This window comes from Phycisphaeraceae bacterium (assembly GCA_019636795.1).
GTDB lineage: Bacteria > Planctomycetota > Phycisphaerae > Phycisphaerales > UBA1924 > JAHBWW01.
Genome location: JAHBWW010000002.1, coordinates 403,701 through 519,043, shown reverse-complemented (window position 1 = coordinate 519,043; position 115,343 = coordinate 403,701). Strand labels below are relative to the sequence as shown.

General features: G+C 61.5%; 99 protein-coding genes (2 of these 99 cut by a window edge). 59 read left to right on the top strand and 40 right to left on the bottom strand.

Annotation, left to right across the window (positions count from 1 at the left end):
* Nucleotides 1-1,016, bottom strand: partial view of an Rne/Rng family ribonuclease gene (locus tag KF757_05395; protein ID MBX3322406.1) — the start only. 1,408 nt of this gene lie to the left of the window's left edge; 1,016 of the gene's 2,424 nt are visible here — the first part of the coding sequence; the start codon lies at nt 1,014-1,016; the stop codon falls past the left edge of the window.
* 276 nt (nt 1,017-1,292) lie between these two features.
* Nucleotides 1,293-3,059, bottom strand: coding sequence for a phosphoenolpyruvate--protein phosphotransferase (gene ptsP / locus KF757_05390; protein ID MBX3322405.1), 1,767 nt, complete (start codon nt 3,057-3,059; stop codon nt 1,293-1,295).
* Between the two features lie 199 nt (nt 3,060-3,258).
* Here ptsP and rho point away from each other — a divergent pair, with 199 nt between their 5' ends.
* Nucleotides 3,259-4,476 (top strand): transcription termination factor Rho, encoded by a 1,218-nt coding sequence (gene rho / locus KF757_05385; GenBank protein MBX3322404.1) that lies wholly within the window; start codon nt 3,259-3,261, stop codon nt 4,474-4,476.
* Nucleotides 4,477-4,488: 12 nt separating this feature from the next.
* On the opposite strand, the gene KF757_05380 is transcribed toward rho, so the two are convergent.
* Both KF757_05380 and galE read right to left on the bottom strand, forming a co-directional pair.
* A complete protein-coding gene (locus KF757_05380) occupies nt 4,489-5,142 on the bottom strand; it encodes a ThuA domain-containing protein (GenBank protein ID MBX3322403.1) in 654 nt (217 codons plus the stop codon).
* Nucleotides 5,143-5,176: 34 nt separating this feature from the next.
* Nucleotides 5,177-6,208, bottom strand: coding sequence for a UDP-glucose 4-epimerase GalE (galE, locus tag KF757_05375; protein ID MBX3322402.1), 1,032 nt, complete (start codon nt 6,206-6,208; stop codon nt 5,177-5,179).
* 58 nt (nt 6,209-6,266) lie between these two features.
* Here galE and KF757_05370 point away from each other — a divergent pair, with 58 nt between their 5' ends.
* The 4 genes from KF757_05370 (at nt 6,267) to KF757_05355 (ending at nt 9,583) form a co-directional block, all read left to right on the top strand.
* A complete protein-coding gene (locus KF757_05370; GenBank protein MBX3322401.1) occupies nt 6,267-7,343 on the top strand; it encodes a Gfo/Idh/MocA family oxidoreductase in 1,077 nt (358 codons plus the stop codon).
* A gap of 567 nt (nt 7,344-7,910) precedes the next feature.
* Complete coding sequence (locus tag KF757_05365) at nt 7,911-8,060, top strand: hypothetical protein (GenBank protein ID MBX3322400.1); 150 nt, start codon at nt 7,911-7,913, stop codon at nt 8,058-8,060.
* A gap of 90 nt (nt 8,061-8,150) precedes the next feature.
* Complete coding sequence (locus KF757_05360; protein MBX3322399.1) at nt 8,151-8,846, top strand: prepilin-type N-terminal cleavage/methylation domain-containing protein; 696 nt, start codon at nt 8,151-8,153, stop codon at nt 8,844-8,846.
* A 17-nt stretch (nt 8,847-8,863) separates the two neighbouring features.
* On the top strand, nt 8,864-9,583 hold the full coding sequence (locus KF757_05355; protein ID MBX3322398.1) for a hypothetical protein: 720 nt from the start codon (nt 8,864-8,866) through the stop codon (nt 9,581-9,583).
* A 99-nt stretch (nt 9,584-9,682) separates the two neighbouring features.
* Here KF757_05355 and KF757_05350 read toward each other — a convergent pair whose 3' ends face one another.
* The 6 genes from KF757_05350 to KF757_05325 form a co-directional block, all read right to left on the bottom strand.
* Nucleotides 9,683-11,044, bottom strand: a complete 1,362-nt coding sequence (locus tag KF757_05350) for an NADH-quinone oxidoreductase subunit H (GenBank protein ID MBX3322397.1) — start codon at nt 11,042-11,044, stop codon at nt 9,683-9,685.
* 6 nt (nt 11,045-11,050) lie between these two features.
* Nucleotides 11,051-11,836, bottom strand: a complete 786-nt coding sequence (locus KF757_05345) for an NRDE family protein (protein MBX3322396.1) — start codon at nt 11,834-11,836, stop codon at nt 11,051-11,053.
* Between the two features lie 21 nt (nt 11,837-11,857).
* The gene (locus KF757_05340) at nt 11,858-12,508 is read right to left on the bottom strand and encodes a DinB family protein (GenBank protein ID MBX3322395.1); all 651 of its coding nucleotides are present in this window, start codon (nt 12,506-12,508) and stop codon (nt 11,858-11,860) included.
* A gap of 141 nt (nt 12,509-12,649) precedes the next feature.
* Nucleotides 12,650-14,299 carry a GH3 auxin-responsive promoter family protein gene (locus tag KF757_05335; GenBank protein MBX3322394.1) on the bottom strand — a complete coding sequence of 550 codons (1,650 nt, stop codon included), beginning with the start codon at nt 14,297-14,299 and terminating at the stop codon, nt 12,650-12,652.
* Nucleotides 14,289-15,167, bottom strand: a complete 879-nt coding sequence (locus KF757_05330; GenBank protein ID MBX3322393.1) for an alpha/beta hydrolase — start codon at nt 15,165-15,167, stop codon at nt 14,289-14,291. Before KF757_05330 ends, KF757_05335 begins: the two co-directional genes overlap by 11 nt.
* Nucleotides 15,168-15,245: 78 nt before the next feature.
* A complete protein-coding gene (locus KF757_05325; protein ID MBX3322392.1) occupies nt 15,246-16,697 on the bottom strand; it encodes a hypothetical protein in 1,452 nt (483 codons plus the stop codon).
* Between the two features lie 138 nt (nt 16,698-16,835).
* Here KF757_05325 and KF757_05320 point away from each other — a divergent pair, with 138 nt between their 5' ends.
* From KF757_05320 to KF757_05305, 4 genes are all read left to right on the top strand, one after another.
* Nucleotides 16,836-17,753, top strand: coding sequence for an rRNA pseudouridine synthase (locus KF757_05320; GenBank protein MBX3322391.1), 918 nt, complete (start codon nt 16,836-16,838; stop codon nt 17,751-17,753).
* A gap of 6 nt (nt 17,754-17,759) precedes the next feature.
* A complete protein-coding gene (locus KF757_05315; protein ID MBX3322390.1) occupies nt 17,760-19,163 on the top strand; it encodes a YihY/virulence factor BrkB family protein in 1,404 nt (467 codons plus the stop codon).
* 240 nt (nt 19,164-19,403) lie between these two features.
* Nucleotides 19,404-22,193 (top strand): hypothetical protein, encoded by a 2,790-nt coding sequence (locus KF757_05310; protein MBX3322389.1) that lies wholly within the window; start codon nt 19,404-19,406, stop codon nt 22,191-22,193.
* Nucleotides 22,194-22,251: 58 nt separating this feature from the next.
* Entirely contained in the window at nt 22,252-22,983 is a 732-nt protein-coding gene (locus KF757_05305; GenBank protein ID MBX3322388.1) for a DUF1801 domain-containing protein, read from the top strand.
* A 151-nt stretch (nt 22,984-23,134) separates the two neighbouring features.
* On the opposite strand, the gene KF757_05300 is transcribed toward KF757_05305, so the two are convergent.
* Nucleotides 23,135-24,010 carry a DUF4394 domain-containing protein gene (locus KF757_05300; GenBank protein ID MBX3322387.1) on the bottom strand — a complete coding sequence of 292 codons (876 nt, stop codon included), beginning with the start codon at nt 24,008-24,010 and terminating at the stop codon, nt 23,135-23,137.
* 243 nt (nt 24,011-24,253) lie between these two features.
* Between KF757_05300 and KF757_05295 the strand changes: the two genes are divergently transcribed.
* Together KF757_05295 and KF757_05290 are read left to right on the top strand one after the other, a co-directional pair.
* Nucleotides 24,254-24,811: a sigma-70 family RNA polymerase sigma factor gene (locus KF757_05295; protein ID MBX3322386.1), complete on the top strand. Its 558-nt coding sequence runs from the start codon at nt 24,254-24,256 to the stop codon at nt 24,809-24,811.
* Nucleotides 24,808-25,935 carry an anti-sigma factor gene (locus tag KF757_05290; GenBank protein ID MBX3322385.1) on the top strand — a complete coding sequence of 376 codons (1,128 nt, stop codon included), beginning with the start codon at nt 24,808-24,810 and terminating at the stop codon, nt 25,933-25,935. Before KF757_05295 ends, KF757_05290 begins: the two co-directional genes overlap by 4 nt.
* Before the next feature lie 12 nt (nt 25,936-25,947).
* Here KF757_05290 and KF757_05285 read toward each other — a convergent pair whose 3' ends face one another.
* The 3 genes from KF757_05285 to KF757_05275 all read right to left on the bottom strand — a co-directional run bounded on the left by KF757_05285 (nt 25,948) and on the right by KF757_05275 (nt 28,965).
* Entirely contained in the window at nt 25,948-26,487 is a 540-nt protein-coding gene (locus KF757_05285; protein MBX3322384.1) for a DUF1579 family protein, read from the bottom strand.
* A 3-nt stretch (nt 26,488-26,490) separates the two neighbouring features.
* Complete coding sequence (locus KF757_05280) at nt 26,491-27,153, bottom strand: DUF1579 family protein (GenBank protein MBX3322383.1); 663 nt, start codon at nt 27,151-27,153, stop codon at nt 26,491-26,493.
* Nucleotides 27,154-27,306: 153 nt separating this feature from the next.
* Nucleotides 27,307-28,965 (bottom strand): hypothetical protein, encoded by a 1,659-nt coding sequence (locus KF757_05275; protein ID MBX3322382.1) that lies wholly within the window; start codon nt 28,963-28,965, stop codon nt 27,307-27,309.
* Between the two features lie 549 nt (nt 28,966-29,514).
* Between KF757_05275 and KF757_05270 the strand changes: the two genes are divergently transcribed.
* The 8 genes from KF757_05270 (at nt 29,515) to KF757_05235 (ending at nt 38,431) form a co-directional block, all read left to right on the top strand.
* The gene (locus KF757_05270; protein ID MBX3322381.1) at nt 29,515-30,171 is read left to right on the top strand and encodes a hypothetical protein; all 657 of its coding nucleotides are present in this window, start codon (nt 29,515-29,517) and stop codon (nt 30,169-30,171) included.
* A gap of 130 nt (nt 30,172-30,301) precedes the next feature.
* Nucleotides 30,302-31,276 (top strand): ABC transporter substrate-binding protein, encoded by a 975-nt coding sequence (locus tag KF757_05265; GenBank protein ID MBX3322380.1) that lies wholly within the window; start codon nt 30,302-30,304, stop codon nt 31,274-31,276.
* A gap of 50 nt (nt 31,277-31,326) precedes the next feature.
* Nucleotides 31,327-33,747: a glycoside hydrolase family 127 protein gene (locus tag KF757_05260; protein ID MBX3322379.1), complete on the top strand. Its 2,421-nt coding sequence runs from the start codon at nt 31,327-31,329 to the stop codon at nt 33,745-33,747.
* Entirely contained in the window at nt 33,744-35,270 is a 1,527-nt protein-coding gene (locus KF757_05255; protein ID MBX3322378.1) for a sugar ABC transporter ATP-binding protein, read from the top strand. The genes KF757_05260 and KF757_05255 overlap by 4 nt, the downstream gene beginning before the upstream one ends.
* Nucleotides 35,263-36,288, top strand: coding sequence for an ABC transporter permease (locus KF757_05250; protein ID MBX3322377.1), 1,026 nt, complete (start codon nt 35,263-35,265; stop codon nt 36,286-36,288). The genes KF757_05255 and KF757_05250 overlap by 8 nt, the downstream gene beginning before the upstream one ends.
* Entirely contained in the window at nt 36,285-37,256 is a 972-nt protein-coding gene (locus KF757_05245; GenBank protein MBX3322376.1) for a hypothetical protein, read from the top strand. Before KF757_05250 ends, KF757_05245 begins: the two co-directional genes overlap by 4 nt.
* Before the next feature lie 36 nt (nt 37,257-37,292).
* On the top strand, nt 37,293-37,850 hold the full coding sequence (locus KF757_05240) for a PepSY domain-containing protein (protein ID MBX3322375.1): 558 nt from the start codon (nt 37,293-37,295) through the stop codon (nt 37,848-37,850).
* A gap of 32 nt (nt 37,851-37,882) precedes the next feature.
* On the top strand, nt 37,883-38,431 hold the full coding sequence (locus KF757_05235; GenBank protein MBX3322374.1) for an HIT domain-containing protein: 549 nt from the start codon (nt 37,883-37,885) through the stop codon (nt 38,429-38,431).
* Between the two features lie 3 nt (nt 38,432-38,434).
* On the opposite strand, the gene KF757_05230 is transcribed toward KF757_05235, so the two are convergent.
* Nucleotides 38,435-38,755, bottom strand: coding sequence for a hypothetical protein (locus tag KF757_05230; protein MBX3322373.1), 321 nt, complete (start codon nt 38,753-38,755; stop codon nt 38,435-38,437).
* A gap of 85 nt (nt 38,756-38,840) precedes the next feature.
* On the bottom strand, nt 38,841-40,223 hold the full coding sequence (locus KF757_05225; GenBank protein ID MBX3322372.1) for a 3-deoxy-7-phosphoheptulonate synthase: 1,383 nt from the start codon (nt 40,221-40,223) through the stop codon (nt 38,841-38,843).
* Nucleotides 40,224-40,513: 290 nt separating this feature from the next.
* Between KF757_05225 and KF757_05220 the strand changes: the two genes are divergently transcribed.
* The 12 genes from KF757_05220 to KF757_05165 all read left to right on the top strand — a co-directional run bounded on the left by KF757_05220 (nt 40,514) and on the right by KF757_05165 (nt 53,520).
* On the top strand, nt 40,514-40,987 hold the full coding sequence (locus KF757_05220) for a histone H1-like repetitive region-containing protein (GenBank protein ID MBX3322371.1): 474 nt from the start codon (nt 40,514-40,516) through the stop codon (nt 40,985-40,987).
* A 161-nt stretch (nt 40,988-41,148) separates the two neighbouring features.
* On the top strand, nt 41,149-41,625 hold the full coding sequence (locus KF757_05215) for an ACT domain-containing protein (GenBank protein MBX3322370.1): 477 nt from the start codon (nt 41,149-41,151) through the stop codon (nt 41,623-41,625).
* A 29-nt stretch (nt 41,626-41,654) separates the two neighbouring features.
* Entirely contained in the window at nt 41,655-42,227 is a 573-nt protein-coding gene (locus KF757_05210) for an NADH-quinone oxidoreductase subunit B (GenBank protein ID MBX3322369.1), read from the top strand.
* A 95-nt stretch (nt 42,228-42,322) separates the two neighbouring features.
* The gene (locus KF757_05205; GenBank protein MBX3322368.1) at nt 42,323-43,240 is read left to right on the top strand and encodes an NAD(P)-dependent oxidoreductase; all 918 of its coding nucleotides are present in this window, start codon (nt 42,323-42,325) and stop codon (nt 43,238-43,240) included.
* 51 nt (nt 43,241-43,291) lie between these two features.
* The gene (locus KF757_05200; GenBank protein MBX3322367.1) at nt 43,292-44,239 is read left to right on the top strand and encodes an ABC transporter ATP-binding protein; all 948 of its coding nucleotides are present in this window, start codon (nt 43,292-43,294) and stop codon (nt 44,237-44,239) included.
* On the top strand, nt 44,236-44,976 hold the full coding sequence (locus tag KF757_05195; protein MBX3322366.1) for a hypothetical protein: 741 nt from the start codon (nt 44,236-44,238) through the stop codon (nt 44,974-44,976). The genes KF757_05200 and KF757_05195 overlap by 4 nt, the downstream gene beginning before the upstream one ends.
* Before the next feature lie 18 nt (nt 44,977-44,994).
* Nucleotides 44,995-46,908 (top strand): Gldg family protein, encoded by a 1,914-nt coding sequence (locus tag KF757_05190; GenBank protein ID MBX3322365.1) that lies wholly within the window; start codon nt 44,995-44,997, stop codon nt 46,906-46,908.
* Nucleotides 46,905-47,963, top strand: coding sequence for a DUF4340 domain-containing protein (locus KF757_05185; GenBank protein MBX3322364.1), 1,059 nt, complete (start codon nt 46,905-46,907; stop codon nt 47,961-47,963). Before KF757_05190 ends, KF757_05185 begins: the two co-directional genes overlap by 4 nt.
* A gap of 78 nt (nt 47,964-48,041) precedes the next feature.
* Nucleotides 48,042-48,314 (top strand): WXG100 family type VII secretion target, encoded by a 273-nt coding sequence (locus KF757_05180; GenBank protein ID MBX3322363.1) that lies wholly within the window; start codon nt 48,042-48,044, stop codon nt 48,312-48,314.
* Between the two features lie 5 nt (nt 48,315-48,319).
* Nucleotides 48,320-49,378, top strand: coding sequence for a hypothetical protein (locus KF757_05175; protein MBX3322362.1), 1,059 nt, complete (start codon nt 48,320-48,322; stop codon nt 49,376-49,378).
* Nucleotides 49,375-49,590: a hypothetical protein gene (locus KF757_05170; protein MBX3322361.1), complete on the top strand. Its 216-nt coding sequence runs from the start codon at nt 49,375-49,377 to the stop codon at nt 49,588-49,590. The genes KF757_05175 and KF757_05170 overlap by 4 nt, the downstream gene beginning before the upstream one ends.
* Before the next feature lie 6 nt (nt 49,591-49,596).
* Nucleotides 49,597-53,520: a hypothetical protein gene (locus KF757_05165; GenBank protein ID MBX3322360.1), complete on the top strand. Its 3,924-nt coding sequence runs from the start codon at nt 49,597-49,599 to the stop codon at nt 53,518-53,520.
* Nucleotides 53,521-53,610: 90 nt separating this feature from the next.
* Here KF757_05165 and KF757_05160 read toward each other — a convergent pair whose 3' ends face one another.
* The 3 genes from KF757_05160 to KF757_05150 form a co-directional block, all read right to left on the bottom strand.
* Complete coding sequence (locus tag KF757_05160; protein MBX3322359.1) at nt 53,611-55,254, bottom strand: hypothetical protein; 1,644 nt, start codon at nt 55,252-55,254, stop codon at nt 53,611-53,613.
* Nucleotides 55,255-55,409: 155 nt separating this feature from the next.
* Nucleotides 55,410-55,886: an acyl-CoA thioesterase gene (locus KF757_05155; GenBank protein MBX3322358.1), complete on the bottom strand. Its 477-nt coding sequence runs from the start codon at nt 55,884-55,886 to the stop codon at nt 55,410-55,412.
* Nucleotides 55,887-55,913: 27 nt separating this feature from the next.
* The gene (locus tag KF757_05150; GenBank protein ID MBX3322357.1) at nt 55,914-56,555 is read right to left on the bottom strand and encodes a hypothetical protein; all 642 of its coding nucleotides are present in this window, start codon (nt 56,553-56,555) and stop codon (nt 55,914-55,916) included.
* Nucleotides 56,556-56,815: 260 nt separating this feature from the next.
* Here KF757_05150 and KF757_05145 point away from each other — a divergent pair, with 260 nt between their 5' ends.
* From KF757_05145 to KF757_05110, 8 genes are all read left to right on the top strand, one after another.
* A complete protein-coding gene (locus tag KF757_05145; GenBank protein ID MBX3322356.1) occupies nt 56,816-57,466 on the top strand; it encodes a YceI family protein in 651 nt (216 codons plus the stop codon).
* Nucleotides 57,467-57,472: 6 nt separating this feature from the next.
* Nucleotides 57,473-58,357 carry a hypothetical protein gene (locus KF757_05140; protein ID MBX3322355.1) on the top strand — a complete coding sequence of 295 codons (885 nt, stop codon included), beginning with the start codon at nt 57,473-57,475 and terminating at the stop codon, nt 58,355-58,357.
* A 47-nt stretch (nt 58,358-58,404) separates the two neighbouring features.
* Nucleotides 58,405-59,010 (top strand): GNAT family N-acetyltransferase, encoded by a 606-nt coding sequence (locus KF757_05135; GenBank protein MBX3322354.1) that lies wholly within the window; start codon nt 58,405-58,407, stop codon nt 59,008-59,010.
* A gap of 95 nt (nt 59,011-59,105) precedes the next feature.
* Nucleotides 59,106-59,501, top strand: a complete 396-nt coding sequence (locus tag KF757_05130; GenBank protein MBX3322353.1) for a helix-turn-helix transcriptional regulator — start codon at nt 59,106-59,108, stop codon at nt 59,499-59,501.
* Nucleotides 59,498-59,587 carry a hypothetical protein gene (locus KF757_05125; GenBank protein MBX3322352.1) on the top strand — a complete coding sequence of 30 codons (90 nt, stop codon included), beginning with the start codon at nt 59,498-59,500 and terminating at the stop codon, nt 59,585-59,587. Before KF757_05130 ends, KF757_05125 begins: the two co-directional genes overlap by 4 nt.
* The gene (locus KF757_05120) at nt 59,584-60,048 is read left to right on the top strand and encodes a DMT family protein (GenBank protein ID MBX3322351.1); all 465 of its coding nucleotides are present in this window, start codon (nt 59,584-59,586) and stop codon (nt 60,046-60,048) included. The genes KF757_05125 and KF757_05120 overlap by 4 nt, the downstream gene beginning before the upstream one ends.
* Nucleotides 60,045-60,989: an arsenite methyltransferase gene (arsM, locus tag KF757_05115; protein ID MBX3322350.1), complete on the top strand. Its 945-nt coding sequence runs from the start codon at nt 60,045-60,047 to the stop codon at nt 60,987-60,989. The genes KF757_05120 and arsM overlap by 4 nt, the downstream gene beginning before the upstream one ends.
* Nucleotides 60,990-61,100: 111 nt before the next feature.
* On the top strand, nt 61,101-62,414 hold the full coding sequence (locus KF757_05110; protein MBX3322349.1) for an alkaline phosphatase: 1,314 nt from the start codon (nt 61,101-61,103) through the stop codon (nt 62,412-62,414).
* A gap of 279 nt (nt 62,415-62,693) precedes the next feature.
* Here the strand turns inward: KF757_05110 and KF757_05105 are convergent, their stop codons facing one another.
* Both KF757_05105 and KF757_05100 read right to left on the bottom strand, forming a co-directional pair.
* Nucleotides 62,694-63,515: a hypothetical protein gene (locus KF757_05105; GenBank protein MBX3322348.1), complete on the bottom strand. Its 822-nt coding sequence runs from the start codon at nt 63,513-63,515 to the stop codon at nt 62,694-62,696.
* A 748-nt stretch (nt 63,516-64,263) separates the two neighbouring features.
* Entirely contained in the window at nt 64,264-65,232 is a 969-nt protein-coding gene (locus KF757_05100; protein ID MBX3322347.1) for an ABC transporter substrate-binding protein, read from the bottom strand.
* A gap of 67 nt (nt 65,233-65,299) precedes the next feature.
* On the opposite strand from KF757_05100, the gene KF757_05095 reads away from it, so the two are divergent.
* A complete protein-coding gene (locus tag KF757_05095) occupies nt 65,300-67,783 on the top strand; it encodes a hypothetical protein (GenBank protein ID MBX3322346.1) in 2,484 nt (827 codons plus the stop codon).
* A 6-nt stretch (nt 67,784-67,789) separates the two neighbouring features.
* Nucleotides 67,790-69,481 carry a type II/IV secretion system protein gene (locus KF757_05090; GenBank protein ID MBX3322345.1) on the top strand — a complete coding sequence of 564 codons (1,692 nt, stop codon included), beginning with the start codon at nt 67,790-67,792 and terminating at the stop codon, nt 69,479-69,481.
* Here the strand turns inward: KF757_05090 and lgt are convergent.
* Together lgt and KF757_05080 are read right to left on the bottom strand one after the other, a co-directional pair.
* Entirely contained in the window at nt 69,478-70,563 is a 1,086-nt protein-coding gene (lgt, locus tag KF757_05085; protein MBX3322344.1) for a prolipoprotein diacylglyceryl transferase, read from the bottom strand. The genes KF757_05090 and lgt overlap by 4 nt on opposite strands.
* Before the next feature lie 3 nt (nt 70,564-70,566).
* Nucleotides 70,567-71,358 (bottom strand): TatD family hydrolase, encoded by a 792-nt coding sequence (locus KF757_05080; protein MBX3322343.1) that lies wholly within the window; start codon nt 71,356-71,358, stop codon nt 70,567-70,569.
* A gap of 88 nt (nt 71,359-71,446) precedes the next feature.
* Here KF757_05080 and KF757_05075 point away from each other — a divergent pair, with 88 nt between their 5' ends.
* Together KF757_05075 and KF757_05070 are read left to right on the top strand one after the other, a co-directional pair.
* Nucleotides 71,447-72,910: a transglutaminase domain-containing protein gene (locus tag KF757_05075; protein MBX3322342.1), complete on the top strand. Its 1,464-nt coding sequence runs from the start codon at nt 71,447-71,449 to the stop codon at nt 72,908-72,910.
* Between the two features lie 264 nt (nt 72,911-73,174).
* Nucleotides 73,175-73,447, top strand: coding sequence for a hypothetical protein (locus KF757_05070; GenBank protein MBX3322341.1), 273 nt, complete (start codon nt 73,175-73,177; stop codon nt 73,445-73,447).
* A 141-nt stretch (nt 73,448-73,588) separates the two neighbouring features.
* Here KF757_05070 and KF757_05065 read toward each other — a convergent pair whose 3' ends face one another.
* Nucleotides 73,589-75,616 carry a flagellar basal body P-ring protein FlgI gene (locus KF757_05065; GenBank protein MBX3322340.1) on the bottom strand — a complete coding sequence of 676 codons (2,028 nt, stop codon included), beginning with the start codon at nt 75,614-75,616 and terminating at the stop codon, nt 73,589-73,591.
* 619 nt (nt 75,617-76,235) lie between these two features.
* On the opposite strand from KF757_05065, the gene KF757_05060 reads away from it, so the two are divergent.
* The 4 genes from KF757_05060 (at nt 76,236) to KF757_05045 (ending at nt 83,396) form a co-directional block, all read left to right on the top strand.
* Complete coding sequence (locus KF757_05060; GenBank protein ID MBX3322339.1) at nt 76,236-76,826, top strand: dCTP deaminase; 591 nt, start codon at nt 76,236-76,238, stop codon at nt 76,824-76,826.
* Between the two features lie 558 nt (nt 76,827-77,384).
* Nucleotides 77,385-80,936 (top strand): adenosylcobalamin-dependent ribonucleoside-diphosphate reductase, encoded by a 3,552-nt coding sequence (locus KF757_05055; GenBank protein ID MBX3322338.1) that lies wholly within the window; start codon nt 77,385-77,387, stop codon nt 80,934-80,936.
* A gap of 403 nt (nt 80,937-81,339) precedes the next feature.
* Complete coding sequence (locus KF757_05050; protein MBX3322337.1) at nt 81,340-81,984, top strand: hypothetical protein; 645 nt, start codon at nt 81,340-81,342, stop codon at nt 81,982-81,984.
* Nucleotides 81,985-82,982: 998 nt separating this feature from the next.
* Nucleotides 82,983-83,396: a hypothetical protein gene (locus tag KF757_05045; GenBank protein MBX3322336.1), complete on the top strand. Its 414-nt coding sequence runs from the start codon at nt 82,983-82,985 to the stop codon at nt 83,394-83,396.
* Here KF757_05045 and KF757_05040 read toward each other — a convergent pair.
* The 4 genes from KF757_05040 to KF757_05025 form a co-directional block, all read right to left on the bottom strand.
* Nucleotides 83,385-84,185, bottom strand: coding sequence for a DUF1080 domain-containing protein (locus KF757_05040; protein MBX3322335.1), 801 nt, complete (start codon nt 84,183-84,185; stop codon nt 83,385-83,387). The genes KF757_05045 and KF757_05040 overlap by 12 nt on opposite strands.
* 67 nt (nt 84,186-84,252) lie before the next feature.
* Nucleotides 84,253-84,891 carry a signal peptidase II gene (locus tag KF757_05035; protein MBX3322334.1) on the bottom strand — a complete coding sequence of 213 codons (639 nt, stop codon included), beginning with the start codon at nt 84,889-84,891 and terminating at the stop codon, nt 84,253-84,255.
* The gene (locus tag KF757_05030; protein ID MBX3322333.1) at nt 84,888-85,781 is read right to left on the bottom strand and encodes a TraR/DksA family transcriptional regulator; all 894 of its coding nucleotides are present in this window, start codon (nt 85,779-85,781) and stop codon (nt 84,888-84,890) included. Before KF757_05030 ends, KF757_05035 begins: the two co-directional genes overlap by 4 nt.
* 297 nt (nt 85,782-86,078) lie before the next feature.
* A complete protein-coding gene (locus KF757_05025; GenBank protein MBX3322332.1) occupies nt 86,079-87,092 on the bottom strand; it encodes an acetyl-CoA carboxylase carboxyltransferase subunit alpha in 1,014 nt (337 codons plus the stop codon).
* A 104-nt stretch (nt 87,093-87,196) separates the two neighbouring features.
* Between KF757_05025 and proC the strand changes: the two genes are divergently transcribed.
* The gene (gene proC, locus KF757_05020) at nt 87,197-88,042 is read left to right on the top strand and encodes a pyrroline-5-carboxylate reductase (GenBank protein MBX3322331.1); all 846 of its coding nucleotides are present in this window, start codon (nt 87,197-87,199) and stop codon (nt 88,040-88,042) included.
* Nucleotides 88,043-88,507: 465 nt separating this feature from the next.
* Here proC and KF757_05015 read toward each other — a convergent pair whose 3' ends face one another.
* Entirely contained in the window at nt 88,508-89,902 is a 1,395-nt protein-coding gene (locus KF757_05015) for an FG-GAP repeat protein (GenBank protein MBX3322330.1), read from the bottom strand.
* 455 nt (nt 89,903-90,357) lie between these two features.
* Here KF757_05015 and KF757_05010 point away from each other — a divergent pair, with 455 nt between their 5' ends.
* On the top strand, nt 90,358-90,711 hold the full coding sequence (locus tag KF757_05010; GenBank protein ID MBX3322329.1) for a hypothetical protein: 354 nt from the start codon (nt 90,358-90,360) through the stop codon (nt 90,709-90,711).
* Nucleotides 90,712-90,979: 268 nt separating this feature from the next.
* On the opposite strand, the gene KF757_05005 is transcribed toward KF757_05010, so the two are convergent.
* The 3 genes from KF757_05005 to atpA all read right to left on the bottom strand — a co-directional run bounded on the left by KF757_05005 (nt 90,980) and on the right by atpA (nt 97,435).
* Complete coding sequence (locus KF757_05005) at nt 90,980-93,841, bottom strand: hypothetical protein (protein MBX3322328.1); 2,862 nt, start codon at nt 93,839-93,841, stop codon at nt 90,980-90,982.
* 289 nt (nt 93,842-94,130) lie between these two features.
* Nucleotides 94,131-95,588 carry a VCBS repeat-containing protein gene (locus KF757_05000; protein ID MBX3322327.1) on the bottom strand — a complete coding sequence of 486 codons (1,458 nt, stop codon included), beginning with the start codon at nt 95,586-95,588 and terminating at the stop codon, nt 94,131-94,133.
* Between the two features lie 182 nt (nt 95,589-95,770).
* A complete protein-coding gene (gene atpA / locus KF757_04995; GenBank protein MBX3322326.1) occupies nt 95,771-97,435 on the bottom strand; it encodes a F0F1 ATP synthase subunit alpha in 1,665 nt (554 codons plus the stop codon).
* A 179-nt stretch (nt 97,436-97,614) separates the two neighbouring features.
* On the opposite strand from atpA, the gene KF757_04990 reads away from it, so the two are divergent.
* Nucleotides 97,615-98,199 (top strand): RNA polymerase sigma factor, encoded by a 585-nt coding sequence (locus tag KF757_04990; GenBank protein ID MBX3322325.1) that lies wholly within the window; start codon nt 97,615-97,617, stop codon nt 98,197-98,199.
* Nucleotides 98,196-99,041, top strand: coding sequence for a hypothetical protein (locus KF757_04985; protein MBX3322324.1), 846 nt, complete (start codon nt 98,196-98,198; stop codon nt 99,039-99,041). Before KF757_04990 ends, KF757_04985 begins: the two co-directional genes overlap by 4 nt.
* Before the next feature lie 101 nt (nt 99,042-99,142).
* Here KF757_04985 and KF757_04980 read toward each other — a convergent pair whose 3' ends face one another.
* Nucleotides 99,143-100,135, bottom strand: a complete 993-nt coding sequence (locus KF757_04980) for a helix-turn-helix transcriptional regulator (protein MBX3322323.1) — start codon at nt 100,133-100,135, stop codon at nt 99,143-99,145.
* A gap of 395 nt (nt 100,136-100,530) precedes the next feature.
* Here KF757_04980 and sucC point away from each other — a divergent pair, with 395 nt between their 5' ends.
* From sucC to KF757_04965, 3 genes are all read left to right on the top strand, one after another.
* Complete coding sequence (gene sucC / locus KF757_04975; GenBank protein ID MBX3322322.1) at nt 100,531-101,730, top strand: ADP-forming succinate--CoA ligase subunit beta; 1,200 nt, start codon at nt 100,531-100,533, stop codon at nt 101,728-101,730.
* A gap of 18 nt (nt 101,731-101,748) precedes the next feature.
* On the top strand, nt 101,749-102,219 hold the full coding sequence (locus KF757_04970) for a hypothetical protein (protein ID MBX3322321.1): 471 nt from the start codon (nt 101,749-101,751) through the stop codon (nt 102,217-102,219).
* A gap of 312 nt (nt 102,220-102,531) precedes the next feature.
* The gene (locus KF757_04965) at nt 102,532-103,062 is read left to right on the top strand and encodes a hypothetical protein (GenBank protein MBX3322320.1); all 531 of its coding nucleotides are present in this window, start codon (nt 102,532-102,534) and stop codon (nt 103,060-103,062) included.
* 112 nt (nt 103,063-103,174) lie between these two features.
* Here KF757_04965 and KF757_04960 read toward each other — a convergent pair whose 3' ends face one another.
* Both KF757_04960 and KF757_04955 read right to left on the bottom strand, forming a co-directional pair.
* A complete protein-coding gene (locus KF757_04960; GenBank protein ID MBX3322319.1) occupies nt 103,175-103,978 on the bottom strand; it encodes a hypothetical protein in 804 nt (267 codons plus the stop codon).
* Between the two features lie 400 nt (nt 103,979-104,378).
* On the bottom strand, nt 104,379-104,702 hold the full coding sequence (locus tag KF757_04955) for a hypothetical protein (GenBank protein ID MBX3322318.1): 324 nt from the start codon (nt 104,700-104,702) through the stop codon (nt 104,379-104,381).
* A gap of 254 nt (nt 104,703-104,956) precedes the next feature.
* Here KF757_04955 and KF757_04950 point away from each other — a divergent pair, with 254 nt between their 5' ends.
* A complete protein-coding gene (locus KF757_04950; GenBank protein ID MBX3322317.1) occupies nt 104,957-105,934 on the top strand; it encodes a hypothetical protein in 978 nt (325 codons plus the stop codon).
* A 2-nt stretch (nt 105,935-105,936) separates the two neighbouring features.
* Here the strand turns inward: KF757_04950 and KF757_04945 are convergent, their stop codons facing one another.
* The 5 genes from KF757_04945 to KF757_04925 all read right to left on the bottom strand — a co-directional run bounded on the left by KF757_04945 (nt 105,937) and on the right by KF757_04925 (nt 110,317).
* Complete coding sequence (locus KF757_04945; GenBank protein ID MBX3322316.1) at nt 105,937-106,782, bottom strand: ABC transporter permease; 846 nt, start codon at nt 106,780-106,782, stop codon at nt 105,937-105,939.
* Nucleotides 106,783-106,816: 34 nt separating this feature from the next.
* Nucleotides 106,817-107,161: an STAS domain-containing protein gene (locus KF757_04940; protein ID MBX3322315.1), complete on the bottom strand. Its 345-nt coding sequence runs from the start codon at nt 107,159-107,161 to the stop codon at nt 106,817-106,819.
* The gene (locus tag KF757_04935) at nt 107,154-107,654 is read right to left on the bottom strand and encodes an ATP-binding protein (GenBank protein MBX3322314.1); all 501 of its coding nucleotides are present in this window, start codon (nt 107,652-107,654) and stop codon (nt 107,154-107,156) included. The genes KF757_04940 and KF757_04935 overlap by 8 nt, the downstream gene beginning before the upstream one ends.
* Entirely contained in the window at nt 107,647-108,015 is a 369-nt protein-coding gene (locus KF757_04930) for a hypothetical protein (GenBank protein MBX3322313.1), read from the bottom strand. Before KF757_04930 ends, KF757_04935 begins: the two co-directional genes overlap by 8 nt.
* A 139-nt stretch (nt 108,016-108,154) precedes the next feature.
* Nucleotides 108,155-110,317, bottom strand: coding sequence for a S8 family serine peptidase (locus tag KF757_04925; protein ID MBX3322312.1), 2,163 nt, complete (start codon nt 110,315-110,317; stop codon nt 108,155-108,157).
* Between the two features lie 220 nt (nt 110,318-110,537).
* On the opposite strand from KF757_04925, the gene pdxA reads away from it, so the two are divergent.
* The 4 genes from pdxA to nhaA all read left to right on the top strand — a co-directional run.
* A complete protein-coding gene (gene pdxA, locus KF757_04920) occupies nt 110,538-111,569 on the top strand; it encodes a 4-hydroxythreonine-4-phosphate dehydrogenase PdxA (GenBank protein MBX3322311.1) in 1,032 nt (343 codons plus the stop codon).
* 16 nt (nt 111,570-111,585) lie between these two features.
* Entirely contained in the window at nt 111,586-113,232 is a 1,647-nt protein-coding gene (locus KF757_04915) for an MATE family efflux transporter (protein ID MBX3322310.1), read from the top strand.
* 69 nt (nt 113,233-113,301) lie between these two features.
* The gene (locus KF757_04910; protein ID MBX3322309.1) at nt 113,302-114,282 is read left to right on the top strand and encodes a tetratricopeptide repeat protein; all 981 of its coding nucleotides are present in this window, start codon (nt 113,302-113,304) and stop codon (nt 114,280-114,282) included.
* Nucleotides 114,283-114,452: 170 nt separating this feature from the next.
* Nucleotides 114,453-115,343, top strand: partial view of a Na+/H+ antiporter NhaA gene (nhaA, locus tag KF757_04905; GenBank protein MBX3322308.1) — the 5' portion only. Its footprint extends 525 nt past the window's final position; the window shows 891 of its 1,416 coding nt (coding positions 1-891); its start codon is at nt 114,453-114,455; its stop codon lies beyond the right edge, outside the window.

The window sequence follows — 115,343 nt, the reverse complement described above, 5'->3', positions numbered from 1 at the left end:
ACCGCTTCGAGATTGACCTGATACGCATTGGTTTCGGCATCGCGGGCCGATCGCATCTTGCCGCTGTTGACGTCGATGGCGACGAGGGCTTCGGTTTCATCGATGACCAGACGACCGCCCGACGGGAGCGGCACATCGCGCGAGTGGATCTGTCGAATCTGTTCGGTGACGCCGAAGGAGTGGTACAGCGGCGTCTGCCCTTTGTAGTGGCGCAGTTTGGCCTGCGAACGTGGGGCGACGATCTTCATGAACCGGGCTGCACGCCGGAGCGCCATCTCATGATCGATGATGACTTCGTCGATGTCCTGGCTCAGCAGATCGCGCAGGCTGCGCACCAGAAGATCGCTCTCAGAATAGAGCAGTTTGGCCCCCTTGCCAGATGCCCGGCGGTGCTCCATGTCCTTCCACAGGCGCAGCAGGTACGCCAGGTCGCGTTTGAGTTCGACCTTGGTGCGGTTAAACCCAGCGGTGCGCAGAATGAACCCGAACCCTTCGGGCAGGTCCAGTGTGTCGAGGATCTGTCGCATTTCGGCGCGCTGTTCTTCATCCTCGACCTTGCGGCTCACGCCCACGCGGTCCATCTGCGGCATCATCACAAGGAATCGCCCGGGAATCGACAGGTAACTGGTCAGCGTCGGGCCTTTGGTCCCGATGCCTTCCTTGAGCACTTGAACGATGATCTCCTGCCCGCGTTTGAGCGCCTGCTGCATCGGTGGGCGGCTGCGACGCGGAGTCTTCTTGCCCACGCGCTCGGTCGTGTCTTCGTCCTCGCCCGGAAAGTACTGCGGGTGAAGATCAGACACATGCAGGAACCCGGCGTCCTCGACTCCGAAGTCGATAAACGCGGCCTGAATTCCCGCTTCAACGTTGGTCACCTTGCCGAGGTAAATGTTCCCGACGCGGCTGACGGCGTTGGTCGGCTCGGCGTGGTATTCCTCGAGTTGTCCGTTTTCGACGATCGCGACCCGGCACTCTTCGCCCGGAACGTAGTTGATCAACATTTTGCCATGTGGCATGAAAGGGGGTCCATCCCGTCCTTGGGGCGGTTGATGCGTCGATTCGGGGTTGGCCAGCAGCGACGGCCGGTTGCAATGCGCTGGGGCAAGTTTGGGCCCGATGCGCTCTTGTCGGCGTCTGCGAATCATCGCATTGCCGAGCCGTCCGTCGCGTGATGTCGATCACGCCAGAAGCGCGATCCCCGAATCGAGCATGGCGGCACCATTGAGGCACTGCCACGCCCGATGTGATTTCTTCTCCCGATGCGGCCAGCCCACGCGACGCGCGACCCTGGCTCACTCTTCTCCGGCACGCCCTTCGAACGCCTCGGGAACTATTTTTCTGACTCTCGTTCGCAGGAACGCTGCGGATTCGAGTTCCGAATCGAACGTGATCGCTTTTTTGGCAATCCGCTCGCACTGAGCCATCGACACGCTTCGGATCAGTCGTTTGACGACCGGGATACTCGACGCGTTCACAGAGAGCGTACGCACGCCGAGGCCCAACAACAAAGGGACATACTCCAGATCGGACGCCGCCTCGCCGCAACATGAAACGGGAAGGTTCTTGCGCCGGGCCGACTTGACAACCATGCGAATCAGCCTCAGAACCGCCGGATGGGCGGGCTGATACATTGACGCGACCCGTTCATTTGTTCGGTCCACCGCCAGAGCGTACTGCACCAGGTCGTTGGTGCCGATGGAGAAAAAGTCCACTTCCCGCGCAAAAACATCGGCCAGAAGCACCGCCGAAGGGACTTCCACCATGATCCCGACCCGTACATTCCGGTCATACGGCAGCCCAAGATCGTCCAGATCCTCCATCGCATCCCGAATCAGGTAGCGTGTCTGCCGAAACTCATGGATCGATGTCACGAGCGGGAGCATGATTTTGAGGGGCCCGTGAGCTGAGGCTCGCAGCAAAGCACGCAACTGGGTCCTGAACATGGGCAGGTGGGCCAGGCAATAACGGATCGAGCGCAGGCCCAGGAACGGATTGCGTTCGGGTGTCTCTGCCCTGAGCTGGGTGTACTTGTCGGCTCCGAGGTCGAGCGTGCGGATGGTCAGCGGGCGACCCGCAAGGCGGTCGATGCAGGTCTTGTAGGCCTCAAACTGCTCATCCTCGCTTGGTTCGTGATCGCCTGTGAGGTAGAGAAATTCGGTGCGATAGAGCCCGATGCCAGCCCCACCGCGCTCGACCACGGTTGAGGCTTCTTCGGGGAACTCGATGTTGCCGAGCAGTTCGATTTCCACGCCGTCGGAGGTGGTAGCCGACTTTGGTGCGAGTTCTTCGAGCGAGCGATCAAACTCGCGCGACTGTTTGATATATCCCTGATACTGCTCGATGGTTTCGTCATCCGGCTCGATGATGACCCGCCCGCGCGCGCCGTCGATAATCAGCGGCATGCCGTCCGAGACGAGAGAACGCAGATTGGCACATCCGACCACCGCCGGGAGGCCCAGAGCACGCGCGACAATCGCGGTGTGGCTTGTCTGGCCACCCAGTTCCGTCACCATGCCGATGATGCGTGAGCGGTCGAAGGCAACTGTCTGACTCGGAGTCAGTTCGCTGGCGACGATGATGGTGTTGTCGTCAGGAAGTTCCTCGGACGTGGTCAGGCGTTTGCCAATCAGGCACCCGATCAGGCGGTGAGAGATGTCGTGAAGGTCGTTGATCTTGGTTCGAAAGGCCGAGTCGTCTTTCTCAGCAAATCGCTTCATCCACGCGCGGAAAGTCTGGGCCGCAGCGTATTCGGGCGAGACCCGCTCGTCTTGAATCATGGCCCGTATTGGTCCGAGAAGTGCAGGGTCCTCGAGCATGCCGCGGTGGAAAAGAAAAATCTTTGCCGAATCCTGCCCCATGTCCACCAAGGCCTCATTGTGGACCTGATCGAGTTCGGCAATGGCATCCAGTCGAGCCCGCTCGAAGCGGTCGAGCTCGGCCTGAACCCGCTCCGGACGGACCGATCGCTTCGGAATGCGAGGCAATTGCACGTCGTCAATGACAAATGCCCGCCCGATGGCGATGCCGCTGGAGACCTTGATGCCTTTGAGAATCTTCATGAATGGCGTATTCCGGCGACATGGTAGCGAGACGCAGGATTCAACGCGATCAGACTCGGTGCTTGACAACGGGCGATAGATGTGCTCAAATGCAGTCGCCGGGAATCAAGGCAGGAGAGGAGAAGACCTCCCCCCCGGCTGGCGGTGCTGAGGCACGACGTGGTTCTGTCTTCCCGCCCGAGGCTTGTGAAACTGAGTTATGTCAACGAAGACCCTCACCGGGATCCTCGAATGGCCTTCTCGCGCTGAAGGGCGCGTACGCCAACTCGCCGAGGACTTAACACTTATGGAAAAGGCCGACGACCCGTTCGTCCCAATCTCCTTCGGAGATGAGTTGCCGCTGCGCAACGGGCTGGAGGTCACGGTCGAGGTCGTCGATCGCAAACCCCGACGCCGTCGCCGAGGACGCCCCAATGGTCAGGTGCGCACCGCTCGCCCGGTCGTTGAAACATTTCTTCAGATCGAAGGGATGGATCCAGAACGTTTCAAGACTTCCAAGCCTTTCGAGACGCTGACTTCGGTCGATCCGCAGCCTCGGCTGACGCTCGAGTACCCCGGCTGCCCACCAGCGTGCCGCCTCATCGACCTGTTCTGCCCCATCGGGCGAGGCCAGCGGGCGATGATCGTCAGCCCGCCCAAGGCCGGCAAAACGACCCTTCTCAAAGACCTGGCGACATCTGTTCTCATGAACCACAAGGATGTCGATGTCTTCATGCTTCTGATCGATGAAAGACCTGAAGAAGTCACAGACTTCAAGCGGGCCTTCACTCGTCCCAACCGTGATGGCGTCTGGGATCACCCATGGGAGCCTCACCGCGTCACCGTCATCGCGTCGAGCAACGATCACGACGTCGAACGGCATATACAGATCTCGCTCCTGACGATCGAACGCTGCAAGCGCATGGTCGAGTGTGGACGTCATGTCGTTGTGTTCCTCGATTCGCTGACTCGACTCGGGCGGGCGTTCAATCGAAGCCGCAAGCACTCTTCCAGCGGCCGGACGATGACCGGCGGAATCGACTCCAAAGCCCTCGAAGTTCCCAAGCAGATCTTCGGCGCCGCTCGCAACACTGAAGAAGCCGGAAGCCTGACGATCATCGCCAGTTGCCTTGTCGACACCGGCAGCCAGGGCGATCAGGTCATCTTCGAGGAGTTCAAGGGCACCGGAAACATGGAGTTGATCCTCGATCGCCGCGTGGCTGAGAAGAGACTTTTCCCAGCTATCGACCTGGCAGCGAGCGGCACGCGCAAGGAAGATCTGCTGCTCGACGAGAAGACACTCAAGACGATCACCGCCCTGCGCCGGCGCATGCTCAGCATGCCTCCGCCGCAGCAGATTGAACAATTGCTCGCCGCGCTCCAGCGTTTCGAGACCAATGCCCAGCTCGTGGGCGCGACGTCCGATTCGGCTCGCTGAGCACCCTGGCTTCTACTCGAGCGCGCCCGCTGCCCACGCAATCCCGCGGGACACAAGATCCAGCACGGGCTCGGTGCCTAGATCGTCGGTCGTGTGCCCGATCGAGCAGTACGCGACGCGACCCGCGCCATGATGGCGAGTCCAGATCACCGGCATGCGCACCCCTCGAGTCCAGGGGGCATGATCGCCCGAGAACGTCGTGGTCGCCAGAACGCTGTTGCCCGGATCGATATGCATGTAGTACTGCTCGCTGCGGACATTGAACCTGCTGGGCATGTCTTTGGTGATCGGGTGTTCCACGCCAGTGAGTTCCACGATGTAGTCGATGATGTTGCCCGGGTGGGCGACGAACTGTCCGCCGACCATGAACTGGTACTCGGTGTTCGCGCGAAACGCATCGCCCATTCCGCCGTGCCAGCCGGCAAGGCCGCAACCCGCACGGATGTGCCGTTCGAGGGCGACGGTCTGCTCATGGCCCAACTCGCCCATCGTCCAGCACGGCACAATGACATCAATGCCTTCAAGCATGCGGTCGTTGATCTGATCGAGCGCGTGCACCTGGCGCGACTCGAGGCGCAGATCCTTCAGCCGATTGATGACCAGATCCGAGCATGGCTGAGGCTGGTGTCCGTCCCAGCCGCCGATGAGAAACAACGCCGTCTTCATGTGTGTTCAGTCCTGTTTGTGTGCTTGGCCTAGTTCAGCGAGACTTGTATCCGCTCGGGTGGCGTTTGAACCATTGCCACGCCGAGTCCACAATCGCGTCAAGTTCCGTGATCGACGCTTTCCACCCCAGGTCCGACGCAATAAGCCTCGGATCGTTGTACAACGACGCAGGATCGCCCGCGCGGCGTTCACCTGCCCGCACATCGAGCCGCCTGCCCGTGACGCGCTCGACCGATGCGATGACTTCGCGCACCGAGTGCCCGCGCCCGATGCCGACGTTGTAGGCACGCACATCGCCGGGCTCGAGCGCCTCCATGACACGCACATGGGCGTCGATCAGATCCTCGACATGCACATAATCACGCACACATGTGCCGTCGGGCGTGGGATAGTCGGTGCCGAAGATCGTCAGGTGCTCTCGCTGCCCGAGCGCGCCCTGAATCGCGACCGGGATCAAATGCGATTCCGGGTCATGATCTTCACCCAGAACCCCCGTGCGGTCGGCCCCCGCGACATTGAAGTAGCGCAGCATGGCCACCGCAATCGGCGTACCCGAGCGCGCACGGCCCGCAGACCAGTCACGCAGCACATGCTCGAACATGAGTTTGGTCTGGCCATACGGACTCACCGGATACTGAACACAGGTTTCTGTGATGGGGATCGAATCGTCCGCAGGCTGCCCATACGTGGCGCAGCTCGAGCTGAACACGAACCGCGCGACCCCCGCACGATCGCATGCACTCAGCAGCCGCACCGCCGCGCTCACATTGTTTTCGTAATACCACAACGGCTGATCGACGCTCTCGCCGACGTAGGCCAGTGCGGCAAAGTGCATCACCGTGCTTACTTCATGCTCAGACAGCAGCGCTTCGACAGCCAGTTCATCGCCTACATCGAGCACCTCGAAGCGCAGGCGGGCACCTGCCTGGTGGCGCAGCGCGTCGATGGCCTCGGCGTGGCCGCGCACGAGGTTGTCGATCACGACGACACGATGCCCCTCGGCGAGCAGACGCTGCACCGCGTGTGAACCGATGTATCCCGCGCCGCCCGTCACCATCACATTCATGCCAAACGCCTCCATCGCCCCCGCATGGTTGTAGGATAGGGAACGAGGAGGGTCGTGCATGGAGCGCATCCGCATAGGGATCATCGGTACTGGGGGCTTTGCCAACTGGCATGCCGAGCGTTACACCGCCATCGCAGGCGTCAATCTTGAAGCCTGCATGGACCTCGATGCGGCGCGGGCCGACGCCTTTGCAGCCAAACACGGCTTTGCGCGTGCGGTCGACAGCGTCGAAGAGGTGCTCGCCGCATGCGACGCCGTGTCGATCACCACACCCGAGGCCTCGCACGCCGATCTCGTGCTCCGGGCTCTGGCTGCGGGCAGGCATGTCCTCTGCGAGAAGCCCCTGACCGTGACGCTCGACGAAGCACGCACGGTGGCCGCAGCGGCGCGCCGGACCGGAGTTGTCCACATGACCAACTTCTCCAAGCGCAACGCGGCAGCGGTCGTCAAAGCCATCGAACTCGCCGAGTCGGGCGCTTTGGGCGACATCCGCTACGCCCATGCGAGTTACTTCCAGTCCTGGGTGGCTACGCCCTGCTGGGGGCACTGGACCGAGCCGCAGTGGCTCTGGAGGCTTGCCAAGCCCGCCAGCGGCGAAGGTGGCGCGCTTACCGACATCGGCAGCCACATGCTCGATCTGCTTTCGGCTCTGACCGGGCCGCTTTCGAGCCTGCGCTGCTCACTGGCCTCGATGCCCAAAATGCTCGATGGCGCTCCCGTGACGGAGTTCAAGGGGCGTCATCTTGACGCCAACGACACCGCCATCATCGAGGTCCGCTTTACGAATCCCGCTGGCGCGCCCGGCGTGGGCGTGGTGCAACTGACGCGCTGGGCCACCGCGGTCGAGAATCAGGAGCGCCTCGAAGTCTTCGGCACGCGGGGCGCTCTGCGGCTCGATCTGGCGGCCAACCCGCTGGTCCTGCATGTCAGCCTCGGCGAGGACGCTCAGGCCTCGCGCTGGACCACGCTGGAACTGCCCGAAACGCCTGACACCTGTCGCCGCTTCATTGACGCCATTCGCGCCCATCATCCAGCCGCGTGCGATCTGGTACGCGGCGCGGTTGTCCAGTCGTACCTTGATGCTTGCGAACGTGCCGCGCACAGTGGAACCTGGGAATCGCCCGCCGAAATCTGAACCCCCTCAAATAAGGCATCTCAAAGCCGGGAAAATTCTCGACTTGTGTTCAACAACACGAAAAAACTATTTATATACCCATTTAAGTGCTGTTGAGCTAGAATAAGTATTGTCAGACAGCAATAATCTGCCCTGATGTGTCGCTTGCTCCGCCATCGCGACCTGTCTACCGCCGTAGCGATCCTCGCTCTTGGGGTCTATCTGGTTGCTGCCTTCGGCATCATGCCATCGCCCGCATCCGTTGCCCGCTGGGTAGGTTCAACATTGACTCAGCCGTACCCGTGCCAGGACCACGCCTGTGGCTGTGCATCAGCCAAAGCATGTTGGACACAGTGCACATGTTTCACGACCGAGCAGCGACTTGCGTGGGCACGCCGCATGGGAGTTCACCCCCCGCCGAGATTTGATCACACCGCTGATGTCTGGCAGGTCGCGGACTCTACTGCCTCAGCGCAGGCATCATGCTGCCCTCTGTCCAATTCGCCGCCTGTTTTGCAGAACTGTTCTACCACTCCCCCAGTAACGGTGCCGGCGGTTTCGCCGCTCTCATGTAAGGGGGTATCGATCATGGTGGCACTTGTGCCCCCACCCGTCCTGCCGGGCTTGGGTCTGAGCCACATCCTTCCTGAACCGTCGCTGCTCGATCCGCTGCCAATCGAAGCACTGGCTCTGGAGAGCCGAACCCTCGAAATCCCCGCTCCTCCCCCGCGCGCCTGATGGCCCGCAACCCGCGCGGTTGCCGCCTTAGTCAGTGTGTGCTCAACCGTCATGTATCGGCTGCGCAATGCAGTTCGGGGAGGTTCTGCCATGACTCGTCTCACTTGGTTCACACGAAAAGCATTCACGCTTATCGAACTTCTGGTGGTCATTGCCATCATTGCTCTGGTCATCGCGATCCTGCTGCCCGCGCTCGCTAGCGCACGCAGCACCGCCCAGGCAGCTGTCTGCATGACGCAGATGCGATCGCTCGGTCAGTTCACTGCTCTGTATGCCGATGCCAACCGCGAACGCATGCCACGAAGCCAGCACTCTGCATTCGCACACCGTGTTGCGCCCTGGGGCTATGCCTACTTCGAGTTCATCACCGGAGACTCCTATTCCAGCACAACTTCGCGCGAGGCATGGCTCGAAGTTTTCAACTCGCACTACCGCTGCCCTCTTGATCGCCGGCTCGACAGGTGGAGTTATGGCTACAACGTCTATTACGAACTGACGCAGGCTGAAACTCTCAGCCGGACGTGGAATAGACGTTGCACCGTGCCCTTCCCATCGAGCACAGTTCTCTTCGGCGAACTCGCCATTGGAGGCGCCGATCATGCCATGGCGCACTTCTGGACCCAGTTCGGCACACCGCCCGAAATCGACGCACAGCGGCACGGCCGTGCAACTGGTGTTGTGTTTCTCGACGGACACGCCGCCAGTCTTCCGTTTGAATCCGTCTTCGATCGTGTTACAGGAATCAACTGTTTCAACCCTGAAAGGGCCCAACTGGGCCATCAGTAGTCACGAAAGGATCAGAAATGAACAAGTTTCATGTTGTTCTCGCCTCCTCGTTCACCCTCGCTTCCGCAGCATCCGCCGTCAATCCTCAGATGGGAGGCATGATGAAGCACCTCGGCGTCGAAATGCACGGAGGATCTATGCTCCACATCCATGTCGATCACTCGGTTCCTACGCCGCTCCTCCAGAACTACGGCCATGCCTACGACGCACCTGCTGATGTACTCAACGACACCATGTACAACGCGCAGTACGGCTGGATGATCGAAGGATTCTGGACCCTTCCTCCGAACGCCACCATCTGGATCGAGCAACTCGACGCAACGCCCGGGCTCCAGGTCTATATCGGTGGGACCATGATGAATCAGGGCACCTTTGCCCCCATCTTTGGCACTGCAGGCTCAAGCCCGCGCATCGCGTGGAACGGCACCATGCTCCACAACTGGTACGCGGTCACGACACCCGGCGTATATGAAGCCACCTACCGTGTCTATCTCGGCGACGCCAATGGCCTCCCGCTCCCGGGCTACTTCGCTGATGAAGTGACCATCGAGTGGTTCGCCCAAGGTCCATGCCAGGCCGACCTCAACTCCGACGGAATTCTCGACTTCTTCGATGTTCAGGCCTTCCTCGGAGCTTTCAGCGCCGGCGACCTTTCCGTCGACTTCGTGGATGACGGCGTCCTCGACTTTTTCGACGTTCAGGCATTCCTTGCAGCCTTCAGTGCCGGCTGTCCATAACGCTGTATAGCTAGTGTGACCTGTTGTCCCATCAAGCGACAAGCCCGCGCCATCCGGCGCGGGCTTGTTTGCTTTGGGTTGCTCTGGCTCACCCGACTCTCATTGCACCATCGGGCTGGTGCCCTGCACCGGGCGGTCTTCGAGGGCCATCGGGTCGCTGGGGCGCGTCTCCACGCTCTGGCCCGGCACGGGGTTGAACCTCGAGCCGTACATCGGGATGCGGCGGTTGATCGTCGGATTGCCCAGCCAGGCCCGCATCACCGGCTGGAGCACGAGCACGATAACGATCAGCACGATGTTGGCGATGACCATCGCCGGCGTGCCCGTGAAACCGAGGTGCACCATGATGCTCGTCACGACCACGATGGCCAGTGCGATGGGGATCAGCGTCTGCCAGCCGAGCATCATGACCTGGTCGTAGCGCAGCCTCGGGAGTGTCCAGCGGATGACCATCTGGAAGCAGATCAGCAGCACGACCTTGCCGAAGAACACGACGAACTTGACTCCCACCGCCAGCAGGCTCGTGGCCTCGGGGCTGGTCAGGCTCACGAACGGCAGGTGATAGCCGCCCAGGAACAGCAGGGCGAAGAGCGCGCTGCCCGTGATCATGTGGCTGTACTCGGCCAGGAAGAACAGCGCGAAGCGCATCGAGGAATACTCGGTGTGATACCCGCCCACCAGTTCCTGCTCGGCCTCGGCGTTGTCGAACGGCGCGCGGTTGGCCTCGGCCAGGATGCACATGAAGAAGATCACGCACGCCAGCGGCTGGGCGATGATGAGCCACCCGTTGTCAACCTGATACCCGATGATGGCTTCGGGCATCACCGCCCCGGTCAGCAGCAGCACGGCCAGCAGCGCCAGGCCCATCGGGATCTCGTAACTGATCATCTGGGCGGTGGCGCGCAGCCCACCGATGAACGAATACTTGCTGTTGCTGGCCCAGCCACCCAGCGTCACGCCATACACCCCGACCGACGCGACCGCGAGAATATAGATCACGCCCACGTGCACATGGGCGCCGACAACGTGCACCGTCTCGCCGCCGATCGTCCCCACCAGCGGCAAATCCCACGGCCCGCCCATGGCCCACATGCCCCCCCACGGGATCACCATGAACCCGATCAGGGCCGGCACGATGATCATGATGGGCGCGAGCGAGAACAGCACGCGATCGACGCCCGCCGGGGCGTAGTCTTCCTTCAGCAGGAACTTGAGCCCGTCGGCCAGCGGCTGGCCCAGGCCCAACTTGCCCTTGAGGAACGCCAGCTGCGGGATCCCGAAGTCAAAGCCCACGCGGTTGGGCCCCAGCCGGTCCTGGATGTAGGCCGAGATCTTGCGTTCAAGGTAGATCAGGTAGGCCACCGTGAGCAGCATCACGTGCACCACGATGAGCATGACGTGGACGCTGACGAACAGCTGGCTGGTCACGGTCGCTTGAATGGAGGCAACAAGACTGTCCATGGGGGCTTAGTGTAGCGGCCCGGCCACGCCGCGTGGAGCCGCGCCCGCGCTGCGTGGATGGTTGGCCGCGCTGGCCGTTGAGGCTTCTTCGATCACGCCCCCGTCGCGCACCACGCGGTAGTGCATGGTCGCGCTGCGGGCTGTCACGAGGGCTTCGGTGATGCTTACGGTCCGCGCGTCGGGTCGGCTCATGAGCACGCTGGTGTGGTCGGCCTCGGGCCACCGGAACCTGTGGAAGGCGTCCTGCATCGCCGGGGTCGGGCCCGATGCTTCGAGCATCGCGGCAAACTGCGGGAGTCTCCTCTGCACCAGCGCGTCGCCCAGGCCCGAACTGGCCAGCGCCAGCGGCGGGCTGGCGACAGCGTCCATGGGGGCCTCGAGCGCAGCGCCGTCCCAGCGGGCGATCGCGGTCCGTGTGTGATTTGGCCCGACCTCGACGCCGAGCAAGCGAAACGGCAGCATGCGCGGCAGGTCCAGTCTGGCGAGCGTCTCGTACGCCTCGTCGATCCCTTCGGCCCCGATCAGGTCGGGGATGATCGTTCCGCGCGACAGCGCGAGCGACGGCTCGGGCGGCGGAGGCGGAGTCGCGGTCTTCATGTTCAGCAGGCACAAGATCAGGCCGGGTCGGGCTGCCACCCATGTCCCGCCCGCGGCTGTATCGAGAGGGCCGACGGCCAGGTCCCCCGGCCCGAAATGGCGCGGGAACTCGGCCTCGGGGCGCACTCTCTTCTCGTCGCGGTTGGTCACCAGCCGCACGCCGCCGGAAATCGGGATGATGGAGACGGTACACACGCCGGGCGGGTTTCCTGATCTCTAGCGGGCCGGGGAGGTTTGGGGGTTGGTGGTCTTGTACTCAGTCAGCGACAGGTGGGCCGACAAGCCGGGCGGCTGGGCTTGAAGGTCATGAGCCGGGGTCGCAAGAGCGGGGGTTTGGCCCTGATGGCCGCTCGACAGAACCTGATGGCAGAGCGTGCTGGGCGCCTTGCCGAAGCCGTCTTGCGCCTGCTGGCCGTGCTCGAGCGCGATGGCGTTCATCATCGCGCAGTGGTGGATCGCGTGGTGGCTGGCAAAGGCCAGTTCGCGCCCCAGCGTCGAGCCCAGTTCGGCGGTCGTGCCGTCGGCGGCCAGCATGATCTGCACGCGCACCGGCGCCTCGAGCGCCGCCGCGTCAAGCGCGACGATGGCCTCAAGCAGCCGCTCGGCCGCGTCGAGCGCCTCGGCCCGGTTCGTCTCGACTGGGACACCCCGAGCCCGCTGGTCGTACAGCACAGCCTCGCCGCGAGCGTGCCCGTCGAGCAGGGCGCGGAAGTGGTCGAGCGTGTGGCGGACGTGGGTGCCGATGCTGCCTCCCTTGATCGTGCTCGACGGGGCGATGTACACCGCGTCGGGCAGAATCTCGATGAAACCGCTGCATTGGGCCAGCACGGCGGCTGCCTGCTGGGCCACGCCGGGGGAAGTGGACATGGGGGTCAATCCTCCGAATCTGGGGGCCGCCGGCTCGAGATCGCGGCCCGGCAGAACATTGTACGGCATGGGGGCGGCATTCTTGCACGGGGGCGGATGCCCCTTTGTCCACGGTGGCTGGGTACCGCTCAGTTGCCCCGCTCAGGTTCCCGCACTCGCCGTCTCCAGCACCCCTTCGATGATCGAGCGGTGGTTGGCGCACCGCGGGCACTTATGCTGGCCGCCCAGTTTGCCGCGCGACGCCATCCAGCGGTGAAACGAGCCCGGCGGCACCACGCTCAGCGTCGGCGGACCCATGCCCAGATCCCCCGTCCGCTTGGTCGTGTAATCGACGTTCTGGTCCTTGAGGGCCGCGTCGAAGGCCTGGCCGAACCGCGTGATGACCTCCCCGTCCGCCTCGGCCTCGAGCACCAGTTCCAGCCCGGCCACCCGTCCCGGAGCCGGATACACCGGTCCGGCCGTGAACTCGCCGATAGCCAGGCCCGTCTGCTCGGCCGCCGCCGCTACCGCCCGCTCGATGTGCTCGACGATGATGTTCTCGCCGAAGGCGTTGATGAAGTGCCGGTGACGGCCCACGATGCGCAACCGCGCCGGGCCCGTGCCGCCTGTCCCGTTGAGCCCGGCCGGAATGTCGTCAAACTCCACCACATCGCCCAGAATGTAGCGGTACAGCCCGGCGCATGTGCTCAGCACAACAACATACCGCTGCCCGAACTCGACCTCATGGGCTGCAAACGCGGGTGCACCAGCCGCGTCGATGGCCTCGAGGGGCACGAACTCGATGAAGTTGCCCACGTCGGCCTGCAACCGCAGCCCGGGATCGCCCGCGACATCCTGCATCGCGATGAACCCCTCGCTGGCCGGGTACAGCTCGAGCCGGTGGGGGAGATCAACGCCCGCATCGCCGCTTACCACCGCGTTGATGCGGGAGGCAAACGGCGCGTAGTTCACCCCGCCGTGGACGAAGATCGACAGATTGGGCCACACGTCGCGGATGCACGACGCCCGCTGCCCCCGCTCGGCCGCCAGCTCGAGCACACGCCCCATCAGCACCAGCGCCCAGCTGGGCATGCCGCTGATGAAACGGATGTCCTGGTCCACAGCCAGCCGGGCCATGGCCTCGATCTTCGACGGCCAGTGACTGTTCAGTGCAATCTCGGGCCCCGGCGAATAGATGGCCGAGATCGGCCAGCGGATCATCGGCGTGACAATCCCGGACAGGTCCCCCGTGGCAATGCCCGCTTCCGACACCGACAACGCGCTCGAGCCTCCGAGGAACAGGAAGCGACCCGCCGCCAGCCGTGCCAGATCCAGCCCGCGATGACGCATGTACGCGAAGATGTCCAGTGCCGAGCGGGCGTTGGAACGCAACATCGCGTCCGAGACCGGGATGAACTTGTCGCCAGCCGTCGTGCCGCTGGTCTGGGCAAAGTGACGCACCAGCCCGGGCCACAGCACATCAGGCTCGGCCCCCAGCCGCATTCGCTCGATCGCCGGGGCAAAGGCATGCCAGTCGGCCAGCGGCACCGCCGAGCGGTAGGCTGCCAGCAGTTCGGCGTCGTCCGCTATTGCAGCCAGACGCGCAAAGCCGCAGGCTCGGCCAAACTCGGTCCCACGTGCCTCAACCAGCAGCCCGCGCAACTGGGCCACCTGAAGCCGCGCCGTGTGCCGCTGCCAGGAGTCTGTGTTGGCAAGCAGGCGCGAGCGCCATGCCACCCGTGCCGACAACCCCGCCCCCACGAGCGATGTCCAGCGCAGGCCCGGTCCGCCGGCCGATGCGTCAGTGCTCATCGCTCTCGTGCCGGGTCGGGGGCGAAAAACGGTCGGCAAAGTCGAGCATCGCCCGGGCAAACTCGGCCGGAGCCTCGATCATCGGCGCATGGCCGCAGCGGTCGATCCAGAACAGCTCGGAACCCGGGATCAGGTCGGCAAAGCCCTGGGCGGCCGACGGAGGCGTGACAATGTCGTTGCGGCCCCAGATCAGGAGCGTCGGGGCGGCAATCTGGCCGATGTGGTCGCCCAGATGGTTGCGACGGGCCGAACGGCTCAGGCGAACCATGGCCCGCGCCCCGCCCTTGGCCGAAAGCGCCGCATGAGCCCGATCCACGTCGGCCAGGCTCATGAACGAGCGATCGTGGAACAGCTCTCCGATCTTCTCGACGAGCCATTCCCTCGAAGGCCGCACCGGAGCGCCCTTGACGAAGGTGCGCTCAAACAGCCCGCTGGATCCGGCCAGCACCAGCCCGCGCACCAGGGCCTTGCGCTTGAGCGCCACCCGCAGGGCCACGTGCCCGCCGAACGAGTTGCCCACCAGCACCACGGGCTGCTTCATGAACTTCTTGAGGAACTGGATCGTCAGATCCGTCACGCTCTGGATTGAGCAATCAGGCCCGTCGAGCGAGAGCAGCGGCAGTTCGAGCGTCGTGCAGCTGAAGCGATGCTTGACCCGCTCGACGACTCCCTCCCAATGCTCGTTGAGCCCGACAAGCCCGTGCAGGAACACCACCGGCAGCCCCACGCCTGTTTGCGCGACACGCCCGATGATCGGCTCCTCCCGCATGCCCCGAAGCGGAACCTGGAGGTGCCGAACGTCCTCTGCCGTGATCTGATCCTGGGTGGTTTTTGGAATCGCGCTCAACCCGGCCTCCTGACCGGACATGGTATCGCCTGACCCTCTGGGGCGCGATGCCCTCGGAGTCAAAACCAGGCGAGCAAACCATAGCGCGTTCGCCGCCGCTCAGGCCGCCGCGGCCCCGCTCACGTCGCCAACGGCACCTGCTCCGGGGGGTGCCTTGCGAGTCCGCGACCGCGCGGGCTTGGGCTGCGACAGGGTCTCGATATCGCGCTTCTGGGCAGCGATCGCAGCCTCTAGTCGGGCCAGTTCTCCGGTCGCCTGCTGCCGAAGTTCCGCCAGTTGTTGCACCGCCTGCGCCATGAGACGATCAAAGTCCGCGCCCGTGTGATCGATCGACGACACCAGCCCGCTTCGCCGCACCTCGAGGGCTTCGAGTTCTAGCCGAGCCTGCTCAATGGCCTCCATCACCGGTCCCGCCGCCGAGCCCGAATCGGCCAGCGCCAGTTCAAACGCTGCGATCAGACTCCGGGCCTGCGCTTCGCACTCGTGCAGCGAACCCTCCGCTTCGACCACGACGCGCCCGATCTGCGCGCCCGCCTGGGCAGCCGAAGCGTGCAACGCCTGCAACTCGGTCGCGGTCTGGCGTGCCTGCTCTTCGAGCTCCACGCCGCGCTGAACCAGCATCATCAGGCTGTCCGGCGCGACTTCATCAGTGGGCCTGAGCGGGTCAAAACCGATCAGCCGTACTGCCCGCGTGCTCAGTTCCTCAATCGCCGCGATACGCGACACTGCTTCGGTCGTGTGCTCGTCGATGCGTGCAACCGCTGCGTCGATGTGCCCACGCAAACGCTCGGGCACCCGCTCGACCTGATCGACCACCGGTGCCAGTTGCTGGCGCACCAGCGCGATGCGTCCATCGACGCTGGCGATAAGAGCGTCGATTTCGTCACCGAGTTTCGAATACATATGGTCCGATCGAGCAGTCAGAATCTCGGCCCGTTCCTCGAACCGCGTGACACTCCGGTCCGCTCGGGCATCAAGTTCGGCTTCCAGTTCGTCAGCACGCACCGAAAGATCGTGCAGCCTCTGCGCAGCCACGCCCGCAGTCTCGTCAAGGGCTGCGCTGGCGGCTTCAATACGATCCATGTCCGCCCGCGCCTGCTCAGTCAGTGCAGCACAGCGCAACTCGATCTGCACCAGCCTGGCTTCGGCCTCAGCCAGCGCGCGTGTGATCTTGGCTTCTGCCTGCGCCACTTCTTCGTCGATCCGTGTCTTCAACTGCTCAGGCAGCGTCGCACGCTCTGCAGCCTGTTCCAGGGCTTGCTCGGCCCGTCGCACGCGGTTATCCAGCGTCGGCAGCACCTTGGCGGTGGTTTCGAGCCTCTCACGTAAGCGGGCAGCGGTCTGCGTCATGTTTTCGCACAACTGGCGAGCATCTTCTGCGTCTGACCGCAGTTCGCTGTGCCGCCCGCTCGCCTCGCGGATCAGCCCCTTGAGTCCGTCGGAATACTCGCGAAACACCGTGTGATCCAGAACGCGAGGCGTAATAAACAATCCCTCAGCCACCTCGGTGTCCGAGGGGAAGGAGGTATCGCGATTTTCGTTCGATGCCATAGTCCAGTCTCCAGGCTGTCAGATCCCAGCAGAGGTCCAATGGGCACAATCGGCTCGCAGGCCCCCCCGACTTTGAGGATCGCCCGCTCGCGCACCCGACCCGCTCCGGTACGCGCAGAACCCGCTATAGACTCTTCCATGGCACGCCCGACCCCGACAACCCCTCCCCCCGAACGCCTCCAGCGCGTCATGGCCGAAGCCGGCGTCGCAAGCCGACGCGAGTGTGAACGACTGATCGAGTCCGGAGCCGTCGAGGTTAATGGCGAAGTAGTGACCAAACTCCCCTGTTTTATCACTCCCGGAGTCGATCGTGTCTCCATCGATGGCCGTCCCATCCGCAAGACCCCCGAGCGACTTCTGTACCTCCTTTTCAACAAGCCCGCACGGGTGCTGACGACACTGGCCGACGAGCCCGGTGCGGATCGCCGGACGGTCATGAACTACATCGACCACCCACAAAAGGCGAGACTCTTTCCAGTTGGTCGCCTCGATTTTGAAACTACCGGGCTGCTTTTGATCACCAATGACGGAGAACTTGCCAACCGTTTGACACACCCCAGATACGGGGTACCCAAAACCTATCTTGTCACTGTCAAGGGCCAGATCGAGGATGATGCCGCCGAGGCCATCACAGAGGGTATTTACCTTGCTGACCGCAAGGCGGGGCGGACGGTGGGGGCCAGTCGCACCGCGCGGGTCGAGGTTCGGCTGATCTCGCGACAGCGCGACCGCACCACCCTCGAACTGACTCTTCGCGAAGGACGCAACCGGCAGGTGCGACGTTTGCTCGCCGCAGTCGGATACCCCGTCAAGAAACTCGAACGCATCGGCATGGGGCCGCTGCGCCTCAAGGGCATCGCCCCCGGACAATGGCGCGAACTGGATCGGCATGAACTGCGTGCGATCAAGCGCGCTGCGGCTGCCGGCCCGGATGCTCAGGCCGCGCCCGATCCCAAACCGCGACCCAAAACCAAAGTTACACCTCGTCGCTCGCCCGATGCAGGAGCAAAGCCCAAGCCCGCGCCACGTCGTGCGCGAGGCCCATCGTCGCGATAACTTCTCATGCCCCCAAAGACACCACCCCGCCGCAAGCCCAGCCTCCTGGCGCGCATCACGCACGAGCGTGAGGAACTGCAACGGGCAGTGGAAGTCATGCGCGACGCCTTGCGAGGGCTCTATCGCACACAGATCCCGCGCATGGCCGCTGCGCTGGCGTATCGCACCATCTTCGGCATCGTTCCGACCTGCGTGATCCTGCTCGTGGTCTTTGGTGCAATCGTCTCAGATACCGACATCGAGCGCGGCCTGGGCAACATACTCGAATACACCAAGCTCAACGAACTCGTCGTCGATATCGCCGAAGAAAACGATACATCCTTCAACTTCTCGTTCGACTTTGGTCAGATGCCGATCTCCACCCCCGGCGACGTGCCAAGCGATGCTGAATCAAGCGGCGAACGCCTTGAAGCCTGGATCTCCGAGTTGGTGACACGCATCCGGTCCGTTCCCAAAAAGACCATCGGGTTCATCAGCGCGATGATACTTGTGTACGCTGCGATCGGCATGCTTGTCGAAGTCGAACGTGCGTTCAATCACGTTTTTCGGTGCGTGACGGGTCGATCGTGGTGGACGCGTGTCACGCTCTACTGGACCATGCTCACGCTGGGCATGTTGCTGCTGGCCGCGACATTCATCGTCGGCAATCGCTTCCGTGCGTGGGTGATCGACGTTGATACCGAAGGGGCATTCGGGTGGCTGCGCGTCAATGTGCTCGGGTTTCTTGCAACCGTTGCAATCAGTGCCACATTGCTGACCATCGCGTACATGCGCATTCCGAACACGCGCGTGCATCTTCGCCCAGCGCTCATCGGCGCGATCGTGGCTGCAATCCTGTGGGAGGCCGGCAAGTGGGGGTTCACGCACTACATCGCGTTCTCGACGAATTACGCGAGGCTCTATGGCTCCCTCGCCCTCATTCCGATCTTTCTTCTGTGGGTTTACGTCACCTGGCTCACCGTGCTCTTCGGGCTTCAGGTCGCGTACGCCATGCAGATCGTCGGAACCAATGGAGGCCGCCCTCAACGTTCGGAAGACACCGGCCCGCTCGTTGCCGAGCCCCGGCTCATTCTCACGATCGCCTCCGCCATCGTGCAGGACTTTGAGCGTGGTGAGCCCGTAACCATCGGGCACGTTGCAGAGACTTCGGGCGTGCCCGAGCCTCTGGCCGCCATCATGGTCCGCGCATTGCACGAGGGCGGCTATCTGCACGAAGTCGCGGGCGATCATGATGAACCGGTATACGCCCTTTCTCGCTCGCCCTCAGCGATCCAGTGCCGCGATCTGGTCAAGAGCGCAATGGCATTGGTGCCATACACATCGACCGGTCCGCTCAGCGCCATGCGAGATGCCGAACTCGCTGCCTTTGGGGACACAACGCTTGACAAATTTCAGGAACATTCCAAGTAATTAGAAGCGCACAGAACTGATCGCTCGCATCGGGCATAATCACTGCCTGATTCTGAGATTTCGCATATTCCGCCACGACCCCGCCTGCCCCACCCGATGCCCCCACCAAAATGCCCAAAACGCCTCATTTTGGTGTTCGAATGCTGACGAATACAAGTTTTTCGGTTGACGATGGCGCATGAGGCTGTAGGCTGTGGTTGCCGCCTTGATGAAGACTCGGGCGCGCGGGGGGATAATGCCATGCTTCAGCGGTTGATCCTTGTTATGGCTCTCATGCTCGCCAGCACAGTGCGGGCCGACATCATTTACATTCGTGATCTCGAACTCGCGGGTCAGGCGACAGTCACCGCGTCGGCGTGGGACATCGGGCACAAGGATGCGCTGTTCGATCGCGATTGGAACAACATCTACCGCTCGGCGTCGATCAACCCCGCCATCATCACCGTCGAGTTCACGCAGCAGCGCGCTGTCGGCGCGATGCGTGCCCTTGTGGCTGCAAGCCCGCACAATATCACGATCGAAGCCGCCAACTCACTGGCAGACCTCAACGCACAAACCGGCACTTGGGTGCGCGTGCTCAACGCTCACCGCGTCGAGGACAGCATCATGGGCTGGGCCGAATGGAACGATGCGCCTGTCACGCGGCGTGTGTGGCGCTTCATTGTTCAGCGGCTCGAGCGCGACGACTTCGTCCATATCCGCGAACTCGAACTTCAGTCGCCCGAGCCGACTGAAGAAGTCGTCATCAACGGCCAGACCGTTCGCATCAACACCATCGAACTCTCGCCCACCGGCACCCGCGAGATCCCGGTCGGAAACTCGATTCAGTACACCGCTGAAGCCTCGCTCAGTTACGGCCCTGTGCGCTACGACGTGACCTCCATCGCCGACTGGTCAGCCACGAACCAGAACGTAGCAACGGTCGCAGACGGACTGGCTACAGCAGTCGGTGTCGGCTCAACCGGCATCCTTGCCCAGATCGGCGTCGTGCAGGCCCAGACCACGCTCAATGTGCGCGCGGTGCGACCTGTCGATCTCAATGTCGGGTTCATTCATCGCTCGCCCGAGTACGAACGATTCCGCATCAACTTCAACGGCGACCAGCGGATCCAGACACAGTACCTCAATCAGCAGAAATGGCCCGCTCCGGGCGAACTCGTCACATGGACAGGACATGTCTTCAACAAGGGCGACGTGCCCGCGTATGACGTGCCCTTCGAGTGGCGTTTTAATGGCGTTGTTGTCAACACCGGCATCATTCCGGTCATGCAACCCGGCGAGCGCATGCTCCTGACCTATCAGCGTCCGTGGCCGGCCGATGCCGTGCAGACCATTGATATCAATCCGGGTGCCGAGGTCTATCAGTCACCCAAGTATCAACGCGCGATCGGCAACCACACAATCGAACTCACGCTCGATCCGGAAAACACTGTCGAAGAGAGCAGCCTCCTCAACAATACGCGCAAGGACTACATCAACGCCATCCAGTTCCATTTCTACATCGATCAGCACACCTACGACGATTTCAGCATTCGACCAAACTTCATCGAAACCTATTCTCCCGAAGACTGGGCCCAACTTCAGATGCTCGCGCTGCAGCGCAAACTCTGGATCTCGGGCGGGCGGCAGCGATTCCGGCTCGCCATGCTCGAGGTCGTGCCCGATGGAACACTCGACCCCGGCGGGACGCACGAGCCAATTGGCAACGTCACATGGACGACCGACGGCGTGTGGGGATTCGACTGGCCCGTGTGGTACATTCAGGCCTTCATCAAGAAGGTCGATCACGCGCTGGTTCATGAACTCGCGCACCAGGTCGGGCTCATCGACATCTACAACTACGATGTCGCCACGCAGAACATGCTCATTCGCCATAACGGGCAACTCGTAGCAGGCACGGCACTCATGCCGCTCGTCAGCCCATGGAACGTGGCCTATGGCAACGAACGATACTTTTATTTCAACGGTGTCGCACGCATCGACGCAACCGGTCGCGGGGCTATGGCAAACACCGGAGCCCGCTTCTTCAGCCGCGGGTCGGTAGCGGGCATGAACCGCAACCTCGGCCTCCGTCGCGGGTTCTATGGCGACTATCTCGGTGCGATCCCGCAAGGACCGATCTCGATCAAACTCCGCAACTTCGACGGCTCACCAGTCGCGAACGCAGCACTGCGCATCTTCCAGCGCGAGCGCAACGCGATCGTGCCCAATACCCCGAAGTTCTCAGGCACCACCAACGCTCAGGGGCAGTGGACCTTCCCGAATGTGACCCTGCCCGGTTGGAACGGCGGCATGAATGTCAACAACCCCTGGTCAAGCCGCGAGAACAACAACACCTTCAACGCGCCAGACCCCGTCGGTCGCAACGCGCTGCTCGTGCTCGAAGCAGTCTGGACCGAAGGTGTGCAGCAGGTCGTTGAATATCACTTCCTCGAAGTCGATGATGTGAACATTGCCTTCGCCGCAGGCCAACAGGACCAGTACACGTTCGACATCATGACCCATCGGTCGCGACAGAGCAACGCGTTGCCGACCCTCGGTTTTACTTCTGCTGATACCGTTACCGTTGCAGAGGGCGGCATGTTCTCGATGCGAGTTCTTGCGTCTGACGCCAACGGCGATCCGATCACCCTTCGCGCAACCCCGATCGAAAACGGCACCTTCAACCCCGAGGATGGGCGCTTCGAGTTCAATCCCGACTCACTTCAGGTCACGAGCGCCAATGGGTACTCCGAACCCCACCATGTGCTCTTCACAGCCGACGACGGCAAGTTCCGCACAACGCGCACGCTTGTCATCCATGTTCCTGACACCCTCGGCTTTGCCATTTTGCACGCAGTCTTACCCGATGAGCCACTGCCCTGCCTCGCAGACATCAATGCTGACGGGATTCTCGATTTCTTCGACGTGCAGGCGTTCTTGCATGCGTATTCCACTCAGAACCCCGTTGCCGACTTCAATGGCGACGGCATCCTCGACTTCTTTGATGTGCAGACGTATCTGAATGCCTACAGCGCCGGTTGCCCCTGATCGGCGTGCGGTTCGCGGCAGATTGTCGATGAGCGTGACAGCATGGTACAATTGTGCCATGCAAAGCAACGCACGAACGGTTGACGAGTATGTGGCCCAGTTGCCCGCCGATCGCCGGGCAGCGATCCAGACTGTGCGGAAGGCAATTCTCGCTTGCCTTCCCGCGGGCTATGAAGAGGGCATGCAGTACGGCATGATCGGGTACTACGTGCCGCACTCGATCTATCCGCCGGGCTATCACTGCGACCCGTCACAGCCATTGCCTTTCGCGGGCCTCGCCTCGCAGAAGGGGCACATGTCGCTTTACCTGTCGTGCATCTATTACAGCCTTGACGAGCGCGAACGGTTCGAACGCGCGTGGGCTGCTTCGGGTGCCAGGAAACTCGATGCTGGCAAGGCTTGCATTCGATTCAAGAAGGTCGAGGATCTGGCGCTCGATGTCATCGCTGATGCTGTGCAGCGTGTATCCGTCGCTGCGTACGTCGCGCAGTACGAAGCTGCACGTGTCGAAGCTGGCACACCCGCAAAGAAGTCAGCAACTGGACCAGCTGCCAGGACGACTCCAGCCAAGCCTGCTGCGAAGAAGGTGTCAAAGAAGAAAGTGTCAAAGGTTGTCAAAGAGAAAGTAGCGAAGAAGAAAAAGTCAACCAAATCGCCTGCAACGAAAGCGACTGGCGGAAAGAAAGCGGAGAAGAAACAGATCTCCCCAACTTCCCGCGCGCGTTCACGCGCTCCGGAGCCGGCCACGACAACCAAGCCTCGCAGATCAACACGCACCCGTTCGCGCTGAGCGCGCAGCGACCCCCGCAGGGTGAAACAGCCTTCGATCGGATGCCACCTGCGGGGGTGCCTGACGTGGGTTTAGCGCCACAGAAACTTTGATCTCGACCTTCGAGCGATGGAATCCTCCTCACCATCGCTTCAAAGCTGCCGTTTGAAGATCAACGACGGCGCCGACGGAGCAGTGCAAGTCCTGCGATGCTCCCGATCGCTACCCCGCCCGGCGTCGGAATGACCGTCATAGCTGTCACGAGCGATCCGCCACCGATTTCGCCGATGCTCATCGCCTGGCCGGTCATGAGATCGATTGACCAGAAAGTCGTGCGGGAGAGCATGACATCAAGAACCGATGCGTACGCGATTCCAGTGCGCCCGGAGATGTCAAAGCCCACCACGTCGGTCAGATCGACTCCGAGCGAGCCGACGGTTTCGAGCGTTCCTGCACTGTTGGCCTGGCGCACAAGAACGTCCAGCCCGGTGTCGATGCCATACAACTGCGAAGTCAACGCGCCTGCAAAGTTGTTCGTGTATGCCGAGCCCACAACGTTCGGATTGATGCCTTCATTGACATCGCCTGTCGCATAGAACAGTGGCGTCACCTGCGTTGACGTTCCGTCGTTGGGGTTCAGAACCAGGTTCTGATCGGCATTGGAGACCACGCGTATGCGATCGATTGTCGGGTTGAAGTCGAACCCGAATGACGACCCATTGAGCATGTTCTGAAATGGTCCAATCCCAACCTGCATCGCCACGCCTGTGTGACGGTTGATCGTGTACAAGCGGCTTGAGCTGCCAAGCGCAAACAGTTCTCCCGTCGCCGGGCGGATATCGATCCCTCGAATCTGCTCATTGACTTGAAGCCCGCTGATGGCCACACCCGAGAGAATGGCCGATGGGTTGCTTGCTTCAAACGAGATCAGCACGCCGTTGTTCGTGACTCCGAGCACGAGGTCGGCCGATGCGTTCGAGACGCCAATTCCCAAGCCTGCAACCAGTACGATAAGATTCATTCCACCCTTGAACATCCGATTATCCACGACAGACTCCTTTCGAGTGCATGACATACCCCACGCCGAGCAATACCTGCGACGCTCGTCCAACGCGAGGTTGTGTCGATGTGGTCTTGCGACCGATGTTGCCGGGCTTTCGGCTTGGCCCATCAAAAGGTTTTTGCCAAATCGAAATTTCAGAGATCCTCTTGGAACCCAACTGAGGGCTAGCATCGAACCCATGTCGGTCCGAACGCTCCCTCACAAACATGTCCTTGGAGTTTCTGCCCCTTGCCCGACCTCCTGCGTCAAATCTCGGCCGGCGACCAGACAGCAGTCGTCGCATGCATAGACGAGTATGGCGGGCTCATCTGGCGCCTGGCACAACGCTACCTGTCACAGTGTCCGGGCGAAATCGAGGATGCCGTTCAGGAAGTCTTTGTCGATCTCTGGACCCACGCATCCCGTTTCGATCCGGCACGAGGATCCGAGCCCGCTTTCGTGGCCATCATTGCCCACCGCAAACTGATCGACTACCAGCGTCGCATGAAGGTGCGCTTCACGCTCCCGATCGAAGATCACGACGCCCCCGCATCGCTCGACCCGGCCAAAGGCCGTTCCGACGATTTCACAAAAATTGCTCAGGCTTTCGATCAACTCCCGCCTGATGAGCGCAACGCCATCTGGATGTCGCTGAACCGAGGCATGAGCCAGCGCCAAATCGCCCAGGCTACAGCCTCTCCCGAGGGAACGGTCAAGTCGCGCCTTCGTCGCGGACTCATTCGCCTGTGCGAATCTGTCGCGATAAACGATCGCGCCGTGCCGATGCGAAAGGGAGGTGGAGCATGACTGCCCCGCTGACGCCTTCAGAACGCTCCCGTTTGCTCGAATTGCTCGTCGATCACAATGTGCATGGTCTCGACCCCGACGAACGCGCCGAGATGGACGCCATGCTCACTTCAGCAAGTCTCGATCATGATGTCGAAAACGTGATCGGCAATCTGATTGTTGCTTTGGACGAGGCAAACTCATCGCCCCAAAACACTGACACAAGCACACTGCCTGCAAATTTGCGATCACGACTCATCGAAAGTGGACAGCGCATAGTTCGCGGCGAGAAATCACTGACCGCCAGTTCGGATCATCAGGCTGCATCTTCGATCGGGTCCATCTCACGTCGCCGCGCCTTTCCCCGCTGGGTGCCAGTTGCTGCGACCATTGCCTTGCTCGTGGGCGTTGTCGCGGTGTCAGGGCGCGCCATCATGCTGCGGCAGTCAGAACTCGAAAAATCCAACTCGCTCCTGAGCCAGGCACAGCAGCAACTCGAATCGCTCCAGCAGCAGGTTGATAACAACCGTGCCATTCTGGCGGCTGCCCGCGAGCGAGCCGAAGCACTCTCGCAGGAACTCGCACTGCGCGACGATACCCTGGCATCTCAAGCAGTAGCAATGGCACAGGCCGCACAACGCGAGATCGAACTCGTCGAGCGTCTTTCGCTCGCGACCGAGGATCTCAGCCTTGCACGCCTCGCCATCGCCCGCTACGAAACTCCCGTCGATCCGGCCGAACTCGCCGCCAATCGCCGCAAACTCCTCGATTTCCCCGACACCGTGCGCATCGGGTGGGCTCCATTCGATCTGCCCGACAACCCCGCCGAGAAGCAGGGCGTCAGTGGTGATGTCGTCTGGAACGACGAACTTCAACAGGGTTTCCTTCGCTTTGTCGGTCTTGATCCAAACGACCCCAACATCGAGCAGTATCAGGTCTGGATCATTGACGAGCGCGGCATGGAACAAAAAGTCAGCGGCGGCGTGTTCAACGCCACCGCTGAGGGTGAAGTCATCGTCCCGATCAGGCCCGGCATCGATGTCCGGCGCGTGGCCCTCTTTGCCATCACCATCGAAGATCCGGGCGGGACATGGGTTCCTGACCTGCGCCGTCGCGTTGTTGTCGCGCCGCGCGAAGGTTCATAAAAGCGTGCCAGGTTACCGGCGCACGAACGTGATCTCCATCGTTTTCTGCTCGGGCCCGGTCGCCGACTTGAAATACGACTCCATCGTGTGCCGATCATTGCTCTGGACACGAAGCACCGAACGCTTGAGCAGGGGCACTCTCGTTTGCGGGCAAAGCATCTGACTGGTCATCTCGAAGGTGTTTGAACTCGGGTTGTGGTCTCCCGTTTCGAACTGCATCATCGTCGAGGCGCTGTCGATCCACAAGCCCTCGAACTTGCCGGTGGTCTTGTTGTAGCCCATCAACCCCATGCCCGCGAAGAGACCATCATCGCTGCGGTAGCGCTGTTCAATCCAGCGTCCGCCGAGAATCCAGTCATTGAGCATCACACCTGTCGAGACGTGAGGCTCATCGCTGCCTTCCCACCAGAACTTCACCTCGGCATTCCAGGCACCCACAAATGGCGTGAGCAGTTGATGGGCTTGATCCGGCGCCGCCAACTCGGCCATTGTGTTCATCATGGCCATCGCGTCGCCTTCGCCGCACCCGCAGTCGTGCTTGCCGCATCCCATGGGTCAGTCCCCCTTGCGCGAGTAGTTGATCCAACCGATCTTCATCATCTCGTCCATGCCAGGCACCGCCTGGTAGAACTCGAGCGTGTGCTTGTCGTTGCTCTCGATGATGTACACATGCTTCATCTGCTGTTCACCCATGACCGATGCTGCCGTGCCCGAAACCTCGATGCGTTTCTCATCCGCTGCGGGCTTGCCAGCCTGAATCAGCAAACTCGTCGACATCGTGTCGACCCAGGTCATGACGTACTCCCCTTTGGCCTTGTCAAAGCCCATCATCCCAAGCCCCGCAAACTTGATGACATCGCCGAACATGTTGATGTCGCCCGCAAACTCCATCGTCACGAAGCGCCCACCAAGGATCGACTTGTTCACGCTGACGCCTTTGGTCTTGTCAGGCTCGCCGCCCGGCTCCATCAGAAAGTTCATCTCAGCGTTGAACGTACCAACCAGAGCCTCCAGCACCTTGTGCTGTGGCGCGAGTGCTGCCTGCTCCTTAAGCATGTTCTTGATCATCTCTTCCTGCGGGTCACCAGGCTGAGACACGAACGAAACCGGCACCACAGTGCGCTGCGATTCCTCGCTGCAGCACAAGGACCATACACCAGCGGCCGCCCCACACACCACAACACTGCCTGTCGCGATCAGCACATCACGAATCTTCATGCCAGCACTCCTTCTTGATTTGAATAGCGTTCGATTGTTCATCGAGTGCCCAGCACCGGGCCTCGACCGCGAGTCTCGCAGACCAGTTCGCGTCACACACGCAACAACCGGTCGATCTGAACACCGGGTGAACTCTAGCGTCCCGTCCCCCGGTCAATCCTCCCGAAACCCATCCCATGCACGAGTCTGCACCGCCACGCGCCCGGGCTCGATCTGCCCCGGGAGCAATCGCCTCGGCCACGAAGAACGCACCCCCAGCCCATCGCGGCGAACCGCGCCAAGGCGGACAATCCCATCATCCTCGATCACATGCGCCGGCACCGGCACCCGCGCAACCCACCGGTCCGCCAGCCGCAGCACGCTGACCCCGAATCCGGGGGCGTCGGCGCCCGTCACGCCATTGGTGACACGACCATCCGAATACACATGAATCACGCGCGTAGCCGCCCCGAACGGCCCAAACCAGAGCTCAAACCGATCCTCCGGCAACATCGGCCCGCCCACCGGCACGCGCGCCTCTACATACACAACCCACGCCCCGGTGGATTCATGAGGTCCAACAAACGCAGCGACCCCTCCGACGTCCGTCGGACCCCCACGAAACAGCATCCCCGCCGACAACCCCGAAACCGGGACTCCTGCGTCGCGCTGGTCATCGCTTCCGACCCACGCATCGAGTGTCCATTCAGCCCGCAAAGGCCCAATCGCAAACCCCGGTGGCGCGACCGGAATCACCGACCCGATCACCGGAAGGTATCTTGGCGTAGATCCGATCTGTATCTCTGCGCCAGGGCCGAGGCGAGGCCCCGACATGCCCGTTCCCGGATTGATTTCTGCGCGCAAATATCGCATTTCGCGCGGCAGGAGTGGCGAGAGATCGCCGCCCCCGGTGGCCTCCACGCCACGCGCCCACGCCAGAACCACGCCACTTGAAAGATTCACAACTCCAACTGTCGGCCTCAGTTCGCCCGTCAGCCCATCCTGCCAGCCAGAGTCATCAGCCACCCATGACGCCGTGCTCGGAATCGCGTCCAGCCATTCTTTCATGCGCCGTGCCCGAGTGTCGCGGGAGGTTTGCGGATCGAGCACCGCATCGAGCAGTTCATCGAGTTGCCGATCCGACCCCAGCCAGATAGGCAAGGCGCCCAGATCGGTCCTGACTGCTCCAGCCAGCGTTGTGCGCACACGGGCAGCAAGTTCGGCGTCGGTCTCGGCCATGCGCGCCAATGCCACCTGCCAGCGCCCACGCTCGATCGCTGCGAGATCTTGCGTGATTGGTTTCATGCGTGCAGGCGAAAGCAGTTCGGCACGCAGGGCGTCGAGGTCATCGACCGCTCCGCCAGCCTCGGGAGGGTCAAACTCAGGCTTGGGAGTCAAATTGCCCATGGCCAGATCATGCCTCCACCCGGCAAGCGGATGGCCCTCGTATGCAGCCACCAGCGTGCGCAGCAAAGGGTCGCTTTGTTCCTCAGCAGTCAGCGGACTGGACCACGCATCACGGGCATTTGGACCCACAAGACGAAGCGGATCGGGCATCCAGTTGACTTCGTAACGCTGCCCATCGAGCCAGAAGCCTTGGCCAGCGGACGCAAGCGGATAGTTCATGCGCATGACCCACGACCCGGGGCCTCGGCCCGATGCCGGGTCGCGCGGCGCGTAGGCGGTCAGAGTTGCCAGCGACCCGAGCCAGGTTGATTGAGCCTGTTCTTCGGGCCACGTCGCGCTGATCCACTGCACCTCACCCTCGATCGTCCGGCCATCGTCAAGGCGAATGGTGACACGATCGGGAATCGACCGTCCCACAGCACGCATCGGGACCACTACAGGTCGCCCAAAAACCGCATCCAGGCGCGTTTCCGCGGGAGTGACCTGGGCATGCGCACTGTTTGCCATAAGGCATGCGAACACAACACGAACTAAATAGTCGTGTCCGTGCAATAGCCCGATAACATGTACTCGATTCATGGACATTGTGTTAAGAGTTTCCGAGGTCAATAGCCCAGCGGTTGCTAGGGGGTGGCGCAGTCGAGTGCATCGAGTATGAGGGTCAATGCCATAAGTCTTTCTTTTACAGGACGTTGTTGCATTTCAACGAAAGTACGCTCACGACAGCATCATACCCATGCCTGTAAGCCGTGGGATTGGCACGCATTATGGTGCGATGTGCGGTAAAATTCACGAAATAAAAGTCGTATTTCTCTTGACATTTCAAGAACACTTCGGTGTACTGTCCTTTGTGGGAGGGTTTACCGTTTCCGCGGCCCCTCACTTGAGAGAGAGAGGCACTTCCATCCCGAAGGCGTGTGGCATCGGACCTTGGGAGTGTCATGGTTCAGAGGATTTTGCAGAGAGGACAGGACAATGAAGATTGCGACTATTCTGGTTTCAGGGGCAGCACTCAGTCTGGCATCGGCAGCGATGGCCAATATTCCCGCTTCGTACACCGGCGGCGGCGGCGTGATTCCCGCAGCTGGCACCGGCGGCGGCGGCACATGGCAGTCGGTTCTGCCGCCCACCCCGTTCACCTCGTCGGTCACTGTGCTCAATGACGTCAAGAGCGTCAAGAGCATCACGTTCACCGACCTGCGTCACACGTGGATCGGCGACGTGCACATCGTCCTGACCACCCCCACCGCACGCTACAACGTGCTCGTCCGTGGCGGTTCGGTCGCCGGCTCCGTCGGCTGGAGTGACAACTTCCTCGGCAACTACACGTTCGCCGACGGCGGCGCGGCAATCCCCGGTGGCGTGAGCTCGGCCAACAACATCGCTTCGGGCACGTACGCCTGGGGCTTCAACAGCGCCCAGTGGACCAACGGCAACCTCGGCATCTTCAACTCGTCGGCTGCTGGCATTTCGGGCAGCGCTGGCACATGGTCGATCCAGATCTATGACTGGGTTGGCGCCGACTCCGGCAGCCTCGTGTCGTGGACCCTCAATGTCAACGAAGTGCCCGCTCCGGGCGCTGCGGCTCTCTTCGGTCTCGCTGGTCTCGCTGGCCTGCGTCGTCGCCGCTGAGTCTATCGCCTCAGTTTGACCTCCAAAACCAGCCCGAAAGGGCTGGTTTTTTAATGCGCACCACAGTTCTCTCTACGCCCCAACGCCCATCCTCTTATACTCGCTTTGGCCTGTGCAACAAGGAGTCTTCATGCGCCGCTTTGCCCTGCTTGCTCTGACCGTGATCGCCTGTGCCGTTGTCAGTTGTTCCAAGCCAGCCGAACAACCGACCAATGGCACCGCGACGAAATCTGAACGCCTCAAGGTTGGATTTGCACAGATCGGAGCCGAGAGTGCCTGGCGAACCGCGGAAACCGAGTCGATTCGGGCCGAAGCCGCAGCCCGCAACGTGGATTTGCGATTCTCCGACGCACAACAAAAGCAGGAAAATCAGATCAACGCTGTGCGCTCGTTCATCGTCCAGCGTGTCGATGCGATCATTCTCGCGCCGGTTGTCGAGACCGGATGGGAACCAGTGCTCAATGAAGCGAAGCGCGCGGGCATTCCGGTGATCCTCGTCGATCGCGGGGTCAATGTTTCGGACGACTCGCTCTACACCACGCTCATCGCGTCGGACTTTGTCGAAGAGGGGCGGCTGGCGGCACGCTGGCTGGCGGAAAAACTCGAAGGCACGGGGCGCATCGTCGAACTTCGAGGCACGCCCGGTGCAGCACCGGCCATCGACCGCAAGAAGGGGTTTGAGGAAGTGCTTGCCGACTTCCCGAACATGCAGATCGTGCGATCGCAATCGGGCGACTTCACGCGCTCGAAAGGCAAGGAAGTGATGGAGGCATTTCTCAAAGCCGAGAGCGAACCGATCCATGCGGTCTATGCGCACAACGACGACATGGCGCTGGGCGCGATCCAGGCCATCCGCGAGGCAGGACTTGTACCAGGCACCGATATCGTGCTGATCTCGATTGACGGAGTGCGTGCGGCCTTTGAAGCGATGATCGAGGGTTCGCTCAACTGCACGGTGGAGTGCAACCCGCTTCTTGGGCCGGCGGCCTTCGACGCCATCGAGCGTGTGCGTGCCGGCGAGACGCTGCCCAAGTGGATCAAGGTTGTCGATCAGGTGTTCGATCGGTCAGTCGCTGCCGATGTGATCGATTCCAGGCAGTATTGAATGCAGCCCCGTAGCACCCGACACGCGATACAACGCTGGAGGATTAGGCCATGCTCTGTGTTCTTGCGTCAATGGTGTTGGCAGCGGTATCGCAGGTTTCCGGCATGACGCATGAGCGCATTGTGCCCACGCCGTTTACTGCGGTGGAATTTGCCGACGGCTTCTGGAAGCCTCGCATCGACACCAACCGCACAGTTACGGTGTGGTACGACTTTCGCATGTGCGAGCAGACGGGGCGTATCCGCAACTTTGCAGTCGCTGGCGGGCTCGAAGAGGGCGATTTCGAAGGCATCTGCTACAACGACTCGGACGTGTTCAAGGTCATCGAAGGGGCAGCGTACTCATTGCACACCAGCCCGGACCCGGAACTGGACACGTATCTTGATGAACTGATCGAGAAGATCGCTGCGGCTCAGGAGGACGACGGGTATCTCTACACAATTCGCACGATTCAGGGAGATGCCATCACTTCGCGTGCTGCTGGTGCAGAGCGATGGTCGCATCTGGCGCACAGTCACGAACTGTACAACGTGGGGCACTTGTATGAAGCAGCGGTGGCGCACTTTCAGGCCACGGGCAAGCGAACGCTGCTTGACGTGGCGATTCGCAACGCGAACCTGATCGACCGCGTCTTCGGTCCCAATCCTGGCCAACGGATCGATGTGCCGGGACATCAGGAAATCGAGATCGGGCTTGTGCGTCTGGCGGGCGTGACGGGTGAGAAGCGATATCTGGATCTGGCGCACTTTTTTCTGGACATGCGCGGCCGCTCGGAATTGCGCACGACCTATGGCCAGTATGCTCAGGATCACCTGCCGGTCGCCCAGCAGAGCGAGCCGGTGGGGCACGCGGTGCGTGCCGGCTATATGTACAGCGCGATGGCCGACGTGGCCGATGCGCGGGGGATCGCCGATTGGGTCGGTGCACTCGAAACAATCTGGGAGCACCTTGTCAGTCGGCGCATGTATCTCACTGGCGGGATCGGGGCGCATCGGCACAACGAAGGCTTCGGCGACGACTATGACCTGCCCAACGACACGGCTTACAACGAAACCTGTGCCGCCATCGCCAGCGCGCTATGGAACCATCGCATGTTCCTGCTCTCGGGCGAATCGAAGTACATGGACGTGTTCGAGCGAACGGTGTACAACGGCTTCCTGGCGGGCATCTCGCTCTCGGGTGATCGCTTCTTCTATCCCAACCCACTGGCGTGCGATGGTGTGACAGCGTTTAATCAAGGCTCGCTCGGGCGTGCACCGTGGTTTGATTGTTCGTGCTGCCCGGTCAATGTTGTGCGCTTTCTGCCGTCGCTGCCCGGATACGCCTACGCGACTCGCGGGCGCGATGTGTGGGTGAATCTGTATGTTGGCGGCCGCGGCGTGCTGAATACTGACAAGGGAAAACTGACGCTCGATGTGGAGACGGAGTATCCGTGGAAGGGTCGAACAAAGTTTGCGGTCACGGTCGATGAGCCATCAGACTTGGCATTGCACCTGCGACTTCCCGGTTGGACGCGAGGGCAATCGTTCCCGACTGATTTGTATGTCGATCTGACACCAGTTAATGCGTCACCATCGATCCTGGTCAATGGCGCGACAGCGTCAGTGCGTTTCGAAAAGGGATATGCAGTCATCGCGCGGACGTGGAAGACTGGCGATGTGATCGAAGTCGAGTTCCCGATGCCGGTGCGGTTCATCAAGAGTCATGACAAGGTCAAGGCGAACGCGGGGCGCGTGGCGATCGAGCGCGGGCCTTTGGTGTACTGCTTCGAAGGCGTGGACCATGAAGGCGAACTCGATACGCTCTTTATTGCTCCGAATTCGGCAACAACGGTGAAGCACGCGTCCGACTTACTCGGCGGGGTCGATGTCATCGAGATCGAAGGCGCTCGCGCTGTGCGCAAGAGCGATGGATCAGTTCAGAACGTGCCGGTGAGAGTCCGTGCGATTCCGTATTATGCCTGGGCGCATCGCGAGCCTGGCGCGATGGCGGTCTGGATGCACTCGTCAGCTGATGGAGTTCGTGTGCCGCCTGAATCGACAATTGCCTCGCGCGCATCGATCACGGTCTCGCACTGCTGGTCGGGCGATACGGTGCGCGCCATCAATGACCAGCGCGAGCCGCAGAGTTCGTCGGATCATTCGATTCCGAGGCACACATGGTGGAATCATCGTGGCACGGCCGAGTGGGCACAAATGACCTTTGCCGAGCCGACGACTGTGTCACGTACTTCGGTGTACTGGTTTGACGACGAGGGGCGTGGCGGTTGTCGCGTGCCCAAGTCGTGGTTCGTCTCTGCATTGGTCGATGGCGTGTGGGTGCGGCTGGCAACTGACGCTGTGAACAGCGTGGCCAAGGACCGATACAACGTTGTGGAGTTTGCGCCAATCAAGGCTGCAGCGCTGCGCATCGATATTCAACTCGATGACGGCGCGTCGGCAGGCATTCTCGAGTGGACGGTTGACGAGTGACGAGCGACGCCAAGCCTCTCTTGCGTGCTTCGGGCCTGTGCAAGGCGTACCCGGGCGTGCACGCGCTGCGCTATGTTTCGATGCGGCTTGGCGCAGGGAGCATTCGGGGGATCATGGGCGAAAATGGCGCGGGCAAGAGCACGCTGCTCAAGATCATCACTGGTGCTGAGCGTGCCGACCGAGGCGAGTTATTCCTGAATGGCCAACCGATTTGCCCGCGCTCTCCGCTCGAAGCCCAGCGCCTGGGTATCGGGGCGGTGTATCAGGAGGTCAATCTGCTGCCGTCGCTTTCGGTGGCCGAGAACATCGTGCTCGGGCGCTTCGAGAGGCATCTTGGGCTGATCGATCGTCGAGCGTGCCTGAGCCGCGCAAGGGCGGCGCTCGATCGACTTGGGCTCGATATCGATGTGCGATCGTTGCTGGGGTCGCACCCAGTTGCGGTGCAGCAGCTCGTTGCTATGGCGCGTGCTATTGATCAGAATGTGCGTGTGCTTGTGCTCGATGAACCGACATCGAGCCTTGACCCCAGCGAAGTCGCGCGACTCTTCAAGGTCGTGCGAACTCTGGCCACGACGGGCGTCGGCGTGTTATTCGTCACGCATTTCATCGGGCAGGTGTTCGAACTGTGCGATTCGGTGACCGTGCTGCGCAACGGTTCACTCGTCGCTGAACATCAGGTCGCGGCGCTCTCGCGGGCCCGGCTTGTCGCCGACATGATCGGCGTCGATGAGACGCGGGCAGAGGCGCTCGGGTCAACGCGGCGGGTGTCGCGCGCGACGCAGGATGCCAAGCCGGTGATCGAGACACGCGGAGCGTGTAGCATCTCGGGCTTCGGGCCGTTTGATCTTCTGCTTCGACCAGGCGAAGTGGTCGGCGTTGCGGGCCTGCTCGGCTCGGGGCGCACTGAACTGGCCAGACTCGTGACAGGCGCCGATCGCCTTGCGCGTGGCGTGCTGATGCTGGGCGGCACTTCGGCGCGACCGCGCGGACCCCGCGATGCGATTCGTCGCGGCGTCGCACTGTGCCCCGAAGACCGTAGACACGATGCGATCATTCCTCACCTCGGAGTGCGTGAAAACATCGTTCTGGCTCTGCAGGCGCGTCAGGGCTGGCACCGGCGAATATCTGCAAAGCGACAACACGAGATCGCACGCACCTACATCACCTCGCTTCGCATCGCAACGCCAAGCCCCGAAACTCCTGTTCGAAACCTCAGCGGCGGCAACCAGCAGAAAGTCATTCTCGCACGTTGGATGGCGACGAATCTCGATGCCCTGATCCTCGATGAGCCCACCCGAGGGATCGATATCGGAGCAAAGGACGAAATCGCGACTCTCATGCACCAGTTGTGTGCAAAAAATCTTGCGATTGTTTTCATCTCGTCGGAACTCGAAGAAGTCGCGCGCGATTCCTCGCGCATCGTTGTCATGCGCGAGGGGCGAACGGTCGAAGAAATCCCGAGTGATGAGGTCTCGCTGGAGCGCATCGCTGCCGCATTGTCGCGCGAGGTGAGCGATGTCTGACAAGCCGGTCATGGTCGCTCGCCGCGCGGTTCCTCGTATTGTGTGGCCGATCTGCGCGCTGGTCGCGCTCCTGGCGTTCAATGCAGTCTGGACGCCCGGGTTCTTTTCGGTCGGCCTGCGCGACATGAGGCTGACAGGTTCGCTTGTTGACGTGCTGAGCAATGGCTCGATCATTGTGATGCTGGCGGTCGGCATGACGCTGGTCATCGCGACGCGAGGGATCGATCTTTCGGTCGGGGCTGTGATGGCGATTGCCGCTGCTGCCGCTGCGGTTCTGACAACAAGTGCGGGCGCTCCGGGTTGGGTTGCGATTCTCGCAGCACTTGGCCTGGGCGTTGCCGCGGGGCTTTGGAACGGAGCGCTCGTCGCGTTTGTCGGCATCCAGCCGATCGTTGCGACCCTCATTCTCATGGTCGCCGGACGCGGCGCGGCGCAGTTGCTCACCAATGGGCAGATCGTCACGTTCTCCGACCCTGTACTTGTTGCGATCGACAGCGCGACGGTGTACGGCATTCCGCTCCCGATTGTTCTTGCCGCCGGGCTGGTCACTGCCGTCGCGCTCCTTGCGCGTCGCACGGGCTTTGCACTCATGGTCGAGAGCACTGGCGAGAGTGAGTCGGCGGCCAGGCTTGCCGGCGTGCCGGTTGTGTCCATTCGGTTGTGGTGCTATGGCCTGTGCGGTTTGTGCGCCGCATTCGCCGGGCTCCTCGCCGCGTCCGACATCCGGGCGGCCGATGCCAACAACGTCGGGTTGTACCTCGAACTCGATGCGATTCTCGCGGTTGTTCTGGGCGGGACGGCTCTGGCTGGCGGCAAGTTCTCGATCGCGGGTTCGGTCATCGGGGCGATCTTCATTCAAGCGCTCACCACCACGCTCCTCATGCAGAGTATCAATCCGAGTGCGATGCTTGCGGTCAAAGCAGCTGCTGTGCTTGTGGTGTGCCTCATGCTGTCATCCAGGTTTCGGTTCCTTGTGCGGCGTTGCTGTGGCACCTTCTGGCGGAGGGCGCCGCAATGACGGCTCGCGCAATTCTGGCTCATGTGCCGGGCATCGCCACCTTCTGCGTGCTGGTCGCGGTGGCAATTTCGTGCATTGTGGCCGAGCCCGCCTTCGCGTCGTGGCAGAGCGCACGGATGGTGCTGATGGGAAGTGCTGTGATTGGTGTTGTGGCCATCGGCATGGCGTTCGTCATCATTTCCGGCGGCATCGATCTCTCTGTCGGTGCCATGGTTGGGCTTTCAAGCATTCTCATCGCCATTCTTGTTCAGCAAGGGGTGCATCCGCTGGTTGCCATACCGCTTGTCGTCGCGCTGGCGACATGCGCGGGCGCAGGCATGGGCGCGATCATTCATGCCTTCGAGATTCCTTCGTTCCTCGTGACGCTTGGCGGCATGTTTCTGTTCCGTGGCCTTGGACTCATGCTCAGTGAGGAATCCATCCGCATCGACCACGCCTTCTATCGCAGTCTCGATGTGTGGAGTGCTGGCGCGTTGCCACCGGTGGTGATCGTGTTCATACTGATCGTCGCAGTGTGCTGGCGCCTGAGCCGGAGCACATGCTTCGGACGCAACGTCTTTGCCATCGGTGGCAGCGAAGAGTCGGCACGTCTCATGGGTGTTCCAGTCGCGCGCACGCGCATCGCTGTCTACGCGCTCTCGTCAGGATGTGCTGCGATCGGAGGCGTGCTCGCTACGGTCAGCCTTGGCGCGGGCAATGCAAGCTTTGGCATGTTGTATGAACTTGACGCCATCGCAGCAGTGGTGATCGGCGGCACGCCACTGGTCGGTGGCGTCGGATCCATCGTCGGTGCGGCGGCCGGGGTGCTCATTCTCAGCCTCATCCAGCAACTCATGCTTCTGCTCGGGGTTCAGAACTCCTGGTGGGTACGCATCTGCGTCGGCAGCCTCTTGTTAGCGTTCATCGTCCTTCAGCGCTTCGTTGCCGGGCGCGCCGGTTCACTCCTCAGTCGCACCCGGTTGCGATGATCGCATTGTCCCGCATTCAACTCGGAAAGCCCTCACATGCCCTATCGACCGAGTCTTCGACGTACTGCGAACATCTGGTCGCGAAAGCTGCACCGATGGGGTGCGATTGCGACGCTGATTCCGTTGCTTGTGGTCGTGGGCACCGGGCTGCTGCTCCAGGTGCGCAAGCAGGTGGCATGGGTCCAGCCCGCCGAAGAACGCGGCACCGGCTCTGTCCCCATGATCTCTTTTGATGAAGTGCTCGAAGCAGCAAGATCGGCACAGGATGCAAGGATTCAATCGTGGAGCGATATCGACCGCCTCGACATTCGCCCGGGCAAGGGGCTTATCAAGGTCCGTGCCAAGAGCGACTGGGAAGTGCAGATCGATGCAGGCACTGGCAACGTACTCAGTACAAAATACAGGCGATCACACATCATCGAAGCCATTCACGAGGGCGCGTACTTTGGTGAGGTGGTGCGTTTTGCCGTGTTTGTGCCCGCGGGCGTGATTCTGCTGGGGTTGATGATTACCGGGGCGTACCTCTGGGTGTTGCCGTTGGTGGCCAGACGCAATGGTCGCCGCCGAAGAAGCGCGCGAGCAAGGGCGAACTGACGACCACATGCGAGGGCTTCTACAGTCTTGCTATGTCCGACTCTCAAGGTCCAGACGCCCTGTGGGCACCATGGCGGCTGACGTATCTCGAATCGCTCGACGAGGGAGACACATCGAATCCGTCAGGCGAACGTGCGCCTTCGACCGGATGTTTCCTCGCTGACTATTGGCGCGCGCCTGATGACGACATCAGAAACCATGTCATCGTGCGCACCGACTTCGGCATGATTTTGCTCAATGCCTTTCCATACGCCAACGGGCACCTGCTCGTCGCGCTTGGCGAGAGTCGCGGGCGACTGCTCGACTATGAGCCGCACCAACGAACGCTCCTCTGGGCGCTCACCGAGCGGGCTGCAGAACTGATGGAACTCGCACTGGCGCCGCAGGGCATCAACATCGGGATCAATCAGGGTCGGGCAGCCGGTGCGGGCGTGCCTCAGCATTTACATGTGCACCTTGTGCCGCGATGGAACGGAGACGTGAACTTTTCGACCACCGTCGGAAATGTGCGCGTGATCCCCAACTCGCTCGATGCGATGGCTGCACGCTATCGCGCTGTAGCATCGTCGCAGAGCACGTAAGCCTCAGGCGGCCGCGCGACGCGCTGCCACGAGCCCGATACGAAACCCGTCGCCATGCGCGTCACAACGGACGACGCGACCCATGCGGCTGGGCAGCGGCGTGGCATCGAAGTGCAGCCCGAGCAGATCGCCCGGTTCGACCGCGATCGGGCAGAGCAGTCCAAGCCCCGCTGCATTCGAATCGAGCAGTTGCACGCCCACCACCGCGACCTCGCCGTTCTTGCGCGAAACCGTGGCTAGGACGCGTCCGCCCGCAACTGACCGAGGCAGGCGCCTGCGTTCCTTGAGTCCGGCCAACTGAAGTTTCGAGTTCTGTGCGCTCATGCGTGTCCCCTCCGAATCTGGAGTGTTGCCGGGGTCTGGTGCCCCCGTCAGACAGCATCGGCCGTTCTGAACCCCGACTTCAGACTCATTCGCCACCAGCGTCGAGCGAGTTGCCCAGTTCGTGCGCGAGGATGAACGCCAATTCCAAGGCTTGCTGGTAGTTCAGCCTCGGGTCGCACACGGAGGAATAGTTCAGCGTCAGGTCATCTTCTCCGACCCCTGCAGCTCCGCCGACGCACTCGGTGACGTCTTCGCCGGTCAACTCGAAATGGACCCCCCCAAGAGTGGTACCCGCTTCCTTATGAACCCGGACCGACAACGCGAGTTCCTGGGCGATGGCGTCGAAACTGCGCGTCTTGATACCGGTGCGGGTCTTGATCCCGTTGCCATGCATCGGATCGCACATCCACAGCACACATCGGCCCTCGGCACGAACGCGGTCGAGCAGCGCGGGAAGCGCCCGCTCAACATTGGCCTGCCCCATGCGGGCGATGAGCACCATTTTGCCAGGCTCTTCGGCGGGATTCAGGACATCGAGTAGCTTTACAAGATCGTCTGGAGTCGTTTTGGGTCCGATCTTGACCCCAACCGGATTGGCGATGCCTCGGAAGAACTCGATGTGCGCCCCGTCGAGGTCGCGTGTGCGCTCCCCGATCCAGGGGAGATGGGTCGTGAGGTCGTAGAACCCCGTACGCCGTGGGACGCGGCGAGTCTGGGCACTTTCGTAGATGAGATTGAGCCCTTCGTGGCTGGTGAAGAACTCGACTCGGGTCATGTCTTCGATGGCCCGCTCGCCGAGCGCTTCCATGAACCGAAGCCCATCGGCGAGGGTGCGGGTCATCTGCTCGTACTGCTCGCGGCGGTGTGCCGGGAGACTTGCATGGCTGAAAAACCTGAGATTCCAGTATTCAGGGTGGTGGAGGTCAGCAAAACCGCCTTCCGCCAACGAGCGGATGAAGTTCAGAGTCATGGCGGCGTGCTGGTAGGCGCGGACCATGAGGTGAGGGTTTGGGGTGCGGGCTTGCGGCGAGAACTCGGCTTCGTTGACCAGGTCGCCGAAGTAACTGGGGAGTTCGAGGGTCTGGCCTTCAAATATTCCCTGTTCAAGGGTGCTTGAGCGAGGTTTGGCGTATTGGCCAGCAATGCGTCCCACGCGGGTGACGGGTTTTTGGAGACCATGCACGAGGACGAGAGACATTTGAAGGAGGATCTTGAGTTTGTTGGTGATGACCTCGGGCCGACAGTCGGCGAGGGTTTCGGCGCAGTCGCCCCCCTGCAGGATGAAGCGGTGGCCTTGCTGGGCCTGAGCGATCTCGGCTTTGAGTCGTTCGATCTCCCAACTGGTGACCAGCGGGGGGAGCGAGGCGAGTTTCTCGGTGGCGCGTGCGACGGCATCGCGATCCTGGTAGACGATCTGCTGGGCCATGAGTTTGGCGCGCCAGGATTGAGGTGACCAGGACTCAGACATTGGAGGCTCCGGAAGCGTGCGGGGAGCATTTGATGCGCGCTGCGCGCTGGTTTCGAGCCGGTTGTGAGGGCTGATCGGGGGTTTGGTGAAGAAAAGTGAGGAAAATTGGGTCCATAAATTGATCTTTTGCTCTCGTTCGGTCGATTGCCGTGTGCATCCGCGACATGCACCACGTTGGGTGGGGCGGCGGAAAGGTCGACGCTCACGGATGAACATCGGCCACAATCGAGTCCCGCACGATCGAAAAAGGCATCGGCGGGCAACGAACAAACACTGTATGGAGTATTGAAATGGCAACCTCAAGCAAGAACACAAGCCGAACGCGACGCACTTCGGGGCGAAAACTCGCCAGCAAGCCGAAAGCAAGGAAGACGACGGCCCGCAAGACCGCCAAGAAGAGCACCGCCAAGAAGTCCACCGCTCGCAAGGCCACGAGCAAGAAGCCGACCGCCCGCAAGTCCACAGCGAAAAAGGCCACGACCAGGAAGTCGACCGCCAAGCGGACCACTGCTAAGAAGGCGACTGCCCGCAAGTCGACCGCGAAGAAGTCCACAGCCAAGAAGTCGACCGCTGGTCGCAAGCGCACGACCGCGAAGAAGACCTGGGCCAAGAAGACGACCGCTCGTAAAAGCACGGCCAAGAAGAGCACTGCTCGCAAGTCGGCAGCCCGCAAGACGGCCCGCAAGACCGCTGCCCGCAAGCCGATTGCAGGGCGCATCAGCCGCAGCCGCTCATCGACCAGCCGCGCCCGCCGGGCTGCGTGAGTCTTTGAACTGATTGGCAGACCAAGACGCACGGGCGGAAGTCCGTGCGTTTTTCTATGGAATTCTCGGGGGCTGGCGTGCTGCCGGGCCTTGGGCGGGGTGAGGAGTTGCGAATTAGCGGAACGGACGGGCTTTGCCGCCTACGATCGTGGTTACCCACTATGCATTCCTCGCGTCTGACTGAGTTCTGTATCTATCTGGCCCAGAAGCCCGGGCAACTGGCGGGACTTCTTGAGGCGGCGGCTGCGGCCGGGGTGTATGTGTCGGGGTTGTGCGTGTCGGAGTATCGGGATCGCGGGCTTGTGAGGCTCGTGGGGGAGCCCGAGGACGCGCTGCGGCATGTGTGCGAGTCGCTGGTGGAATCGGGGCTTGGACCTGTGGTCGAGAGCCCGGTGCTGGCGATTGATGTCGAGAACAGGCCTGGCGCGCTGCGCGATGTGGCGTGCTGTCTTGCAGATGCGAGAGTGAATATCCAGTATGTATTCCTCACGACTCCAGCCAATGGGCACCCGAGCCGGGCTGTGATGCGGGTCGATGATCTGGACCGTGCGGTGAGTGCAATTGCGGATCTGGAGTGGCCGACACGGGTGGATTCGAATGGCGGCAAGTCGGGCGAATCGGTGCCGTTCAACGCGTAGACTTCCGAACCGGTTTGCGGAGGGTTGATATGGGTTTGGAAGCGGCACTCTCGACGGACACCATTCTCACGACGCAGTTGCGGCGTGTGGTCAATTGGTCCAGGCGATCGAGCCTGTGGCCGATCCCTTTTGCGACGGCGTGCTGCGGGATCGAGCTGATGGCGACGGCTTCGAGCCGGTATGACCTTGCGCGGTTTGGTGCCGAGGTGATGCGGTTCAGCCCGCGCCAAAGCGATCTTCTCATCGTGGCCGGACGGATCAGCATCAAGATGCTGCCTGTGTTGCAACGGATCTATGAGCAGATGACCGAGCCGAAGTGGGTGATCTCGATGGGTGCGTGTGCTTCGACCGGCGGCGTGTTTGATACATACGCGACGGTGCAGGGGTGCGACCAGTTCATTCCGGTGGATGTGTATGTGCCGGGTTGTCCGCCGAGGCCTGAGATGCTGATTGAAGGCGTGATGGCGATTCAGCGGATCATCGACGAGGATGGGATTCCGCCAAAGGGTCCGGACGGCCGGCGCATTCCTCTGGGTCTGGCGGTGCAGCCGAACCATCAGACGCGTGCTCAGCCGGTGGCGGTTTCGGTCGGACGTGGATGAGCGCACGTGGGTGATTGAGTGACGCGAGACTCGCTACACAGTAACGGGCTTGCAGTTGCACACCGGATCTCCTGCGGGCACGATGGAGGTGAGCGATGCGTGTGGCGCTGACAGGGATCAGTGGTTTCATAGGCTCGCGTATTGCGCGGCGACTGGTCGAGGGCGGCCATTCGGTGGTTGGGATGGTTCGTGAATCAAGCACGCGCGATCACATTCGTCCTCTGGTTGAGCGGCTGGTGGTGGGGGACCAGGCAGACGAAACGATCTGGCAGGAGTTGTATGAGGACTGCGATGCGGTGATTCACAACTCGGTCGATTGGGGACCATTGCGGGCGGGGTATGACCAGAAGGGCGGGCTTCGGACGCATTTTCGCCAGAATCTGCTTGCTTCGCTGCGGCTGCTCGAGTTGAGCCATCCTCGGCAGTTTGTGTATATCAGTTCGATTGCGGTGCATCACGAGATGCGCCCGCGATGGAACGGAAAGCCCGATGAGGACCATCCGCTGCGTCCGGGAACGCCGTATGGCGCGTTCAAGGCGGCGGTGGAGGCGCATCTGTGGGCTGAGCACTATTCGCGTGGGCGGCACACGTGCGCGCTTCGACCTTGCGGCGTGTATGGCATCGATCCGAAGCTGGACCGGTCGCACGGGTTTGCGATCGTTCGTCAGCTCATCGAAGAGCGGCGCTACAACAAATCAGGCGGGGGCAAGTTTGTTCATGTTGATGATGTTGCCCATGCGGCAGTGGCGGTGCTCGGGAACAAGGATGCAGCGGGCAAGCCTTACAATCTTGCCGACTGCTACGCGCGTTGGTCGGACTGGGCGAAGATGGCGGCGGAGATCTTGAAGATCAGGCCTGAGATCATGGTGACGAGCCCGGCCGAGCCTGAGAATACGTTTGACAAGGCGGCGGCTGAGGGGCTCGGTGTGCGGCTTGATCGAGGGCTCGGCGGGATTGCCAAGCACCTGGAAGAATTGATCGTCGAGATGTCGCGACTTGGGCTAGACCGTTGATGGTGAAATGCCAGCGGGCGATGGGCGGCGCGACGGAATGGAGAATTGTGCATGATTGAACTGACGAAGTTGTCCAAACGCTTTGGCCCGATTGTGGCGGTGGACGGCGTCTCGCTTTGCGTTGAGCCGGGTGAAGTATTGGGGTTTCTAGGACCCAATGGCGCGGGAAAGTCCACGACGATGAAGATGATCACGGGCTTTCTCAGCCCGACATCAGGCAGTGTGAGTGTGTGCGGGCACAGCGCGACGGAGGAACCTCTGGCATTGAAGCGTTGCATCGGATACCTGCCCGAGGGCGCGCCAGCGTATCCGGACATGACGCCTGCAGCCTTCCTGAATTTCATTGCTGAAGTGCGGCAAATACCAGCCCGTGAACGGCGCAAGCGTATCGACGAGGTGAGGTCACTGGTGCATCTGGAAGGCGTGATGCATCAGCCGATCGAGACCTTGAGCAAGGGCTACAAGCGGCGCGTGGGTCTTGCGCAGGCGATTCTGCACGACCCGCGTGTGCTGATTCTTGATGAGCCAACGGATGGACTCGACCCGAACCAGAAACACGAAGTGCGTCAGTTGATTCGGGACATGGCGTCGAGCGGCGCTCGAAAGGTGATTGTCTTGTCGACGCACATTCTTGAGGAGGTTGAGACTGTGTGCAGCCGTGCTGTGGTGATTGCGCGCGGGCGCGTTGTTGCGGATGAGACGCCCAATGTGTTGCAGGCGCGGTCGGCCATGCACAACGCCGTGACGCTAGGAGTTGAAGGTGCGGTCGGGGGGTTTGCGGATTTGTTGGCAAAGTTGCCCAAGGTTGCGCGGGTCGAGACGCTCGATTGCGGGGAGGAGTCGTTGCGCTGCCGCGTGTATGCCAAGGGCGGACAGCTGATTGTCAGTGATGTGCGCGATGCGGCGATAGCCAGATCGCTGCGGGTGATCGAGGTTCGTGTCGAATCGGGGCGACTGGATGAAGTCTTTCGGACAATCACCACGGGAGGTGCAGCATGACGGGGGCGCTTGCTGTTTTCAAGCGTGAACTGGCAGGGTATTTCATCACCCCTGTGGCGTATGTCTTCATCGTGATCTTTCTGGTTCTCGCGGGGATCTTTACGTTCAGCGCTCAGTTCGGCAGGTTCTATATCGAGGGGCAGGCCGACCTGATTTCGTTTTTCATGTTTCATCCGTGGCTGTATCTTTTTCTGATCCCGGCGATTTCGATGAGATTGTGGGCTGAGGAACATCGCAGCGGTACGGTGGAACTGCTCATGACGCTTCCGATCGGCCTGTGGGGAGCGGTGGTAGGGAAGTTTGCAGCTGCGTGGGCGTTCGCAGCCATTGCTCTGGCGCTGACGTTTCCGATCTGGATGACGGTCAACTTTCTGGGCGACCCGGACAACGGAGTCATCGCGGCCAGCTATTTCGGAAGTCTGGTGATGGCGGGGGGATTCCTGGCGGTGGGGTCGTGCATCTCGGCCGCGACCAAGAGCCAGGTCATCGCGTTCATTGTGTCGGTGGTCGCGTGCTTTGCGCTGCTCCTGGCGGGGATGAATCCGGTGCTGGATCTGTTCAGCGGGTGGGCGCCGCAGGCGATCGTTGATGCAATCGCGAGCTTCAGCGTGCTGACCCATTTCGACGCGATCAGCAAGGGCGTGATCGACGCGCGCGATGTGGTTTTCTTCGGGAGTTTGATCGGGCTGGCGTTGTTTGCCAATGGCATGATGCTCCAGTGGCGCAAGGGTTCATGAAAGGACGGGGGGCACACGATGCACAACAGATTTTTTCCGATCATCGCGATTGTGGTTTGCGTGGTTCTGTTCTTTGCGATCAATATGCTTGTGTCAGCCGGCCTGCGCAATGTGAGGCTGGATCTGACGAGTGACAGGCTCTACACGCTCCCGGCTGGCGCGAGGAGCATCGCCAGCAGCATCGACGAACCGATCCGGGCGAGGTTCTACTTCACACGCGATCTGGCGTCTGGTGATCCGTCGCTGACGATGTATGCAAGACGTGTGCAGGACACTCTGGCGGAGTTCGCATCGGCTTCCCGCGGGAAACTTCAACTCGAGATCATCGAGCCTGATCCGTTTTCTGATGAAGAGGACGATGCGGCTGCGTTGGGGCTGATTGGCCAACCCGTAGGGACTCGGAGGCTGTTCTTCGGGTTGGTGCTGACCAACTCGACCGATGGTCGCGAGGTCATTGCGTTCTTCGATCCGCGGCAGGAACGATTCCTGAACTACGAAATTGCCCAGCGCATCCATCTGCTCTCGAGCCAGGCCAGGACCCGCGTGGGGATCGTCAGCAGCCTGCCGATCGCGGGTGTTGAGCCGAGCCAGTTCCAGCCGCGCCAGCAGATGCAGCAGCCATGGGTGATCCATCAGGAACTGTCGCGGCAGTACGACGTGGTGATGATCGATGAGTCAAACATTGCGGAGATGGGGTCGATTGACGTGCTGGTGGTGATTCATCCGCAATCGCTCACAACGCCGGTGTGGTACGCGATTGATCAGTACATTCTGAGGAACGGGCGCGCTGTCTTTGCGATCGACCCGCACTGCGAGACATATGTACCTCCGACGGCTCCGAATGATCAGTTGCAGGCGTACACGGCTGATCGTTCGAGTTCGCTTGGACGGCTCGGTCGGGCGTGGGGGGTGGATCTGGCACCCGGCATCGTGGCGGGCGATGCGCAGTATGCGATTTCGGTGGCGGCTCCGGGAACAACAGGAGTTCCGATCGGGTATCTGCCATACATGCGACTCTCGAACGCGGCGAGGTCGGATGAGGACGTGGTGACGGCGGGATTGTCGATGCTGACGTATCAGGCTGGCGGCGTGATAGAGCGGCAGGCAGACAGTTCGTTGACGGTGACGCCGCTGATCGTGTCGAGTACGGATTCGCAGCGGATCAGCGTTGAGCGCGTCAAGTTCCCGAGTCCGCAGGAACTCATGCGCGACTTTGTGCCTTCGGGCGAGTCGCTGGTGCTGGCGGCGCGCGTGACTGGGCCTGTGCGGTCGGCGTTTGCCGAAGGTCGACCGGCCGGTATGGCAGCGGCTCCGACGGGCGCTGAGCATCTGAGCGCATCGAAGACCGACATCAACGTCATCATCTTTGCCGATGCCGATATGTTCTTCGATGCGGCGTGGGTGCAGCCGATGCGATTTGCCAACAATGTGATTTACCAGCGATTCGCGGATAACGGTGCTCTGATGCTCAATGCGGTGGAGAATCTTGCGGGGTCGAGCGATCTGATCTCGATTCGGGCGAGCTCGACCGCGTTCCGGCCGTTCAAACGCGTCGAGGAACTGCAGAAGACGGCACAAACCGAGTACCTCGCAGAAGAGGAAAAGTACTCCGAAGAACTGCGACTCACTGAGGCGCGCATCAATGAACTGCTTCGTGCGTCAGGGGATGATCAGTCCGCGATTCTCTCAGACGAAGTTCGTGCTGAGATTCAGCGCTTGCAGGAGCGGCGATCCGAGACACGGCGCAACCTTCGGCGTGTGCAACACGACTTGACCAAGGACGTCAACAAGCTTGGCACAACACTCAAACTCATCAACATCGCGCTGCTGCCAGCAATGGTGGCGCTCTTGGCGTTGGGGCTTGGCTCATATCGGGCCTCCCGCAGGACGCGTGACCGTCGGAAGATGCGCGAGTCGGAGGGCACAACATGAAGCAGCGACAGATGCGACTCTTGATTGTGTGTCTGGGATTGGTCGGGCTGATAATTGTCGGCGTGCTGGTGGTGCCGCGTAAAAGCGCAGAGCCTTCGACGCAGACATTGCTGCCGATACTTGCCCAGCGCATCAATGATGCTGCTGCGATCGAACTCAAATCAGATTCCGGAACGTTGACGCTTGAGCGCAGCGGCGAAGGCTGGGTGATCCCTTCCAAGACTTCGCTACCGGCGCGAATGGACAAAATTCGCCCATTACTGGTGGCTCTCTCCGAGATGAAGGCGCTCGATGAGAAAACATCGAATCCCGAGATGTATGCACGCATCGGCGTGGCCGAGCCCGGGTCCGGGGGGCAAGGCACGCTCGTGACAGTGACCTCAGCCAGCGGCGAGAAGCTCGCGTCCATCATTGTCGGGATCGCGACGCGCGAGGGCACCGCCGAGCAGCGGTATGTGCGGCTGCCCGCCGACTCCCGTTCGTGGCTGGTGCCTGCGACGGTCGAGGTCACAACCGACCCGATCAACTGGATTGTGCGCGAACTGACGCGAATAGACGGCTCACGCGTGCAGTCACTGAACATCATTCACCCTGATGGCGATGAGATCGGGCTTTCGCGGGCTGACACTGCGCAGCCGAACTTCGATGTCGCGCCGGTTCCCGATGGTTTCGAGCTGCGCAGCGCGGGAATCGCCGACCCGATGAGCCGGGCGCTGACCAGTCTCAACTTTGACGATGTTCGCCCTGCGGCGGGCAAGCTGTTTGGCTCGCCGATCGAGGTGGTATTCCAGATGTTTGATGGCCTGGTGGTGTCGATCCAGATCTACGACTACGAGGGAGAAAAGTGGGCGGTTTTTGATGCCAACTCTGTTGGTGCAGACATCGTGCCCGACCAGTTGGAAACGCTTCAAGCGCGATTCAAGGGTCGAGAATTCATGATTCCCAGCTGGGCAGCGACGAACCTGTCGCGGCGCATGTCTGAGTTGACCGAGCCGAAGGCTGCGCCATCCCCGCAACCCGCGACCGACAGCCCGCGCGGTCCAGTATTTGATTGATCCGATGGGTGCAAACTCGCGGATCATGGCGCGCGGCGCACTCGTACAATACAGACACGAGTTGCCTGAGGAGTACCCATGGCCAAGGCTGTTGTCGATCCTGAAGAACTGCGTCGTTTTGCCCAATCACTCAAGCGGTTCAATGCGAATCTCTCGACCCAGATGAATGCGCTCAACGGGCAGATGCAGGCGCTGAGCCAGACCTGGCGCGACCAGGAGCACGCCAAGTTCATCAATGAGTTCGAACACACGCTGCGAACCTTGACCCGATTTACGCAGGCATCCGAGCAGCACATTCCATTTCTCCTGCGCAAGGCGGATCGGATCGAAGAGTATCTGCGGCAGAGGTAGACGCGATGAACCAAGGCGCAAAGGTCACATCCATCGCGGCACTGCGCGAGTTTCGTCCTGCGCTGATCAAGTTCATCGAAGAAGCGCGGGCGGCATTGACAGCAGCCGAGACCGAGGCTCTGCGGACCCTCGAGTGGCTGCGGTCCGACCGTCAAGCCTACTGGAAGCGGGAGATCCGCCTGCGATCCGATGAAATTGTCCGGTGCAAGACAGAACTCTTCAACAAGCAGAGGTCGGCGACGGGCGATCCTCGCTCTGCGGTCGAAGAGCGCAAGGCGCTGGATCGCGCCAAGCAGCGGGTTGAGGAAGCCCAGCAGAAAGCAGAGCATACCAGGCGTTGGCTACGCGATCTCGAAAAGGAGCACATGCAGTACAAGGGCATGTCGCAAGGCCTCTCGACGCAACTGGCAAAGCTCGAAGATCGGGCAGTGTTCGATCTAGATCAAATGGCAGCCGCCCTCGAACAGTACGTCGCGCTCGTCGCTCCGTCGGTGCACGAGGATGGACTCGGGACCGGGGCGAGTGCAACACCGGGCGCGACCGAGAGTTTCGCGCAACCAGACGCGGGCGGGTCGGCTTCGTCATCGCCTTACGCTGCCTTTCGCAAAGCAACGCCCAGCGCCGGGCGCCGACGCCGGGCAGAGGAAATTGAGCCTGACGAGTTATGGACGCGGACAAATCTGCCTCGCGTCGCTGCTCAAGGGCAACTCGAGGCGATCGAGTCGTTGCATCCGCCAAAGGACGATATCGCAGGTCTCTGGGCGACCTGTGCGCCCGGCGCGATGACGCAGAGCAGCGTGTACCTGGAGCGGTGTGAACCTGCGGAAGAATGGGACAGCGGGTGGTACATTGGACCATTTACCCCTGGCGTCGAGCCAGAGCCTCATCGGCGTGAACTGGAGAAAGTCCGCCTTGCGGATCTGATCGAGCACCGGCCTGATCTCGCCCGGGCGTTGCTGCTGCACCGCGGGACGCTGATTGTCGTTGAAGGAGCGGCGATCACTGCGATCACAGCACCGAACGACACACTGGCATATGCTCGGGTCACGGAGAGTGAGGCATGAGTTCGACAGTCGGGCGGGCGATGCTTGCGGATGCGGCTCAGCAACTGATGGTGGCATGGGCGCGTGCGCGCGAAAGCTGGAACGACAATGCAGCAGCTGGCTATGAGAAGAAGTATATTGAACCCCTCGGGCCGAAAGTTCGGTCCACCATCGGTGCGATGGAGAAACTTTCTGACGCTTCGGCCAGTGCCCGTCGAGCGTGCGGCGACTAACCACCCATGACCAGCGAACTTGTGCGATCGGACGCCAGCGACTTGATGGCGGGTACATTCACCCAGCGCGAGTGCGCGCTTGTCGAGCTGCTTGCATTGGCGACCCGCGAGCGGGCCCAGGCACAGGCCTCGCTCGAAGCGAACCGGGCTGCAGATCTTGATGAAGCCGAGCGGGCGTACCGGCATGAACGATCGCTCGCGCAGGAAGCGCACGATACAGCCGACACAGAACTGACTTCGAAACGAGAGAGGTCGCTCGCCCGCATTGAAGAAAAGTTCGAAGCAGCGTTTCGTGAGGCCGAGCGGGTCTATCAGACGCAGCGTGTCGATCTGCTCGAGGCGATCAATCACGATTCGCGTGCAGCCGACGAAACCATGAAGGAATCGCTCTGGCTTGCCGAGACCGTCTTCGACGCGGCGCACGCCAAGCCGAAGCAGGCTTTTGAACGCATCAAGCGAGCCGCCGACGCTGCCCGCAAACAGGCAACCGAGATCGAAACGCATGCTGCACACCTGGCTCAGGGGCAGTTCAAACTCGTGACAGATGTTGGGGCCGACGCGACGAGCCAACCCAATGCGCAAGACCCGCAGGATGCGTTCACGCAGGTCGAGGAGCATCTTCAGGCGGCGCAGCAGGGGCTGGTGTCCCTGCAACGAGCGCGGATTCTCAAGACGTTTCATGGCATGCTGTTTCTTCTGCCTCTGGTGCTCATCGGTGGTGGAGTGCTTGGTGCGTGGGGGCACTCGATGGTTTCACTCGGGCTCGCTCCGTCGGCAGCGATCGGAGCGGTGGCATTCGGGTTGGTGTTCGTTGTGCTGATCCTGCCGCTGCGGGTGATGGGGCTTGGTCAGTTGCGTGCAGCAGCCGATCCAATCGCTCGGCACACAAGCAAGGCGCGACGCCTTGCAGACGCGATCCTCGATATCGCCGAGTCGCAGTGCGGGGCAGAGTTGCAGCATCTGGCGGCAACCAAGAAGCGTGATACGGAGAGTGCGCAACTTGTCCATCGCCGTGCGGTGCGCGAGATCGAGAAGCGGCGCGAGACCGACGTGCAGGCGCTCGATAAAGGGTATCTGGCCCAATCCGAACAGCAGCGGCTCAAGCGGGAAGAGGACATTGGGCGCATCGAGCGCGAGGCTGACGAGCGACTCGCGCAGATTCGTCAGACGCTCGCAGATGTGGCCGAACGAACCGAGGCGATACGGGCCAGCCGTCTCGCAGAGATCGAACAGGAGGCTGCCAATCAGCGCGAACAGCTGACGCGGATCTGGCACGAGCGCATGACGCGCATCAACGATGCTGCGATTGACATGCAGGATCGGGCCGAGATGCTCTTTCCTGCCTGGCAGAGTTCGATGTGGCAGGCGTACCACCCGCCGGCTGCAGCCGCGCCCGCCATCCAGTTCGGATCGATGCTGGTCAACATGGCTGATTTCGAAGGCGCATTGCCCGACGACCCATCGCTCACGCACGAAGTACCAGCGCGTATGTCGCTGCCCGCAATGCTCGACTTTCCGGGCCGGTGTTCGCTGCTGATCGAGTGCGGCCCCGAGCATCGGCCCGCTGCCATTGCGACGCTTCAGAACGTCATGCTGCGGCTCCTGACATCAATTCCGCCCGGAAAGGTACGCTTCACGATCATGGATCCCGTAGGCCTCGGGCAGAGTTTCGCGGGCTTTATGCATCTGGCCGACTTTGACGAAGCACTCGTTGCCAACCGCATCTGGACCGACCCCAAGCACATCGAAAAGCGTCTGACCGATCTGACCGAGCACATGGAAAAGGTCATTCAGAAGTATCTGCGCAATGAGTTCGAGAGCATCGAATCGTACAACGAGAGTGCGGGCGAGATTGCTGAACCCTATCGCTTTCTCGTCATTGCCGATTATCCAGCGTCGATCACCGAAGCGTCTGCCCAGCGCCTCAAGAGTATTCTTGAGTCGGGCGCTCGTTGCGGGGTCTACACGCTGATCCTGACAGATCCAGCAGCCAAACTCCCCGCAGGACTGACGCTCGAAGATCTTGAGCGACACGCGTTGACGGTCGTCGAAACTGATGCCGGCCTGCGCATGGCGGTCGAACCGCTGAATCAATTACCGCTCGCACTCGATGCGCCGCCCGATGACGAGTTTCTGTCGCGTCTGGTGCGACGTGTCGGAGAATTGTCAAAGGATGCGGGCCGCGTCGAGGTGCCGTTTCAGAAAATTACTCCAGCGCCCGAAGCGATGTGGCAGGAATCCTGCGCAAAGGAGCTGCGTGTCCCGCTCGGCCGCGCTGGCGCAACGAAACTGCAATATCTCACGCTCGGGCGAGGCACCAGCCAGCATGTTCTGATCGCGGGCAAGACCGGTTCAGGCAAGTCAACGATGCTGCATGTGCTTGTGGCGTCGCTCGCGATGTGGTATTCGCCACACGAGGTCGAGTTCTACCTCGTGGACTTCAAGAAAGGCGTCGAGTTCAAGACTTATGCGACACACCGGCTCGCGCACGCACGGGCAGTGGCTGTCGAGTCGGATCGCGAGTTTGGCCTGAGTGTGCTGCACAAGCTGGATACCGAACTCAAGCGCCGGGGCGATCTGTATCGCGAAGTTGGCGCACAGGACATCGCTGGCTTTCGCGAGCGCCAGCCTGATGTGCATATGCCACGCACCCTTCTCATCATCGACGAGTTTCAGGAGTTCTTTGTCGAGGACGACAAGATCGCACAGGAGGCCGCACTGCTTCTCGATCGACTCGTGCGACAGGGCCGCGCGTTTGGCATGCATGTGCTGCTCGGTTCGCAGACGCTCAGCGGTGCCTACTCGCTGGCTCGCAGCACTGTCGGGCAGATGGCCGTGCGCATCGCTCTGCAATGCTCTGAGACGGATTCGTATCTGATCCTGTCTGAAGACAACGCCGCCGCCCGATTGCTCGCGCGCCCGGGCGAAGCAATCTACAACGATGCCAATGGCATGATCGAGGGCAACAGCCCCTTCCAAATTGCCTGGCTGCCAGATTCAGTACGCGACCACGCTCTCGATCTCGTCCGCAAACGAGTCGAATACGACGCCTACCAACCACCCGAGCCTCAGATTGTTTTCGAAGGCAACGTGCCTTCACGCATCGAAGACAACCACGAGCTTGCACGCGCGATCAAGAGCCCGACGCGCGAAATGCCCACCGTCGCCCGTGCCTGGTTCGGCGAACCGGTCGCCATCAAGGAGCCGACCGCTGCATCGTTCCGCCGCCATACCGGATCAAACTGCCTCATCGTCGGTCAGCAGGACGATGAAGCACTGGCGCTCAACTGCGCCGCCCTTGTTTCTCTGGCAGCACAGTTTCCACGCAAAGGAGCGAGGTTCTTCATCTTGGATGGCACCCCCGCCGATGACCCGCGGCATGGCGTGCTCGCATCGCTCGCGCAGGCACTGCCGCATCACTCGCGCATCGGCACCTGGCGCGATGCCGACACAATGATTGACGAGATCGCCAGCGAACTCACGACGCGCGAGACGCAAAATCAGACCGATGAGGACACGATTGTGCTGATCCTCCACGGCCTGCACCGCTTCCGTGGGCTTCGACGAAAGGAAGAGAACTTCTCGTTCTCTGCCGATCCTGATGAAAAGCCAAGTGCCGACAAGCAACTCGCGTCGATCGTGCGCGAGGGCCCGGGCCTGGGCATCCACACGATACTTTGGGCCGACACAATCGGCAACCTCGAACGCGCGTTCGACCGCCAGACAATCGGCGAGTTCGACGCTCGCGTCCTCTTCCAGATGAACGCCAACGACTCGACCGCGCTGATTGACTCCCCAGCCGCGGGGCGCCTCGGGCAGGCCCGCGCACTGCTCTACAGCGAAGAGAGCGGAACATTCGAGAAGTTCCGCCCCTACGCCCAGCCGAGCGCCGCATGGGTCCGTGAACTTGCTGAAGCGTTGAAGCGGTGATTCACACGACCCCATCGTCGCCACGTCGCTCGGCTTGTCGGACGCCGCCCACGCTCAGCCCTCCTGGGCTGGAGTGAATGCTCTCAGCCATCAGTTCCAGAAGTACTGCCACGCGCACTCCAGGTTGACCGACTCTCCGGGCTCAAGTTCAACAGTCCAGTCGATGCGTGAAGCGCTGTTGAGTCGGCTCCACCACCAGGGCCATCCATACCAGCGCCACCATGCAAACGAGGGCTGGTCCCAGTCCATACCAGTGAAGAAGTTGATCCCCTCGATCGTGCCGTTCGCATTGGCTTCGGTCGCCTTGCCGAGGACGAACTTGCGGACTTCGATCTTCACCGCCTTGGTCTTGTAGTTCGTCAGATTCGCACTGCCTGTGAGTTCGACGCGGGCATACGTGTTGCCGTTCCACCGAAGCCCGTCATGCTCGCGCTGGGCTTCTCGCTCACTCGATTCGACGCGGATGTCGACTGCGCTGGTGACTTCGAGATCGACGCGGGCGGTCCTGGCGGTGTAGCGCAGCATGCCCTGCGCCAGCGGCTGTCCGTCGCGGATAATCAGGGCTGGCGCAGTGGTGAACGGATGCTCCGAAGCGTTGGTCAGGCGCAGCACATGCCTGGCAGTGGGGCGGTCGAGCATGCGCGCGATCTCGCGCTGCTGATCGGTGCCGAAGTTTTGCCACATGTCCGATGGCGGCGCGATAGGAAGCGTGAGTGTGTACACCGATTCATACGGCACTTCCGCTACAGCCAGAGGCACGAACAGCCGCTCGCCCCTCTTGAGCGTCACATTGCTGACGTTGAAGATGTACAGATCCTCCGCCTGATCTGTGCTTCCAACCTCGACATTGCTCCCTTGCTGGCCCATCGAGTTGTTGTCTCGATAGCCGCGACTGTCGCTCATGCGGGCTGTCTGCGACATGAGAGCATTGCTCAGCGCCGCGCCGGTCATCGACGACGCTCTGTCAAAATACTGGCCGAGCTGCGCAACCTGCTCCTGAAGCGACATCGGATCGAGTGTGTGCTCGAACATGAAACTCGGGACACCGATCACCAGATTCGCCTTGACGTTGTCCAGATCCATCAGTTCGTTGACCAGCGTGGCGCTCAACTCGATGATCGCACGATCATCGCTCGTCAGGGTCACGCGGTATGACGGAATCCAGCGCAGTCCTCTTTCGATATACATGAGTCCTACTTCGGCTTCGTTGGCAGGTGCATGGCCTTCCCACGAAAGGTCGATCGTCATCACGTCCTTGGTGAAGGTCTGCTCGTCCTTGCGGTTGAGTATTGATTCATCATGAAACTCTGCACGCCGAACATCCGCCAGATTGATCGCCACTGCCGACTCGCCGCTGAGCATCGCCATTGCGCCGGAGACTCGCTTGAGCGTCCCGCGTGCGATGCCGCCGTCATGGAGCACGAGTGTGACATCCGTACCGACCGCGAGCCTGATCAGATGATGCAGGTTCTGCGGATCGATTTCGTTTATCTCGTCGACCTTGCCGACCTTAACGCTCGACATCTTCACCCCCGATGTCGCCGAGTAGGCCCAGAATGTCCCGAGGATTGGTCTGGGCAACTCTTCAATCTCAACATCCCCTTGCGCGTTCACCGGCATCAAGCCCTGCCGGAGCACCATCGCATGCCCATCCTTGAAGATCGTCACCTCGCGCACCGGCAGATCGGCCGATGCAAGCCCCGCACACGCCGCAAGCAAGAAAGTACCGCGCATACCTCCGAACATTGAAAACTCCTTTCGGGGATCAATCCCACGCTCATTGATACCACATTCATCGGCTATGCGGTTGTCACTGACATGCAACGTTGCGCGTGACATGCTGGTGACATATCCGCAAGTAGACCTGAGCTTCGATGCTCAGCAGCGCGTCACGCCGACCAGATCAGCCAGTCAGGCAGTTCGCGAGGCCTGCCATCCGCGCCGACACACGCCAGTTCGCTCGATCCGATCGTGCACACGCCGTCGAGAGGCACTGCGGGATCCGTGCGATCGGGCTCGACGCCGAGGCGTTCAATCAGCACGATCTCATACTCATGCCGTATCTTGATGCGGCTGCCGCCCACGACCCGCGCGCGAATCTCGACTTGATCGTCATATCGAATCGGCCTGCGGTAACGCAGCTCGAGTTTTGTCACCACAAGAAACGCGCCGCTGCGCTCCATATGTGCGTACGTCACGCCAACCCCGCGCAGCAGTTCGGTCCGCGCCATCTCCAGCCACGGTACATAACTGGCATGATGCGCCACGCCCATCGGGTCACACTCGCAATATCGCACGCGCACGATCGTCGAGCCGCTGGTCGGAACATCGCGCGTCGGCTGCATCAATCGCTCTCCATCCGCCATCGAAATTCCTTGCCAGCCCAGCCGAACTCAGCGCCCCCAGAACTCGCGCCACACATCGCCCGGGCGGATCTGCGCAATGCGGCCGCGCAGCTCGGCGTCAATCTCTTCAAAACTCCCGAGCTGCACCGGTGACGACAGCACCACAGGCTCGGGTCCGGCACGCATCAGCCCCAGGCTGCCGTCGCCACTGACCGTCACAACCCAACGTCCCTCGTCGAGGCTGCGATACACCGCCTTGCCATACAGCGCGTGATCCTGCTCCCAGTCGATCTCAGCCAGCGCGGGGTCGATCAGCACGCCTCGCGCCGGAGGCGTCAGCACATCGAAAACGCGCCGGATCCACAATCGTCCGTCCACAATCGCGTAATCGACAAAAATCTCCCGCTTCGGGTCGTATGGCGTGGCAATCTCCTCGATCACGCCCCCAGCGTTGCGGATGCGAACGCTCAACTTGCCCTCGCGCACAATCAGTTCGGTCACCGCGGTTCGTTTCACCGCCTCGTTGTAGGTGCTGCGCAGCGTTTCGTATTCGCTGGCGAGGTTTTCGAGTCTGGCGCGATAGACACTCTCCGCCAGATCCGCACGCAACAACTGATAGCCCAGCAGCGACGCGCCCAGACCGAGCAGCGCTACCGAGCCGTATCCCAACACAGCCTTCACTCCCGCCATGACACACCTGCTCCTGTCGCCTATATCCATTCAACACCTTCTACACGTTCATCGGCCCACCTGTTCACACCGCTTCACACCCATGCACGAACCGAACAAGCAAGCCCCAAACGGATCGGCAGGAATAAATACCTGTTGTCACGAATAGTTGTGCCCCCTGAGTGCGTTTGCCTCTCTATGCTCCTCGGGTCGAGGCAAGCGCACACGAGTGCGTCTGCCCGGCCCACATACGTCACACAGCCTCAACCGGAGTTCATCACATGAGTCTGATTCAAAACGTCTCGATCGTCACGCTCGGCCTCGGTTCAGTCATCGCCCTCGGAGCCATGGGTTCGCGTCTCACGACCGAAGCCCCCGCCCTTGCCTCGGCCGTCGCGCCCGCAGCCGCCGATGCCTACACCGTCGATCCGGTGCACTCGGCCGTCGTGTTTCGCATCAAGCACGCGGGCATCGCAAACTTCTGGGGCCGATTCAACGATCTCTCTGGCACGTTCAGCGTCGACGAATCAGGCCCCGTCGCAACCTCGTTCGCGTTCACAATCAAGAACGACTCGGTCGACACCGCCAACACCAATCGCGACAACCACCTGCGCAACCCCGACTTCTTCTCCACCAAGCAGTTCGAGACCACAACCTTCAAGGGTACATCCATCTCAAAGCGCGAAGGCAACATCTACGAACTCACCGGCAATCTCACGCTCCATGGCGAGACCAAACCCGTCACGGCCACGCTCGAGTGGTTCGGCACCGGCTCGGCTCAAGGCACACCCATCGCCGCTTTCGAAGCCACCTTCGACTTCAAGCGCTCCGACTTCGGCATGACCAAATACCTCGCGCCCGATCTGAGCAACTCGGGCGGCCTGGGCAACGATGTCCGCATCATTGTCGCCGTCGAAGCCAAGAAGCAATAAGACGCGATGGATCCGACCGCCATCATCTGGCTCGGCCCGGTCCCCGGCGCGATGGCGCTTGTGGTGCTCCTGCTGGCCTCGCTGTTTGTCGCTCCGCGCAGTGAGAATGGCACGTCGGCGATGTCTGGGCGACTCGCCTGGCTGCTGGCGGCGATGGCGGTCGGTCTTGCCTACCTCCCCGCCGATTTTTCCATCAACAACTTCCCCGGATGGTGGCCCAAGGATGCCACCCTTCGCTTTGGGCACATCGCTGCCGTTTCAACCGTCGCGCTCGGGCTGGCCGCGCTGGTCCGCTCGCGGCTGCTCATCGCGATCGTCACCGGGCTGCTGACGGCCGCGGCGCTGTGGGCGGTGCTCAACACGCTGCACCCTCGTTTCATCTCCACGCCGTCGTTCATAGTTCATCTGGCGCTTGGCGCTCTGATCTCAGCCGCTGCGATGCTCGCTCCACGCGTCGAAGCCTCGGGCGCTCGCTTCACCACGCCCGCATCACTGCTGATCGGGTCTGTGTTTGCCGGCCCCATCCTGTTTCTCGCCCACCAGGCGTCCTTCGCGCAGCAGACCGGCCCGCTAGTCGCCGCGATGAGCGCCTGGCTGATCGTCGGTTTCCTTCGTCGTTCCCGCCCGGTTCCCGAGTGCGTGATGGGCACCTTTGTCGTGCTGCTCATCGCGATCATGGTCGCAGGCCATCACCATTCCTACACCCCCGTCCACGCTGCCGCCACACTTGTCATCGCGCTTATCCCGCTGACACCCGCAGCAACTCGACTGCCGATCAAGCGGGCTCGGCTCCGGGCCCTGCTCCCGCTCGCGCTCAGCCTCATGCTCGGCATCGCCGGGCTTGTCATCGCGCTCCTGACTTCTGCGCCCTCGACCCCGAGCGGTTATTGAGCTACGCGCGCCTGCCGCCGGCTGCCGTACACACTACGATGCTCATCATGTCTGGCTCGCGATTAACCGTCGATGCCGTCATCATCACCTCCCGCGCGTCCTCGGTCCTGCTTCGTCCGCCACTCGAAGCCGACCGCGCCGCCTTCATCGCCCTGCGCCGCCGCAGCCGTCACTTCCTCGAACCCTGGGAGCCCAGGCCCCCTTCACACATCGACTTCTTCTCCGATTCCGGCTTCGACCTCGAGCTGGCCCTCTCGGTCGGCCAGCGCGATCGGCGTTACCTGATCTGCCGCAAGTACGACGGCGCGATCGTCGGCCGCCTGAGCATCGGCGGCATCGAGCGCGGCGTCCAGCAATCGTGCCACTTCGGCTACAGGATCGGCCACGAGTTCATCCGCAACGGCTACGCCACCCAGGCAGTGCGCCTGGCGCTGCGCCATGTCTTCAGGGATCTGCGCCTGCATCGCGCCGAGGCCAATCTCCAGCCGCACAACGAGGCCTCGCGCGGCGTCGCCAGGGCAGCGGGCATGCAACTCGAAGGCCTCTCGCCCCGATTCCTCAAGATCCGGGGCCAGTGGCGCGATCACGAACGCTGGGCCATCACCATCGAGGCCTGGCGCCAGCTGCAACCCCCCGTCCGCGCCACCCGCTGAGAGGTCGCAACCTCAGCAAAGGGCGCACACGTCTCAATCGCACCACCGGCAAGCCCCCTCTTGACTTACCCGCCAATCCCGCCAATACTTGCACAATGACGCCAGTAACCCAGAAAAACCAGCGCCCGACTTCCCCGCGACAGGCCTCTCGCCGCCGAGCACCCGTCGATCGCGTGCTCAACCCCGAGGTCTTCAAGGCCCTGGCCGACCCGACTCGCCTCTCGCTGCTTTCGTGCCTGGTCAAATGCGGACGCCCCTGCTCGGTCACCGAGATTGCCGCCTGCTGCTCGGTCGACTTTTCCGTCATCAACCGCCATCTTGCCCATCTGGCCCGGGCGGGCCTGCTCACCGCCACCAAGCAGGGCCGAACCGTCTGGTACGCCGCTGCTCAACCCTCGCTGGCCGATCTCCTGCGCAACATGGCCGACGCGGTCGATGCCTCCCAACCCTGCAGCACGGCCGTGTGCTGCACCACGGAGAAACGCCCATGAACTCCCGTCCGCGCGTCCTGTTTCTCTGCACCGGCAACTCCTGCCGCAGCCAGATGGCTGAAGGCTTCGCGAGCACCACCCAATGACCCGCATTCTCACCACCGTCGCCCTCCTCTTCGGCTCCAACATCTTCATGACCTGGGCGTGGTATGGCCACCTCAAGAAAGCCGCGTGGTCGATCCCGCTCGCCATCGCCGTCTCGTGGATGATCGCGCTGCCCGAATACATGCTCCAGGTCCCCGCCAACCGCATCGGGCACGTCTCGCAGGGCGGGCCGTTCTCTGCGGCGCAGCTCAAGGTGCTTCAGGAAGCCATCACGCTCACGGTCTTCATCGGCTTCGCGATCCTGATCCTCAAGGAAAAGCCACGCGTCAACGAATACATCGCCTTCGCGCTCATCTTCGCCGGCGTCGCCGTCGCCATGATCGGCCGCCGCGAAGAGCCCAGGCAAGGCCAGATCATCGAAGCCCCGGCCGCGTTCATGGTCCCCGCCATCGAACCCGCCGCGAGCGACTCAACCATTCAATCACAAGGAGTTTCATCATGACCACCGAGTCTTCCTGCTGCTCGGATCCCGTCTCCTGCTGCCAGGGCGAGACCCGCCAGGCTCACGTTCCGGCCGCTGGCGCGCCGGTCCAGTCCTCAGCACAAAGCGAAACCATCCGCCAGGCTGTCCGCGAGGGCTACGCCAAGATCGCCACCTCGGCCACCGCCCCCGCCCCGGGCTCCTGTGGCTGCGGCCCTGCATGCTGCACCGTCGGCAGCCCCGGCATCGCCGAGCACGTCGGCTACTCCGATACCGATCTGGCAACCCTGCCCGAAGGCACCGACATGGGCCTTTCCTGCGGCAACCCCACCGCTCTGGCCTCGCTCAAGCCCGGCGAAGTCGTCGTCGATCTCGGCAGCGGCGGCGGCATGGACATCTTTCTCGCCGGGCCACGCGTCGGGCCTGCCGGCCGCGCGATCGGCGTCGATATGACGCCCGAAATGATCGCCAAGTCCCGCAAGGCCATCGCCGCCTACCGCAAGCATCACAACCTCGACAACGTCGAGTTCCGCCTCGGCGAGATCGAGCACCTCCCCCTGGCCGACGCTTCAGCCGACGTCGTCATCTCCAACTGCGTCATCAATCTCTCCCCCGACAAGCAATCGGTCTGGAACGAAATCGCCCGCGTCCTCAAGCCCGGCGGCCGCGTCGCCATCTCCGACCTGATCCTCTACAAGCCGCTCCCGCGCGACGTCGTCGAACACATCGAATCGTGGATCGGCTGCGTCGCGGGCGCCAGCACGATCGAAGAGATCCGCGCTCTGGCCGCCAAGGCCGGCCTGTCGAGCCTCGCCATCGCCACCAAGCCAGAGTACGTCGCCGCGCTCGAAAACGTGCAGGACCCCCTCTTTGCCCGCATCGCCGCTCTCCTGCCGCAAGGCGCCACCCTGGCCGACTATGTCACCAGCGCCGATATCACCGCCATGAAGCCGCAGCCGTAAGCGCGATCGACTGTGAAAGATCAATGAAGAACGCATGAAGAAGCGCACGCACCCCTCGCGCTTCCTTCAATCTCCCTCGTTCCCGTTCGCATCGATCCACCGGAGAACCGCATGTTCCGTCAAGGTCTTGTCGTCCTGCTCGCGCTCTTCATCACCTCCGCCGCCCGCGCCCAGCCCCTGGGCAGCGTCATCTTCATCCACCCCGACGGCACCAGCGCCGCCAGCTGGGCCGCCGCCCGCGCCCTCTACGTCGGGCCCGACAGCGATCTCAACTGGGACCGCCTCCCCGCGATCGCTCTCTATCGCGGCCACCTGCGCAACAGCCTCAGCGCCACGAGCAACTCGGGCGCCACCAGCCACGCCTTTGGCATCAAGGCCGACGCCGACGCCTTCGGCCGCACCGCCGGGGGCGAACGCGGCGAACCCATCGTCGATGAGCACGGCCACTCGCTCAGCGTTGCCCACCAGGCACTGCGCGCCGGGCTGGCCGTCGGCCTGGTCCAGACCGGCATCGCCGCAGAACCCGGCACCGCTGTCTTCGTAGCGCCCAACCAGAGCCGAAACAACTACGACGACATCACCGCCGATCTCGTCCACTCCGGCGCAGCCGTTCTCTTCAGCGGCGGCGAGAAGCATTTTCTCCCCGAAGGCCAATCCGGCGTCCACGGCCCCGGCCGGCGCAGCGACGGCCGCGACCTCTACGCCGAAGCGCGCGACCTGGGCTACACCGTCATCTTCACGCGCGACCAGCTGCTCAGCCTGCCGTCCGACACGGCCCGCGTCCTGGGCGTCTTCGCCCACGACTCGACCTTCAACGATCGCTCCGAAGAATCGCTGGCCCAGCGGGGCCTGCCGTTGTTCGTCGAAGGCTCACCCACCGTGGCCGAGATGACCCACGCTGCCCTCAAGGTGCTCGACAACGCCAACACCCGCTTCCTGCTGGTCGTCGAAGAAGAAGCCACCGACAACTTCGGCAACAACAACAACGCTGCCGGCGTGCTCGAAAGCCTCCGCCGCGCCGACGAAGCCATCGGCGTCGCGCAGCGTTACCTCGCGCACAACCCCGAGACGCTCCTGCTCACCGCTTCCGACTCCGATGCCGGGGGCATGCGCATGATCGGCATCCCCGTCAACCCCGATGGCTCGTTCCTCGAGATCCTCCCCGAGCGCGACCGCAACGGGTCTCCCCTCGACGGCATCGCCGGCACCGCCTCGGCCCCGTTCCTGGCCGCACCCGACCAGTTCGGCCGCCGCCTTCCCTTCGCCATCGCCTGGGCCAGCGATCAGGACCTGTCAGGCGGCATCCTCGTCCGCGCCGACGGCCTCAACAGCCAGCGCGTGCGCGGCTCAATAGACAACACCGACATCCCCCGCCTGATGCGCCTGACGCTCTTTGGTCATGCCGAAGGACCGGTCCGTGAGTAACACATCGGACTCGGCCAGCATCGCCGCGCGGACCCGATCCATGCCGGGTGCCGTGGCCATGGCTCTGCATGGCCACGATCAGTGACCCAGACCGCCCACTCCCCACTCCGCGACCCTGCGGCGGGTACCACCAACCGCAACCGTCGATGCATACCACCCGTGCCACCGACCACGGCTTTGAGTGGTCGGTGTGCCTTGGTTCCTTTTCCAACCGAACCACCGTCCGGGTGGCACCAAAGCCCGGTCGCACGGGCGCTGTCGGTGGCACGCGGATATGGATCAACCTCCATGGCCGGTGCCGCCCCGCCTGTAAGAACCCACAGGACCAAAGCTGACACTTGAGATCTTGTTGCTAAACTTGGCCGGTTGAGGCGTCGTTTTTATGACTCGCTCCCAATGCGCTGATTCTCTCAGAGGTTGTAACTCCTGCTGTGACTCAATCATGTCATAGCCTCCAGCTTCTATCGAAAGAATCAGCATTTCAGCAGCTTCTGGCAAACGCGAACGCTTGCACAAAACGCAGGCAAGTTCCATAGCACAGTACTTGATAACATCAGGATCGTTCTTCGCGAACCCCAACGCTTTTCTGAGGATATGTTCTGCTTCAGCAGTTGTTAAATCAGTATCGCGCTGACTCAATGCAGCAGCTTGCATGAGCATCACAATCGGATCATTAAGATATTGCCGACGCATCTGGATAGCATTTTTTAACAAAAGATTGGGAAAAGTACTCGAAATCAGTAAAAGCATATGTCGGGCATAACCCAAGTGACGACGATCGGCGATCGGCAGTACCCCCATGTTGTCACGGCATACTTGAATATCATGTTCTATAACTAATCGTAGGTCTGGAGTGTTGTCAAATTCAGCAAGAAGAACCTTTGTTGGTTCTAGTAAAATTCGGCAAATTTGTCTAAATATTGTCGCCTGGAGAGAGAGGCCAAATAATTCAACTCGAATGCCACCGCAATCGAGAAGATTGGCCAGGCCCATATCCTGATTCGCATCATCGTGCGCAGATCCGAGTTGCTCAGCCCATGCGTGTATAAATTGTCGATTAGTTAGTGTAACACCAGAAAAGTATCCAGCATCAAGATCCAAGTACTGATCTAAAGTTATCCTCACGGCTGTGCCTGGTTTTCCTAAGTTCGTCCGTAGAAAATTCCCAAGCCGCATCGAGATCACGAACTCGCGTTTGTGAATTTTGCATAATCGCGGGATGAGAGCATTATTTTTACCGTAATTGCTAAAAAGCAATCGAAGTTTGCCGGCAACCTCGCCGAGGTACCGATCGTCCGAAGATGGCCCTAGCGCTCGGGCTGCAAAATCCTCCAGAAGCGACAGATGAGTCTTTGCCGATTCAATCTGAGAATGCCAAAATCTGCGAATCCGAAGACTTTTGGTTTTTTTCTTTGAAATCGTGATGCTCCTTATTCACCGTTACATTAGTTAGAATGTAATGGAAGAAAGTCTCCACTGATCTCTGTCTATCACACGTCAGGGTAGCACCGCCCACCACTCGTACCACGCTCAACGTGCCACCAACCACGACCCGGCGTACAGACCGGAGCGGTCGGTGCTCCTGAACACGATGCCACGGATTGCCGAAACAAACCGATCGCGACCACCCGCCGCGACCACAACCATACCCAATGGCTCGCGCTGCCCCAGTCATCGCCGATGATGCGCCGGACGCTGAACATGCTGTCAGACAGTGTACACGAAATGTCGCCGAGCAACAACGCGCCGTCGCCGATGCGTACTGCCCGCGATGCCACAAGATTGCCTCTCGCCGCACGCACCTTCCCCCTCTTGCCCCTTCCCCCTCACCCCTCACCCCTCAACCCTCTCACCCCTCAACCACCCGCCAGGGAAACCCCGCCGGCACCACCTCCGCCCGACCCTGCAACCACCCCACCAGAAACTCCAGCGCATCGACCACCCGTGGCCCCGGTCGGCTGAACATCGCGCTCCCATCCACCGCCGCCACACGCCCGTTCCGCGCCGCAGGCAGATTCCGGAACCACTCCTGCCGCCACAGCGCCCGCGTCGCCTCGGCCGCACGCTCCAGCCCATACCCGCACGGCGACACAACCACAAACTCAGGCCCCACCGCCGCAAAGACCTCCGGACTCACCATGACCGCTGGCCCCGCGAGCCTCTGGGCCTGCTGAGGCCCGCTCGCCGCGCCGTCGGCTTCTCGCCGCACCGTCTCATTGAGCGGGTGCCGCCCCCCCGCCCGCTCGATGAGCTGCACATTCCAGTCCCCGGCCACACAGAGCGGATCGGTCCACCCGAGAAACCCCACCACCGGCCGGTACGGGTCAAACGCCGTCACCCGGTCCATCGCCTCGAACAACCTGCCCCGCAGCCGCGCCACCACCGCACCCGCCGCCGTCTCACGCCCGCACGCCGCCCCCACCCGCAGCACATCATCGAGCATGTCCTCGATCGAGCGCGGGCCCAACCGCACCACCGCAGCGCGGCTTCCCAGCGCCTCGAGCGCGGCCTGCACGCTTTGGGCTTCCAGAGCCACATCGCCGCCCGCGCCGGGCAACAGGACCACATCGGGCTTGAGATCCACCAGTTGTTGTGTATCGAGCGTGTAAAGACCCGCTGGACGTGCAACAAAGCCGCCGACCTGTTCGTCAGTCTCGCAGAAGCCCGTATCGACACCGATGGGCTGTCCCGTCAGTGTCGGCACGGTCAAGACCCCAGGCGGATGGTCGCACGCATGGCTCCGACCCACCAGCGACCCACAAAGGCCAAGTTGGCCCACGATTTCTGTTCCCGATGGCACCAGCGATACGATGCGCATTGAATAGTCCTTGATTGCGTCCAGGCTGCCGCACCCCGCGGCCCCACGAACCCGGAGGTCCACACGCGTGCTGCACGATTCCCCGCTTCTCGCCCGACACCTCAAGGTTATTGCGCTCGTCGCCTGCTGCGGAGCAGCCACGCCCCTGGCCAGCGCCCGCCAGAACGAAACCCAGGGCATCCGCGTCACCCCCCGCGCGCTCGCCCAGCCCGCTGCGACCGACAACGGAGTCCAGGAAGCCGCCGCCGCCGATGAGCCCGCCCTGCCCCCGGGCGATCCGGCCTCCGACGCCGTCTCCTTCGCCGCCTTCAGCGAGCCCGTCGAACTGACCACGCTCGTCGATTATGTCGGCAGCACGCTGGGCATCAACATCGTCATCAAGGGCACGCTCACCGGCTCGGTCATGTTCAACGCGCCTGTCGAGGTGCCCAAACGCGACCTGCTCGACCTCCTCGACGCCCTGCTCGAGCAGTACGACGCCTCGATCACCCAGGACGCCAGCGGCATCTACACCGTCCAGGCACGCGCCGAAACACCCATCAACTTCTCCACCGAACGCGCCACCAGCAAGGTCATCGACACCGCGGGCCTGCGCCCCAGCGGCCTGACCGACGCGCTCAACGCAGTCCTCCCGCGCGCAGCCGGCGGAGGCGCTCCGGCCGCCTCGACGATCGCCTACATCGACGAACTGGGCGTGATCGTGATGACCGGCACCTCGCGCGATATCCGCCGCGTCGAGACGCTCATCGCAGAACTGCGCGATCGGTATCTCCAGGCCCACTTCACTCGCATCGAACTGGCCCACATCGCCGCCCCCGTCGCGCGCGAACGCGTCATCCAGCTCGCAGGCTCAGGCACAGGCCAGACGACACGCGTCACGCCCCAGCAGCCTCAAGGCCGCGCCCAGCAGCAGCAACAGCAGCAACAACAGGCCGGCGCCTCGGGCAGCGCGCTCGACAACATCGCCGATCGCCTCACCGTCGATGCCCAGGACAACGCCCTCATCTTCCGAGGCAACGACACCGAACTCTCCCAGGTCATCGACGTCATCCGCGTCATCGACGTGCCCAACCGCATGGAGCGACGCCAGTACTTCGCCGGCACCGCCGTCCGACAGATCGCCGACCTCGCCAAGCAGCGCGCTCTGGGCGAGGTCATCGTGCTCACCGATCCGACCACCGACCTGAGCAATCAGTTCCGCGTCCAGTTCCCCCAGCAGCAGGGCCAGCAGACACAGCAGACTACGACCGCCGTCGGCGGACCCGTCATGATCGTCGATGAACGCCGCCAGTCCATCATTTACTACGGCACAATCGCCCAGCAGGCCGAACTGGCCGACTGGATCAAACTCCTCGATGTCGGCGAAGACGCCATCACACTCGAATATTACAAACTCGCCAACGCACAGGCCGTCGCCGTCGCCGAGATCATCCAGGGCCTCATCAGCGGCCAGTCGCTCACCGGCACATCGCCCCTCCTGCCCGGCGCACAGCAGGGATTTCAACAGAACTTCGCGCAGACGCAGTTCACACGCGCCGTCGGCGACGACGCTGGCTTCGCCCCCGACCCCACACGCGTCTTTGTCATCGCCGACGAAGCCAACAATCAGGTCATCGTCAAGGCGCCCAAGAAGCAACAGGACGAGTTTCGCAAACTCGTCGGCCGACTCGACCTCCGCAGGCCGCAAGTCTACATCGAAGCCACCATCGTCAGCGTCTCCGATACCAAGGACTTCCGCCTTGCCTTCGAGGGCCAACTCTCCGCAGGCCAGTACCAGGCCCAGACCAACTTCGGCCTCACCACACCCGGCGCCACCTTCCAGGATCCACGCAACGTCGCGCCCAACCTGGCAGGCTTCACCAGCGCGCTCATCCGCTCCGACTCGGTCCCCTTCGTCATCAACGCCATTCAGACCAACACCGACTCGCGCATTCTCTCTTCGCCCCAACTTCTCGTCAACGACAACGAACAGGCCGAGATCATCGCCATCGATCAGCAGCCCACCACCACCACAAGCCAGGGCGACAACACGACCATCACCTCCTTTGGCGGCTATGAAGACGCGGGCACAACGCTCTCCGTCACGCCCACCATCTCCGAAGCCGGTTATATCCGTCTCGACTACGCCGTCACCCTTTCATCCTTCACCGCCTCGTCAAGCGGCGACGGCATCCCACCACCCAAGACCGACAACTCCGTCTCAGGCATCGCCACGATTCCCACCGACGCCACCATCGTCGTTGGCGGCATCACCGTCAAGAACAATCGCAACACGATCGTCAAAATCCCGCTGCTGGGCGATATTCCGCTCATCGGCCACCTCTTCCGCGACACCAACAAGGACACAGCCAACTCCGTCCTCTACATCTTCATCACCCCACGCATCATGACCGATCCGACCTTTGCCGATCTGCGCCTCCTCAGCCGAGGACCGCAGGCCGAAGTCAAGTTCGACGTCGATCTCCCGCCGCTTCAGCCCAAGCGCATCGAGCGTTCAACTCCCCCAGCCGCTCTCCCCGCCATCCGCAACGAAGACGAAGACGACGCCTGACCCATCATGCCCCCAACACTTCCAGACAAATCACGCCAGCTCGCCGCAATCGACCCAAACCAGTCCGCCATCGACTGGCCATCGGTCGCACGCGCTTTCGCCCCCTTCGGCGCCACGCCCGACCAGCTCGCACAATTCCCGGCCGTACAAGCCTCCGACAGCGACCCCTGGGACACACTCCTCCAACTGCTCGCCCTCGACGAAGTCAGCGCGCTGAGCAAACTCGCCGAACGCACCGGCCTCGAGTTCATCATCGAGCCGCGACTCGAAGAATCCGCCTCGCGCTTCTACGAACTCGTCCCCCCCGACTTCGCACGCACGCACTGCCTGGCCGGACTCGGCTCCGACAGCCATGTCATGACCGTCGCCGTCAGTCAGCCACTCATCCCCAGCATCATCAACCTGCTCGAAGACCGCCTCGACTCGCCCGTGCGCGTCGTCCTCGCGCCGCGCGGCGCCGTCACCAGCATCATCAACCGTGGCTACGAACAGCGCGGCGACCTCGTCACCGAAATCGTCGAAGAAATCCCCCTCGACGAATCCGCCCTCGAAGCCGCCGCCGGCTCCATCGCCTCAGGCAACGACCTCCTCGCGATGGCGCGCCAGACCCCCGTCATCCGCCTCGTCAACATGATCCTCTTCGAAGCCCTCCGCCGACGCGCTTCCGACGTTCACGTCCACCCGCAGGAAAACCGCCTCGTCATCCGCTTCCGCATCGACGGCATGCTCTTCGACGCCTTCACCCCGCCCATGACCCTCGCGCCCGCAATCTCCAGCCGCCTCAAGGTCATGACCGAACTCGACATCGCCAACCGCCACAGCCCGCAGGACGGTCAGACCACCGTCCGCATCGGTTCCAAGAAAGTCGATATCCGCCTCTCCGTCATCCCCACCATCTATGGCGAACGCATCGTCCTTCGCCTCCTCGACCAGACGCAAACACAACTCAGCCTCGACGCCGTCGGCATGTCCAAACGCATGCAGACCACGCTCATGGACATCATCGAGCGACCCAATGGCATGCTCCTCGTCACCGGACCCACCGGCTCAGGCAAAACAACAACCCTCTACGCCGCCCTCGGCCGCATCGACCGCGCATCACGCAACGTCATGACCATCGAAGACCCCGTCGAGTACCGCCTCAGTGGCATCAGCCAGATGCAGGTCAACCCAAAACGAAACGTCACCTTCGCCACCGGCCTTCGCGCACTCCTCCGCCAGGACCCCGATGTCATCCTCATCGGCGAAATCCGCGACATGGAAACCGCACAACTCGCCGTCCAGGCATCCCTCACCGGCCACCTCGTCCTCGGCACCCTCCACACCAACGACGCACCCAGCGCCATCCCGCGCCTCATCGACATCGGCATCGAGCACTACCTCATCACCTCCAGCCTCCTCGGCGTCCTCGCACAGCGACTCCTCCGCCGCATCTGCACCGTCTGCAATGGCTCGGGCCTCGCCAACGGCAAAACCTGCGAAACATGCTTCGGCACCGGATACAAAGGCCGCCTCGCCGTCTACGAAATCATGAAGATGACCGATCGCCTCCGCGCCATGACCGCACACTCGGCCGACGCCGTCGCACTCATGGCCGCCGCAGTTGAAGAAGGCTTCGAGCCCATGCGCGTCGATGCCGCCGAAAAAATGACCGCCGGCCTCACCGACGAAGCCGAAATCTTCCGCGTGCTCCACTAAGTCAACGACACATCGGCCATTCGCCTCGACCCGAGCCACCCCCCGAACTTCTCCCCGCCCCGCCGCACCGCATAGCACAGCACCGCTGCCCCGCCCAGAATCATCGCCACACTCAACCATTGCCCCACCGTCAACCCGCCAGGTCTGGGCACCTTCAAGTGGTCATCCGGCAGCCGCAGCGTCTCAGTCCACAAACGCATCACTCCATACGCGATCAAAAACATCGGCCCAATAACCCCCGGCACGCGCGGCCTCGCCCACACCACCAGCAGCACAAGCCCCAGCACCACCCCCTCCGCAGCCGCCTGATACAACTGCGAAGGATGCCGCGCCGCCAGCAGCGGAGGCAACCGCTCAACAACCTCCACCGACCCACGCTGGAGCGCCGCTATCAACGCCTCGATCGCCTCACGATCATTCATCCCCGGCATCCGATACATCTCAATCAGTCTCGACAACTCCAAATGCTGCTCAAACGTCAGCTCAGGCCTGTGCCCGCTGAGCAACTCCTGTGGCGAGCGCACCGCCCACCACGGCGCACGCTCGCCCGGCCTGGCCACAACCCGCCCCAGCAACTCCCCGTTCACAAAGTTCGCCAGCCGACCAAACATCAGTCCCACCGGCGCCACAAACGCGACCAGATCCAGCACATGCAGCATCGAGCATCGCTCGACGCGCTGGCCATCTTCCCCCTTGACCCCGCGCGAAAACAACCACGCGCCCACAATCACTCCCAAAATCCCGCCGTGGCTGCTCATCCCCCCGTCATGAATGCGCAGCAGCCCCCAGAACGGCACATCAGACGTAAACACAACAAACAGCCGAAGATCATAAAAGAGCGCATACCCCACGCGCCCGCCGATCACCGCACCAAACGCCAGCGTCAACACCATGTCGGCGATGCGCTCCTTCCGAATCGGCGTCAGCCCACGCTTGGCCAGCCAGCGCAGTAACACATAACCCAGCGCAAACCCTGCCAGATACGCCGCCCCATACCACCTGATCTTCAGCCCCAGCACAGAAACAATCACCGGGTCGAGGGTGTTGGTCCAGCCGCCGAGATCAGACGCTAACTGCACCATGACTCAAGGCCCTCGCACCGGAATTCCAAAGAACCGCTCAGTGTTCTCATCAATCACGTCCAGAAACGCCTCGCTCGAAAGTCCGCGAAGTCTCGCCACAAAATCAGCCGTCAACCTCGCAAACGCCGGCACGCAAGGCCTCACCCCACGCTTCGGCTCCGGGCTCAGATACGGCGCATCCGTCTCAATCATCACCCGCTCCAGCGGAACCATCATCGCCGCCGCCTGCACCTCACGTGCATTGCGATACGTCACCACACCCGTAAACGAAATCATCGATCCAAAATCAAGCGCCAGCCTCGCCTCACGCTCCCCACCCGTAAAACAGTGAAACACACACCGATCCCCCGCGATACCGCTCGATCGCAGGATCGGAATCAGGTCGTCAAACGCCTCGCGACAGTGCAGGACAATCGGAAGATCGATCCCATCACGCATGCACGACTCGATAAACGCAATCTGATCCGCCAGCACGCGATCCTGAATCGCCCGCGCAGGCTTCGCATGATGATTGTCAAGCCCCAACTCCCCCCACGCAACACACTTCTCATGCCGCGCCAGCGCCTTGAGCAGCATCCAGTCATGAGGCTCCTCATCCGAATACAACGGATGCACTCCCGCACTGAACCACACACGCTCATAGTCTTCGGCCAGACGCATGCCCGCCTCCGCATCGGCCGAACTCGTCGCGATCGTGATCGCGCCCGTCACACCCGCTGCCGCCGCCTCAGCCAGCACCGCGTCAACCCGGTCCACGAAATCCGGAAACACAAGATGGCAATGCGTGTCAATCATGCCCCACCACGATAGCACGCGCGCCTCCAACTCTGTATCATCATGGCATCGGCCCACGTGAACCAAAACCGGGCCGGGAGGACTCGCCATGCTCCGTTGCATTCTCGCCGCAATCATGCTCGCCCTGACGCCCCTGGCCCATGCACAGGACGCACGCGAACGCTGGTACGTCGTCGAACTTATGGACCAGCCCGCCGGGTGGATGCACACCACAATGAAACGCGACGATAAACACGTCACAACAACCTCAGCCATGAAGATGACCATGAGCCGCGCAGGTGCCGAAATCGCCATCGAAATGAACTCTTCATTCGTCGAAACCATCGCCGGAAACCCAGTTTCCATCGATGTCACAATGTCCTTCGGCGGCTCGCCCACCGTCTCACGCTACGACTTCCTCGACGATGGCATCCAACAAACCACCAACGCCTCAGGCCGCGAAACAGTCACAAAGCACGATCCCATCGAAGGCGTCTGGCTCACTCCTGCCGCCGCCGAGCAATATGTCCGCCAGCGCCTCGAAGCCGGTGCAAAGACCTTCAACTTCCGCACCGTTGATGCCCAGCTTCAACTTCAGCCCACGACCATCACCTACTCCGACATCGAAGAAGTCAAAATCGAACTCATGGGTCGCACCGTCGCCGCATACCGCGCCAAAACCACCAACAGCATTGCCACCGGCATCACCACCATCGAATACATCGATCCCCGCGGCGGAAGCCTCCGCTCCGAAACCGACATGGGCGGCATGAAGTTCGTCACCATCGCCGCCGATCGCGAACTCGCCCTGGCCAAAATCAGCGCCCCCGAACTCATGGTCTCCACCTTCATCACCCCCGACAAACCCATCTCCGGCGCCCGCACCCTCAAACGCGCCACCTTCCTCCTGTCAATTCCCGATGGCCAGATCGACCTCCCGCCAAACACCGGCTCACAGCGGGCCGAACGCATCGACGAACGCACCGTACGCGTCCATGTCGACGCTCGCACCTTCGAACCCGCAGGCGAAGTCGATCGGGCCGGGTACCTCGCCTCCACAAGCATGCTCGACACCACCGACCCACTCATCATCGAACTCCGCGACCGCGCTCTCGATGGCGTACGCAAAGACTCCCTCGCACGCGCCGAAGCACTGCGCCGTTTCGTCCACCGTCACGTCAGCAACAAAAGCCTCGGCGTCGGTTTCGCCAGCGCCAGTGAAGTCGCACGCTCCTGCGAAGGCGATTGCTCCGAGCACGGCGTTCTCCTCGCTGCACTCCTCCGTGCCGCCGACATTCCCGCACGAGTCGTCTCAGGCCTCGTCTACGCCGACCAATTCGCCGGCAGCGACGCCATCTTCGGCTACCACATGTGGACCCAGGCCCTCATCGAAATCGATGGCCACGCGCGATGGATCGATCTCGACCCCACACTCCCCGGCAGCCTCTCATACGACGCCACACACATCGCCCTCAGCACCAGCAGCCTCAAGGATGGCGAAACCATCAACAGCCTCCTCCAACTCGCCCCGCTCCTCGGCCGACTCCAGATCAAAGTAGAGTCCATCGACTAAGTACAGCCGGGTGCCGTGGCCGGGTGCCGTAGTCATGGCTCTGCATGGCCACGATCCGCAGCCCGCTCCTGATCCGACGTGCCATCGACGTGAAACTCCGATCGAGTCCGAGCATGAGTTTTCCAATCGTCCCCACATCTGGTACACCGCACTGATACTCATAAATTCTCGGGGAATCCTTGGCGACCGTTGTCATTTGTGTCATAATCAAAGAGAAGAGTTGTAATTCCACGACTCCACGCACAATGAAAAGGAGCTATCGCCATGAAGGTCAAACTTTTCATGTCCAGCGTTGCCATTTGCGCCATGATGCCGGCAAACTCCAGCCAAGGCGTCGTTGCCCGCGGGCTACAGCAGGAGCCGTGCAACATCGCAGACTTCGCCGAACCCTACGGCGTGCTCGACTTCTTCGATGCCGCCGCATTCCTCCAGGCATTCGCAAACATGGACGAATCAGCCGATCTCGTTCATGATGGAGCGTTCAACTCTTTCGATCTTCTCGCCTTCATGCGCGCGTTCTCCAAAGGATGCGACTGATCCCGTCATTTGGCCGGGTGCCGTGGTCATGGCTCTGCATGGCCACGATCCGCGGCCTACACAACCCCCCAGCAACACTCGCGCGCTCCTTCAGCACGCCCGACATGGCTCCGCGCTGCTCGCTTACAACTCAGATCGACTCTAGTTGTCTTGACCCGTCTCAACGCTCCCCTGCCTCAACGGAATCAGCAGCGAGTTGAGCGATGGATCCCGCATCTCGTTCGCCGCCGCAGGCAAAAACGTCGGGTTGTCAAACACCACCAGTTCCACCGATTCCCCCGCACGCTCCGGCCGAAGCTCGATCGCACCCGAATCGCTCAGCCTGATGATCTCCGAGATCAACCGATCTCGCTCCGTCGAAAACTGCACATCAATCGCATCATCCTTGTACAGCCCATACAGCGCGCCGACCACCTCCGAATAACTGAACGCCAGCCCAGGCTTCGGATTCTCCGGCGTCGGCGCGTGCGCCATGAACGCAATCAGATCCGTCAGCCCGCCACGAAACTCATGCGTCACCACGCTCGACGTTCCCGCCACTGCTTCCCCGCGGCTCATCATCGACTGCGTGCGGTAATACACCCGCAACGGCTCGCCCGGAGAATCGCTCGTAATCATCAACCGATCCGACCACATACTCGATATGAAAGGCTCCTTGAACTTCGACCCTTCCCCAAACAAAACAATCCGAGGAACACGCTGCTGCGTGATATAAATCAACGGCTCGCCCACCGGCACGCGATCCAGGAAAAACTTGTCCGACACCAACTGCCGGCTCACACCCTGCATCGTCCCCTCCGGCAGATACGTCCGCGACAGTGCCGCTAGATACTCATAAGGCCTCCGCGTCGTCACCGCACGATCACGCCGCTCCAGCGCCACCAACCGCTGCAACTGCGCCTTCTCCGCTCGCGACGCCAGTGCCTCATACGCCGCAACACGCACCGTCAGATCATCCTCCGCCAGCAACTCTTTCAACGATTGCTCAATGTCCGGACCACCATCAATCTTCGACAACATCGAAATCGCCGCAGTCCTGTACACATCCATCCCACGCTTGGCTATCTCAATCAGATGCGGCACCGCACGAGGATCGTTCAACCCCGACCCCGCACGCAACGCCGCCATGCGCGGCACATACTCCGGATGCTCATACAACTCACGCAAAAACGGCCTCGCCTGAGGCCCAACCGCCTGCAGAGCCCACGAAATCTCGTCCCCATACTGCGGCTCACGCACCAGCGCATCAGCCAATCGCTTCGCCGTCGCCTCCGGATACGTCTGATCAATCGGCAGATGCTGCAGCAACTGCACAAACTCAAACTGCTTATCCCGATACGCATACGGCACACGCACTCTGATCGAATCCGCATCGCGACCATGGGCCGGAGGGCTCCGGTCTCCCCGCCCCGTCGGGAAGCGCGCATTGATCGCCGTCGTGATCGACCTCGCCATCGAGTGCGACGAGTTGTCCAGCAGCAGAATCATCTCGATCGCCTGCGTCGAAACTCCCCCGTCAAGAATCCGCCCCGCCGTCCGCGTCACCCCGTCCGTTTCCTGCCCAGGCTCCGCAAACGGATTGATGAATATCGGCCCACGACCCTGCGCGATAATCCGAGCCTGACGCGCACGAAACGCGCTCGGCAGCCCAAGCCTCAGATCCGTCGTCCACAGCGTCCCGCCCTCAATGCTCGTCGCATTCAGCGCACGCACATACAAATCAAAACTCGTCCCCTCCGGCGAACCCGGCGGTATCGCCGCCTGCACAATCACCACCGCTGTGTTCGCGTCCGTCAGCAGTTGCCGCGCCGTCTGCCCCTCAATCACCGACCCGCCAAGACTCGTCGCAGAGCCGATCCCCTGCAGCCGCATCTCCCGTTCCATGTGCGCCGCAACATCCGATGGCAGCGGTAGTCCACCCGTCCCATTCAGCCCGACCACAAAACCAAGCCCCGACGCCAGCACCGGCTGCAAACCCTGAATCTGACACACGCTCCCAACCGTCCCACGCAACGGCCCAGGAACATCACGCAACACAAACGGTCGCGCAGGTGTCGCACGCGGCGGCTTCTTGTTCCCCGACGAACAACCCCCCAGCAGCAACGACGCCAACACAACAGCAACCACGCTGACGCAAAGAGTTCGTGCACAGGCACGAGTTCCAGTCATGACAATCTCCAGTTTCGGCCAGTCGTTCCACGCATCGTGTGCGCACCCACCGACGACCCGAGCCACTATAGCGGTTCGACGTTCGGGGTGCTCCCGTTCCATCCTCTCCCACGATTCCCGCATACACCTCGCTCAATCCACCCGCTGACCCACCACAACACGGGATCAAAATCCTATCAAATAACGTACCCAACCACCCCCTGTGGAACCAGTTCGCCCACTCCCCTTGATGTGGGATACCAAACCAACTTTTTTGATCATTTCACACAAGATCTTGTGGCCATACCGTCCGAAAAACACCCCGCAGGCCACCCTAAACCCCTGTCGCAACAACAGTTGACACCAAGTGACAGGTTATGCACGGACAATCTACCGTATTTTGTGCTTTTGCCACTTGCTTGTACGATAGGTTGTGGTATCGTAGAGTCTCGGAGCGAGTGACACCCTTCGCCACCCACTCCGGGGATCAGTCGGCGAACCCGAACGTTCCGTTCGGGTTCTTGGGAGCAGATCATGGCCAGGTCAACGACATTGGGAAGCATGCGTCGCGACCTGGTCCGCTTGTTTCAGCGATAAGTCATCGCCCGCACGCCGGGCAAAAACGGGAGGCATTCGTGCCATGGCTGTCTTATGCGACACACAGATCCGCGAACTCATCGGCATCGAGCCGTTCGAGGACGCCAGAAAACGCCCAGGATCAATCTCCTACGGCGTCTCCAGCTACGGCTACGACGTCCGCGTCGGAACCCGTTTCAAAATCTTTACCCCAACGCCCCGAGGAGGGGGCATCGCTGTCGTCGATCCTAAAAAATTCGACGACCGCTTCATGGTCGATGTGGATGTGCAGGAGGCTGATGGCCAGGACGGCCATCCCCTCGACCACGTCATCATCCCCCCAAACTCCTTCGCCCTCTGCGAAACCGTCGAAACCTTCACCATCCCGCGCGACGTCCTCGTCCTCTGCGTCGGCAAAAGCACCTACGCCCGCTGCGGCCTCATCGTCAACGTCACGCCACTCGAACCCGAATGGCGCGGCAAGATCACCATCGAAATCAGCAACACAACCCCACTCCCGGCCAAGGTCTACGCCAACGAAGGCATCGCCCAATTGGTCTTCCTCAAAGCCGACCGAGTGTGTGCCGTCAGTTACGCAGATAAGAAAGGTAAGTACCAGGACCAGGACGGTCTGACATTGCCGAAGGTGGATTAAAAGATGTAATATGTTTTTTTTATATATTATCAACCTCATTTGGAGCGGGGCACGGCATGAGACCGAAACAACGTTTTTCATCGAGCCCGTCATCGGGTAACACAAGTCGTGTTGCCGGGCCGGGCACTTCGCGGCGAGTGAGCCGCACAGGAGTTTTTTTATGTATCTCGTCTCTTATGACCTGCGAATGCCGAGTCGCGACTATGCACGACTTCACCGAGAACTCAGGTCGCTCGGTCCGTCGTGCAGGCTCATGCAGTCTGCATGGGTTGTTCACACAGAGTTGCCGCCGGGAGAGGTCCGTCGACGTCTCTTGCTGGTCACGCACGAAGCAGACGACTTTGTCGTCTTGCCCTTCGCGTGGCCTGTTTGCGCGCAACTCTCTGAAGAAGTGTGGCAGTGGATGTCGGTCCACTGCCACGGCAAGAAGGCAGCGTAACGCTTCCTTCACCTTTCACTCACTTCTCGGTCGAAAGGCCGAGGAGTGCATTCTGACACACTTTGTTGATCGTGTCAACCAAAGTGTGAATCGGTGGACAAAAAATCTCTAGGCTGACCATGAAAATCGACCGTAAATTTACCGTTCAAAGCCAAGATCCGTTCTCCGCCGTCGAGTGGACAACGCGCTCTAGCCGCATTACAAATCCCGACGGCTCCGTCGTCTTCGAAATGCCCGATGCCGAAGTCCCCAAGTCGTGGTCGCAACTCGCCACCGACATCATGGTTTCCAAGTACTTCCGCAAAGCCGGCGTCCCTCAGGACGGCGGCCCCAACGGCATCGCATCCCCCGGCTTCACCGGCCCCGCCGGCGAACTCGGCCCCGAGAAATCCGCCAAGCAGGTCATCCACCGCCTCGCTGGCTGCTGGCGTCATTGGGGCGAAACTCATAATTACTTCGACACCGCCGAAGACGCCCAGGCCTTCTACGACGAACTCGTCTACATGCTCGTTCACCAGATCTGCGCGCCCAACAGCCCGCAGTGGTTCAACACCGGCCTCAACTGGGCCTACGGCATCTCCGGCCCCGCACAAGGCCACTACTACTGCGACCCCGCCACCGGCGAGGTTCTCGAATCCGAAGACGCCTATTCGCACCCCCAGCCGCACGCCTGCTTCATCCAGTCCATCGATGACGACCTCGTCAACCCCGGCGGCATCATGGACCTCTGGACCCGCGAAGCACGCCTCTTCAAATACGGCTCGGGCACCGGCACCAACTTCAGCCACCTCCGCGCCGAAGGCGAACCCCTCTCCGGCGGCGGCAAAAGCAGCGGGCTCATGTCATGGCTCAAAATCGGCGACCGCGCCGCAGCCGCGGTCAAAAGCGGCGGCACCACCCGCCGCGCCGCCAAAATGGTCTGCCTCGACATGGACCACCCCGACATCCTCACCTTCATCAACTGGAAGGTCCGCGAAGAAATTAAAGTCGCCGCCATGGTCGAAGGCATGAAGCGCATCGCCGGCGAGCGCGCCTCGATCAACGACCCCGAAACCCTCGGCGAAACCGCATCCCGCCTCGGCCTTCGCCTCGACTACGACTTCAACGGCGAGGCGTACTCAACCGTCAGCGGCCAGAACTCCAACAACTCCATCCGCATCCCCGACGCCTTCTTCGAAGCCGTTGACGCCGGCGACGACTGGAACACCTACTGGCGCACCACCGGCGAGGTTGCCCGCACATTCAAAGCCCGCGAACTCTGGGACCAGATCGGCTACGCCGCATGGCGCTGCGCCGACCCCGGCGTCCAGTTCGACTCCACCATCAACGCCTGGCACACCTGCCCCAGCGGCGGGCGGATCAATGCAAGTAACCCGTGCTCCGAATATATGTTCCTCGATGACACCGCATGCAATCTTGCATCGCTCAATGTTCTTAAGTTCTACGACCCCGCCGCGCGGAAATTCAACACCGCCCTCTTCGAGCATGCCGTCGATATCTGGACTGTCGTTCTCGAAATCAGCGTCCTCATGGCCGCTTTCCCGAGCCGCGAAATCGCCGAACTCAGTTATAAGTATCGCACCCTCGGCCTCGGATACGCCAATCTTGGTGCCATGCTCATGCAGGCCGGTATTGCCTACGACTCCGATGAGGCTCGCGCTGTCTGCGCCACCCTTTCGGCCATCCTCACAGGCCGCAGTTACCGCATGTCCGCAATGATGGCCCGCGAACTCGGCGCATTCCCCGGCTTCGACGCCGACCGCGACAACATGCTCCGCGTCATCCGCAATCACCGCCTCGCCGCTCACGGCACGCCCCGCTCATCCACCGCATACGCCGACCTCAAGATCCGCCCCGTCCCCATCGATCACGCACTCATGCGCAGCGGCCGTGTCCGCGTCGCCAACGCCGACGAACTCCTCGCACACGCCACCCGCGCATGGGACGACGCGCTCACCGCAGGTATGGACTTCGGCTACCGCAACGCACAAACCACCGTCATCGCCCCGACCGGCACCATCGGCCTGCTCATGGACTGCGACACCACCGGCGTCGAGCCCGACTTCGCACTCGTCAAATTCAAAAAACTCGCCGGCGGCGGATACTTCAAAATCGTCAACGAATCCCTCAAACCCGCCCTCCGCTCGCTCGGATACAACGCCGATCAGGTCCGCGAGATTGTCACTCACATCCTCGGCACGCTCGACCTCTCCGTCCCCATGCCCACATCAGTGGTGGGGGTCCAGGCTGGCCAAACCTTCGCACAATGGCTCATCGGCCGAGGCTTCGACCCCGAAGACCTCGAAAAAATCCAGTCACAAATCCCCGGCGTCTTCGAACTCTCCTTCGCCTTCGCCCCCTGGGCACTCTCCGACCAAACCCTCGCCCGCATCGGCATCGACCCCAACGAAGCCCGCTGCGCGCCCGGTTTCAACGTTCTTCGCGAACTCGGGCTCAACAACGCCGCCATCAACCAGCTCAACACGCTCGTCTGCGGCACGCAAACCATCGAAGGTGCCCCACACATCCGCGACGAGCATCTCCCCATCTTCGACTGCGCCAATAAATGCGGCAAACTCGGCCAACGCTTCATCGCTCCCGAAGGCCACATCCGCATGATGTCCGCCGCTCAACCTTTCATCTCTGGCGCGATCAGCAAAACCATCAACCTCCCCCACGAAGCCAGCGTCGCCGACATCACCAGCGCCTACCGCCTCAGTTGGGAACTCGGCCTCAAGGCCAACGCCCTCTACCGCGATCAGTGCAAACTCAGCCAGCCCCTCAGCTCAAAGAGCGACGTCGATGTCGAGGATGAAGTTGACGAACTGGGGGAGTCCGAAGCCCGCGAGGAAGTCGCCGATCTTGTTGGGGCCATTGCGGCGAGTGATCCGCAGCAAGCCGCCGTCATCGTCGAACGCATCGTCCACCGCCCCATGCGTCGCCGCCTCAGCGACACCCGCCGCTCACTCACTCACAAGTTCAACATCGCCGGCCACGAAGGCTACCTCACCGTCGGCCTCTACGAAGACAACATGCCCGGTGAACTCTTCATCACCATGGCAAAAGAAGGCTCAACCATCGGCGGGCTCATGGACTCGCTTGGCACCGCCACCAGTGTCGCCCTCCAGTATGGCGTCCCGCTCGAAAGCCTCGTCCGCAAATTCACCCATCAGCGCTTCGAGCCCGCGGGCATGACCACCAACCGCGACATTCCGTTCGCGCGAAGCCTCGTCGATTACATCTTCCGCTGGCTCGGCATGGAGTTCATCCCCGGCTTCCGCGAAGCCAACGCCCCACAGCGCGACACCTCAGACAACCACGACAACACCGTGACGCTCGGTTCGCGCGCCGTTTCGCGCACCGGTGCCGATCACACCAAGGGAGAATCACGTTGGCAAGCCGACGACAACGCACCGCGCCCGCTGCGCCACACCCCAGACCAGGCTCCGACGCCCGCATCCGCCAGCGCCACATCGAGCCTCCACTACGAAAGGGAGAAGATCGACGTCGTCCGCGCGACCGCTACGAAAGTCTCAACCCTTTCGATCGCCATGGAATCTCTCGAAGCCTCGGGCGACGCCCCGCCCTGCGATGTCTGCGGCGAGATCACGCTCCGCAGCGGCACCTGCTACAAATGCATGAACTGCGGCAACTCCATGGGATGCAGCTGATGGATTGATGACCTGAATCTTACAACCTGTTCCCACTGTTGGTGTCGGGAGCCACCCAATGCGCCTCCCAACGCACGCTCCTGACACCACGCCTCCCACCCCCGGGCACGCCTCCCACCACAGCCCGGGGGTTTTTTGCGCGCCCAACTAATCACAACAACAAAGAGCCCCAAGCGCAAGCGAGGGGGTCGTCTCACACCTTCGCCGCGTTGTCACAAAGAACGCCCCACTTTTGAGGACTTGACACCGGGTGGGGGGGGGGGGGTAGTGTTTACACAGCAGGAGTCTTATGATGCGACCGCGGCGTGGACAGGGCGCAACTCGAATAGTGGCCATATCCGTAATCCCGCAGGATTGCCAGGCACACATATCCCCACACAGTTTGATTCGGCGAGGTTTCTCCATGATGGAACTCGTCGTTGTCATCGGTATTGTCATGATTCTTATTGGCATGCTGGCACCGGCGTTGGGCCGCGCATCCTCTCAAGCCAAACTGACTCGCGACATCTCCCTCATCCGTCAACATTCCGCAACCGTGTCAATGTACGCTGCCGACTTCGCTGATACGTATCCTTATCCTTACAACTTCACTGGGCACCTGTATCGCGTCGCCGGAGACTGGGCACTTCCCATGATCGCCAGTGGCCACTTCGAGAATGTCGCAGCAGTCGACCCCGACACATTGAACGGGCGAAACTTTTCCTACATGATGTCCATCGCGATGGTTTACAATCCTGACGAGATGCGCCCCGGCCATGTTCCCCGCACGGGTCTGCAGGCCTCTCGGCCTACACGTCAGTATCAGGTACTGTTTCCAAGTCTCAAAGGATTGCTTGTTCGCGAGAACAATGGACTCAACCCCAGCGAAGGTGTCGCCATGGGGTTCTGTTGCGCGGGGCCGTGGGTCTCGCCAGTGGCATTCAGTGACGGCTCCGCAACCAGCGGCACACATATGGATTTTCGAGGAGGCCTGCCGCTATTCCTGGATCAAGGCATTGGCATTCCGATCATTTCGACATGGTTTGGTGTACGCGGGATCGATCGATGAGTTTGAAAGTCTTTCACTTTATTCTATGAAAGGGCTCTCAGTGCACACACCAAAGATCATGGGTGTCATCGCTTGTGCAATAATTGTCACCGGCGCTCTGGCCCAGGTGGCACCGGTCTGCTGCAAATATCTCTTTCAGTGGCCACCCGACGGAAATCCACCCCCCGCAGCTGGCGGACCATGCTCGGGAAGCATAGCAACGGTCTGTGAAACTGATGCAGAATCCGGATTCAGCAACGATCCCCAAATGAGAAGGCGATACGGCTGGCGATGGGCGCACTGTTTTGTCTACACTCTCGAAGGAGATGCCTATTTTGCACGCGGGGAGTGCGCTGGAGGCCCGCCTCCTGGAGGACAATTGATCGCCATACTTCCAGATGGCCGATGCTGCTGGATTGTCGGCGATTTCGATGTAGCTGCGGTCCCGCAGCTTTTCCAGATCTGGAACTGCGCAGATCCCTGTCTCACCGGCCCTCCCGAAGAGAATTAACACGAAAGCGAGTGCCCACATGCGACTGATTTGCCTCCTCGCCATTGTTCTTGTATCACCAGCAGCCGCACTAGACGTGAAGTACAACCCATCCACTTGGGAGGATTGGAAGGCAGAAGTCCTCATGTGGGCCACACCCACAGGCACCTTGGTCGCTGTCTACGAGTCCGATTCCGATGACAATCAACCCGGCGCGGGACGAACAGTCATCGGCTACGACGTTGCGACTGAAGCATGGTTTCACATGGGACTGACCCGGGTCGTCGGGGTCGATCCTCAAGGCCGCACCTTTGCCGGAGAGCCCCGTCGCGGCTCAATTGTCCATGTCGAGCCCGACGTAAGTCGGTCCCTGCGCTCTGTCACCGGATATCTCCTAGGCGCCTACCGGCAATGGTTTCTTGCAGACCAATCACGAGTGACTCGAGTCGAACGCGGTTCCGATCGGTCTTGGCGATTGACCTTCCCGATGGGTGGGCCAGATCCGAATAATCCTCGAATGGGAGCTGTCGTGTTTGATCCCGCAGGCATCCCACGCACGTTTTGGGCAGCAGCAGACCCCGGCACCGGGCGCCCGCAAGTTGAATACGCCTTCTCAATCGACCCACGATCACCACCAGAACTGCATCTGGTCACCAAATCGAATAGTTCGTCCTTTCGCCTCGCAAGCGTGGAACATCATCCCAAAGGAAACCCTGCAATATTCGATATCGAAAGCATCGAACAAATTGCCGTCGATAATCGCATGGCTATCGAAATGAAACTCTTGGCCGGTCCTGGCAATCCAGCCAACGGATTTCCGACCACGCCCGCTCAATACGAACAAACCAAGATCGCCCGCGTCAGTTGGCCTCTGATTGTCACAGGTATCGTCGCAGTGGCAATCGGCGTCTTCGCAATATTCCGGGCAAAATCAGCGCGATGAATCAAGCTCCCTCACCCACACATTCCTGAACCTCACCGGATTCCCGTGGTCCTGCAACTTGATCGGCCCCTTCTCCCCGTGCGCCGAATACGTCCCCACAGCCCGGTGCGCCGTCGCCCCGACCATCTCTCGATGGTGATGCACCAGCACCCCGTTGTGAAACACCGTCACATACGCCGGGCTCTTCACCGACCCATCCTCATCAAACCGCGGCGCGATGAACACAATATCAAACGTCTGCCACTCGCCCGGCTTGCGGCTCGCATTCACCATCGGCGGATACTGCCCATACAGCGACCCCGCCTGCCCATCGGCATACGTCACATTCTCCCACGAATCCAGAATCTGCACCTCGTAGCGCCCAAAGAAAAACACCCCCGAGTTCGCACGCCCCTGGCTCTCGCCCTCAATCACCGTCGGCGTCATCCACTCGATATGCAGCTGCACATCCCCGAAATGCTCGCGCGTCTGGATGTCGCCCGTCCCGCGTTTGACTTCCATCGCCCCGCCATCAACCAGCGACCACGCCGCATCCTTCCCATCCCCATGCCGCCACGCGCTCAGGCTCGTCCCGTCAAACAGCACCGTCGCATCCGCCGGCACCGGCATCGCCTCCTTCAGCCCCGGCCCCGCATCCACCACCGGCGGGTTCGGCCGGTCCTTGTCATGCACGCGCCACTCCTGCCCAGGCAACTTCGGCGTATCCGTATACCCAACCCCCTGCGCCAATGCCATCGAACCCATCAACGCCGAAACCAACCCCGCGAGCAAGCCGCACTTCAACATCACCAAAACCTCCTGTTCCTTCCGACACTGTACCAGAACTCTCGCCCGCGCCAAGCGCCGCCCGTCCGCATCAACCCTTCTTCCAGTTCAGCACCAGCAGCACCACAATCCCCACGATCAGATACAGATCCGCCACATTCGACACATAAGGCCACAGATCCCGGTTCCCACCAGGCCACGAAATCCCAAACGGCAGGCTGTGCCCCGGCAGCGGATGAATGAAGTCCCGCACGCACGCATACACCAGCCGGTCATACAGATTCCCCAGCCCGCCAGCAACGATCAGCCCGATCGAAACATGCGCCAGCCGGTCCCGCTCTCGCGTCCAGCAACTGAAGATCCACATCGCAAAACCCAGCGCCAACACCGTGAACGCCACAAAAAACCACCGCTTCCCCGCGCCCACGCCAAACACCGCGCCCGGATTGAGCACCAGCGTGAACTCAAGCACCGAAGGCACCACCACCACCGGCTCATGCACCGGAATCAGCATGTCCAGCCGATCCGTCGACAACACCGCCTGCCTGTCAACCACCACCGGGAACGCCGCAACACGCTCAAAAGCCAGATTCTTGCTCGCTAGATCAATCACCAGGCCCGCAACCACAACCACCGCAAGCACCGCCCAAGCGCGCACACTCCGCCCAGCAGGCACCATTTCGCGCACCCGCGTCTCATCCTTCACATCTTGTTCACGTTCAACGCTCACGGCGTCCAGCGGCCGGTGTACGAACGCCGCTCAAGCTCGCGCGCAGCATCAATCGAAAACCGCGCCCATGGAAGCTCACGCAACCGCTCCAGCCGAATCGCACGACCAGTCAACTCGCACAGCCCAAACCGGCCCTCATCGATCCGCGACAACGCGTCGTCGATTTCCTTGATCAACTTCCTGTCCGCAGCCGCAAGATCCAGCGATAGCGTCTGCTCCGCCGAATCCGTCCCCTGCTCCGCAATGTGCTGCGGCGTCTTGCTCAAATCGCCCGATCGCCCACGCAGGGCCTCATGCTCCAACTGCGAAACATCGCCCACCAGCGCACTCCGCTTCGTCAGCAGAATCTGGCGGAACTTCTCCGTGTCCCGCTTGTTCAGCGGGCTCTTGGGCTTCTTCCCGTCCGCAATCGGCTTGAGCGGGTCATAAGGCGGAGGAGCCGAAGGCCCCGAAGGGATCAACGGCTTGCGCACCGGAGATCCCGGACCAAGCAACTGCGTCCCTTCCGGACGCCGCGCCGTGCTCACCGCTGCCGGCTTGCGCTTCTTCGTCGTCTTCTCGTCCACCACCGTAATGCCCTTGCGCCCGCCCTTGGCGTCAACCGGCGCAGCCGATGGTGGGGCAGCCTTGGCCGCAGCCTCAGGCTTCTTCACAGCGTCAACTGCCTTGCCCGCCTTCGTCGCCGGAGCCTTGCCCGCCACCGTCTTGGCTGGCGCTTTGGTTGTCTTGCGAGCAACCTTTTTCACAGCCTTCTTGGCCGCTTTCTTGCTCGCCTTCTTCACGGCTTTTTTCGCTGCCTTTTTCCCCGCCTTCTTGGCAATCTTCTTCGCAGCCTTCTTCGCAGCCTTCTTGCCCGCTACTTTCCCGGCAGCCTTCTTCTGACCCTTCACCGCACTCTTGCCTGCGCGAGAAGATCCCGCCTTCTTTCGGGCAGACGACGACCCCTTCGAGCCAGCTTTGCTGGACCCGGCTTTGGTCTTCTTTCGGGTGCTTGCGGGTTTCTTGGCCACGTTCGAGTCGCCCCCCGAGGTGGTCCGGAAAACCCCCTCTCAACGTTGGGCGAAGAATAGTCCTGCCCCTCCGGCCAGTCAAAACGCCACCAGACCCCGCATTGTCACACCAACGTCACGCACCACACCCCACAATGTTCGTAATTAGTTCATAGCGCAGCCTGAGATCCCCAAACCTCACGCCCCACCCTCAGTCGAGATCTGTTCGTACTGCCCCATCCGCCTGAACCGCTCGTACCGCCTCTGCACCAGCGTGTCCACATCCACCTCGCGCAGCCGCCCCAACGTCTCCTCGATCCACCCCTGCAACCCCGCAGCCGCCGCGTCCGGGTCCCGGTGCGCCGCCCCAAGAGGCTCAGGGATGATCGTGTCGATGATCCCGAGCTCCAGATTGTCCCTGGCCGTCAGTTTCAGCGCAACCGCAGCAGCCGAATTCGTCGTCTCATTCGCCTGCTTCCACAGAATCGCAGCACACCCCTCAGGGCTGATCACCGAATACCACGAATGCGCAAGCATCGCAACCTGATCCGCAACCGCAATCCCCAGCGCCCCACCCGACCCACCTTCCCCGATGATGATGCTCACGATCGGCGTCCGCAGACGGCTCATCTCGCGCATGTTCACCGCAATCGCCTCCGCCTGCCCACGCTGCTCAGCCCCAATCCCCGGATACGCCCCAGGCGTATCAACCAGCGTCACAATCGGCACCCCGAACTTCTCCGCCAACTGCATCTTCGCAAGCGCCTTCCTATACCCCTCAGGGTGCGCACACCCAAAGTGACACGCAATCTTGTCCTGCGTCGTCTTCCCCTTCTGATGCCCCACAATCAGGCACTTCTGACTCCCGATACGCCCAAACCCCGTCACCAACGCCGGATCATCCCCATACCGGCGATCCCCATGCAACTCCACAAAATCCCGGCACATGCGCGCAATGTAATCCCGCGTCTGCGGCCGATTCGGATGCCGCGCCACACGCACCGTGTCCCACGGGCTCAGCCTCGCATACAGCTCCGCCAGCAGCCGCGCATGCTCAGCACGAAGCACCTCCACGCTCTCCAGCGCCGCCGCAGCCTCCAGCGTCACGCCCCCCAGCGCAGGGATCTCCGCCGACGGTGCGCCAGCACGCTCGATGCGCTGTTCCAGATCGCGCAGAGGCTTCTCAAAATCCAATTGATAAAACGCAGGCATACTCGATCCTCTGTCCTGGAGCGATTCGGACACCCAATCCTATTCGTCAATCGGCTCTGCCGGCTCCAACGCCCCACGCCCGTACCATTGCTCCGGAGATGCACATGCACACCTACCTCGCCATCATCGGTGGCGGCACAATGGCCCAGGCTATCGTACACGGCGCCGCACACATCCTCGAAAACCGCGTCGTCGTCGCCGACCCTTCGCCCGAACGCCGCGCACTCTTCCCTCACGCCGTCGATACCGCCGACCAGGCCATCCGCTGGCTCACCGAGCGCGAAACACCCCACGCACCCGGACAAATCCTCCTCGCCGTCAAGCCACAGATGCTCCCCGCAGTCGCCCTCGACATGCGCCCCGCACTCGACGACGGCTCATGGGGCGAGCGCATCGTCATCAGCATCCTCGCAGGCACACGCGCTGTCCGCGTCGCCGCCGCATTCGATGGCGCCGCCCGCGTCATCCGCGTCATGCCCAATACTCCCGCACAGATCGGCCGAGGCATGAGCGCCCTGTGCATCTCCAGATCCGCAACACAAGCCGACGCGGCACTCGCACGCGACATCTTCACCGCCGTCGGCCGCGTCATCGAACTCGACGAAGATCACTTCGACGCCTTCACCGCCGTCGCCGGCAGCGGCCCAGCATACGTCTTCCTCCTCGCCCAGGCCCTCCTCCGCGGCGCACTCGAAGCAGGCCTCACCGAGCACCACGCCCTCCTTGCCGTACGCGAAACCATCGCCGGCGCAGGCCTCCTCCTCGCTTCATCCGACGATGCGCCCGCCGACCTCCGCGCCCGCGTCACCAGCCGAGGCGGCACCACCGCCGCAGCACTCGATGTCCTCGAACAAGCCGGAGTCGCCGACGCCCTCGTCCGCGCCGTCCTCGCCGCCCGCGACCGAGGCCAAGCCCTCGACCGCGCCAGCAGCGGCACAACCCTCGCATAAACACCGCCGGGACCGGGTGCCGGTTTCGCGCCGGGTGCCGTGGCCATGGCTCTGCATGGCCACGATCCATGTCTCCGTGCCACCGATCCGCGGCCCTTGGTACAGCCTTGCGCGGTCGGTGTGCCTTGCTTCACTCGGCTCAGGCGGTGAACCACCCAACCGTGATCCTTGATCCATGTCTCCGTGCCACCGATCCGCGGCCCCTGAGACAGCCTTGCGCGGTCGGTGTGCCTTGCTTCACTCGGCTCAGGCGGTGAACCACCCAACCGTGATCCTTGATCCATGTCTCCGTGCCACCGATCCGCGGCCCTTGGTACAGCCTTGCGCGGTCGGTGTGCCTTGCTTCACTCGGCTCAGGCGGTGTACCACCCAACCGTGATCCTTGATTCATGTCTCCATGCCACCCAATCCGCAGCCTTGCGCGGTCGGTGTGCCTTGCTTCACTCGGCTCAGCCCCATCCCCCCTCACCCACACCCCGCAGCAAACAGGCTCAGGAACGCCTGCACATCAAAGAAATCCAGCACCCCATCCCCCGTCACGTCCGCCGCATCCGCCCCGCTCGCGTACAGGTTCAAATACGCCTGCACATCAAAAAAATCGAGCACACCGTCGCCCGTCAGATCCGCCGCGCAAGACTGGCCGCAATCAAGCTCAAACACATACGCCGTGCCCGAGTTCGTTCCTGCGTGCCGATCAAACCACGCCCCCGCCAGCACCGTCTCGTCCTCAATCGCAACACGAATGCCCAGCAGGTGAAAAAACGTCGCGTCGTCCGCCATCAACTTCGCGACCTGCGCTCCCGTCGTCACATCAAACACATACGCAGCCCCAGCTGCAACCCCACGCTCGCTGTCGCCAAACGCGCCAACCACCGCGCGCGTCCCATGAATCGCAACCGACACGCCAAAGTTCGCCGAACCCGCCGCATCATCCGCCACCAGCCGCAGCACCTCTGCCCCCGTCGTTACGTCAAACACATACGCCGTCCCCGAGTTCAGCCCCGCGTGCGACGTCAGCGGCGCGCCCACCACCGCAAGGTTCCCCGACACCGCGACCGCACGCCCGAAGTTCGCCCCCGCCTCAGCGTCCGAAGCCGTCAACTTCAAACGCTCTTCCCCCGTCCCCGCATCAAACACATACACCGCCCCCGCATGCACCGCGCCCGAGTTGTGCCGCCGCGCACCAACCAGCACCACATCCCCATCAATCGCCACGTCAAACCCGAACCAGTCCCCCGCAGCCGCGTCCGAAGCCCGCAACTTCATCAGCTCCGTCCCCGTCGCGACATCAAACAAATACGCCGAGCCCGAGTCAGGCCCATCATCATCAGTCTGGTTCGCGCCCACCACCGTATACTGCCCCGAGTGCGCAACCGACACCCCGAACCAGTCATCGATCCGCCCGTCGCTTGCCGTCAACTTGTGCAGTTCTACCCCGCTCGTCACATCAAACAGATACGCAGCCCCCGCCTCGCGCCCCAACTGCGAATCCCCGAACGCTCCGATCAACGCCACCCCATCGCTCACCGTAATCGGGTAGCCGAACTGCGCCCCAGCCGAAGCATCGCTCGCCGTCAACTTGAACAGTTCAGCCCCCGTCACCCGGTCATACACATACGCCGACCCCGAGTTGCTCCCGTGATCGTCGTCGTGCCATGCCCCGATGACAATGAACTCCCCCCAGATCGCCACCGGATACCCATACTCATCCCCAGCCGCCGCATCCGACGCCACCAGTTTGCGCACCTGCCACCACGCGCAGCCCTCCCCCGCAGCAGACCCAGCACTCCACGCAGCCGCACACACAACGCTCACCGCGCCGATCCCCAGCCTCCATTCATGCGCTTCGCGTCCTCTCACCGTTTCACCTCCGTCGCGTACCCACCCGCCCCATCTTCCTTCCGAGTCTAACCAGCACCTCCAGATCTGTGAAGCCCATCCTCCAGAAACTCGCTCCAATCGCCACTTCACCACCAACAAACGCCCCCAAAACCCACCCACAAGATCCGCAATGAGACGATGTAAGTACCTACCCCACAATAAGTTACGTCAAAATATTTCTCGGTCCGACACGAACCGCCTCGCGCCCCCGCGTCGTACCTCTTGTCATGATCACGCAAGCCTCGAACCCGGAACTGAACGCAGGCAGCCCACAACGCACCAGGCTCGACTGTCCCCTTAATAGGTGGTTCACGAGCACATCCAGCGGGATTCAGGGCTTCTTCCGATCCGTTCCCTCGAGGCCAGTGATCATCCCGGGGACACATGCACTCCCGTAAGGCATGTCCCCTTCAAACATCGAAAGGAGCAAAACCATGTCGATGCTGATCACAAGTTCACTGATTCTGGGTACCTGGGCCAGCCCGGTCACCGAAGAGCAGTTCGCTGCTCAGTTGAGTGTCGAAATGTCCGCCCTCGCAGCCCCGATCGTCATGCTCGACGACGTCAAGGCCAAAGGTCGAGTCTCCGCCTTCGACATCGAAAAGCGCACCGTCTCCATCCGCGATGAACTCGGCGTCTCACGATCAATGACCTGGGACGACGCCACCACCTGGGCGCTCGACGGCAAGCGCTCAACGCCCAAGGACGTCCTCGTCAACGACCGACAGGTCGAGATCAAGTACAACGGCGAAGGCGTCGCAATCCACATCGAGGCTGCCAGCGAGTAAGTCTCTCTCCCCCACGCGACCGGCTGAGGCGCGGCCCGGTCGCATACGTGATACACGCGCCGCACGCTCCGCTCTCCCCCTTCGTTCACGGGGGCGGGGCGCCCCACTTGGGGAGTCGGTGCGACTGGCCCCACTGGCCGTGCCGGCTCCTCGCTTGTTTTCACACCGCACACAGACTCCTGCCGCAGGTTGCAACTGTGCAAGTGTCGCTCCCCTGGCTCGCCGCAGCGTTCGCCCAATCGACAAGATCGCAACCTCCCACCAAACGTCAAGGGCACGAAGCCGCAAACGCCCCCAAAAACGCCTGCACATCGAAGAAGTCGATCACTCCGTCGTTGTTCCAGTCAGCCAACCCACTGCTCGCTGAATACGCATTGAGGAACATCTGCACATCAAAGAAATCGAGCACGCCATCGCCGGTCAGATCCACCGGGCACGGGCTCGCCCAGCAGGTCTGCCCAACGATGATCGTCATGCCCGCATCACCATCCGCAACATACACGCGCTCGCCATCGCGCGACACGGCTCGTGGCGTGCCCGGGGTGGCAATCGTCTCGACCAGCGACATGCTCCACACATCCGACACATCAACCACATGTACCGCCCCATCAAAATCAGCAACAAACGCCCGATGCCCCCACAGCGTCGCGCTGCGCGCATCGCCCAGCCCGCCCACAATCGAGATCAGGCGCGGATCGCTCGGCTCAGAAACGTCCAGAGCAATCAGCCCCGTCGTGCGATCAGGCACAAACGCAACACCACCGCGCAGCACCACCTGACGCGCACTTGAAGGCGTGTTGTACGTTCCGACAATCATCGGCAGCGACCGGTTCGAGACCTCGATGATGTGGACGCCCGCACTTCCATCCGCAACATACGCCAGCGTCCCCGCAACCGTCACCGACATCGCATTCCCCGGCGTATCCATGCTGCCCACCAGCACTGGCGCAGCCGGATTGCTCACATCAAAGATCTGCAATCCATCAAACCGGCACGCGACAAACGCAAACCCATCGCGCACATCCAGCCCCAGTGCCAGATCCGTCGTCGCAGCCGTCCCGACCAGAGTCGGCATCGCCGGATTCGAAATATCAAGCACGACCAGCCCCGTCGCGCCCGCTGCAACAAACGCCAGATCGCCCTCAACGCGCGTCTCATACGCCCGATCAATCGCATCAAATGCCCCGATCTCGATCGGCGAAGTCTCGTTCGAAACATCAAACACCCGCACCCCACCCGTCAAGTCGGAGACATACGCCAGATCGCCCGATGACGTGACGCCGAAGGTGGTGTCAACGGTCGGGCTCGATGAAGCAACCGACAGCGCGATCGGCGAGGCAAGATCGTACTTCGTAATCCCACCCGTCCGCTGCACATACAAGTACGAACCATCCTCAGACAGAGTCATACTCGACCCGCCCGGCAGCGTCGCCACCAGCCGCGGCACAGACCGATTCGAAACATCGACCACGCTGACGCCGTTCGTTCCACCCGCCACGACCAGATCACCCGCCGAAGCGATCATCGACGCCGAGTGAGAAAGCGTGAGAGTCCCAACCATCTTCAGATCTGCCGGATTGCTCGTGCGCACCGTCAGCAACTGGTTCCCACTGCGCAGCGCAAAAAGCCAGTCACCGCTCATCGTCAGCGAGCCGATGTTCGTCCCGAGCGAATTGGGAGGCAGCACCGTCGGCTGTTCTGGGTCCGCAATGTCAAGCACAAACAAGCCCTGCAGCGACGAGCCATACAAATATCCGTTCCGGCTCGCCAGAGATCGCACAACTACATTGCCCGGTGTCGGCACAGTCGCAACCAACTCCAGATTCTCCGGATCCGCCACATTCAGCACGCGCAAAACCCGTGTATTCCCCGATTGTGACTCCGCAACATAGGCCATCGGCCCGTCAACAACCACCGCACTCGCCTCGGCATTCTGATCCACACCAACCGCCAAAGCATCATGCAGAACCGCATTGGAAACACTGCCGATCTCAAGCAGTCTTGCCCTGTACCCACTTGTCAATCCTGGTTCGTTCGACAGATTCTGCACCAGAAGTGCTGAACCACCATCAACAGAATGAAGCGACCAGTTCGGGCACGCATTGCCAAGCAACGCCGAAGCCGCTACCAGTGGGGCATTTCCATAAAACTCCAACAAACTCAGTCGAAGTTCGCTGCTGCCCGCTGTGCCTGAACATTGAGTCGCAAGCATGCCCGAGTCAAAAGCAGCGATCATGGACGTCGACGGATGTCTGTACTCACCCGTTGCAGCCATGTTCGAACCTTGGTGCTCGACAAATATCACGCTCGGCAAACCGCTCATCGTCAGCACGATTCGACCATCAATGAAGTCAATGTCCCGGACGGTCGCGCATAGTGGCGGCTCATACAGTGGGCCGATGATTGGCTCCGCACCGCTCACATCAATTGCCCGGATCGACCATCGATCATATTCACCGTCAGAGTTACACGCATTGCCGTACAAGGTTTCTCTCAACTTCAGATACAGCACACCGTTTGCGCTTGTCATATCAAAGACATGTCCTACCGCGAGTTCATGAAGAATCGACGGTGATGCAGGGTTTGAAATGTCGAGTACACGAAGGTTTTGTGCTCCCACATACGCCCGCGTCGCTGTCATGCGCACGCAGAGCCCACCAGGTGCCGACGATGTCAAGACCACCGGGCTTGCTGGATTAGAAACATCAATGATCGTTCCTTGCTCCTGTGTCACCGCGTAGCACCGCCCAAGCGAAGCCGCAACGCCACGAATTGAGCCTGCTATCGGCACCGTCGAAGCCACCGCAAGCGCATCATGTACTGTGGCGTTGATAATCTTGAGTCCTGAGAGGTGAGTTCCAACATACAGATATCCATCGCGCAAACGCAGGTCCGTCACCTCCGAGCCAACATCGACAGCACTCATCACCCGCGGAACGCTTGCCAGCGATACATCAATCGCATACACCTTCGATCCCGCGCCAACAAACGCCGTTGTACCATCTGTCTCGATGTGACGAGCATTCTCACCCAGTGGCAGACTCGAGACAAACCTCAAACTGTCCTGCCCGATAGCCTCAAACACGATGAGCCCGGCCGTGTTGCCAGCCGCGACCCGAAAGCTGCCCATCGCACTCAATTCATAAAGAGAATTATTCGTCGGCATCGAGCCCGTTGCCGTCGGCTCACATTGCGCCCCAGCTACCGAAGCCCACGACATCACAAAGCCGATCACAATCGCCACTGATCGTCCGAGTTGCATGATGTGTCACTCCTGAGGTAGCCACACACCGTGACGATCGGGTCACGCTCCAGCGGCCACTGGTTCGCTTCAAGTGTACTTGAACAACGACAGAACCGCAAACGTATTGCCGCATAAATCCTTGATGCCGCACTTCATGCGCCATGGACGATCTGATTTACCGTCCAGATAACGCACACCCCGCCGCAAACGCCCCCAAAAACGCCTGCGCATCAAAAAAATCAAACTCCCCGTCTCCGTTGAAATCGCCCTCAGGCTGTTGCGCCGCAAACGCCGCCAGAAACGCCTGCGCATCAAAAAAATCCAACTTCCCATCCCCATTCAAATCCGCCGCACACTCCTCCTTCGGCGGCACCGCATAAAAAATCCGAATCGATATATCGCCCGAATACCCCACCACCAGATCGTCCCATCCATCATCATTCAAATCACCAAACGCAAACGCATTGCCCACGTTCGGAGCGTCATACGTCCACGTCGGATCGCTGTCGATCACACCCTCGCGGTTCAGATAAATGTGCATCCGCCCCGTCGAAAAATGCACCTCCGCAATATCCGGCCACCCATCCCCATTCACATCGTGCACCCCAAAATCCTGTGGCCCGCTGAACGGATCCGTATTCTGCCACACCTGCGTAAACACGCCCGGCTCCGTCTGCGCATACGCCCGCGACGGGTTCCCCCCAAACGCAACATCCACCCGCCCATCTCCATCAAAATCCGCAGTCGCCGCGCCGCGGTCCGTCCCCGTCGTCCCAACGCTCCACCCCGGCAGCGTCTCGATTTCCCCCGCGTTGCTGCTCGTGTAATAAATCGCGCTCTCAAAGCCCGACCATTTCGCCGCCGCCAGGTCCAGCCACTCATCACCATCAAAATCCCCCGCCGCAACCCCGTTCTGCACCGCCACATCCTCCGACCGCCACACCGGGTTCGGCGTCAGCACCCCGCCATCATTGCGAAACATAAACAACGGCCGATACGGATCCGGGCTCACCCCCTGATTGCTCGTCACCAGATCCAGATCCCCGTCATTATCAAAATCCGCCAGCACGCCCGCCGTCCCCCACGCCGCAGGGCTCGTCGCCGAAACCCACCCCGCCGTCATCGTCGGCCCGCCCGCAGCCCCGTAATACACCCGCACCGACTGCGTCGTCACACTCCCGCCATGAATGGTGACTATGTCCAGATGCCCATCATCATTCAGATCGCCCACCACCACATCGCCCGTGTGCACCATCTCCGTCGATACCCACGAAGGCACCGTCTCAAGTGCCGTCCCCGTGTTGTAGAAAATCATGTCCCGCCAGTCCGTGTAAGGCGGAAAAGCCGACGAATTAAAACACACCGCCACCAGATCATTCAGCCCATCCCCATTCATGTCCGCAATGTGCAGCCCGCCAATCTGCCGCCGCAACATGATCTGCACATCCGGCACCAACGGATAAGGCACGCCGCTGCCGCGCGCAATGCCTTGCCCCTGTCCCGCTGTCGCGGGCTCGATCGTCGCGACCGTGTTCCCGTCTTGCGAAGTCTCGTACAACATCTGCCCCGTCGCACCGCTCGCGCCCATCGCAAGCCCCGCAACCACAACCAGCCAACCGTTCCGTGTGTGCATCGCCGTCTCCTTGCCTTCCAGTGCCTTCCGCCGCTCCATCCTACAGCAACACGCTCGAACATTGAAGCCCAAACTTCCCAATTGCAACCACATGCACACGCCTGCCAATAAAAAACGCCCATCGAACCATCTCGATGGGCGTTTCAGTTCTGCCTGATATCGGGGCAATTCCCCCGCGAGCCTCAGCCCTTCCAGTCCGCCTTGAACTGCGAGAACGCCTTCTCAAGCCGCTGCGGCAGGTCCCCATCCAGCGCCTTCTTCTGCGTCAGTTCGTCGTACATGTCCTTGCCGACCGTCCGCATAAATGCGTGCAGCCCCGCCTCGAACTTCGCAACCTGATTCAGCGGCACATCATCCAGAAAACCCTTCGTGCCCGCATAAATCGAAATGATCTGATCCGTCACATGGAACGGCACATACTGCGGCTGCTTCAGCAACTCCACCATGCGCGCCCCACGATCAAGCTGCTTCTGCGTCGAAGCATCCAGATCCGTTCCAAGCTGCGCAAACGCTTCGAGCTCGCGATACGCCGCAAGGTCCAGTCTCAGCGAACCCGCGATCTTCTTCATCGCCTTCACCTGCGCATTGCCACCCACGCGCGACACGCTGATACCAACGTTGATCGCAGGCCTCACGCCCGAGAAGAACAACTCCGGCTCCAGATAAATCTGCCCGTCCGTAATCGAAATCACGTTCGTCGGGATATACGCCGAAACGTCGCCTTCCTGCGTCTCAATCACCGGCAGCGCCGTCAGCGACCCGCCGCCATTCTCATTGCTCAACTTCGTCGCACGCTCCAGCAACCGGCTGTGCAGATAAAACACGTCGCCCGGATACGCCTCACGCCCCGGCGGACGACGCAGCAGAAGCGACAACTGCCGATACGCAACCGCCTGCTTGCTCAGGTCGTCATAAATGCACAGCGCATGCTTCGGCGTCTTGCCGTCCTTGCCCTGCCACATGAAATGCTCACCCATCGCGCAACCCGAATACGGCGCAATGTACTGCATCGGCGCCGGATCGCTCGCCGAAGCATTCACCACAATCGTGTAGTCCATCGCGCCGTGCTTCCGCAGTGCCTCCACCACGCCCGCAACCGTCGATTCCTTCTGCCCGACCGCAACATAAATGCACACCACCGCGTCCGGCGTGCCCCAATACTGCTTCTGATTCACGATCGTGTCGATCGCAACCGCCGTCTTGCCCGTCTTGCGGTCGCCGATAATCAGTTCACGCTGCCCGCGCCCGATCGGGATCATCGCGTCAATCGCCTTCACGCCCGTCTGCAAAGGCTCATGCACCGGCTGACGCTCGGCAATCCCCGGAGCAATGATGTCAATCTTCCGCGTCGCTTCCGCCTCGATCGGGCCACGGTCATCCAGTGGCCGGCCCAGCGGGTCCACCACCCGGCCCAGCAACGCCTCGCCCACCGGAACCTCCAGCAGACGCCCCGTGCTCTTGACAATGTCCCCTTCCTTCACCGAAAGGTAGTTGCCATAAATCACGGCCCCGACCGTATCTTCTTCCAAGTTCATCACCTGGCCCATCACGCTGCCAGTGGACGTCTGAAACTCCAGCAGCTCGCTGGCCATCGCACGCGACAAACCATAAATACGCGCGATACCGTCGCCCACTTCCACCACGCGACCCACTTCACTGATTTCCAGTTCCGTGGTGTACTGCTCGATTTCCTGCCTGATGACGCTTGCAATCTCGTCAGTCTTGATCTTCACGGAGGTGTCCCTCACACAGGCCGCACCGCAGCCAATGGTCACGCTCCCGCCGCCCAGGCCACGCAGCCGGCAGACGGGGGTCGAAACAATAGTCGGCTCTCCCCGCCCCGTCATGCCCCGCACCCCAACCAATTCGCTCCCAGACCCCTCAGCCGCCCTCCCGACACAAAACATGACCCTTCAGAACCAAACCACCACCGAACCCCCAATGATTCCACCTTCCTGCGCCCCTCGATCCCTGCAACCCGGCGCTCCCATGTGCTGTACAACCCAAAGGCCTCAGGACAACCACAATGGACCGCGCCGAGGAACAACATCTCATCCGCCTCGCTCTCGCCGGCGACCGCGACGCCGCCGCAGCCTGTCTCCGCGCCCACCAGAGACCACTCTTCACCTACATCCTCCGCATGTCCGGACGCCCCGAGATCGCCGAAGATGTCGTCCAGGAAGCATTCGTCCGCGTCCTCGCAAACCTCGATCGCTTCGATCCCAAATACCGCTTCTCGACATGGCTCTTCACCATCGCCCGCCGCGTATACCTCAACACCGCCGCCCGCAAATCGGTCCGCGCCGACTCCGACGCAGTCGAGTCCACCGCAGCCACGCCCGCCGACGATCTGGTCGCACGCACCGAATCCAATACCCACGCTGCGACCGCAATCCAGACCGCTCTCCTTCACCTGCCGCCAATCCAACGCGAGATCGTCATCCTCTTCCATCAACTCGATTGGCCCATCGCCCTCGTCGCCCAGCACCTCGACCTCCCAGTCGGCACCGTCAAAAGCCACCTGCACCGAGGGCGTAATCGCCTGCGCATCCTGCTCGCCGAACTCGATGAATCACAGTCCGATGACTACGCATCGGGAGACTTCCAATGACCAACCTCGACCCCAACAACTCCGACACCACTCTCGAGGCCGATCTCGAACGCCTCTTCGATCGCGAACTCTCGCGCGAAGAACGCGCCGCCCTCAAGCCACGCCTCGAGCAGGATCCCCAAGCCGCCCTTCGCTTCCGCCAGACCACCCGCGTCATTCTCGCTCTGCGCGAACCACTTGCCGAATCCGACATGCCCGACCTGGCCGCCGCCGCACTCACCCACACTCCCCTGCGCTTGCGCCGCAAGTCCCCCTTCTCCACTAGCCGCCTCGCCATCGCTGCCGGTCTCATCGGCCTCGGTGCCGCAGGCGCACTCATCCTCACGCAGCCTCACCAGCCCCAGCCCTTCACCCCCGTCCTCCGCGCCGAACGCACCAGCCCAACACTCGAACTGCTCACCAACCCCGAACTGGCCGCCCGCGAACTGGCCGCAATCACCTTGACCCAGCCACTCCCGCAAGCCTCCCACACCTCTCTCGTCGACGCCCGCACATTCCCCCAGGGCCCACACTTCTCCGCACTTTCCGAACCAACCTTCCCCATCGCAGCCCAACTCTCCAACGACCCCATCGAGTTCGCCACGTCCTCCCTTTGGCACGCCACCACCGACGCCACTGTGTTCGAGCCAGGACTTCTATTCCCAACCCAGGCAAGCACCATTCCTTACATCGACGTACCTTTCGTCCAGCGCCAACCCGACATTTCCACCGCAAACAACCTCCTCCTCCGCCCCGTCCCCACCTGGCGCTTCAGCCCGCCCTACGACTGGTCTCTCCTCCTCCAGCCACTCCCCTTCACACCCCCTTCCCTCGACCTCGGCCGCCCCGCCAACGACAACTGAGCCGCGACGGCACGCACTACAAAACAAAAACCGGGGGCCCGCGCCCCCGAATGGTTCCTGCCACATCAATCAATCACCGACGCCCACGCATCGCCAGCACTTCACGCCCCCGTCGGTCGCGTCGCACGCACCGGTTCCGTCGGCCGAACCACCACATCCGGAACATCGTCCGCATCGCGCCCAACCGCAAGTTTCGGCTCATGCACCGACGCTACCTTCGACTCTTCATCGCGAATGCGCGCGCCCTCTTCAATGTACCCAAGCGCCCGCGCAATCAACTCGCCACGGCTCGAAGCCCCCAACTTCCTGTGCAGGCTCTTCACATGATCGTGCACCGTGTGCGGGCTTCGTCCCAGATCATCCGCTATCTGTCGCACGCTCTTACCCAGCACCAGATGCTCCAGCACCTGCTGCTCACGCACCGTCAGCCATGTCGATTCCGTCGAAGGCGTTGCCCCAAGCGCCAGCAGCACCCGACGCGACAACAGCGGCAAAAGCGACTCCAGCGACGCCTGATGCTCCACCGCAACACGCCTTGGCCCCGCAGCTCCATGCCCCACAAGCCCAATCTGCACCACCACGTACCGCCCCGTGCTTCCTTCGCCAAGCGAACTCACACTCATCAGCACATCAGTCACATCCGTTCCGACCCACACCGCCCCGACCGCAGAAGTCCGCCACAACTCCGAACCCGCAAAACGCGACGCCGAGCCAACCATACTCGACCGAGGCTTCAACCCATCAAGCCTGAAACCCAACTCACGCACACGATCCGCACGACTCCGAATCGCAATGTCCACCCCCGCAGCGTTCGCATTCTCTGCATCAGTCCACGACGCACTCGCAGGAAGCAGCGCCTCCTCACGCGTCAGACACGAACCGCACCCCGCCGCCTCAAGCGCCGAGATCCGCCCCGATGGCTCCGCCTGCGCAATCATCACGCACACGCGGCTCGGCGCCAGCAACACCGAAAGCGCACGCGCCGCACGGTCCGTCCAATCCAGTGTCGCCACCGCCGGAAGCCCGCACAGCCGCTCACACGAACGCACAACCGCATCAAAACTCGACGCGTTGAAATGCCCAGACTCGCCCATCACACACTCCTTCGTCCCTCTCGAAAGGCCAACTCCGTCCGATCCATCAGACTCACATCGGCCTTCCTTCTTCCCGGAACCGAAACCCGCGCACATCAAGCGGGAAATCGCCCATCAACCTCTTTCCACATCACTCGGCCCTAGTCTAGCCGAAAACACATCTCCTATGCCAGCGCCAACAGCCCCGATTCAATCCTCGCCCGCTTCAGCGCCTCCCACCACAACCGGTGATAAAGTACCCAAAACTCACACTCACCCCATTCTTACCAAACTCTGCCCCGAATGCAACCAAATTACCGCCACAACAGGGCATCTTCTTGATTGAAACCATACAAAAACCTATCGCCCGCTTGCGCCAAACTTCGACTACCATCTCACCCAGATCAGGAGCCCACATGAAAATTCACGAGTATCAAGCCCGCGAACTCCTCGCCTCCGCAGGCATTACAGTCCCCCCAGGCCGCGTCATCGAATCCATCGAAGACGCCGCAACCACATACAAACAAATCGCCGCCGATGGCAACACCTCCCTCGTCGTCGTCAAAGCCCAGGTCCACGCCGGAGGCCGAGGCAAGGCCGGATTCGTCAAACTCGTCCGCTCACCCGAAGAAGCAAGCGACGCCGCACGCTTCATGCTCACTAATCGCATGGTTTCTCCTCAAACCGGCACCGAAGGACTCGAAGTCACCAAACTCCTCATCGCCGCAGGCGTCGACATCGCACACGAGTACTACCTCGCAATCACCACCGACCGCACCACGCGCCGCAACATCCTCATCGCCTCAGCCGAAGGCGGCGTCGATATCGAACACGTCGCCGCAACCAACCCCGGCGCCATCATCAAAACCCCGCTCCATCCCCTCCTCGGCCTCGCCCCGCACCAGGCCCGCACCGTCGCCTTCAAACTCGGCTTCAAGGGCCGCCAGATCAACCAGGCCGTCAAAATCATGCTCAGCCTCGCCGATCTCTTCACCGCCAAAGACTGCTCACTCGCCGAGATCAACCCCCTCATCGTCACCCCCCCGACCCCCGACGCCCCCGAAGGCCAGGTCCTCGCCATCGACGCCAAGTTCAACTTCGACGACAACGCCACCTTCCGCCACAAAGACATCGCCGCACTCTTCGACCCAAGCGAAGAAAACCCCGCCGAACTCCGCGCCCAGCGCTTCGGCCTCTCATACATCGCTCTCGACGGCAACATCGGATGCCTCGTCAACGGCGCAGGACTCGCCATGGCCACCATGGACACCATCAAACACTGCGGCGGCGAACCCGCAAACTTCCTCGATGTCGGAGGCTCAGCCTCCGAAGAAGCCGTCACCGAAGCATTCCGCATCATCCTCTCCGACCACGCCGTCAAAGGCATCATGGTCAACATCTTCGGCGGCATCATGGACTGCGCCGTCATCGCACAGGGCATCGTCAACGCCGCCAAAGAAGTCGGCTTCAAAGTCCCCCTCGTCGTCCGCCTCGAAGGCAACAACGTCGACAACGGCCGAAAAATCCTCACCGCCGCCGCAGCCGACCTCCCAACCCTCGAGGCCGCGACGGACCTGCTGGATGCGGGGAAAAAGGTCGTCAGGGCGGTGGGGTAAATCGGATACACTCTAGTCATGGACGGGGTCTATCTCGAAACCAGTTTCGTCAGCGCGTGCGTCACCGATCGTGACGACGCCGCGAGTGTCTACCGACGCGAAACAAGCCTTGAGTGGTGGATGCACTTTTCGTCACGTTACGATTGCACCGTCTCTGAGGAGGTAATCGTCGAGCTCAGCCAACCTGGTTTTCGCCAGAGCGAAGCCGCCCTTGAACACATCTCCGCGATACCGCGTCTTGACATCAGCGACGAAGTGCTGGGTGTTGCGGAGGTTCTCGTCCGCGAGCGCGTGATGCCCGGCCCGGTTGCAGGCGATGCATTGCACATCGCCGTCGCCGCTGTTCACGCAATGACATATGTCCTCAGTTGGAACGTTCGCCACCTTGCAAACCCGAACAAGGTAGAGCACCTCCAAGTCATCTGCCGCCGCCTCGGCTTGGTGGCCCCATCCATCGTTACCCCCGAGATGCTCTGGTCATCACCATGAATACAAAACCAAGCAATCCCGCCCCAGCACCTGATCCTTTGATCGAAGAAGTTCGCAATGCCAGACGGCAAGTCTCCGAACAATTTGGCAACGACATTCGCCGCCTCGGCCAACACCTCAAAGAACTCCAGCGCGAGTCAAAGGCCCCGATTCGCAAGGCACCCTCAAGACATCAACGCGATGCGGGCTAGAGGCTCAGGCCGCGTGCCACCAGCCGCGCTCCGTGATTCACCACCCCGTGCCACCTTTTCGCAACAGTCTGTACTGACCTGAACTGGGGCGTGCCTACCAACCAGCCCTCGGAGAGCAAAATTGAATCTGACGGACAAGCCAATCAAGATGAATTCATGGCAAGTGAGCGTCGCTGCCGAGGCCTTTGCTGCTGCGCTGTTTGCCAGGTGTGGTCTTGATGTGTCCGTTCAGTATGGTGCAAACCAACCAGAGTACGACTTGGTGGTCTGCAGGGGCGAGCGACTAATGAAAGTCTCGGTGAAAGGAAGCCAGGACGGCGGATGGGGTCTCACGCAGTCATATCTAGACAAAGGTGCGGCCAATTATCACGAGGCGATTGACCGCTGGTTGGCCCGGCACAATCTGCGCACGGTCTTGTGTCTCGCGCAGTTCCTCGGTGTGGCCACCACCGAGATGCCGCGCATGTATCTTGCGACCCCTATCGAGATTGCACATCACTTGAAGTTATGTGCAAAGGGACGCGGCGAGACCATTCTCAACGAAGAGCAGGTCTGGACGAACAAGTCACAGGCCGCGGGAACCATCGACCGGATACCCGCAGGTTGGCGATTTTCGGCAACTCGAGTCGAACAGTTGCTTTCCGGTTGTTAAGGACAACCTCGCTCAAAATGCGACCAACACCCTCGCTCCCGTTCCCCGTGCCGCCGATCACTGCACTGAGCTACCAGTGTCGCCACAATCAAGACCCCCGCTGACTGCACGCTTACCGACCTGTGCGTTCGATCAGTTGAAATGTCGTCTTACCTTGCCCATCACACCACTCCCGAACCTTGCACCGCGCCCCCGATGGCTCGGTGTAGACGCACAAACGCCCCTCCGCCGAATGTATTTGGCCACTGATGATCTCCATTTTCACCCAGCCCGATGGCATAATTTGCGATTGATCTGAAACACGGCTACTCGACGATGCCTGAACAAGTCCTGCTTTGGCATGCTCCCCGGCGGGTTTGGACTGATGATAAAACTCTACCCTCGGAGCCGGTTGTAGCGACGAAGGCCCTTGCCTTTTACCGCTCTGCTTCTGCCCGGCAGAGTGACCAGACGCACTGTTTCCGGTCCAGTCTGATCGCGTACCCTTTGACAGCATCTCGTCATGCTCTTTCTTCATCGCAACTAGATCGGGTACGATTTCAAACACCTGCTCGGCCACTGCTTGCGGATCGCCGCTGCGCAACGCCCTCGCCAGATCAAGCAACTTGAAAGCAGATGGGCTCGGCAACGACGGGTGGATTTCGTCAAGCAGTGCCATGAACTCGGCGTAGTCAAATGGCCGGTCACCGAACAGAGTCGCGAATGGAGTCGCCGGCGTGGCCGCCCCGTCAATGCCGTCGCCGCTGCCCCAAATCAGTATCCCCCACGATTGTGTACTCGAGCCTTTTAAGCATGCATCAAGAGCACGCAGCATCGATGAGAATGACCAGAATGCTGCAACCGAGTCGCCCCCGGACTGTTGCCGCCGAACAATCGCTACGGCCGTCTTGTCCGGTACGCACGGGTTGAATGGCACGGCCCGCCACATCCCAGCCGGTTGCGGCGGCTGAGCCTGCACGCGTCCAGGCGATTCCGTTGGCCACGGGTCGTTGAAACCATGCACTCCTGCGGGGCCAGGAACTCGAACGCTCATGAAACACCTCCTCGACGCGCTTACGAAGACTGGACTCTACCCCTCTGCTCGCTATTGAGGCGTTCTCTCAGTTGTAGAAAAGTTTTCTTGCTGGGTGCCGGCTGCCTTGCCCACACTCTTTCCACCCAAACTCCCACCCGCGCGCAAGTTCCTGACCCTCGCCCGCAACCCTCTTGCAATCGCTTCGCCGTTGTGCATCATGACCCTCATGATCGCATCACCCACATCCACACCCACAATCCCAACCCACCAATCACCACAAGACCCCACCCGTTCGCTGCCTTCAGACGCCGGACCTTTGGGCGCTCACATGCTCTCGAACAACCCGGGCGCCTCGAGCCCAAAGGTCCGGGTTGTCGCTCAACCTGCACCCTCGCATGCAGCGCAACCTTCGACCACCTCGCCACTCCCCGAAGGCACCAACGAATCCGCGCTCCTCAGCCACCTCGCCACGCCCGGCCTCTCCCTGCCCGACATCGCAGCCGAGTTCAGCACCACCGTCACCGCCATCGCGCGGTGGGCCCAGCAGCCACACATTCAGGAGAAAATCGCACTCATCGAGAACCTCGCGCACACCCGCGCCCGCCTCCAGGCTGCCGAACTTCAATCTGTCGCCCTCAGCACGCTCGAATCGCTGCTGCTCCGTTCGCCAGCCAACACCGCACGCGAACGCCAGACGCTCCAGCGCGCCGTCTCATCCGCCCTCCGCGCCGGCCGCCACTTCGCACCCACAAAAAGAGGTCCGAGCGCAAGCGAGGACGCAATCACAGTTTCAAACGAGCGCCCATCCGCAACTCCAGTCTCCGCTCCCCGCGCATTCCCACACGACGATTCCGCGCCTCGCCCTCTACCATCCCACCCGTGCCCGAACGCATGCTCAAACTCGCCTCGGTCCTCCGCCTCACGCGCGTCACGACCGCGTTTGCCGCTATCGCCAATGTCTGGTTCGTCATTCTCTGGTCGCGCGTCGCACCGGGCGAGACTCCCCCGCCCTCGCTCGCCCAGCCGCTCTGGCTCCTTCTCCCCGCAGGCGCGCTCGCCGCGGGTTCCCTCTACGCCTTTGGCACATGCCTCAACGACATCTTCGACATCCACCGCGATCAGGCGCTTCGGCCGCATCGCCCGCTCGCCTCAGGCCTCCTTCGCATCGAGACCGCCGTCACGAGCACCGCCGCAACCCTCATGCTCACAATCCTCGGCGCAACCGTCTTAGGCACCGTCGGCGTTATCCTCACACTCCTCCTCCTGCTCGCTGTCCTCCTCTTCAACGCAACGGGCAAATTCATCCCAGGTTTCGGCCTCCTCCTCCTCGGCCTCATATACGCCGGACACATGATGATCCCAAACGTCACCCTCAACTTCGTCTGGCCAGTCTGGCTCGTCATGACTCACGCCCTCTTTGCCGGCGGCGTCTCGCACGTCCTGGGTCGCAAAACCCCAGTACTCACACGCCGCGCAGTGTTCTTCGCAATCGCCGGATGGGTCCTCTGGACAATCGCGCTCCTGACTCCCGACTGGCCACACCCACGCTCCCCAATCTCAGACCCGTTTCATCACGGCTGGTTCGGTCCAGTTGCGTGCATGCTCTTGATGGCTCTGTTTGCCGTCGTCGTCGTGCGCCGAACTCGCGCGCTCGGGCCAGGGCCGCGACTCGCCGAAAAAATCGATCGATATGGCGCTATCTGGCTCGCGCTCTATGCATGCGCATGGCTGCTCGGCTCAGGCTTCTATGCGCAAGGCTGGATCATGCTCGGCCTGACCTCGGCCGGCATCGCAGGAATGGTCACGCTCCGCGAACTCTACAACCTCCTCGAACGACCCGTCGGCTACCGACGCTAGCGTCACACCAGTTTGAGCGCGTAGAAAATCGCCGTGAAAATCAGGTCCGCGACGACAATCGCAACCACACACTGCACAACCGTGTTTGTGGTCGCATGACCCACCCCTGCCGCCCCGCCCGTTACCTTGAGCCCGTTCCCGCACGCAATAATTCCGATCAGTCCGCCGAAAATCGTGCCCTTGGACAGACCCGTCAGAAAATCGACCATCTTGGCCTGCGATTCCATGTTTTTCATGTACGTCTCAAACGGAATGCCGAGCAGGAAAATGCAGATCCCGATCGAAGACGCGATGGCAACAAAACTCGAAAGCACGCCCAGCACAGTCATGGAAAGCACCGTGGCCATCACACGAGGCACGACAAGAAACCGCACCGGATTCAGAGCATGCGCCTCGAGCGCTTCGATCTCTTCGCTGACCACCATGGTGCCGATCTCGGCAGCAATGGCAGCCCCGGCAAAACCAGTGAGCACGATCGCGCCGATGAGCGGGCCCAGTTCGCGCAGGACCGCGACGCTGATGATGTTGGCGATGAGCGCGCGCTGGCCGAACTGGTTGAGCGGGGGTTCGAGCTGGAGTGTGAGAATCAGCCCGACCGCGCCCGAGACCAGCGAGACGATGAAAACGCTCTTGACGCCGACACGGACGATCTGGGAGATGATGGCGTATCGCCCGAGGCGGACCTTTCGGCCGAACACGCCGCGGCAGACCCAGCCGAGCGCTTCGAGAAAGAGATGGACGAGCGAGCCGGTGTGTTCGAGGATGGAGATAGCGCGTGCGCCGAGGCGTTCGATGGGCCAGAGGAGCACGAGCAACGGCGATGGCCTGGGCTTTTCGGAGTCCGGCATGTCGTTCATTCTTGTGCGTCTGCTGGTGTGGCGATCATGTCTGACGCGCCTGATCGAGGCCATCGACGATGGTGAAGAACTGGTGGAGGCGTGCGATTTCGAAGATGGCGCGGACCTTGTCGTTCATGCCGCAGAGGATCATGGCGGTGCCATTGCGCTTTGCGGTGCGCATCGCTTCGACAAGGGTCGCCAGGCCCGAACTGTCCATATACCCGACACGCGTCAGGTTGACGATGAGGCGGCGCGGGCGGCTCGACTGTTCGTCGCGCAGAGTGGCGCGCAGGACCGGCGAGCAGCTCATATCGACATCGCCGAGCGGGCTTATGACGATGAGGCCCGGGGGGTTGTCGCGTTCGATCTGGATTGGTGATTCAGCCATCGATGGACTGCACGCTCCCCTCTGATTCGGTGTTGCGACCCAGGCGGGCGGGGGCAGCGGTGCGTGGCACGCGCTTGCTCATGACGAGGCGCATGCCTCTGGATTCGCGTTTTTCGTAGCAGACCTGATCCATGACGTCGCGGATGATGTGGACGCCGAGGCCGCCGGGTTTGATGTCTTCGAGGCTTCGGCCCTTCATGCAGGATGGATCGACCTGGTCGGCTTCGTCCTCGATGGTGAGCAGGATGCCTTCTGGGCGGGCGTGTTCATCGAGGAGTGGCCAGAGGCTGATCCAGATGGGGCGGTTCTCGGCGTATTTGTAGCCGTGGCGGATGACGTTGCAGAGTGCTTCGTCGACGGCGAGTGCGACCTTTGAGCAGGTGAGGTCGTCAAAGCCGAGGCGTTTGCAGACCGAAGCGATGAGTTCTCGTGCACCGCTGAGGTATGCGGGGTTGCTGAGGAGTTCGACGCGAATGTGTGGATGCTCATTCATGAGTCGTGTCCGCGAGTTCGTCGATCACCACTGGGGTTGAGTGTTCTGGGTAAGTATCGTGAAACCATCGAACCCATGCCTGCACCGAGGCCTCGCGATCCCAATCGAGGGCGGCGAAATCATATCCGTTGGTCTGGCCGGTGAGGCGTTCGAGGGTTCGGATGGCGATGAAGCGCACGGCGGGGTCGTGGGAGTCGAGTTCCTGGATGATGCAACGGATGGTGCGAGGGCTGGTGTCGTTTTCGGCGGCTGCGCGGACGATGGCATCCATGCGCTTGGTTTTGGCGGGGGAATCGAATCCGACGGGGACTGGAGAGCAGCCGGTGCCGAGTGCGATGAGAAGGATGGCGAGGCGCGGCATGGGGTAAAGGGTATGCGGGCGATAGGAGGCTGAGCGGACTGGTTTGGCAGCGATGTGCTGGAGTGAGAAGTGGGACAAAAAAACCAGCCTCGGGGGGAGGCTGGTTGTGGGTGAGGCTACGGGCTGGAGTGATGGGCGATCAGGGGCAGCCGGCGGAGAAGAGGGAGAGGAAGATCTGGAGATCGAAGAAGTTGAACTCGAGATCGCCATTGAGGTCGGTGGCGGGGTCCTGGGCTGTGAACTGGGCGAGGAAGAGTTGGACGTCGAAGAAGTCGACCTTGCCGTCGTTGTTCCAGTCGGCGATGCAGGGGTTTGGCGGTGCGACTTCGGATACATCGCCGGAGATGACGAGTGCGTAGCCCTGCGAGCCGACGTTGACGGCTGCGGCGTTGATCTGGATTGTGTAGGTGCCTGGTGCGGGAGCGGCGAGGATGACCATTTCGACGTTGTTGTTTGCGTCGTGGGTGCCGCCGGTGGTTGAGATTCCGCCGGAGAAGACGTTGCCGCGGTAGTCGCCGCTGGGTGCGATGACCTTGAGGTCGAGGTTGTTGACGGCTGCGGGGTTTGCGTTGACGTTTCCGGGCGAATCGTGCCAGGCGAGGGTGACTTTGAGAGGTTGGGAGAAGCTGTGGACATCGATTTGAAGTTCGACGAGATCGGAGGTTGAGAGGGCGGATTCGGAGTTGTTGCGGACATCGCGGATGATGAGGGTGCGGGGAGAGTCATCGAAGACGAGCGAGTTTGCGAGGAGTACGCGTCCCCAGCCTTCGCGGTTGGATGGGTATCCGGCGACGCCTGTCATATCGACGGTGGAGTTGAGGAGGGTTGCCTTGAGGAGTGCGCCGGAGGGGATGAATGAGTCTTCGGAGTTTGCGACGCCTGATGGGTAGAAGCCGTCGGTGTAGTACTGGCGTGCGAGGAGTGCGGAGCCGGCGATAGCGGGCGCGGCCATGGATGTGCCGGTGAATGAGACAGTGCCACAGGAGGTGCTTGAAGAGGAGGAGGTGGTGTTGCATCCTGGGGCGTAGATCTCGGGTTTGCGTCTGCCGTCATTGGTTGGTCCGGAGCCACCGGAGCAGTGGTTGTTTTGGCTGGGCGTGTCGCCGGAGGCGCCGACTGCGAGGCCGTTCTTGGAGTTTTCGGGGTTTTTGAGGGTGGAGAGATTGGTTACGGCGAAGATGACAAGGTTGTCTTCGTTGTCGTAGGAGAAGACATCGATGGTGCGAGCGAGGGAGTCGTAGAGGGTTGTGCCGTCGTTGCCCCAACTGTTGGTGTGGACGAATGCGCCTTGGCTGTAGTGGGTTCCGAGGCGGGAGAGGAAGGTGCTGGGGGTGGTTGAGATGGTGTTGAAGACGAGGCGGGCTTCGTATGCGATGCCGCGTGTGTCGTTGTTTGCACTGGCGTCGCCGACAGCGGTGCCTCCGACGTGTGTGCCGTGGGAGTCGGAGCCGAGGGAGGCGTTGTATGCACGGATTTTTCGGTGGTTGGGGCCGATGGGGTTGATGGAATCGAGGAAAGAGCAGTGATTGACGTTGATGCGCCCATCCATGATTCCGACGATTTGACCTTGGCCTCGGATTCCTTTGGTGTAGAGGGGGGTGGAGCCGTTGACGTTTGATTGAACGATCCAGCGTCCGGTGTTGTTACGGAGAGTGATCTGAGGGGTGTTTTCGATCCAACGGACGGCGGGGAGGGCGGCGATTGCCTGAGCGGCTGCGAGGGGCATGGTTGCGGAGACGGAGATTTCGCGTCCTGACCAGCCGTGTTCGAGCGCGGTGAAGCCGGGGATTGCGGCGAGTGCGGCGAGGGTCTGTGCGGTGTTTGCGTTTGGCCAGAGCATGACCTGAACGGCGATGAGTCCGAGGTCGTGCAATGCCTGGATTTCGGGGGATTGTGCGGGGACCTGTCCGAGATCGGGCGCGAGTTTCCATGCGTTCTGGAATGCGCCGACCCATGTGACGAAGTCGAGTGCGGCGAGCGCGTTGAGGTTTGCGTTGCGCAGGTCTGCTGCGTATGCGAAGTCGGGGAGGTAGTCGAAGAGGACGACGCCGGCGTTTGTGAGGGCGGCGTTGCGTGCGTTGGTCATTGGGCCATCGAGTTGGATGACGGCGACGTGCTGAGCGAAGTCGATGGGGATCGCGGGGAGAGCGAGGACGTTGTTGTTTGCGGAGGTTGCGTAGTCGCCTGCGACGAGGCGGAGGACGCCTTGGTTATTGGTGATGTCTGCGGTTGCCAGGCCGGCGATGGCGCAGAGGGCGAAAAGCGATGAGACATGACGACCGGGACCGGTGTGACCCTTCATGACCGAGACTCCTTGATTTCGATTCCCCTCAACATTGACAGGGCAAAGATGCCCGAGATAGACAGCATACCAACGGGGGCGTGATCGTGAAACTGATTTTATTCAAAATCGGCACATCGATGTCCCTTGAAGACGGTACGCGGCATGGCGGTTTGTGTTTCATGCGAACGGGGGCCGAATACGGTGTGTTGGTCGGCCGGGGGTCCGTAGGATTGGGGTTATGGGACAAGAAGTTGTGAAGGGGAATCGGCCAGTGATTGCGGTGACGATGGGCGATCCTGGGGGGATCGGGCCTGAGGTGATTGTGCGTGCGCTGGCGGATCGGGGGTTGAGGCGAACGGCGCGGTTTGTGGTGCTGGGTTCGGAGAGTGTGCTGCAGGATGCGGCGTTGTGTCAGCGGATCGAGCCGTACTGGTGGACGGTGGCGATGGATGGGTGGAGCGGGGCGGAGTTTTCGGTGCAGGATGTGGTGGTGATGGACACGGACCGGGGTTGGGGGCCGATTGGGAGTGCGCGTGAGGCGACGAAGGCGGGGGGGATGTATTCGTTTCGGCTGGTGGATCTGGCGGTGTCGATGGCGCGGGAGGGTGCGCTTGGGGTGAAGGCGGATGCGATTGTGACGGGGCCGATCAGCAAGGAGGCGTGGTCGCTTGCGGGGAAGGGGAAGTTTGCGGGGCATACGGAGTTGCTGGCGAGCCGGTTTGGGGTGAAGCGTGTTGCGATGATGTTTGTCGGGCCGCGGCTGCGGGTGGTGCTGGCGACGGTGCATGTGCCGCTGATGGATGTGAGGAATGTGTTGACGATCGGGCGGGTTTTTGATGCGATCGAGTTGGGTGTTGAGGGGTGCCGGAGTGTGGGGATTGAGAGGCCTCGGGTTGCGGTGTGCGGGCTGAACCCGCATGCTGGGGAGGGCGGGTTGCTGGGTGATGAGGAGGAGAGGTTGATCGGGCCAGCGATTGCGCATGCGGTGGAGGCGGGGATGGATGTGCGTGGGCCGTTTGCGGCGGACACGATTTTCGGGGCGGCGGTTGCGGGGAAGTTTGATCTGGTGGTGGCGATGTATCACGATCAGGGGTTGATCCCGGTGAAGTTGATTGCGCGTGATGAGACGGTGAACATGACGGTGGGGTTGCCGGTGGTGCGGACGAGCCCGGATCATGGGACGGCGTTTGATATTGCGGGCAAGGGGGTTGCGGATGCGGGGAGTATGGCTGCGGCGTTGAGGCTGGCTGGGGCGGCGAGGCGGGGGTAGGGATTGATCGTCGAGAGTGGCGGTGGTGTACCCTCCGCCTTGGCTGCGGGTGCGGCTCGGGGGGTGTGTGGTGGAGCAGGGGTCAGAGAATCCATCCAGTAGTCGGGCAGCGGGCACGCCGAGGGGTCCGGAGCGGGCGCTGCGGGAGATGCTGGTGATTGCGCTGCCGTCGATCGCGACGATGGCGAGTTATACGGCGATGCAGTTTTTTGATCGGCTGATGGTCAAGGACATTGGTCCGGAGCCGATTTATCTGGCTGCGCATGGGAATGCGGCGATTGCGACGTGGACGTTGATGACGTTCTGCATCGGGATGATCTCGATTGTGAACTCGTTTGTGAGTCAGAATCTGGGTGCGGGGAAGGCGGAGCGTGGTTCGGCGTATGCGTGGAACGCGATGTGGATTGGCGCGGGGTATTGGTTGGTGGTGATGGTGCCGGCGGTGTTGGTTGCTCCGTGGCTGCTGCGGGTGTTCGGGCATGAGCAGGAGTTGTATGAACTGGAGTTGGCGTATGCGTCGATTGCGATGGGGGGGTCGATTTTTACGCTGCTTGCGAAGGCGGTTCACAACTATTTCTTCGGGATGCATCGTCCTGGGGTGGTGATGGTGGCGGCGGTGACGGGGAATCTTGCGAACATCTTTTTGAATGTGCTTTTCATTTTCGGGTCGGATGGGCCTCCGGAGCGTTGGCCGGCGCATGAGTTTTTTGCGGGGATAGCGGGATTGCTGGGGATTCCGGCGATGGGGCTTGCGGGTGCTGCGCTGGCGACGGTGCTGGGGACGGTGATTGAGTTCAGCGTGCCGATGGTGATTTTTCTGAGCGGGAAGTTTGCGCGCCGGTATGGGACGCGGGCGGCGTGGCGGCCTCGGATTGGGCAGATGAAGGACATTGCGCGGGTGGGGTGGCCTGCGGGGATGATGTTCATCAATGAGCTGGTGTGCTGGGCGTATCTGATGACGTTTCTGGTGGGGGAGGCTGGGCGTCGGGCGGTGCTGCATGCGGGGGGGACGGTTGCGGCGGCGACGGAGGCGGCGACGATGGCGAACACTGCGGGGTTTGCGGCGTTGCAGTGGATGCATCTGTCGTTCATGCCGACGGTGGGGCTTTCGATCGCGACGCAGGCGGTCGTGGGAAAGGCGATCGGGGAGGGTGACCCGGACAAGGCTGCGCGACGTGCGTGGCTTGGGTTGAAGTTGGCGGTTGGGTATATGGGGCTTTGCGCGGTGGTGTTTGTGGCGTTTCGGCATGAGTTGATCGGGTTATTTATCAACCCGGAGACGCCAGCGACCCAGCGGGATGAGATGCTGCGGATTGGCGGGCAGGTGATGATCGCGGCGGCGGTGTTTCAGGTGTTTGATGCGGTGGCGATTGTGATGTCGGCGGCGCTGCGCGGGGCTGGGGATACGGTGTGGCCGGGGATTGCGACGGTGGTGTTGAGCTGGGTGAGCATTGTGGGGCTGGGGCATCTGCTGATGTGGACGAGTCCTGGGTTGGGGTCGATCGGGCCCTGGATCGGGGCTTCGGGATACATTGTGCTGCTGGGGGTGATTCTGCTGCTGCGGTTCATGTCGGGGCGTTGGCGGTCGATCAGGTTGACGCATGGGTCGGATGTGCTGCACAATCTTCCGGTGGACGAGGTGGCGCCGGGGCCTGGGCTGTAGGGGGAGCGTGGCCTTGGTGGTGCGGCGGGGCTACTGTCTGGGTTCCACAAGACATGGAACGGAGGCGGTATGGCGACGAGTCCGATGGATCTGGTGATCGGTGCGGGGAGTTCTGCGGATCGTGACGTGGAGGCGTCGCAGCGGCATTTTCATGCGGCGACGAATCTTGCGAACGCGGGCGACAAGCTGGGTGCGATTGCGGAGTTGCGCAAGGCAGTTGGTGCGGACCCGATGAGCGTGGACGCGATGTTCCAGTTGGCGTATCTGCTGGATCTGGTGGGGGAAGAGGACGAGGCGCTGTCGCTGTATGAGCGGGTGTGCGAAACGACTCCGGCACCGATCAATGGGCTGCTGAATCTGGCGGTGTTGTATGAGGACCGTGCGGATTACATTCGTGCGGAGCGTTGTCTGAGGCAGATTCTGGAGACGAACCCGAACCATGTGCGTGCGCGGCTGTTCATGAAGGATGTGCAGGCGAGCCGTGAGATGGTGATCGAAGAGGAATCGGATCGGGACTTTGTGCAGAAGAAGGCGTTGATGGATACGCCGGTGACGGATTTTGAGTTGTCGGTGCGTGCGCGGACATGCCTGAAGAAGATGAACATCAGGACGCTGGGGGATCTGTTGCGGATCACCGAGGTGGAACTGATGAGTTACAAGAACTTCGGGGAGAGCTCGCTGGAAGAGATCAAGCGGATGCTTCAGCAGAAGAACCTGCGGCTTGGGCAGGGGCTTGAGGATGCGCACCGTGCTGCTCGGCGGCAGGTGATCGAGCGTTTGAAGGGCAGCGGGCACGAGTCGCTGGCGAACAAGATGGTGACGGACCTGCAGTTGTCGGTTCGTGCGCGTCGGGCGCTGCAACTACTGAATATTCAGACGATCGGGGATCTGATCACCCACACTGAGGCGGAGTTGATGGGGGTCAAGAACTTCGGCTCGACTTCGCTGCAGGAAGTGAAGGAGAGGCTTGAGGAGATCGGGATCACGCTTCGGACGCTGGATGAGTCGGAAGAGGTTGAAGCGGTTGATGATGGGCTCGATCTGGTCTGAGGCGAGTCGGGATTCGGTCAGTGGCCGAGCGATCTAACACCGAAATTGGGTGGTGCTCGTTACGAACGATTGATTCGTTGTATGTGACGGGCGGGTCCGAATTGGAGTTCGTGGCGGAAAGAGCCGAACTTCGATGTGGGCGGTATCCGCACGAAGAAGGAGTGTGATCGATGGCGCATGGTGATCGTGTTCCGCACGCTGCGGAAGGGACTCGGCTTGAGCCTGTTGAGCATCTGATTCGTCCATTTCAACGGTTCACGGCGTTGTCGACGGCTGGCGGGGTGATGCTGGTTTTGTGCGCGATTATTGCGCTGGTGTGGGCGAATTCGAGTTATGCGGACTCGTACCACCATTTCTTTCACGAGACGGACTTCGAGTTGATGTTCGGATCGTGGGTGCTTCAGAACCATCTGGTGCACTGGATCAACGACGCGCTGATGGGGATCTTTTTTCTGCTGGTGGGGCTTGAGATCAAGCGTGAGATGCTGATCGGCGAGTTGGCGAGCCCGAAACGGGCGGCGCTTCCGATTGCGGCAGCGATCGGCGGCATGGCGATTCCGGCGTTGTTCTATGTGATGCTGAACTTTGGGCAGGACTCGATGCGGGGCTGGGGCGTGCCGATGGCGACGGACATTGCGTTCGCGCTGGGTGTGCTTGCGTTGCTTGGGAGTCGGGTGCCGATTACGTTGAAGGTGTTTCTGACGTCGCTGGCGATTGTGGACGACCTTGGTGCGCTGCTGGTGATTGCGTTGTTTTATACGGAAGAGATCGCGACGCAGTACCTGGTGTTTGCGGGTGGGGCGTTGTGTGTTTTGATTCTGTGCAATATTTTCAGGGTGCGTTCGCCGCTGCCTTATGTGATTGTGGGTTCGTTTCTGTGGTACTTCACGCTGCGGAGCGGGGTGCATGCGACGATTGCGGGCGTGGTGCTGGCGATGACGATTCCGGCGACGGCGCGGGTGGATTCGGGCCGGTTTGTGAAGGCGACAGGCAAAGCGCTGGAGTGGTTTTCTCATCATGGTCGGACGGGGCAAGGGGTTGCGACGAGTTCGTCGCAGCGT

What these genes read in the sequence shown, in the direction of transcription:
- ptsP (MBX3322405.1), bottom strand. Translation starts at nt 3,059, where the DNA reads ATGAAGATTCTCAAAGGCATCAAGGTCTCCAGCGGCATCGCCATCGGG.
- rho (MBX3322404.1), top strand. Translation starts at nt 3,259, where the DNA reads ATGTCAACGAAGACCCTCACCGGGATCCTCGAATGGCCTTCTCGCGCT.
- KF757_05380 (MBX3322403.1), bottom strand. Translation starts at nt 5,142, where the DNA reads ATGAAGACGGCGTTGTTTCTCATCGGCGGCTGGGACGGACACCAGCCT.
- galE (MBX3322402.1), bottom strand. Translation starts at nt 6,208, where the DNA reads ATGAATGTGATGGTGACGGGCGGCGCGGGATACATCGGTTCACACGCG.
- KF757_05370 (MBX3322401.1), top strand. Translation starts at nt 6,267, where the DNA reads ATGGAGCGCATCCGCATAGGGATCATCGGTACTGGGGGCTTTGCCAAC.
- KF757_05365 (MBX3322400.1), top strand. Translation starts at nt 7,911, where the DNA reads ATGGTGGCACTTGTGCCCCCACCCGTCCTGCCGGGCTTGGGTCTGAGC.
- KF757_05360 (MBX3322399.1), top strand. Translation starts at nt 8,151, where the DNA reads ATGACTCGTCTCACTTGGTTCACACGAAAAGCATTCACGCTTATCGAA.
- KF757_05355 (MBX3322398.1), top strand. Translation starts at nt 8,864, where the DNA reads ATGAACAAGTTTCATGTTGTTCTCGCCTCCTCGTTCACCCTCGCTTCC.
- KF757_05350 (MBX3322397.1), bottom strand. Translation starts at nt 11,044, where the DNA reads ATGGACAGTCTTGTTGCCTCCATTCAAGCGACCGTGACCAGCCAGCTG.
- KF757_05340 (MBX3322395.1), bottom strand. Translation starts at nt 12,508, where the DNA reads ATGTCCACTTCCCCCGGCGTGGCCCAGCAGGCAGCCGCCGTGCTGGCC.
- KF757_05335 (MBX3322394.1), bottom strand. Translation starts at nt 14,299, where the DNA reads ATGAGCACTGACGCATCGGCCGGCGGACCGGGCCTGCGCTGGACATCG.
- KF757_05330 (MBX3322393.1), bottom strand. Translation starts at nt 15,167, where the DNA reads ATGTCCGGTCAGGAGGCCGGGTTGAGCGCGATTCCAAAAACCACCCAG.
- KF757_05325 (MBX3322392.1), bottom strand. Translation starts at nt 16,697, where the DNA reads ATGGCATCGAACGAAAATCGCGATACCTCCTTCCCCTCGGACACCGAG.
- KF757_05320 (MBX3322391.1), top strand. Translation starts at nt 16,836, where the DNA reads ATGGCACGCCCGACCCCGACAACCCCTCCCCCCGAACGCCTCCAGCGC.
- KF757_05315 (MBX3322390.1), top strand. Translation starts at nt 17,760, where the DNA reads ATGCCCCCAAAGACACCACCCCGCCGCAAGCCCAGCCTCCTGGCGCGC.
- KF757_05310 (MBX3322389.1), top strand. Translation starts at nt 19,404, where the DNA reads ATGCTTCAGCGGTTGATCCTTGTTATGGCTCTCATGCTCGCCAGCACA.
- KF757_05305 (MBX3322388.1), top strand. Translation starts at nt 22,252, where the DNA reads ATGCAAAGCAACGCACGAACGGTTGACGAGTATGTGGCCCAGTTGCCC.
- KF757_05290 (MBX3322385.1), top strand. Translation starts at nt 24,808, where the DNA reads ATGACTGCCCCGCTGACGCCTTCAGAACGCTCCCGTTTGCTCGAATTG.
- KF757_05285 (MBX3322384.1), bottom strand. Translation starts at nt 26,487, where the DNA reads ATGGGATGCGGCAAGCACGACTGCGGGTGCGGCGAAGGCGACGCGATG.
- KF757_05280 (MBX3322383.1), bottom strand. Translation starts at nt 27,153, where the DNA reads ATGAAGATTCGTGATGTGCTGATCGCGACAGGCAGTGTTGTGGTGTGT.
- KF757_05275 (MBX3322382.1), bottom strand. Translation starts at nt 28,965, where the DNA reads ATGCGTGCTGTGGGACGGTCGATTCCCGATCGTGTCACCATTCGCCTT.
- KF757_05270 (MBX3322381.1), top strand. Translation starts at nt 29,515, where the DNA reads ATGAAGATTGCGACTATTCTGGTTTCAGGGGCAGCACTCAGTCTGGCA.
- KF757_05265 (MBX3322380.1), top strand. Translation starts at nt 30,302, where the DNA reads ATGCGCCGCTTTGCCCTGCTTGCTCTGACCGTGATCGCCTGTGCCGTT.
- KF757_05260 (MBX3322379.1), top strand. Translation starts at nt 31,327, where the DNA reads ATGCTCTGTGTTCTTGCGTCAATGGTGTTGGCAGCGGTATCGCAGGTT.
- KF757_05250 (MBX3322377.1), top strand. Translation starts at nt 35,263, where the DNA reads ATGTCTGACAAGCCGGTCATGGTCGCTCGCCGCGCGGTTCCTCGTATT.
- KF757_05245 (MBX3322376.1), top strand. Translation starts at nt 36,285, where the DNA reads ATGACGGCTCGCGCAATTCTGGCTCATGTGCCGGGCATCGCCACCTTC.
- KF757_05240 (MBX3322375.1), top strand. Translation starts at nt 37,293, where the DNA reads ATGCCCTATCGACCGAGTCTTCGACGTACTGCGAACATCTGGTCGCGA.
- KF757_05235 (MBX3322374.1), top strand. Translation starts at nt 37,883, where the DNA reads ATGTCCGACTCTCAAGGTCCAGACGCCCTGTGGGCACCATGGCGGCTG.
- KF757_05230 (MBX3322373.1), bottom strand. Translation starts at nt 38,755, where the DNA reads ATGAGCGCACAGAACTCGAAACTTCAGTTGGCCGGACTCAAGGAACGC.
- KF757_05225 (MBX3322372.1), bottom strand. Translation starts at nt 40,223, where the DNA reads ATGTCTGAGTCCTGGTCACCTCAATCCTGGCGCGCCAAACTCATGGCC.
- KF757_05220 (MBX3322371.1), top strand. Translation starts at nt 40,514, where the DNA reads ATGGCAACCTCAAGCAAGAACACAAGCCGAACGCGACGCACTTCGGGG.
- KF757_05215 (MBX3322370.1), top strand. Translation starts at nt 41,149, where the DNA reads ATGCATTCCTCGCGTCTGACTGAGTTCTGTATCTATCTGGCCCAGAAG.
- KF757_05210 (MBX3322369.1), top strand. Translation starts at nt 41,655, where the DNA reads ATGGGTTTGGAAGCGGCACTCTCGACGGACACCATTCTCACGACGCAG.
- KF757_05205 (MBX3322368.1), top strand. Translation starts at nt 42,323, where the DNA reads ATGCGTGTGGCGCTGACAGGGATCAGTGGTTTCATAGGCTCGCGTATT.
- KF757_05200 (MBX3322367.1), top strand. Translation starts at nt 43,292, where the DNA reads ATGATTGAACTGACGAAGTTGTCCAAACGCTTTGGCCCGATTGTGGCG.
- KF757_05195 (MBX3322366.1), top strand. Translation starts at nt 44,236, where the DNA reads ATGACGGGGGCGCTTGCTGTTTTCAAGCGTGAACTGGCAGGGTATTTC.
- KF757_05190 (MBX3322365.1), top strand. Translation starts at nt 44,995, where the DNA reads ATGCACAACAGATTTTTTCCGATCATCGCGATTGTGGTTTGCGTGGTT.
- KF757_05185 (MBX3322364.1), top strand. Translation starts at nt 46,905, where the DNA reads ATGAAGCAGCGACAGATGCGACTCTTGATTGTGTGTCTGGGATTGGTC.
- KF757_05180 (MBX3322363.1), top strand. Translation starts at nt 48,042, where the DNA reads ATGGCCAAGGCTGTTGTCGATCCTGAAGAACTGCGTCGTTTTGCCCAA.
- KF757_05175 (MBX3322362.1), top strand. Translation starts at nt 48,320, where the DNA reads ATGAACCAAGGCGCAAAGGTCACATCCATCGCGGCACTGCGCGAGTTT.
- KF757_05170 (MBX3322361.1), top strand. Translation starts at nt 49,375, where the DNA reads ATGAGTTCGACAGTCGGGCGGGCGATGCTTGCGGATGCGGCTCAGCAA.
- KF757_05165 (MBX3322360.1), top strand. Translation starts at nt 49,597, where the DNA reads ATGACCAGCGAACTTGTGCGATCGGACGCCAGCGACTTGATGGCGGGT.
- KF757_05160 (MBX3322359.1), bottom strand. Translation starts at nt 55,254, where the DNA reads ATGCGCGGTACTTTCTTGCTTGCGGCGTGTGCGGGGCTTGCATCGGCC.
- KF757_05155 (MBX3322358.1), bottom strand. Translation starts at nt 55,886, where the DNA reads ATGGCGGATGGAGAGCGATTGATGCAGCCGACGCGCGATGTTCCGACC.
- KF757_05150 (MBX3322357.1), bottom strand. Translation starts at nt 56,555, where the DNA reads ATGGCGGGAGTGAAGGCTGTGTTGGGATACGGCTCGGTAGCGCTGCTC.
- KF757_05145 (MBX3322356.1), top strand. Translation starts at nt 56,816, where the DNA reads ATGAGTCTGATTCAAAACGTCTCGATCGTCACGCTCGGCCTCGGTTCA.
- KF757_05140 (MBX3322355.1), top strand. Translation starts at nt 57,473, where the DNA reads ATGGATCCGACCGCCATCATCTGGCTCGGCCCGGTCCCCGGCGCGATG.
- KF757_05135 (MBX3322354.1), top strand. Translation starts at nt 58,405, where the DNA reads ATGTCTGGCTCGCGATTAACCGTCGATGCCGTCATCATCACCTCCCGC.
- KF757_05130 (MBX3322353.1), top strand. Translation starts at nt 59,106, where the DNA reads ATGACGCCAGTAACCCAGAAAAACCAGCGCCCGACTTCCCCGCGACAG.
- KF757_05125 (MBX3322352.1), top strand. Translation starts at nt 59,498, where the DNA reads ATGAACTCCCGTCCGCGCGTCCTGTTTCTCTGCACCGGCAACTCCTGC.
- KF757_05120 (MBX3322351.1), top strand. Translation starts at nt 59,584, where the DNA reads ATGACCCGCATTCTCACCACCGTCGCCCTCCTCTTCGGCTCCAACATC.
- arsM (MBX3322350.1), top strand. Translation starts at nt 60,045, where the DNA reads ATGACCACCGAGTCTTCCTGCTGCTCGGATCCCGTCTCCTGCTGCCAG.
- KF757_05110 (MBX3322349.1), top strand. Translation starts at nt 61,101, where the DNA reads ATGTTCCGTCAAGGTCTTGTCGTCCTGCTCGCGCTCTTCATCACCTCC.
- KF757_05100 (MBX3322347.1), bottom strand. Translation starts at nt 65,232, where the DNA reads ATGCGCATCGTATCGCTGGTGCCATCGGGAACAGAAATCGTGGGCCAA.
- KF757_05090 (MBX3322345.1), top strand. Translation starts at nt 67,790, where the DNA reads ATGCCCCCAACACTTCCAGACAAATCACGCCAGCTCGCCGCAATCGAC.
- lgt (MBX3322344.1), bottom strand. Translation starts at nt 70,563, where the DNA reads ATGGTGCAGTTAGCGTCTGATCTCGGCGGCTGGACCAACACCCTCGAC.
- KF757_05080 (MBX3322343.1), bottom strand. Translation starts at nt 71,358, where the DNA reads ATGATTGACACGCATTGCCATCTTGTGTTTCCGGATTTCGTGGACCGG.
- KF757_05075 (MBX3322342.1), top strand. Translation starts at nt 71,447, where the DNA reads ATGCTCCGTTGCATTCTCGCCGCAATCATGCTCGCCCTGACGCCCCTG.
- KF757_05070 (MBX3322341.1), top strand. Translation starts at nt 73,175, where the DNA reads ATGAAGGTCAAACTTTTCATGTCCAGCGTTGCCATTTGCGCCATGATG.
- KF757_05065 (MBX3322340.1), bottom strand. Translation starts at nt 75,616, where the DNA reads ATGACTGGAACTCGTGCCTGTGCACGAACTCTTTGCGTCAGCGTGGTT.
- KF757_05060 (MBX3322339.1), top strand. Translation starts at nt 76,236, where the DNA reads ATGGCTGTCTTATGCGACACACAGATCCGCGAACTCATCGGCATCGAG.
- KF757_05055 (MBX3322338.1), top strand. Translation starts at nt 77,385, where the DNA reads ATGAAAATCGACCGTAAATTTACCGTTCAAAGCCAAGATCCGTTCTCC.
- KF757_05050 (MBX3322337.1), top strand. Translation starts at nt 81,340, where the DNA reads ATGATGGAACTCGTCGTTGTCATCGGTATTGTCATGATTCTTATTGGC.
- KF757_05025 (MBX3322332.1), bottom strand. Translation starts at nt 87,092, where the DNA reads ATGCCTGCGTTTTATCAATTGGATTTTGAGAAGCCTCTGCGCGATCTG.
- proC (MBX3322331.1), top strand. Translation starts at nt 87,197, where the DNA reads ATGCACACCTACCTCGCCATCATCGGTGGCGGCACAATGGCCCAGGCT.
- KF757_05010 (MBX3322329.1), top strand. Translation starts at nt 90,358, where the DNA reads ATGTCGATGCTGATCACAAGTTCACTGATTCTGGGTACCTGGGCCAGC.
- KF757_05005 (MBX3322328.1), bottom strand. Translation starts at nt 93,841, where the DNA reads ATGGGCAGCTTTCGGGTCGCGGCTGGCAACACGGCCGGGCTCATCGTG.
- KF757_05000 (MBX3322327.1), bottom strand. Translation starts at nt 95,588, where the DNA reads ATGCACACACGGAACGGTTGGCTGGTTGTGGTTGCGGGGCTTGCGATG.
- atpA (MBX3322326.1), bottom strand. Translation starts at nt 97,435, where the DNA reads ATGACGGGGCGGGGAGAGCCGACTATTGTTTCGACCCCCGTCTGCCGG.
- KF757_04990 (MBX3322325.1), top strand. Translation starts at nt 97,615, where the DNA reads ATGGACCGCGCCGAGGAACAACATCTCATCCGCCTCGCTCTCGCCGGC.
- KF757_04985 (MBX3322324.1), top strand. Translation starts at nt 98,196, where the DNA reads ATGACCAACCTCGACCCCAACAACTCCGACACCACTCTCGAGGCCGAT.
- KF757_04980 (MBX3322323.1), bottom strand. Translation starts at nt 100,135, where the DNA reads ATGGGCGAGTCTGGGCATTTCAACGCGTCGAGTTTTGATGCGGTTGTG.
- sucC (MBX3322322.1), top strand. Translation starts at nt 100,531, where the DNA reads ATGAAAATTCACGAGTATCAAGCCCGCGAACTCCTCGCCTCCGCAGGC.
- KF757_04970 (MBX3322321.1), top strand. Translation starts at nt 101,749, where the DNA reads ATGGACGGGGTCTATCTCGAAACCAGTTTCGTCAGCGCGTGCGTCACC.
- KF757_04945 (MBX3322316.1), bottom strand. Translation starts at nt 106,782, where the DNA reads ATGCCGGACTCCGAAAAGCCCAGGCCATCGCCGTTGCTCGTGCTCCTC.
- KF757_04940 (MBX3322315.1), bottom strand. Translation starts at nt 107,161, where the DNA reads ATGGCTGAATCACCAATCCAGATCGAACGCGACAACCCCCCGGGCCTC.
- KF757_04935 (MBX3322314.1), bottom strand. Translation starts at nt 107,654, where the DNA reads ATGAATGAGCATCCACACATTCGCGTCGAACTCCTCAGCAACCCCGCA.
- KF757_04930 (MBX3322313.1), bottom strand. Translation starts at nt 108,015, where the DNA reads ATGCCGCGCCTCGCCATCCTTCTCATCGCACTCGGCACCGGCTGCTCT.
- KF757_04925 (MBX3322312.1), bottom strand. Translation starts at nt 110,317, where the DNA reads ATGAAGGGTCACACCGGTCCCGGTCGTCATGTCTCATCGCTTTTCGCC.
- pdxA (MBX3322311.1), top strand. Translation starts at nt 110,538, where the DNA reads ATGGGACAAGAAGTTGTGAAGGGGAATCGGCCAGTGATTGCGGTGACG.
- KF757_04910 (MBX3322309.1), top strand. Translation starts at nt 113,302, where the DNA reads ATGGCGACGAGTCCGATGGATCTGGTGATCGGTGCGGGGAGTTCTGCG.